General features: G+C 66.1%; 83 protein-coding genes. 40 read left to right on the plus strand and 43 right to left on the minus strand.

Features of this window, described 5'->3' with window-relative positions; genetic code table 11:
* Positions 1-117: 117 nt before the first annotated feature.
* The 6 genes from ACNKW1_RS14130 to ACNKW1_RS14155 all read right to left on the minus strand — a co-directional run bounded on the left by ACNKW1_RS14130 (position 118) and on the right by ACNKW1_RS14155 (position 8,215).
* Positions 118-1,086 (minus strand): TAXI family TRAP transporter solute-binding subunit, encoded by a 969-nt coding sequence (locus ACNKW1_RS14130; RefSeq protein ID WP_418365241.1) that lies wholly within the window; start codon positions 1,084-1,086, stop codon positions 118-120.
* Positions 1,087-1,325: 239 nt separating this feature from the next.
* Complete coding sequence (locus tag ACNKW1_RS14135; RefSeq protein WP_418365242.1) at positions 1,326-2,669, minus strand: sigma-54-dependent transcriptional regulator; 1,344 nt, start codon at positions 2,667-2,669, stop codon at positions 1,326-1,328.
* Positions 2,666-4,549, minus strand: a complete 1,884-nt coding sequence (locus tag ACNKW1_RS14140) for a sensor histidine kinase (protein ID WP_418365243.1) — start codon at positions 4,547-4,549, stop codon at positions 2,666-2,668. The genes ACNKW1_RS14135 and ACNKW1_RS14140 overlap by 4 nt, the downstream gene beginning before the upstream one ends.
* 128 nt (positions 4,550-4,677) lie before the next feature.
* Positions 4,678-5,988, minus strand: coding sequence for a Glu/Leu/Phe/Val family dehydrogenase (locus ACNKW1_RS14145; RefSeq protein ID WP_418365244.1), 1,311 nt, complete (start codon positions 5,986-5,988; stop codon positions 4,678-4,680).
* Positions 5,989-6,146: 158 nt separating this feature from the next.
* Complete coding sequence (locus tag ACNKW1_RS14150; protein ID WP_418365245.1) at positions 6,147-7,067, minus strand: LysR family transcriptional regulator; 921 nt, start codon at positions 7,065-7,067, stop codon at positions 6,147-6,149.
* On the minus strand, positions 7,058-8,215 hold the full coding sequence (locus tag ACNKW1_RS14155; RefSeq protein ID WP_418365246.1) for a substrate-binding domain-containing protein: 1,158 nt from the start codon (positions 8,213-8,215) through the stop codon (positions 7,058-7,060). Before ACNKW1_RS14155 ends, ACNKW1_RS14150 begins: the two co-directional genes overlap by 10 nt.
* A gap of 123 nt (positions 8,216-8,338) precedes the next feature.
* Between ACNKW1_RS14155 and ACNKW1_RS14160 the strand changes: the two genes are divergently transcribed.
* The gene (locus tag ACNKW1_RS14160; protein ID WP_418365247.1) at positions 8,339-9,172 is read left to right on the plus strand and encodes an extracellular solute-binding protein; all 834 of its coding nucleotides are present in this window, start codon (positions 8,339-8,341) and stop codon (positions 9,170-9,172) included.
* Between the two features lie 72 nt (positions 9,173-9,244).
* On the opposite strand, the gene ACNKW1_RS14165 is transcribed toward ACNKW1_RS14160, so the two are convergent.
* Positions 9,245-9,712: an Lrp/AsnC family transcriptional regulator gene (locus tag ACNKW1_RS14165; RefSeq protein ID WP_418365248.1), complete on the minus strand. Its 468-nt coding sequence runs from the start codon at positions 9,710-9,712 to the stop codon at positions 9,245-9,247.
* Between the two features lie 171 nt (positions 9,713-9,883).
* Here ACNKW1_RS14165 and leuA point away from each other — a divergent pair, with 171 nt between their 5' ends.
* From leuA to ACNKW1_RS14185, 4 genes are all read left to right on the plus strand, one after another.
* A complete protein-coding gene (leuA, locus tag ACNKW1_RS14170) occupies positions 9,884-11,596 on the plus strand; it encodes a 2-isopropylmalate synthase (protein ID WP_418365249.1) in 1,713 nt (570 codons plus the stop codon).
* 473 nt (positions 11,597-12,069) lie between these two features.
* On the plus strand, positions 12,070-12,600 hold the full coding sequence (locus ACNKW1_RS14175) for a transporter substrate-binding domain-containing protein (protein ID WP_418365250.1): 531 nt from the start codon (positions 12,070-12,072) through the stop codon (positions 12,598-12,600).
* A complete protein-coding gene (locus tag ACNKW1_RS14180; RefSeq protein ID WP_418365251.1) occupies positions 12,578-13,855 on the plus strand; it encodes a diguanylate cyclase domain-containing protein in 1,278 nt (425 codons plus the stop codon). The genes ACNKW1_RS14175 and ACNKW1_RS14180 overlap by 23 nt, the downstream gene beginning before the upstream one ends.
* Positions 13,856-13,939: 84 nt before the next feature.
* Positions 13,940-14,833, plus strand: a complete 894-nt coding sequence (locus ACNKW1_RS14185; RefSeq protein WP_418365252.1) for a DNA ligase — start codon at positions 13,940-13,942, stop codon at positions 14,831-14,833.
* 91 nt (positions 14,834-14,924) lie between these two features.
* Here the strand turns inward: ACNKW1_RS14185 and ACNKW1_RS14190 are convergent, their stop codons facing one another.
* The gene (locus ACNKW1_RS14190) at positions 14,925-16,808 is read right to left on the minus strand and encodes an ABC transporter transmembrane domain-containing protein (RefSeq protein ID WP_418365253.1); all 1,884 of its coding nucleotides are present in this window, start codon (positions 16,806-16,808) and stop codon (positions 14,925-14,927) included.
* Between the two features lie 94 nt (positions 16,809-16,902).
* Here ACNKW1_RS14190 and ACNKW1_RS14195 point away from each other — a divergent pair, with 94 nt between their 5' ends.
* The 3 genes from ACNKW1_RS14195 to ACNKW1_RS14205 all read left to right on the plus strand — a co-directional run bounded on the left by ACNKW1_RS14195 (position 16,903) and on the right by ACNKW1_RS14205 (position 20,033).
* Positions 16,903-17,634 carry a type 1 glutamine amidotransferase gene (locus tag ACNKW1_RS14195; protein WP_418365254.1) on the plus strand — a complete coding sequence of 244 codons (732 nt, stop codon included), beginning with the start codon at positions 16,903-16,905 and terminating at the stop codon, positions 17,632-17,634.
* A gap of 88 nt (positions 17,635-17,722) precedes the next feature.
* Complete coding sequence (locus ACNKW1_RS14200) at positions 17,723-18,232, plus strand: LEA type 2 family protein (protein WP_418365255.1); 510 nt, start codon at positions 17,723-17,725, stop codon at positions 18,230-18,232.
* Between the two features lie 112 nt (positions 18,233-18,344).
* Positions 18,345-20,033, plus strand: a complete 1,689-nt coding sequence (locus ACNKW1_RS14205; RefSeq protein ID WP_418365256.1) for a DUF342 domain-containing protein — start codon at positions 18,345-18,347, stop codon at positions 20,031-20,033.
* A 67-nt stretch (positions 20,034-20,100) separates the two neighbouring features.
* On the opposite strand, the gene tpx is transcribed toward ACNKW1_RS14205, so the two are convergent.
* From tpx to def, 7 genes are all read right to left on the minus strand, one after another.
* Entirely contained in the window at positions 20,101-20,601 is a 501-nt protein-coding gene (gene tpx / locus ACNKW1_RS14210; RefSeq protein ID WP_418365257.1) for a thiol peroxidase, read from the minus strand.
* A gap of 100 nt (positions 20,602-20,701) precedes the next feature.
* Positions 20,702-22,750, minus strand: a complete 2,049-nt coding sequence (locus tag ACNKW1_RS14215) for a PhnE/PtxC family ABC transporter permease (RefSeq protein ID WP_418365258.1) — start codon at positions 22,748-22,750, stop codon at positions 20,702-20,704.
* A gap of 100 nt (positions 22,751-22,850) precedes the next feature.
* Positions 22,851-23,711, minus strand: coding sequence for a phosphonate ABC transporter ATP-binding protein (locus ACNKW1_RS14220; RefSeq protein ID WP_418365259.1), 861 nt, complete (start codon positions 23,709-23,711; stop codon positions 22,851-22,853).
* Positions 23,712-23,808: 97 nt separating this feature from the next.
* Positions 23,809-24,735: a phosphate/phosphite/phosphonate ABC transporter substrate-binding protein gene (phnD, locus tag ACNKW1_RS14225; RefSeq protein WP_418365260.1), complete on the minus strand. Its 927-nt coding sequence runs from the start codon at positions 24,733-24,735 to the stop codon at positions 23,809-23,811.
* 237 nt (positions 24,736-24,972) lie between these two features.
* Positions 24,973-25,815: a zinc metalloprotease HtpX gene (htpX, locus tag ACNKW1_RS14230; RefSeq protein WP_418365261.1), complete on the minus strand. Its 843-nt coding sequence runs from the start codon at positions 25,813-25,815 to the stop codon at positions 24,973-24,975.
* Between the two features lie 88 nt (positions 25,816-25,903).
* Positions 25,904-26,869 carry a methionyl-tRNA formyltransferase gene (fmt, locus tag ACNKW1_RS14235; protein ID WP_418365262.1) on the minus strand — a complete coding sequence of 322 codons (966 nt, stop codon included), beginning with the start codon at positions 26,867-26,869 and terminating at the stop codon, positions 25,904-25,906.
* Positions 26,869-27,372 carry a peptide deformylase gene (gene def / locus ACNKW1_RS14240; protein WP_418365263.1) on the minus strand — a complete coding sequence of 168 codons (504 nt, stop codon included), beginning with the start codon at positions 27,370-27,372 and terminating at the stop codon, positions 26,869-26,871. The genes fmt and def overlap by 1 nt, the downstream gene beginning before the upstream one ends.
* A gap of 181 nt (positions 27,373-27,553) precedes the next feature.
* On the opposite strand from def, the gene ACNKW1_RS14245 reads away from it, so the two are divergent.
* The 4 genes from ACNKW1_RS14245 (at position 27,554) to ACNKW1_RS14260 (ending at position 33,019) form a co-directional block, all read left to right on the plus strand.
* On the plus strand, positions 27,554-28,585 hold the full coding sequence (locus ACNKW1_RS14245; protein ID WP_418365264.1) for a LysM peptidoglycan-binding domain-containing protein: 1,032 nt from the start codon (positions 27,554-27,556) through the stop codon (positions 28,583-28,585).
* 37 nt (positions 28,586-28,622) lie between these two features.
* Positions 28,623-29,804, plus strand: coding sequence for a DNA-processing protein DprA (gene dprA / locus ACNKW1_RS14250; RefSeq protein WP_418365265.1), 1,182 nt, complete (start codon positions 28,623-28,625; stop codon positions 29,802-29,804).
* Between the two features lie 80 nt (positions 29,805-29,884).
* Positions 29,885-30,355, plus strand: coding sequence for a DUF494 family protein (locus ACNKW1_RS14255; RefSeq protein ID WP_418365266.1), 471 nt, complete (start codon positions 29,885-29,887; stop codon positions 30,353-30,355).
* Between the two features lie 105 nt (positions 30,356-30,460).
* Entirely contained in the window at positions 30,461-33,019 is a 2,559-nt protein-coding gene (locus tag ACNKW1_RS14260; RefSeq protein WP_418365267.1) for a DNA topoisomerase III, read from the plus strand.
* A gap of 91 nt (positions 33,020-33,110) precedes the next feature.
* On the opposite strand, the gene ACNKW1_RS14265 is transcribed toward ACNKW1_RS14260, so the two are convergent.
* Together ACNKW1_RS14265 and ACNKW1_RS14270 are read right to left on the minus strand one after the other, a co-directional pair.
* The gene (locus ACNKW1_RS14265) at positions 33,111-33,581 is read right to left on the minus strand and encodes a Dps family protein (protein WP_418365268.1); all 471 of its coding nucleotides are present in this window, start codon (positions 33,579-33,581) and stop codon (positions 33,111-33,113) included.
* A gap of 124 nt (positions 33,582-33,705) precedes the next feature.
* Positions 33,706-34,632 carry a hydrogen peroxide-inducible genes activator gene (locus tag ACNKW1_RS14270; protein ID WP_418365269.1) on the minus strand — a complete coding sequence of 309 codons (927 nt, stop codon included), beginning with the start codon at positions 34,630-34,632 and terminating at the stop codon, positions 33,706-33,708.
* A gap of 116 nt (positions 34,633-34,748) precedes the next feature.
* Here ACNKW1_RS14270 and ACNKW1_RS14275 point away from each other — a divergent pair, with 116 nt between their 5' ends.
* Positions 34,749-36,797 (plus strand): TonB-dependent receptor plug domain-containing protein, encoded by a 2,049-nt coding sequence (locus tag ACNKW1_RS14275; RefSeq protein ID WP_418365270.1) that lies wholly within the window; start codon positions 34,749-34,751, stop codon positions 36,795-36,797.
* 132 nt (positions 36,798-36,929) lie between these two features.
* Positions 36,930-38,405, plus strand: coding sequence for a DegQ family serine endoprotease (locus ACNKW1_RS14280; protein WP_418365271.1), 1,476 nt, complete (start codon positions 36,930-36,932; stop codon positions 38,403-38,405).
* 63 nt (positions 38,406-38,468) lie between these two features.
* On the opposite strand, the gene ACNKW1_RS14285 is transcribed toward ACNKW1_RS14280, so the two are convergent.
* Complete coding sequence (locus ACNKW1_RS14285) at positions 38,469-40,115, minus strand: methyl-accepting chemotaxis protein (RefSeq protein ID WP_418365272.1); 1,647 nt, start codon at positions 40,113-40,115, stop codon at positions 38,469-38,471.
* Between the two features lie 260 nt (positions 40,116-40,375).
* On the opposite strand from ACNKW1_RS14285, the gene ACNKW1_RS14290 reads away from it, so the two are divergent.
* Positions 40,376-40,828, plus strand: a complete 453-nt coding sequence (locus ACNKW1_RS14290; protein WP_418365273.1) for a c-type cytochrome — start codon at positions 40,376-40,378, stop codon at positions 40,826-40,828.
* Between the two features lie 125 nt (positions 40,829-40,953).
* On the opposite strand, the gene ACNKW1_RS14295 is transcribed toward ACNKW1_RS14290, so the two are convergent.
* From ACNKW1_RS14295 to ACNKW1_RS14325, 7 genes are all read right to left on the minus strand, one after another.
* Positions 40,954-41,640 (minus strand): cytochrome b/b6 domain-containing protein, encoded by a 687-nt coding sequence (locus ACNKW1_RS14295; protein WP_418365274.1) that lies wholly within the window; start codon positions 41,638-41,640, stop codon positions 40,954-40,956.
* 120 nt (positions 41,641-41,760) lie between these two features.
* Positions 41,761-47,436, minus strand: coding sequence for an excinuclease ABC subunit UvrA (gene uvrA / locus ACNKW1_RS14300; protein WP_418365320.1), 5,676 nt, complete (start codon positions 47,434-47,436; stop codon positions 41,761-41,763).
* Positions 47,437-47,545: 109 nt separating this feature from the next.
* Entirely contained in the window at positions 47,546-48,715 is a 1,170-nt protein-coding gene (locus ACNKW1_RS14305) for a glutaredoxin family protein (protein ID WP_418365275.1), read from the minus strand.
* The gene (locus ACNKW1_RS14310; protein ID WP_418365276.1) at positions 48,715-49,245 is read right to left on the minus strand and encodes a hypothetical protein; all 531 of its coding nucleotides are present in this window, start codon (positions 49,243-49,245) and stop codon (positions 48,715-48,717) included. The genes ACNKW1_RS14305 and ACNKW1_RS14310 overlap by 1 nt, the downstream gene beginning before the upstream one ends.
* 146 nt (positions 49,246-49,391) lie before the next feature.
* A complete protein-coding gene (efp, locus tag ACNKW1_RS14315) occupies positions 49,392-49,949 on the minus strand; it encodes an elongation factor P (RefSeq protein WP_418365277.1) in 558 nt (185 codons plus the stop codon).
* Between the two features lie 65 nt (positions 49,950-50,014).
* Positions 50,015-51,202, minus strand: a complete 1,188-nt coding sequence (earP, locus tag ACNKW1_RS14320; RefSeq protein ID WP_418365278.1) for an elongation factor P maturation arginine rhamnosyltransferase EarP — start codon at positions 51,200-51,202, stop codon at positions 50,015-50,017.
* A 49-nt stretch (positions 51,203-51,251) separates the two neighbouring features.
* Positions 51,252-51,515: a hypothetical protein gene (locus ACNKW1_RS14325; protein WP_418365279.1), complete on the minus strand. Its 264-nt coding sequence runs from the start codon at positions 51,513-51,515 to the stop codon at positions 51,252-51,254.
* 99 nt (positions 51,516-51,614) lie between these two features.
* Here ACNKW1_RS14325 and ACNKW1_RS14330 point away from each other — a divergent pair, with 99 nt between their 5' ends.
* A complete protein-coding gene (locus ACNKW1_RS14330) occupies positions 51,615-52,520 on the plus strand; it encodes a hypothetical protein (RefSeq protein WP_418365321.1) in 906 nt (301 codons plus the stop codon).
* 13 nt (positions 52,521-52,533) lie between these two features.
* Here ACNKW1_RS14330 and ACNKW1_RS14335 read toward each other — a convergent pair whose 3' ends face one another.
* Complete coding sequence (locus ACNKW1_RS14335) at positions 52,534-53,268, minus strand: 16S rRNA pseudouridine(516) synthase (protein ID WP_418365280.1); 735 nt, start codon at positions 53,266-53,268, stop codon at positions 52,534-52,536.
* 60 nt (positions 53,269-53,328) lie between these two features.
* Between ACNKW1_RS14335 and ACNKW1_RS14340 the strand changes: the two genes are divergently transcribed.
* From ACNKW1_RS14340 to ACNKW1_RS14365, 6 genes are all read left to right on the plus strand, one after another.
* A complete protein-coding gene (locus ACNKW1_RS14340; RefSeq protein WP_418365281.1) occupies positions 53,329-53,796 on the plus strand; it encodes an SRPBCC family protein in 468 nt (155 codons plus the stop codon).
* 47 nt (positions 53,797-53,843) lie between these two features.
* Complete coding sequence (locus ACNKW1_RS14345) at positions 53,844-54,842, plus strand: recombination-associated protein RdgC (protein ID WP_418365282.1); 999 nt, start codon at positions 53,844-53,846, stop codon at positions 54,840-54,842.
* Between the two features lie 352 nt (positions 54,843-55,194).
* Positions 55,195-55,638 carry an NfeD family protein gene (locus tag ACNKW1_RS14350; RefSeq protein ID WP_418365283.1) on the plus strand — a complete coding sequence of 148 codons (444 nt, stop codon included), beginning with the start codon at positions 55,195-55,197 and terminating at the stop codon, positions 55,636-55,638.
* 27 nt (positions 55,639-55,665) lie between these two features.
* Entirely contained in the window at positions 55,666-56,529 is an 864-nt protein-coding gene (locus ACNKW1_RS14355; RefSeq protein WP_418365284.1) for an SPFH domain-containing protein, read from the plus strand.
* 72 nt (positions 56,530-56,601) lie between these two features.
* Positions 56,602-56,982: a hypothetical protein gene (locus ACNKW1_RS14360; protein ID WP_418365285.1), complete on the plus strand. Its 381-nt coding sequence runs from the start codon at positions 56,602-56,604 to the stop codon at positions 56,980-56,982.
* A gap of 366 nt (positions 56,983-57,348) precedes the next feature.
* A complete protein-coding gene (locus ACNKW1_RS14365; protein WP_418365286.1) occupies positions 57,349-58,140 on the plus strand; it encodes a nidogen-like domain-containing protein in 792 nt (263 codons plus the stop codon).
* A 51-nt stretch (positions 58,141-58,191) separates the two neighbouring features.
* Here the strand turns inward: ACNKW1_RS14365 and ACNKW1_RS14370 are convergent, their stop codons facing one another.
* From ACNKW1_RS14370 to ACNKW1_RS14380, 3 genes are all read right to left on the minus strand, one after another.
* Complete coding sequence (locus ACNKW1_RS14370; protein WP_418365287.1) at positions 58,192-59,799, minus strand: peptide chain release factor 3; 1,608 nt, start codon at positions 59,797-59,799, stop codon at positions 58,192-58,194.
* 132 nt (positions 59,800-59,931) lie between these two features.
* Complete coding sequence (locus tag ACNKW1_RS14375) at positions 59,932-60,156, minus strand: glycine zipper 2TM domain-containing protein (protein ID WP_418365288.1); 225 nt, start codon at positions 60,154-60,156, stop codon at positions 59,932-59,934.
* A 191-nt stretch (positions 60,157-60,347) separates the two neighbouring features.
* A complete protein-coding gene (locus tag ACNKW1_RS14380; RefSeq protein WP_418365289.1) occupies positions 60,348-61,730 on the minus strand; it encodes a class II fumarate hydratase in 1,383 nt (460 codons plus the stop codon).
* A 172-nt stretch (positions 61,731-61,902) separates the two neighbouring features.
* Between ACNKW1_RS14380 and ACNKW1_RS14385 the strand changes: the two genes are divergently transcribed.
* The 7 genes from ACNKW1_RS14385 (at position 61,903) to ACNKW1_RS14415 (ending at position 71,890) form a co-directional block, all read left to right on the plus strand.
* Positions 61,903-63,054: a glycerate kinase gene (locus ACNKW1_RS14385; RefSeq protein WP_418365290.1), complete on the plus strand. Its 1,152-nt coding sequence runs from the start codon at positions 61,903-61,905 to the stop codon at positions 63,052-63,054.
* A 26-nt stretch (positions 63,055-63,080) separates the two neighbouring features.
* Positions 63,081-65,855 carry a phosphoenolpyruvate carboxylase gene (gene ppc / locus ACNKW1_RS14390; RefSeq protein WP_418365291.1) on the plus strand — a complete coding sequence of 925 codons (2,775 nt, stop codon included), beginning with the start codon at positions 63,081-63,083 and terminating at the stop codon, positions 65,853-65,855.
* 95 nt (positions 65,856-65,950) lie between these two features.
* Positions 65,951-66,886 carry an AEC family transporter gene (locus ACNKW1_RS14395; RefSeq protein WP_418365292.1) on the plus strand — a complete coding sequence of 312 codons (936 nt, stop codon included), beginning with the start codon at positions 65,951-65,953 and terminating at the stop codon, positions 66,884-66,886.
* 176 nt (positions 66,887-67,062) lie between these two features.
* The gene (locus ACNKW1_RS14400) at positions 67,063-68,646 is read left to right on the plus strand and encodes a glycoside hydrolase family 19 protein (RefSeq protein ID WP_418365293.1); all 1,584 of its coding nucleotides are present in this window, start codon (positions 67,063-67,065) and stop codon (positions 68,644-68,646) included.
* Positions 68,647-68,790: 144 nt separating this feature from the next.
* On the plus strand, positions 68,791-69,771 hold the full coding sequence (locus ACNKW1_RS14405) for a Bug family tripartite tricarboxylate transporter substrate binding protein (RefSeq protein ID WP_418365294.1): 981 nt from the start codon (positions 68,791-68,793) through the stop codon (positions 69,769-69,771).
* A gap of 172 nt (positions 69,772-69,943) precedes the next feature.
* Positions 69,944-70,387, plus strand: coding sequence for a tripartite tricarboxylate transporter TctB family protein (locus ACNKW1_RS14410; protein ID WP_418365295.1), 444 nt, complete (start codon positions 69,944-69,946; stop codon positions 70,385-70,387).
* A gap of 3 nt (positions 70,388-70,390) precedes the next feature.
* The gene (locus tag ACNKW1_RS14415) at positions 70,391-71,890 is read left to right on the plus strand and encodes a tripartite tricarboxylate transporter permease (RefSeq protein WP_418365296.1); all 1,500 of its coding nucleotides are present in this window, start codon (positions 70,391-70,393) and stop codon (positions 71,888-71,890) included.
* Between the two features lie 151 nt (positions 71,891-72,041).
* On the opposite strand, the gene ACNKW1_RS14420 is transcribed toward ACNKW1_RS14415, so the two are convergent.
* Together ACNKW1_RS14420 and ACNKW1_RS14425 are read right to left on the minus strand one after the other, a co-directional pair.
* Positions 72,042-73,523 carry a sensor histidine kinase gene (locus ACNKW1_RS14420; RefSeq protein ID WP_418365297.1) on the minus strand — a complete coding sequence of 494 codons (1,482 nt, stop codon included), beginning with the start codon at positions 73,521-73,523 and terminating at the stop codon, positions 72,042-72,044.
* Between the two features lies 1 nt (position 73,524).
* Positions 73,525-74,214 (minus strand): response regulator, encoded by a 690-nt coding sequence (locus ACNKW1_RS14425; RefSeq protein ID WP_418365298.1) that lies wholly within the window; start codon positions 74,212-74,214, stop codon positions 73,525-73,527.
* A 97-nt stretch (positions 74,215-74,311) separates the two neighbouring features.
* Between ACNKW1_RS14425 and ACNKW1_RS14430 the strand changes: the two genes are divergently transcribed.
* The 3 genes from ACNKW1_RS14430 (at position 74,312) to ACNKW1_RS14440 (ending at position 77,167) form a co-directional block, all read left to right on the plus strand.
* Positions 74,312-75,472, plus strand: coding sequence for an ABC transporter substrate-binding protein (locus tag ACNKW1_RS14430; protein ID WP_418365299.1), 1,161 nt, complete (start codon positions 74,312-74,314; stop codon positions 75,470-75,472).
* A complete protein-coding gene (locus ACNKW1_RS14435) occupies positions 75,473-76,531 on the plus strand; it encodes an AbrB family transcriptional regulator (protein WP_418365300.1) in 1,059 nt (352 codons plus the stop codon).
* A 276-nt stretch (positions 76,532-76,807) separates the two neighbouring features.
* The gene (locus tag ACNKW1_RS14440) at positions 76,808-77,167 is read left to right on the plus strand and encodes a hypothetical protein (RefSeq protein ID WP_418365301.1); all 360 of its coding nucleotides are present in this window, start codon (positions 76,808-76,810) and stop codon (positions 77,165-77,167) included.
* Between the two features lie 7 nt (positions 77,168-77,174).
* On the opposite strand, the gene ACNKW1_RS14445 is transcribed toward ACNKW1_RS14440, so the two are convergent.
* From ACNKW1_RS14445 to mscK, 4 genes are all read right to left on the minus strand, one after another.
* On the minus strand, positions 77,175-79,028 hold the full coding sequence (locus ACNKW1_RS14445; protein ID WP_418365302.1) for a putative bifunctional diguanylate cyclase/phosphodiesterase: 1,854 nt from the start codon (positions 79,026-79,028) through the stop codon (positions 77,175-77,177).
* Positions 79,025-79,582, minus strand: coding sequence for a YfiR family protein (locus tag ACNKW1_RS14450; protein WP_418365303.1), 558 nt, complete (start codon positions 79,580-79,582; stop codon positions 79,025-79,027). The genes ACNKW1_RS14445 and ACNKW1_RS14450 overlap by 4 nt, the downstream gene beginning before the upstream one ends.
* Entirely contained in the window at positions 79,582-81,591 is a 2,010-nt protein-coding gene (locus tag ACNKW1_RS14455; RefSeq protein WP_418365304.1) for a TonB-dependent receptor plug domain-containing protein, read from the minus strand. Before ACNKW1_RS14455 ends, ACNKW1_RS14450 begins: the two co-directional genes overlap by 1 nt.
* A gap of 132 nt (positions 81,592-81,723) precedes the next feature.
* The gene (mscK, locus tag ACNKW1_RS14460; RefSeq protein WP_418365305.1) at positions 81,724-85,050 is read right to left on the minus strand and encodes a mechanosensitive channel MscK; all 3,327 of its coding nucleotides are present in this window, start codon (positions 85,048-85,050) and stop codon (positions 81,724-81,726) included.
* 177 nt (positions 85,051-85,227) lie between these two features.
* On the opposite strand from mscK, the gene ACNKW1_RS14465 reads away from it, so the two are divergent.
* The 5 genes from ACNKW1_RS14465 to ACNKW1_RS14485 all read left to right on the plus strand — a co-directional run bounded on the left by ACNKW1_RS14465 (position 85,228) and on the right by ACNKW1_RS14485 (position 91,377).
* Positions 85,228-86,439, plus strand: coding sequence for a YbfB/YjiJ family MFS transporter (locus ACNKW1_RS14465; RefSeq protein WP_418365306.1), 1,212 nt, complete (start codon positions 85,228-85,230; stop codon positions 86,437-86,439).
* A gap of 163 nt (positions 86,440-86,602) precedes the next feature.
* Positions 86,603-88,843, plus strand: coding sequence for an NADP-dependent isocitrate dehydrogenase (locus ACNKW1_RS14470; RefSeq protein WP_418365307.1), 2,241 nt, complete (start codon positions 86,603-86,605; stop codon positions 88,841-88,843).
* Positions 88,844-89,102: 259 nt separating this feature from the next.
* Positions 89,103-90,029, plus strand: coding sequence for a 1,4-dihydroxy-2-naphthoate octaprenyltransferase (gene menA, locus ACNKW1_RS14475; RefSeq protein WP_418365308.1), 927 nt, complete (start codon positions 89,103-89,105; stop codon positions 90,027-90,029).
* On the plus strand, positions 90,030-90,923 hold the full coding sequence (locus tag ACNKW1_RS14480) for a bile acid:sodium symporter family protein (RefSeq protein ID WP_418365309.1): 894 nt from the start codon (positions 90,030-90,032) through the stop codon (positions 90,921-90,923). It abuts the gene before it with no gap.
* 88 nt (positions 90,924-91,011) lie between these two features.
* Entirely contained in the window at positions 91,012-91,377 is a 366-nt protein-coding gene (locus tag ACNKW1_RS14485; RefSeq protein WP_418365310.1) for a hypothetical protein, read from the plus strand.
* A 57-nt stretch (positions 91,378-91,434) separates the two neighbouring features.
* Here the strand turns inward: ACNKW1_RS14485 and ACNKW1_RS14490 are convergent, their stop codons facing one another.
* Positions 91,435-92,763 carry a ferric reductase-like transmembrane domain-containing protein gene (locus tag ACNKW1_RS14490; protein ID WP_418365311.1) on the minus strand — a complete coding sequence of 443 codons (1,329 nt, stop codon included), beginning with the start codon at positions 92,761-92,763 and terminating at the stop codon, positions 91,435-91,437.
* Between the two features lie 208 nt (positions 92,764-92,971).
* Between ACNKW1_RS14490 and ACNKW1_RS14495 the strand changes: the two genes are divergently transcribed.
* Entirely contained in the window at positions 92,972-93,745 is a 774-nt protein-coding gene (locus ACNKW1_RS14495) for a polyprenyl synthetase family protein (RefSeq protein ID WP_418365312.1), read from the plus strand.
* Between the two features lie 77 nt (positions 93,746-93,822).
* Here the strand turns inward: ACNKW1_RS14495 and gpmI are convergent, their stop codons facing one another.
* A complete protein-coding gene (gpmI, locus tag ACNKW1_RS14500) occupies positions 93,823-95,463 on the minus strand; it encodes a 2,3-bisphosphoglycerate-independent phosphoglycerate mutase (protein ID WP_418365313.1) in 1,641 nt (546 codons plus the stop codon).
* Positions 95,464-95,556: 93 nt separating this feature from the next.
* Positions 95,557-95,781, minus strand: a complete 225-nt coding sequence (locus tag ACNKW1_RS14505) for a hypothetical protein (RefSeq protein WP_418365314.1) — start codon at positions 95,779-95,781, stop codon at positions 95,557-95,559.
* 221 nt (positions 95,782-96,002) lie between these two features.
* On the opposite strand from ACNKW1_RS14505, the gene katG reads away from it, so the two are divergent.
* Positions 96,003-98,177 carry a catalase/peroxidase HPI gene (gene katG / locus ACNKW1_RS14510; RefSeq protein WP_418365315.1) on the plus strand — a complete coding sequence of 725 codons (2,175 nt, stop codon included), beginning with the start codon at positions 96,003-96,005 and terminating at the stop codon, positions 98,175-98,177.
* Positions 98,178-98,284: 107 nt separating this feature from the next.
* Here the strand turns inward: katG and ACNKW1_RS14515 are convergent, their stop codons facing one another.
* Positions 98,285-99,547: an OprD family porin gene (locus ACNKW1_RS14515; protein ID WP_418365316.1), complete on the minus strand. Its 1,263-nt coding sequence runs from the start codon at positions 99,545-99,547 to the stop codon at positions 98,285-98,287.
* Positions 99,548-99,838: 291 nt separating this feature from the next.
* Here ACNKW1_RS14515 and ACNKW1_RS14520 point away from each other — a divergent pair, with 291 nt between their 5' ends.
* Positions 99,839-101,449, plus strand: a complete 1,611-nt coding sequence (locus tag ACNKW1_RS14520) for a diguanylate cyclase (RefSeq protein ID WP_418365317.1) — start codon at positions 99,839-99,841, stop codon at positions 101,447-101,449.
* 144 nt (positions 101,450-101,593) lie between these two features.
* Here ACNKW1_RS14520 and ACNKW1_RS14525 read toward each other — a convergent pair whose 3' ends face one another.
* The 4 genes from ACNKW1_RS14525 to ACNKW1_RS14540 all read right to left on the minus strand — a co-directional run.
* A complete protein-coding gene (locus ACNKW1_RS14525; RefSeq protein ID WP_418365322.1) occupies positions 101,594-102,226 on the minus strand; it encodes an RluA family pseudouridine synthase in 633 nt (210 codons plus the stop codon).
* 676 nt (positions 102,227-102,902) lie between these two features.
* Positions 102,903-103,352: a MaoC family dehydratase gene (locus ACNKW1_RS14530; RefSeq protein WP_418365318.1), complete on the minus strand. Its 450-nt coding sequence runs from the start codon at positions 103,350-103,352 to the stop codon at positions 102,903-102,905.
* A 286-nt stretch (positions 103,353-103,638) separates the two neighbouring features.
* Entirely contained in the window at positions 103,639-104,415 is a 777-nt protein-coding gene (locus ACNKW1_RS14535; protein WP_004257394.1) for an SDR family NAD(P)-dependent oxidoreductase, read from the minus strand.
* A gap of 16 nt (positions 104,416-104,431) precedes the next feature.
* Positions 104,432-104,881 (minus strand): TRAP transporter large permease subunit (locus ACNKW1_RS14540; protein WP_418365319.1); only part of this gene is annotated, 450 nt, incomplete at its 5' end.

Below are 104,881 nucleotides of genomic sequence, written 5' to 3' on the forward strand. Positions count from 1 at the left end.
CTTTGTTATCAGTCATGTTGTGCACCCTTCAGGGCTCGACACGGTCCGAGCACGCGCCCGCAGGCGCCGGGACAAACGAAACGGCCTGCGGCCCCAAGGCCGCAGGCTATTCAGGGCTTACATCCAGCCCTTTTCCTTGTAGTACTTCACCGCGCCCTCATGCAGCGGCGCCGAGAGGCCATCCTTGACCATGTGCTCGGGCTGGAGGTTGGCGAAGGCCGGATGCAGCTTCTTGAAGTCTTCGAAATTGTCGAACACGGCCTTGACCATGGTGTACACCGTCTCCGCCGGCACCTTGGCCGAGGTTACGAAGCTCGCGACCACGCCGAAGGTCTCCGTCGGGTTCGGATTGTTGGCATACATGCCGCCCGGCACCGTGACCTTGGCGAAGTACGGCAGCTCCGCGACGAGTTTGTCGACGCCGGGACCGGTCACGTTCACCAGCTTGGCGCCGCAGGTGGTGGTCGGATCCTGGATGTTGGCGGCCGGGTGGCCGACGACGTAGGCGAAGCCGTCGATCTTGTTGTCGCACAGGGCAGCGCCGTGCTCGTCGGGCTTGAGCTCGGAGGCAAGCGAGAAGTCATCCTTGCTCATGCCCAGCGCCGGCATCAGCATTTCCATGGTGGCGCGCTGGCCCGAGCCCGGGTTGCCGATGTTGAAGCGCTTGCCCTTGAAGCCCTCCATCGTGCTCACGCCCGCTTCCTTGCGCGCAAGCACGGTCAGCGGCTCCGGGTGCAGTGAGAAGACCGCGCGCAGGTCCGCGACCGGTCCGGAATCGGCGAACTGGGCCTGGCCCTTGACTGCGTTGTACTGCACGTCGGACTGGGCAACGCCGAAGTCGAGCTCACCGGCCTTGATGGTGTTGACGTTGTACACCGAGCCGCCAGTGCTCTCCACCGAGCAGCGCAACCCGTGCTGGGCGCGGTCCTTGTTGATCAGGCGGCAGATCGCGCCGCCGGCGGCGTAATACACGCCGGTCACGCCCCCGGTGCCGATGGTGACGAACTGCTGCTGCGCGACGGCGGGCGTTGCACCCATCGTGCCCACAAGGGCGAAGGCAGCGGCGATTGCGCTCAATTTTTTCATTGTGTACTCCTCCTGTAAGAATCCCTGCCCTGTTGTGCTTCGGGCATGCGATGAGCTGCGGCACCATGCCGCAACCCACGGAGGAAATACTTAGCACCGAACGTGCCAGGCAGAAGAAAAACAAATTAATGAATTGAAACGGTTTTTCAATCCATGCGCCGTCCCGCGTTCGGTTTTTCGGACAAATCGACCTGGCGACGTCCGAAAAACCGAACGCAGGCGCCGCGCGATCGCGCCCGTCAGCGCCCGATCGAACCACCCTCGAGCCCATGCCGGCGCAGCTTGTCGAACAGCGTGGTCTTCGCCACACGCAGGCTGGCAGCCGCGCGCGTGAGGTTGCCGTCGCAACGCGCCAGTGCCGCAGCGATCAGGCTGCGCTCGAAGGCGTCCACCGCCTCGGCCAGCGAGGGCGGGTCGACCGCATCCCTGTCGGCCTCCGCCAGCACCTCGCGACGGATCCCGAGCACCATGCAGTCCGCCATGTTGCGCAGTTCACGCACGTTCCCGCGCCAGGGATGGGCAAGCAAGCGCTGCATCAGCTCGGGCGGGCACTCGGGCACCGGCAGGTCATGGCGCTGCGCGGACTGCTGCAGGAAATGCTGGAACAGCAGCGGAATGTCCTCGCGCCGCTCGCGCAGGGGCGGCAGCTCGATCATGACCACGTTGAGGCGGTAGTACAGATCCTCGCGGAAGCTGCCCTCGTCCGCGCGCTGGCGCAGGTCGTCCTTGGTGGCCGCCACGATGCGGGTATCTACCGGAACCAGCTGATTGCCGCCCAGGCGCTCCAGGCAGCGCTCCTGAAGTACGCGCAGCAGCTTGATCTGCGCCTGCACCGGCATACTCTCGATCTCGTCGAGGAAGAGCGTGCCGCCGCTGGCATGTTCGATTTTCCCCACGCGCCGACGCGCCGCACCGGTGAAGGCGCCGGCCTCATGCCCGAACAGCTCGCTGTCGAGCAGATGCTCGGGCAGACCGCCGCAGTTGATCGCGACGAAGTTCCCGCGCGCGCGCCGACCGAGCTCGTGCAGGCAGCGCGCCACCCGCTCCTTGCCGGTGCCGGTTTCGCCATGCACCAGGACGTCCACATCCTTGTCGGCGAGGCTGGTCACCAGTTCGCGCAGCTTCACCATGGCCGGCGATTGGCCAATCAGGTACTGCCCTGCACCCGCACGCTGTGCGAGCTGGCTGCGCAACTGCTGAACCTCGCGGCTCAGGCGGCGCTTCTCCAGGGCGCGCCGCACCACGTCCAGCAGGTGGGCCGAGGCGAAGGGCTTGGTGATGAAATCGTAGGCACCGGCACGCATCGCCTCCACCGCATGACTGACGCCACCGTGGCCGGTGATCATGATCACCGGCAAGCTCTCATCCCGGCTCTGCAGCGATTGCAGCAGGCTCATGCCATCCTCGCCGGGGAGGCGCATATCAGTCACCACGACATCGACCCCCGCGCCGTCAAGGTGACGGCGCGCCTCTTCCGCCGAGCCCACGGCAACTGCCGGAATACCCGCGATCTCGAAGGCCTGCTCGCAACCGAGACGCAGATGCGGGTCGTCCTCCACGAGCAGAACCGCGTGTTCGCTCATGCCTTGTCCTCCTTGTGCGGCGGCAAACCGATACGAAAGCTCGCCCCGCCACCCTCGCCGTTGCGCGCGCTCAACGTGCCGCCGAACTCGTGCACGATGTCGCGGGATATCGCCAGCCCAAGGCCCAAACCAACGCCCCGTGGCTTGGTGCTGAAGAAGGGTTCGAACAGGCGTGCACGCACGCCTTCGGCGAGGCCCCTCCCTGTGTCGCTGACCACGATCGCGTCGGGCCAGTCGGCGACACCCTCGATCTCGATTGTCAGCCTGCGCGTCGGGCACCCCTCCATCGCGTCCGCCGCATTGCCGAACAGATTGACCAGCACCTGCTCCAGGCGGCCACGGTCACACCAGACCCGCGCCGTCGCCGGTACCCGGGCCACCACCTCCACACCCTGTTTCTGCAGCCGGTGATCGACCAGGCGCAGGGCGGCGTCAACCGCTTCGCTCAGCCGGACCTCGCCCGGCTGAGCGGGCGATTTGCGGGCGAAGTCGCGCAGCGGCGTGATGATGCCATCCATGCGCCCCACCATCTCGGCGACCAGTTCCAGATTGCGCGCCGCCTTGTCTGTGGCGCCACGGCGCAGGTACTCGGCGGCATTGTCGTTGAGCGTGGACAGCGCGCCCAGCGGCTGCGACAGCTCGTGGGTAATGCCCGTGGCCAGTTGCCCGAGCGCGGCGAGCCTGGCGGCATGGACGAGTTCGTCCTGTGCAGTGCGCAGTTCCGCCTCGGCCGCCTTACGTTCGGCGACTTCACGCTGCAGGCGCTCATTGGTTTCGCGCAGCGAACGCGTACGGCGCTCGACGGTGGTCTCGAGAACGCGGTTGGCCTCTGCAAGCAGTGCCTGGGTAGCAAGCTTCTGACGCACGATACGACGCCGCTGCAGCAGATAGGCCAATGCCATGAGCAGGACCGTGCCCGCACTGAAGACCAGCGCTGCATGGCTGAACGCTTCGGCACGCAGGCTGCGCAGATTCGAGAACAGGACCACGCGCCAGCCCGTGCGCTCGAGCAGCTTGAGCACCACCCGATAACGTGCGGCGTCGAGCCGGCCGGCGCCGTCTGCGGTCAGCACCAGGGCGGGCAGAGTCGCCTCCTCAGGGGGGCTCCCGGTACGCAGGGGCAGCGGGACGACAAAGGGCACGATCTCCTCGTCGTCGTAGAGCCGGCTGGCCCGCGCGGTAGCATGGGCGAGCGCACTCATCGGCTCGAGTGCGCTGTAGCGCCAGCCACTGACTGCGCTCATGATCACGACTCCATTGCTGTCCGCGATCAGCGCGGGCTCCTCGAGCGCCTCAAGGGCCTGCTGCAGCACCCCCAGATCGATCTTGACCGCCACGACACCGACGACCTCCTCACCGTCGCGGATCGGACGCGAGACGAAATACCCCGCATCCTCGCCTGCCTCCCCCACGGAGAAGTCACGCCCGGTGAGCCCCCCCCGGGCCCAGCGGAAATAACTGCGGAAGGACAGGTCCTCGCCCGGCGCAGCGGCCGAGGTGTCACGACCCGCCGCAGCCAGCAGCCGGCCATCGGCATCGAGCAGGTAGATCAGGCGCGCGCCGACCTGATCGTTGAGCGCATGCAGGAAGGCTTGCACCCGCGCCGCCAGCACAGGGTCGCCGGGCGCCAACAGCCAGGCGCGAAGGTCCGGGTTGAGCTCGAGCGTGCCGGGGATGTGCTCAAGCCGCAGGATGATGCTATCGACCGCCGCAGCGAGCAGTTCCAGCCGATGATTGGCCTCCACACGCATGCGTTCGGCGCCGAGCCGCTCGCTGATGCGGTAGGCCTGCACGGCCGCGGCGAACACGCAGCACAGGGCCAGCGCCAGCCAGACACGCTGCCCGAGCCATTCCCGGCGCCTCACTCCGCGTTCGATCAAGCCTGCCCTCCGTCCCCGACCACGCCCGAACGGGCCGACCGAGAGCATACCCGCAGCGGCCCCGATCGGCGACAACGCCAGGCCCGAGGCCGCCCGCCGCCCCCGCATGAAGGGAGGCGGCATTGCGATCAGGGGTAGAGGCCGCGCTCGGCGCGCGCTTCGAGCACGCGATGGCAGGCGATGATGAAAGCCGCGGTGCGCAGCGACACCTTCTTGTCGGCAGCCACGTGCGAGATCGCGGCGAAGGCGTTGACCATCAGGCGCTCGAGGCGCTCGTTGATCTCCTCCTCGGTCCAGAAGAAGCTCGAGAAGTCCTGCACCCACTCGAAATAGGACACAGTCACGCCGCCGGCGTTGGCCAGCACGTCGGGCACCACCAGCACGCCACGTTCGCGCAGCACATCGTCGGCCGCCGGCGTGGTCGGACCATTGGCGCCTTCGACGACGATACGGGTGCGGATGCGCTCGGCGCGCGCCGGGGTGATCTGGCCCTCGAGCGCAGCCGGGACGAGGAAGTCGCACTCGATCTGCCAGAAGTCCTCGATGTCGATCGGCGCGGCGCCCGGAAAGCCGGCGAGCCCGCCGTTCGCGGCCACGTGCGCGAGCGCCGCGGGGATGTCGATGCCGTGCTCGTTGGCCAAGGTCGCGGTATGGTCGGCCACCGCCAGCACGCGCGCGCCGGCCTCGTGGAACAGGCGCGCGGCGATGCCGCCGACGTTGCCGAAGCCCTGCACGACCACGCGCGCGCCGTCGATCTGCAGGCCGATCGTGCGGCCGGCCTCGCGCGCGGTGATGAACACGCCGCGGCCGGTGGCTTCCTGGCGGCCCAGGCTGCCGCCGAGCGCGATCGGCTTGCCGGTGACGACGCCGGTGGCGGTGCCGCCGCGGTTCATCGAGAAGGTGTCCATCATCACCGCCATGGTCATCGCGTTGGTGCCAACGTCCGGCGCCGGGATGTCGCGATCGGGGCCGATGATCACGCCGATCTCGGAGGTGTAGCGCCGGGTGATGCGCTGTAGCTCGCCCTTGCTGACGCTGTTGGGGTCGACGCGGATGCCGCCCTTGGCGCCGCCGAAGGGCAGGCCGACCGCGGCGTTCTTGATGGTCATCCAGCCGGCGAGCGCCATCACCTCATTGAGCGTCACGTCGGGGTGGAAGCGCACACCGCCCTTGCCCGGGCCGCGCGACAGGCTGTGCTGCACGCGGTAGCCCTCGAAGTGGGCAACGGTGCCGTCGTCGCGCTCGATCGGCACATCCACGATCAGCGTGCGCTTGGGGCGGATCAGGGTCTCGACCCAGCGCTCGAGCGAGCCGAGGTAGGGGCGCACACGCTCGATCTGCTGCACGAAGCTGGCCCAGGGTTCGGGCGCGGCCGGGTTGAGGTAGGACAGGCCGCCCAGCTTGTCGAAGGAGGCGGGGTTCGGGGGGGTGGCGCTCATGTGCGGTGTCTCCGGGGTGGGGAAGCGCACATTCTGTTGTCCCCGCCGCGCAGGGTGGATGCCGTTGGATCATCAGGTCATGCGTTCAACGCATAACCTTTGGATGCCGCCGCTTGGGGCTCACCCACCCGGGGGCGTCGCCCCCCGTGGTCACCCCGTCACCCCCGATCGCCACCTTCCACGGCGCCCGTCAGGTACGCCCACAGGCGCAGCAGCTCGGGCCGGGTGTTGGCGCGGTCGCGGTACAGCCGCACCTCCATCTCCAGCGTCCAGCGCGCATCGCCGGCGGGCGCGATCTCGCCGCGCGCCAGCTCGCGCGCCACCGCGCTCTCGGGCAGGAACGCGAGGCCGTGGCCGGCGAGCAGCATCGCCTTGAGGCTCTCGGCCATGTCGGATTCGTACTGCAACGCCAGATGTGCGGGCTGGCCGGCGCGATCGAGGATGGTGTCGACCATCCGGCGCAGGTAGGTGTTCGGTCCGTATCGCAGGAAGGGAATCGGCGCTGCGGGCGTGCCCGGCAACCGCCAGCGTCCGCTCGCGGCGAGACTGCGCGGCAGATAGGGCCGCACCGCCTCGGTGGCGAGCTTGAGCCCGTCGAAGCGCGCGGGGTCCAGCCACACCGGGTAGGCCGGATGGTGGTAGCAGAGCAGGAGGTCGCAGCCGCCCTCGACCAGGCTGCTGACCACGTCATGCACGTTGCCCGCCATCAACCGCGTGGGCACGGCGCCGAAGTCCTGCCGCAGCCGCGCCAGCCAGGCCGGAAAGAAGGCAAAGGCGAGCGTGTGCGGCACCGCGAAGGCGAGCACGCCGCCGGCCACCGGCTGCAGGCCGCGCGCCAGCGCACGCGCCGAGTGCAGCCGGCTGATGAGATCGGCCGCGGGGCCCTTGAAGGCCTCACCCGCTGCGGTGAGCTGCGTCGGGTAGGCGCTGCGATCGACCAGCGGCGCACCCAGCCAGGCCTCCAGCGCGCGGATGCGGCGCGAGAAGGCGGGCTGCGACACGTGGCGCTGCTCGGCCGAGCGCGAAAAGCTGCCGGTCTCGGCGAGGCTGAGAAAATCCTCCAGCCATTTCAGCTCCATCCGCCCACCTCCGCGCCCGGTGCAGGGCCATGGCCGTGCGGCCCGCGCTCCGCATGCTCGACGGCACGCGGACGGAACCGCCACCACGGCAGTTCGCGGTTCATCGCCAGCACCTCGCCGCTGCGCGCGGGCGTGTAGCCGGGCAGGGCGGACAAGCTGTGCTGCCAGGCCCCGGTACGCAGCAGATCGAGCAGGGCCTGCGTCGCCGGCTGCGCCAGGCTGCTCTTGAGGCACGCGAGGAAATACTGCTCTTCGGCCAGCGGCACGAAATCCAGCCCCAGCGCCTGCGCCCCGGCCTCGATACCGAAACCCGCATCCGCGCGCCCGGTGGCGATTGCGCGCGCCACCGCAGCATGCGAAGGCTCGACCTCGGCGTATCCGCGGATGCGCTCGGGGGCGATCCCCGCCTCGGCCAGCAGTTCGTCCAATAGCACGCGGGTGCCGGTACCCAGCGCGCGGTTGACGAAGCGCGCGCCCTTGTCGGCCAGGTCGGTCAAGGTCTCGAGCCCGAGCGGATTGCCGGGCGCCACGATCAAGCCCTGCCTGCGGCGCGCAAAGCCGATCAGCTTGTGCCGCCCGGGGCGCAGCAGCGGCTTATAGGTGCGCTGCGTCAGCGAACCCTGGGCGGGCGCGATGCGCACATGAAAGCCCGCCATTTCGCAGCGCCCCTCGTTGAGCGCACGAATCGCGTCCACGCTGCCGGAAAAGCGGATGTCCAGATGCAGTCGCGCCTGGCGCGCATGCTCGGCGAGCGCCACGAGCGCCTCATCGTGGCTGGCATGGAAGGTGAGCACATGCGCGCTTTCGTCGAAGGCCACGGCGAAGGCGCGCTCCAGGTCAGCGCGCAAGGCCTCGATCTGCGGCAACAGGCGCGCCTGGGCCTGGCGCTCGGCCCACAGCAGCTTGGCGCCGAAGTCGGTCAGGCGCGCGGCCTGGCCCTTCTCCCACAGGATCAGGGGCTGGCCGAGCGCCGCGTCCCAGCGCTTGAGCTCACCCCAGACGTGGCGATACGACAGGCCGAGCTGGCGCGCGGCGGCCGAGATCGACCCCTGGTCGCTGACCGCCTGTAGCAGATCGAGCAGCGGATTGCGGATCAGCGCCGGTGCGGCTTCGGTCCCGAGCGTGTAATTGAGGCTGATCCTATGCATTTCTTTTCATATTGATCGCGGTTTCCAGGCTCCATAGATTGGCGCAACACGAGGACGCCGGGCAATGCCACAGCCCCAGGAAAACCAGCGCCCACCCCGGAGCTAACCAAAGGAGACACCCACATGACGTCCCTACTCGCAGCATTGTCGCGCAAGCACCTCCGCACCGCTGCAGCCGCCAGCCTGCTCGCGCTGCTGCCGTTGTCCGCGCAGGCCGAAGGCCCCTCCATCGTCGTCGCCTCGACCACGTCGACCGAGCAGTCCGGCCTTTTCGGGCACATTCTGCCGCAGTTCAAACAGGCTGCCGGCATCGACGTGAAGGTCGTTGCGCTCGGTACCGGCCAGGCCCTGGACGTCGGCCGCCGCGGTGATGCGGACGTGGTGTTCGTGCACGACGCCGCAGCGGAGCAGAAGTTCGTCGACGAAGGCCACGGCATCGAGCACCGCAAGGTCATGTACAACGACTTCGTACTGATCGGTCCCAAGGACGACCCGGCCGGCACCCACGGCAAGGACATCACCGCCGCCCTGCAGAAGCTGGCCGCCACCAACGGCAATTTCGTGTCGCGCGGCGACAAGAGCGGCACGCACGCCGCCGAGCTGCGCTACTGGAAGGCCGCCGGGGTCGACAACAAGGGCGCCGGCTACAAGGAATGCGGCTGCGGCATGGGTCCGGCGCTGAACATGGCGGCATCGAGCGGCGCCTACGTGCTCGCCGACCGCGGCACCTGGCTCAGTTTCAAGAACCGCGCAGGCCTCGCGGTGCTGGTCGAGGGAGACACCCGCCTCTTCAACCAGTACGGCGTGATGGTGGTGAATCCGGAACGCCACCCACATGTGAAGACGGCCGAGGCGCGCAAGTTCGTGGAATGGGTAGTGTCACCTGCCGGGCAGGACGCGATCGCGTCGTACAAGATCGAAGGCGAGCAGTTGTTCTTCCCGAACGCGGGCAAGTAAGCACGGCGGACAGCCGAGAACGCGACGGCCGCGGGCAATGCTCGCGGCCATTTCGTTTCTGCGCGGAGCCGTTCATCCCCGGACCGGCAGCGCCGTCTTGTCGATCACCCGCCGCAGCACGAAGCTCGAATGCACCCCGGTCACCCCAGGAATGCGGGTGATGCGGTTGAGCAGCAGTTCCTGGTAGCCGTCCATGTCGGCGACGATGACCTTCAGCTGGTAGTCGGCGTCCTGGCCAGTGATCAGCAGGCATTCGAGCACCTGCGGGATCTTCTCGACCTCCGCCTCGAAGTGAGCGAAGCGCTCCGGCGTATGGCGGTCCATCGAGATGTGGATCAGCGCCATCAGCGACAGACCGAGCTTCTTCGCATCGAGCAGCGCACGGTAGCCGATCACCAAGCCGGACTCCTCCAGCGCGCGCAGCCGGCGCAGGCAGGCCGAGGGCGAGAGCGCAATGCGATCCGCGAGCTCCTGGTTGCTGATACGGCCATCCTGCTGCAGCAGGCCCAGAATCTGACGGTCGTAGCGGTCGAGTTGCATTATCGGGCGCCCCATTTCACATGTGACGCACATTCTTGCGCGAAAACTCAAATTCGTAAATCTTTCTGCGCAAAGATACCCTTTTGCAGCGCAACAACGCAATCGTCTGCCTCAGCTGGCCGCGTAAACTTTCGTCCATCGAATAACGCCACGCCCCCCGAGGACCGCGCCATGATGTTGCAGAATCCCGCCGCCAAATACCGCCCCTTCGCCCCGATCGCGCTCGCCGACCGCCAGTGGCCGAACAAGGTCATCGACCGCGCCCCGATCTGGATGAGCACCGACCTGCGCGACGGCAACCAGGCGCTGTTCGAGCCCATGAACGTCGAGCGCAAGATGCGCATGTTCCGCACCGTGTGCGACATCGGCTTCAAGGAGATCGAGGTGGGCTTTCCGTCCGCCTCGCAGACCGACTTCGACTTCGTGCGCACCCTCATCGAGGGCGGTCACATCCCGGCGGACGTCACCATTCAGGTGCTCACCCAGGCGCGCGAGGACCTCATCCGCCGCACCATGGAGTCGGTACGCGGCGCGCCGCGGGCGATCATCCACGTCTATAACGCCACCTCGCCCACCTTCCGCGAGGTCGTGTTCGGCATGCAGAAGCCGCAGGTGGTGGCGCTCGCGGTGTCGGCGGTACGGCTCATCAAGCAGATCGGCGAGCAAATGAGGACGGAGTGCGGCACCGAGATCCGCCTCGAGTACAGCCCGGAGACCTTCTCCGCCACCGAGCTCGACTTCGCCAAGGAAGTCTGCGACGCCGTCACCGCGGAATGGGGCGCGACGCCGGACAACAAGGTCATCCTCAACCTCCCGGCCACCGTCGAGGTGTCGACGCCCAACGTTTACGCCGACCAGGTCGAGTGGATGCACCGTAACCTCGCGCGCCGTGACGGCGTCGTGCTCTCGCTCCACCCGCACAACGACCGCGGTAGCGGCATCGCCGCCGCCGAGCTCGGCATGATGGCCGGCGCCGACCGCGTCGAAGGCTGCCTGTTCGGCAACGGCGAGCGCACCGGCAACGTAGACATCGTCACCCTCGCGCTCAACATGTACACGCAGGGCGTGTCGCCCGGGCTCGACTTCTCCGACATCAACGCGGTTGCACGCACCGTCGAGTACTGCAACCAGTTGCCCATCCACCCACGCCACCCCTATGTGGGGGATCTCGTATTCACGGCCTTCTCCGGCTCCCACCAGGACGCCATCAAGAAGGGATTCACCGCCCACAAGGCGGATGCACCGTGGAACGTACCCTACCTCCCGATCGACCCCGCCGACGTCGGCCGCAGCTACGACTCCGTGATCCGGGTGAATAGCCAGTCCGGCAAGGGCGGCATCGCCTACCTGCTCGAGACCGAGTACGGCATCGCAATGCCGCGCCGCCTGCAGGTGGAGTTCTCGCGCGAGGTGCAGCAGGTCACCGACGCCAGCGGCGGCGAAATGTCGGCGTCGGCAATCTGGAACCTCTTCCGCAGCACTTATCTCGACACCGTCACGCCGGTGCGCTACGTCGAGCACCATCTGTTCGAGCACGGCGAGGCACAGGGCATCCGCCTGGTGGTGGAGATCGGCGGCACCCGACACCTGCTCGTAGGCGAGGGCAATGGCCCGATCGACGCCGCCATCCACGCCTTGCGCGGCGCCGGCATTGACGTCCAGGTGCGCAGCTTCGAGGAGCGCTCGATCACCCCCAGCGAGGACGGCGGCAACGCCCAGGCCTGCGCCTTCCTCGAGCTCACCGAGGCAGGCGGGCAAGGCGGCGACCGCTACGGCGTGGGGGTGGACGGCAACATCGTCACCGCCTCGATCCGCGCCATCATCAGCGGCATCAATCGCCTGCAGCCGGCGCGCGCAGAGGCGCCGGCAGAAAAGGCGGCCTGAAGCGCGCGGCGGGCGCTTCTGCGCGCCCCATCCCGAACGCCCCCTGGGCAGGAACGTGCCCAGGGCATGAAAAAAGAACGCAGTCACCGGCGCCCTCCGTTCAGACGGGTCGTTGCCCCAGCCGTTGCCCCGCGACCTCCCCGATCATCGCTACCAAGGTCAGGTAGGGCCATCACGAGTATTTTTTAGCCTGTGTGTAAAAGCACACTACCGGGTGGTTTCGGGCGAATGGCACAATCCGGACGAGCGCGACCACCTGCCGGACAACCATGCCGGGCCGGCAGAGCGGCTGTGCGCGCGAATCCACCACCTCATCCCCCGTGACTCCTCGCGTCTCCCCCTGCTGGGCATCCCCCAAGCCGTTCCCGACAACGAACCCGCGAGCGGCGGCCTCGACAAGCAACCGTTCAGCCCCAAGCGCACGCGCACGGTATGGTGCTCGAAAACGCTTGTGCGCCCTGCTTCTTGGACTGATGTTTGCCGTCGCATTCAAGCTGGCAATCGGCGCCGAGCCGGGCCCATCCGCCACCGCGGCGGGCGAGGGCGCAAACGTGCGCCTGTGCATCGATCCCGACTGGGCTCCCTATGAATGGCTGGACGAACAGGGCCGCCATCGCGGCATCGCCGCCGACCTGACCCGGCTGATCGCGGCACGTGCCGGCCTGCGCCTGAGCATCGTCCAAAGCACCAGTTGGGATGAGAGTCTGTCACTGGCCCGTACCGGCAAGTGCGACGCCCTTTCCTTCCTCAACGAGACGCCGGAGCGAGCGGGCTGGCTCAGTTTCACCCGCCCATACTTCTTCGACCGCAACGTCATCATCACCCGCGCCGAACACCCGGACATCGCCAGCCTGGCGGACCTGCCCGCCGGGACGATGATCGCGCTACCTACGGCGACCTCGATCATCGAGCAGGTCGGACGTGACTTCCCCGGGTTGCGTATCCTGCCGGTCGCCTCGCTCGGAGGCGGAAGCCCTCGGCATGGTCGAGCAGCGCGAAGCTGAACTCACCCTGCGTGCCCTCACCATCGTCGCACACACGATCAAGACCGAAGGTTGGTTCAACCTCAGGATCGCCGGCGGGGTACCCGCGTACGGCAACCGCATGCGCATCGGCATCGTCGGCAAGCGCCCGGAGCTGCTTGCCGCGCTCGACGCCGCAATCGCATCCCTGACGCCAGAGGAGGTCGACGAGATCGTCAACCGGCACGTCGCGATCGATGTTGCATCCGGGGTTGACCGCCTCCTCCTCCTCCGGATCAGCGCAGGCTTCTTCCTCTTGCTGCTGTTGGCCTATCTTTGGATCCGGCACCTGCGTGGGGTGAACCAGCGCCTGGCCGCACTCGGCAAACAGTTGGGCGAGGATATTGCAGCGCGCCAGCGCGCAGAGCAGGCGCTCAAGGAGAGTGAGGAGCGCTACCGCTCGCTGGTGGAAATGGCGCACGAGAGCATCATCGTGGTGCAGGACGAGCGGGTGGTGTATTGCAATCCGGCCTTCCACGAACTCGTCGGCTACAACATGCGCGAACTGGCGCGGATCGACGCCATAGAAGGATTGATCCACCCAGACGACCAGCAGCGTGCGCGCGAGAACCACACCAGGCGTATCACCGGAGAGGAAGCTGAGCAGCGCTATCCGCTGCGGCTCGTACACAAATCGGGCCGCCTGCTGTGGGCAGAAACCAGCGGCGTGTCGATCCGCTGGAACGAGCGGCCCGCAACCCTGAACATCGTCAACGACATCACTGCGCGAATCGAAGCAGAGGAGAAGATCAAGCACCTCGCGCAGCACGACACGCTCACCGGTCTACCCAACCGCGCACTGCTGTTCGAGCGCCTCGAACGTGCGCTTGCCGCCGCCCAGCGCAACCATCATCTGCTGGCGGTCCTGTTCATCGATCTGGATGGCTTCAAACCGGTCAACGACCGGTACGGCCACGACATCGGCGACGCCCTTCTGCAAGCAGTCGCCCAGCGTCTGCAGGGCCTGGTGCGCGAGTCCGACACCGCAGCTCGGATCGGCGGCGACGAGTTCGTCGTACTGCTGCCGATGATCGCAGCCGACGAGGACGCCGACAACGTCGCCGGCAAGCTGCACACCGCCCTGGCCAGCCCCTTCGACATCCACGGTCAGCGCATCATCATCTCGGGCAGCATCGGTGTCGCGCTGTATCCGCGCGATGGCGACAGCGCCCCAGCGTTGATGCAACGTGCGGACTGCGCGATGTACCGGGAAAAGCAGATCGCGCACGCACGCTGATCCAGCACTCGCACCGCAGAGGCCGCGCTGGCAGCATCGCCCACCGTCTCCTACAATGCGTTCGTCATTTACAGAGACTCTGTCATGTGCGCTTCCATCGCCACGTTCCGAGCACGCATCGGTCCCGGCCTCTGCGCCCTGGCCATCGCCACCTGCCTGCTGCCGACCGCCGGTTTCGCCCAGGCCACAGACGCCGTGCAGGCCAGCGCACCGCCGGCAATGCTCGCGCTGCATGACGACGGAAAGCTCGACCCCGCCGGTTACTGGATCAGCGAGAAGCTCGACGGCGTGCGCGCATTGTGGGACGGACAACGGCTACGCTTTCGCAGCGGGCGCGAAATCGTCACCCCCGCGTGGTTCATCGCCGCGCTGCCCGCAACGCCGCTGGACGGCGAACTCTGGATCGACCGCCGAAATTTCGACGCACTCTCAGGCCTGATCCGCCGCGAGGATCCGCATGACCCCGCTTGGCGCCACGTGCGCTACATGCTCTTCGACCAGCCCGGCGGCGCGGGCGATTTCAGCACCCGGCTACAGGCGCTGCGGCAGATCGTCGCCAGCACCGCGTGCCCCTGGCTGCAACTGGTGCCGCAGCAGCGCATAGCCAACCGCGCTGCCTTGCAGCGCATGCTCGAGGAGACCTTGGCCGGTGGCGGCGAAGGGCTGATGCTCCACCGTGCCGACGCGCAGTGGGAGCCCGGTCGCAGCGCCGCCTTACGTAAGCTCACGCCCTGGCTTGACGCCGAGGCACGCGTCATCGGCTACGTTCCCGGCAAGGGCCGACTCCAGGGCAAGGTCGGCGCACTGCTCGTCGAGACCGATGACGGCCGCCGCTTTCGTATCGGCAGCGGCCTCACCGACGCCCTGCGCGCCGCACCGCCGCCGCTCGGTGCGCTCGTCACCTATCGCTACCGCGAACTCACCCCGGGCGGCCAGCCGCGCTTCCCACGCTTTCTTCGAGAGCGGGTACTCCCCTGAGAGCGGATCATCGGCGGCGCCAATACGGGTCACGACCCCGCATTCGATGAAACATCTGTGCACGTGGCGCCCCCGCGACCCGCTGGTCCGCTCACCCCTCCAGCTGCAGCGCCGCCAGCCGTGCGTACAGCCCGCCCTGGCGGCGCAGGTCGGCCGGGGTGCCGGTCTCGACGATACGGCCGGCGTCCATCACCACGATGCGGTCCACTTTCTGCACCGTCGCCAGGCGGTGCGCGATGATCAGTGTGGTGCGCCCCTGCATCGCGGCGGCCAGGCCCTGCTGCACCAGGATCTCGGATTCGGCGTCGAGCGCACTGGTAGCTTCATCGAGCAGCAGGATGGGCGCCCCCTTGAGGATCGCACGCGCGATCGCGATGCGTTGGCGCTGGCCGCCCGAGAGCCGGGTGCCACGCTCGCCGAGGAAGGTCGCATAGCCCTCGGGCAGGCGGGAGATGAACTCATCGGCCACAGCGGCGCGGGCGGCAGCGATCACATCGTCGTCACGGGCGTCGGGGCGGCCGTAACGGATATTGTCCAGCGCGCTCGCGGAGAAGATCACCGGGTCCTGCGGGACGATGGCGATACGCGCGCGCAGGGCGCGCAAGGGCAACGTGCGGAGGTCGCGGCCGCCGATGCATACCCGGCCGTCGGACACCTCGTAGTAGCGCATCAGCAGCTGGAACAGGCTGGTCTTGCCCGCACCGGACGGGCCGACCAGCGCGACCTTCTCGCCTGCAGCGATCTGCAGCGAGACGTCGTCGAGCGCCGCCACAGCCGGGCGCGCGGGGTAGCGGAAAACGACGTGCTCGAGCTCGATTCGAGCCTCCGCAACCGAATCCGCCTGCGCAACGGTCGATGCGCCCGGAGACCTATCCCGTGGCAGCGGGCAATCCCGCCCCCACGGCGCCGGTGCAGCCATCTCCGCATCGCGGATCGCCGGCTCGGCGTGCAGCAGCTCCAGCAGGCGTCCGGTGGCACCGCTCGCACGCATCACGTCACCCCATACCTCGGCCAGCGTGCCGGCGCCGCCCGCCACCAGCGCAGCGTAGATCACGAAGGCGCCAAGCTCGCCCACCGACAGTGCGCCCGCCTGCACCTGGCGCGCGCCGATCCACAGCACGAAGATGATCGTGCCCATCACCGCGGCGATGATCAGCCCGGTGAGCACCGCGCGCACCCGCGTGCGCCGCACCGCGGTGGCGAAGCTGGTCTCGGCGCGCGCAGCGAAGCGCGCGGCCTCGTTGTCCTCCTGCGTGAAGGCCTGCACCGTGGGCATGGCGTTGAGGATCTCGCCGGCAAGCGCCGACGCATCGGCAATGCGGTCCTGCGCCTCGCGCGACAGGCTGCGCACGCGGCGACCGATGAGGGTGATCGGCAGCGCAATCAGGGCCATCAGCCCGAAGATGAGGCCGAAGAGCTGCACGCTGGTGACCGCCAGCATCACCATGCCGCCGGCGAACTGGAACAGGCTGCGCAGGCCCATCGAGATCGAACTCCCCACCACGGTCTGCACCAGCGTCGTATCACCCGTGAGCCGGGACAGCACCTCACCGGTCTGCAGGGTCTCGAAGAACTGCGGTGACTGGCGCAGCACACGCGCGTACACCGCGCTACGCAGATCGGTGGTGACCCGCTCGCCGATCCACGACACGGTGTAATAGCGCGCCGCCACGGCCGCCGCCCAGAACACCGCGAGGCCGAAGAGCGCAACGAAGCGCCCGTCCAGACCTTGCGCGCCGAACAGCCCTCCGCCCGCCGCTGCCCCGGTGCGGGCTACGCCAGCCGCAGACACGCCGCCGAAGCCCGCATCGATCAGGTCACGAAACGCCAGCGGTACAACGAGAATCGCTGCCGATCCCAGGCACAGCAACAGGAAGGCGAGAGCCACCCGCCCACGGTAGGGGCGCAGGAAGGGGAGCAGGCCGCGCAGGGTGGAGAACGCTCGGCGCGGAACGGGGGCATCGGTGTCGGGCATACAGAATTATTGCCGCTTCGCCCGTTCGCCGACAGCCCGCCCGCACTGGGCTATGCTTCGGTCAGTGCCCACCCACCGCCACCGATCCGCCCTCATGAAAGCGCACATCCTGCAGCACGTTCCCTTCGAAGGCCCCGCTTACATCGGCCAATGGCTGGCACAACGGGGGGCCGACATCCGCTACACCCGCTTCTGGGCCTCCCCCGCGCTGCCCGACCCGGCTGAGGTCGGACTGCTGGTGGTGATGGGCGGACCGATGAGCGTCAACGACGAAGCGGAATTCCCCTGGCTGGTGGAAGAGAAGCGCTTCATCGCCGAAGTAATCGCCCTCAATCGCCCGGTGCTGGGCATCTGCCTCGGGGCGCAACTCATCGCCAGCGCCCACGGTGCACGCGTGTATCGCAATGCCGAGAAGGAAATCGGCTGGTTCGAGGTTGCGGCCGCCACGTCCGCAGGCAGCACGGATCACACGGACACGCCGGTACCGCGCTTCGAATTCCCGGCGCGCACCGCCGTGCTGCACTGGCACGGCGAGACCTTTGACCTGCCGCCTGGCGCTCGACTGCTCGCCAGCAGCGCCGCCTGCAGACACCAGGCCTTCCAGCTCGGCGAACGCACGGTAGGCCTGCAATTCCACCTCGAGATGACGCCCGAAAGCCTGCACGCGATCGTCCACCACTGCCGCGACGAGCTCGTGCCGGCGCGCTGGATTCAGGACGAGGCTACGATCCTGGACGGGGCACCGGATCACTTCGCCATGACCCACGCCTTGATGGATCGCCTGCTCGACTGGCTCACACGCACGCCACACACAGCACACGCATGACTTCAGAGCATGCAGAACGGATCGACAGAATGGTGCAACCCTGTCCCGCAGATCCAAGCTCACACACCGCATTTCCGGGAGATCCGCCATGTCCTTCGCAAGCCCCGCAGCGCCTCCATCCTTCCTGCGCGCCCTGCTGCTCGCGCTCTGCACGCTGCTGCTGACCGGCCTCACCGGCTGCGCGAGCTTCACGCATCGGGAGCAGGTGCGCATCAACGTCGTCGGGCTGGAGCCAATTCCGGGCGAAGGCATGGAGATGCGCTTCAAGGTGAAGCTGCGTGTGCAGAACCCCAATGAGCGCGCGATCGATTTCGACGGCATCGCGCTCGACCTCGACCTCAACAATCGCCCCTTCGCCAGCGGCGTCAGCGACCGCAGCGGCAGCGTGCCGCGTTTCGGCGAGGCGCTGATCGAGATCCCGGTGTCGGTCTCGGCCATCGCAGTAGTGCGTCAGGCGCTGGGAGTGATCGAAGGCGAGGGCAAGGCCGAAGTACCCTACACCTTGCGCGGCCGGCTCGCCGGCGGGCTGATCGGCAGCATGCGTTTTTCGGATTCCGGCACCCTGAAGCTGCCCGAACCATTGAAGACGCCACGCTGACCGGCGGCACGTCTTGCGGAACCCGGGTTTGACCCAGCGCATGAACACCTCATCACGGGGCGTCTAGAATGCAGCGACACTTCCGCCCTCCACAGGGACACATACCGAACGCATGGACAACGACCGCCCCACCGGGCCTGCACTGACCCTGACGCTGGACGAGGCCACGCGGGCGCTCAGCGCCAGCGTCGCGCCCGACGCCCGCTTCCCGCGTGTCGACGCGATGTGGCTGCGCAGCCGGCTCGAAGCCGCCGGCTACGGCAAGCTGCAGATCCGGCCCGAGCCGATCAAGCACCTGATCGCACGCTACAACGCGGGCGAGACCGTGCCGCCGATCGAGATCGCCCATTGTGTCGATGCCAGCCTCGAGCTCGTAGTCGCACTCGATGGGCTCACCGCGCGCCTGAACCTCGTTCCCCCCAAGGGTGGCAAGCCCGCCACCGAATCCGATCTGCGTGCGCTGCTCGCAAGCAAGGGGGTCGTCGAAGGCGTGCTGGACGAAGCGATCGCGGATACCATCGCCGCCGGCAAGGCCGAGGACCTGGTCATCGCCCGCGGACGGGAACCCGTTGCCGGTGAGGACGGGCAGCTCGAGAGCCTGTTACCTGAGACACGCGAACGCGTCCCGAGCGTGCACCCCAGCGGACGCACCGACTATCGCGACCTCGGCGAGGTGCTGGTGGTGCATGCCGGCGATGCGCTGATGCGCCGCCACCCCCCCACGAATGGCACCGAAGGCCTGAGCGTCTGTGCTCGCCCGGTGCCCGCCAAGCCTGGTCGCAACGTGGTCTTCGCCGCCGGCCTGCGCGGCGTGGCGCCCGCAGCTGACGACCCCGACCTGCTCGTGGCAAGCACCGACGGCCAGCCACTGAAGGTGCGCGGCGGCATCATGGTCGAGCCGGTGTTTACCGTAGACGCGGTAAATATGGCCACCGGGAACATCGTCTTCGACGGCACTGTCCGCGTACGCAACGACGTACAGGCGGGCATGACGGTGCGCGCGACCGGCGACATCGAGATCGGCGGCGCGGTCGAGAACGCAACCCTGGAGGCTGGCGGAAACATTGTCGTGCGAGGCGGGGTCGTCGGCAGCCTGGGCGCCAAGGGCGCAGCCAAGGACACCAACGCCCACGCAATCCGCTGCGAAGGCAGCTTCTCCGCCACCTATGCCCAGCAGGCGCGCATCTGCGCCGGCGACTCGATCTTCATCGATGATCTGGTCATGCAAAGCCAGCTTGAAGCCGCAAACCACGTCCGCGTCGGACATGAGCGCCGCGGTCACATCGTCGGCGGGCTGACACGTGCCGGTCTATCCGTGCATGCGCGCGTGATCGGCGCCCCGAACCGCATCCGCACCGAGATCGAAATCGGCAGCGATCCTGCCCTTGCCCGGGCCGTGCAGGACAAGGCCTCAGCGCGCGACCAAAGGGAGAACAAGCTGCTCGAGATCGGCAAGCTGCTCACCCTGGCCGATCGCAGCCCGGGGAAGATCGCAGCCGAGATCATCGCCCGCGCAGAGGAAACCGCCGCCACCCTGTCTGCAGAGATTGAAACCCTGCGTGGCGAGGAAGAAGGCCTGCGCCACCATTTGATGCTGGTCCAGCAGGCACGCGTGAACGCAGAGAGTGCGATGTACGAGGGCTGCGTCATCGCCATGGGCGAAAACACGCTGCGCATCCCACACGACCGCGGACCGAGTACGGTTCGCCTTGCAGACCAAAAGCTCGGCGTGTTTCCGCTCGAGGACGACAGCCACCTTGGCGCACCGCAGCGGCCGGAATCCGCCGCACTTCAACGCTGAGCCCACACGTGCAACGGGCCCTGCGTGGGGCCCGTCCTATGCTGTGCGCTGGATGCTCCGGATGCGCTTACTTCAACGCCGCGAGCGCCGCCGCGTAGTCCGGCTCCTGCTTGATCTCGGGTACGCGCTGCGCGTAGACGACCTTGTCATTCGCATCCACGATCACGACCGCGCGCGCGGTCACGCCCGCGAGCGGACCGGTGGTGATCGCCACACCGTAGTCCTGGGCGAACTGGGGGTTGCGGAAGGTCGACAGCGTATGCACGTTCTGCAGGCCTTCAGTCTCGCAGAAACGCTTGGCGGCGAAAGGCAGATCGGCCGAGATGACCAGCACCACGGTGTCGGCGAGATCGGCAGCGGCCTCATTGAACTTGCGCGCCGAAGCCGCACACACCGGGGTATCCAGGCTGGGCACGATGTTCAGCACCTTGCGCTTGCCGGCGAAAGCGCCAAGGCCGACGTCCGCCAGGTCAGCGCCGGTGAGGCTGAAGGCGGGCGCAGCATCGCCGGCCTGCGGGAAACGGCCCGCCACTTCGATCGGGTTGCCGCCGAGGGTTACTTTGCTCATGTTTCTGCTCCTGTGGGTGAGGTGGTTACCGGCTTGTTCGTCGGGCGCCGGCTGATCCGCCTATTAGCCTACACCAAGCCCTTGCCTGCTGCCCGACCGTTCAGCGCCCAACCCGGGACAGCTTGAGCAGACGCGAACCGCGGTCGATCATGACCGTCAGCAGCACCATCACCAGCAGGTAGGCGCCGGCACGCTCGAAGCGGAACCACTCGAAGTTGAAGCTGAACTGGAAGCCCAGGCCACCAACGCCAACCAGTCCGAGCACCACCGCTGCGCGCACGTTGCTCTCGAACTGGAAGAAGCTGTAGGTCATCCAGTCGCGCCACACGCGCGGCACTGCCACCAGACCATAGGTCGCCAGGCGCGAGGCGCCGCACGTGGGCTCGAAGCGGCGCAACGGCTGGTTGTCCACCGCTTCGCCGAAGACCCGGGTGAGCACACCCAGCGTGTGCAGCGCAATCGCCAGCGTGCCCGCTACCAGGCCCGGACCGAAGAAGGCGATGCACAGGAAGGCCCACATCACCTCGGGCACACCGCGTGCGATCACCGCGGCTGCGCGCGCGGCCGCGAGCTGCAAGGCGCGCAGCACGCGCAGCCAGGGCGCCGGCGTCTCGCCACTGAAGCGCGCGGCATGCAGCTGGAAACTGGCCGAGTGCGGGTAGGTCAGCAGGATCGCAGCCGCCACGCCAAGCATCGTACCAACCACCGCGATGGCGAGCGGGATCGCCGCTGACTCAAACACCCGCCACACGAACCACTTCTGCAGTGCCTGCTGCCAGGCGAGCCAAGCCGATGGCCGCCAGAAATCGAGCACGCCATGGGTGGCGAAGAGTTCGACCGCCTTGCCCTCGCCGGCCCGCGCGCTGACTCTGGCCGGGTCACCAAAGCCGATCGCGGCGAGGTCGAGTTCGGGCCGCAGCAAGCGTTCGAAGAAGCGCAGTTTGCCCCAGGCCTCGCCGCTCAGCAGCTCCATGGCGGGCGCAAGATGGTTTCGCGCCGCCCCATCCTCTCCCCCCCGGTCGCCCCAGCCCATGAACCAGAGCGACCACAGCAACGCCAGCACAACCAGTGCGCTAGCCAGCCAGGGACCCGGCGGCGGACGGGCGCCCCCCCGCGTGACAGGCGAAGACATGGACCCGCTTGCAACCCGGCCCGGGTGTAGCGCATCCACGCACACCGGCGACTGCGGTCCATCGCCCAGCCCATCGCCACGACCGGCCACCACGCAAGAGGCCCCGCCGCCCTGGCGGGACGAGTCACCGCGCAACTGGCGACGGAGGGTGTTGCTGGCGAGGTCCGCCGCCAGCGTCAGCAACAGGGTGAACAGGATCAGCGTGCTCACCTTATCCCAGGCACCGAAGCGCACCTGGTACCAGATCTCCGAGCCCAACCCGCCGCCGCCCACCGCACCGATCACCGCGGCGTTGCGGATCGCGCATTCGGCGCGCATCAGCGTGAAGGACAGCACATTGCGCGAGGCGAGCGGGCGGATGCCGTACAGAAAGGTCGCCAGCCGCCCACCGCCGAGGCTGCGCACCTGGGCATAGCGCGCCGGGTCTACGCTGTCCCACAGCTCGCTATACACCTTGGCGAGGATGCCGGTGATGTTGAGCGCCAGCGCGAGGGCACCGGTCAGCGGGCCAAGACCGATCAGCGCCACCAGGATGATCGCCCACACGAAATCCGGCACGGCACGCAGGATATCCTGCGCCAGCCGGCAGGCGGCGCACAGCAGCGCGGCCGGAGAGCGCAGCGGCAGGCTCCGCCAGAGGCGCGTGAGCAGGCCGCCACCGGCTACGGCACGCTCCTCGCCGACGCACACGGCACGGCTCGCCCCCATCGCCAGCGGCCAGGCCAGCATCACCGCCAGCGCCGTGCCGAGAATGGCTGCAGACAGGGTCTGCAGGGTCAGATCCATGGCATTGCGCACGAAGTCCGGCGACAGGTCGGGGCGGGCGAAGGCTGCCAGCCAGGCGCCGATGCGCGCCGCAGCCTGTGCGCGGCGTTCGGCGTCCGTAAGCGCGCTCCAATCCCAGTCCGCTGCAGAGAAGGCCAACAGCATTGCCAGCAGCACGGCGAGCAGGGCAACGAAATGGCCCAGCGGACGGCGCGCATGGCACGCTCCCGAAGCCAGCGCGACCGTGCTCATCCCATCCCTCCGACAGCGTCGGTCAAGGGAGCATCCGGAGCCGAGCCTCTCGCGGCCACGCTGGCGTACGCTGCGCGATGCCCTGAGGTCGTCCATCCGCTCACGCCGGTACCTCGATCTCGTCCAGGTGCAAGGCGCGATACTCGGCACCGTAGAGATCACGCAACATTCCCTGCGTGATCTGCGCCGGCTCACCCTGCCAGAACAGGCGACCGCCACGTAAGGCGATAACGCGGTCGAAATGGCCTTGGAGCAGATCCAGCGTGTGCAGATTGACCACCAGCGTGACCCCGTCGCGCCGTGCCAACTCACCCAGCAGACCGATGATCTCGCGGCCGAGGCGCAGATCGAGCGCGCTCACCGGCTCATCGGCCAGCACCAGCCTCGGTTGCTGAACGATCAGGCGGGCAACCGCGACACGCTGCTGCTGGCCGCCCGACAGCTCGTCAGGCAGCGCCCACAGCCTGTCGGCGAGTTCGACGCGAACCAGCGCCGCGCGCGCGCGCTCGATCTGCTGCGGCCACAACAGCGACAGCAGCGCGCGTGCGATCGACCAGTGGCCGAGGCGGCCCATGAGCACGTTGTGCACCACACGCAACTGCGGAATCAGGTTGTCCTGCTGATGCAGGAAACCCACCGCCCGTCGCAGCCGCGCCAGCCGGCGCCCGCGCAGATGACGCGTATCCTCACCCAGCGTGAGCACATGCCCGGCCGCAGGCTTGACCAGCCCCGATACGAGCCGAAACAGCGTGGTCTTGCCCGCCCCGGAAGGGCCGATGACGGCGACACGTTCACCGGGCGCAATGTCCAGGCTGATGTCATCGAGCACGCGCTGGCCGCCATAGGCGACCGCCGCCGCCACGAGGCGCACCGGCGGCAGCGTACACGCCGGAACGTCGGGAGAGTCGATGTTCATGATGAGATCGATGAAGGGCATGCGACGCACGCGGCGCGCACCCATGCTGTCTGATGAACCGGACGGTGGGCGCGAGGCTTGCCCGCACCTGCGGACAAGCGCTCCACAGCCGCCCGCCCTCGGGGAACGGCCCGCGCGGCGCTCAGCCGCCGATGTCGAGCCCGGACTCGAGCAGGTCGACGTAATGCTGCCACTCGCCCACTTCGGCTTCGACGAAGCTGCCGGCCTTGAGGTACTTCAGCACCTGTGCACCCTCGGGCGTGCTGCCGTCGATCGACAGCAGCGCGCTGCGCAAGGCCGTCAGCAGTTCGGGGCCGAGGTCGGCACGGGCGGCAAGGGCGTAATCGATGTAGGTCGGGGTCTTGTAGACGATCGGCGCACGAGCCTTGAGCGCCTCGTCGGCCTTGTCCCAGGACGCGTAGTTCAGGGCGCCGAGCTGATGCGTGCCGTCGGCCACCATGCGCAGGGTCACGTCGTGACTACCCGAATAGGCCACGGTGCGGAACACCTTCTCCGGCGTGCTCGCGGTCTGGTCCATGAAGAACTTGCGCGGCATCACGTGCCCGGAGGTGCTGCTCTTGCTGCCGAAGGTGAAGCTCCAGCCCTTGCCCTGGGCCGCTTTGGCGAGTGCGGCGAGATCGTTCACCGGCGTCAGGCCGGTCGACGGGTTGGCGATGAAATAGCTGACGAAGCGCTTGTCGATGTCGCGGCAGCCCAGCACGGTGAGCGCTTCGCCCATCTGCATGCGCGCCTGCGCCGTGGTCACGGCACCGAGCCAGGCAATGTGGGCACGGCCGGTCGCAAGCGCGGTGACGCTGGCGGCGTAGTTCTCGACGTGCATGTACTCGACCGGAATGCCTGTTGCCTGGCCAAGCAGGCGAGCCAATGCGCCGAAATGCTCGCGCATGCGATCGGCGTCGCCGTCGTCCGGAATCGCGGTAATGACCAGTCGGGCCGGCGGCTGTGCGGCAAACGCCGCGCCAGAACTTGAACCCAGGACGCCAGCGAGCGCGAGCGCGGCCGAAGACAGCAGAAAGCCTCTGCGTCCTGCAGAATGGATGTCGTGCATGAACTACTCCCGATTTTCGGCAGCCGGCGCGCGAACGCACGGCAAGCCAGCCGTCCTGGTGCAGGTGCGCCGGGACTTAATCCGCCCGGTGCAATGCCAGGCAACGAGGCGCGGAGAGAACGCTCCGCGGCGGGCGGGCCGAACGAAGATCGGCCACGATTGCCCGCCAAGGGGCGAATGCTACCGCGTTCGGGAGCAGCTTGCAGCGGGCGGGCGCACCCGCCGGCTTCGCTAGCCTCAGCGCACCATTGCGCGCAGACGGGCGATGCGGTCCTGGGTGGACGGGTGAGTGGAGAACAGGCCGCGCAACCCCCCGCCGGAGAGCGGGTTCATGATCATCATCTGTGCCGTCTCGGGATGCTGTTCGGCGGTATGCATCGGGATGCCACGCGCGTAGGCATCGATCTTGGCGAGCGCGCTGGCGAGCGACTCGGGGTCGCCGGAGATCTCCGCGCCACCTCGGTCCGCACCGAACTCGCGCGTGCGGCTGATCGCCATCTGGATGACCATGCCGGCCAGGGGCGCGAGGATCATCATCACGATGCTCACGATGGGGTTGGGACGGTTCTCGCCGTCACGCCCGCCGAAGAACATGCCGAAGTTGGCAAGCATCGAGATTGCGCCGGCGACCGTCGCCGAGATGGTCGAGATCAGGATGTCACGGTTCTTCACGTGCGCCAGTTCGTGCGCCATCACACCGCGCAGCTCACGCTCGGAGAGCATGCGGATGATGCCGCTGGTGGCCGCAACTGCGGCGTTCTCAGGGTTGCGGCCGGTGGCGAAGGCGTTGGGCTGGGCCTCGTCGATGATGTACACCTTGGGCATGGGCAACTCGGCGCGGCGCGCGAGTTCGGCGACCATGTTGTACAGGTAGGGCGAAGAGGCGGCATCGACCTCACGCGCCTTGTACATCTTCAGCACCATCTTGTCCGAGAACCAGTAGGCCCAGACGTTCATCGCACCGCCCATCACGAGCGCGATCAGCATGCCCTGCTGGCCGCCGATGGCCGCGCCCATCGCGCCGAACAGGGCGACGATGCCGGCCATCAGGATGGAGGTCTTGATCCAGTTTCCGAACATTGCGGGATCCTTCCTGCAAGATTGATTCGTCAGTGTAGCTTGGGGCGCCCGGGGCCGCCTTCAAGGCCACTTCGGACGCCGCCAGCGCTCATGCTGCAGATGCGAAGCGCTCGCCGACAGAGACCGGGAATCCACGCAGGAATTCCCCTGCGGGCAGGCGCTTGCTGCCCGGGCGCTGTAACACCGTGCAACGCAAAGCGTCACGGCCACAGGCGATGGTAATCCCGCCGTCGTCGGCCGCGAGCACTGTGCCAGGCGCGCCGTCGCCGGGCACGACCTCTCCGGCCCAGCACTTCACCAAGGTGTCGCGCAGGCAGGATGCCGCCCCGGGAAAGGGATCGAAAGCGCGCAGCATGCGCTCGATGTAGTTCGCCGGGCGTGTCCAGTCGATCACGGCCTCGGCGCGGGCGATCTTGGCGGCGTAGGTCACCCCCTCGGCCGGCTGCGGCGTTGCGATCAGCCCACCGCGCGGCAGGGCTGCCAGCGTCTCGACGATGCACTCGCCCCCCAGCGCTGCAAGGCGATCATGCAGGCTGGCCGTGGTGTCGGTCGGCAGGATGGCGGTGGCGCGCCTGAGCAGCATGGCGCCGGTGTCCAGTCCCTCGTCCATCTGCATGATGGTGATACCGGTCTCGGCGTCACCCGCCTCGATCGCGCGGTGAATCGGGGCTGCACCCCGCCAGCGCGGCAGCAGCGAGGCGTGGATGTTCAGACAGCCCAGGCGCGGCAAATCCAGCACCTCCTTGGGCAGGATCAGACCGTAGGCAGCCACCACCAGCACGTCGGGCGCACACGCGGCGAGGCGTGCGCGCTGCTCCTCGGTGCGCAGCTTCTCGGGCTGATCGACCTCGATGCCGCGTGCGAGCGCAAGCGTCTTCACCGCGCTGGGCGTCAGTTTCATGCCGCGCCCGGCGGGGCGGTCGGGCTGGGTCAGCACCAGCGACACCTCATGCCCTGCGGCGAGGATGGCCTCGAGCGCGGTCGCGGCGAATTCGGGCGTTCCTGCGAAAGCGACACGCAAGCCGCTGCGAGCCGTGGATGAAGGCGCGGCCATCACGCGGTGATGCGCGCTTTCTTGGCCAGCTTGGCCTTGATGCGGCCGAGCTTGAGCTGCGAGAGATACTCGACGAAGACCTTGCCATCGAGATGGTCGATCTCATGCTGCACACACACCGCGAGCAGTCCATTGGCCTCGAACTCGAAAGATTCGCCTTTTTCGTTCAGGGCGCGAACTTTCACACGTTCGGCACGCGTCACCTTCTCGTAGATTCCGGGTACGGACAGGCAACCTTCCTCATGCACCTGCTCGCCATCGCGCTCGAGGATCTCGGGGTTGATGAGCGCCATGAGACCGGTCTGGTCTTCGCTGACGTCGATGACGATGACGCGCTGATGAAAATCCACCTGGGTCGCGGCCAAACCGATCCCGGGTGCCTCGTACATGGTCTCGGCCATGTCCTTCACCAATTGGCGAATTTCGTCATTCACCTCCGCCACCGGTCGGGCAACCGTGTGCAGGCGAGGATCGGGGTAACGGAGAATGGGTAGGAGAGCCATGAATGCCTTGCTGGGATAAGTCTTTAAGTGCAGAATTTCGAGCGGTTTCGCATGCTCATGCATGCATTACGACGGGATACCGGAGCAGTTTGCGACAGCGCTCGTTACCGGTTTCGACCCTGATCAGTCCGCGGTGTTCCGGGATCCTCCCGGCCAGCTCCGCTCCGACCGGATGCGAACAATGATTCGAATTATATTCCCTCTGCTCGTTGGCTTCGCGACCCTCCTCGGCGCGACCGCTCATGCCCAGTCCGGCGTGCAACTTGCCGACAATGCGCCTGACAGCTACACGGTGGTTCGCGGCGACACGCTCTGGGACATCTCCGGACGCTTCCTCCGGCAGCCTTGGCGCTGGCCTGAAGTCTGGCGCCTGAACCGCGACCAGATCCGCAACCCGCATCTCATCTATCCCGGCCAGGTCATCCTGCTCGACCGCAGCGGCCCGTGGCTGACGATCGGTCAGCGCGTCGGTGCGCAGGACGAGGGCATCCGCCCGAGGATCTACACCGAAGCGCTTGACGCCGCGGTGGCCAGCATTCCGCTGCAGGTCATCGAACCCTTCCTGAACCGACCGCTGGTCGTCGACCAGCCGCGCCTGGAAGGCTCCGCCACCATCATCGCCACCGAAACCAGCCGCGTGCTGACGGGCTCGGGCGATACGGTGTTCGCAAAGAACGTAGATCCCGATACCGAAGTGTGGCACATCTACCGCCCCGCACGCCCGCTCGAGGATCCGCTGACACACGAGACCATCGCCTGGGAGGCCGCCTATCTGGGCACTGCCCGCGTCACCGAGCGCGGCAACCCCACCACGCTCGAGATCACCTCCGCAGTCGAGGAAATCGGCGTTGGCGACCTGATGATGCCGAGCGAGACACCGAGCGTTTTCTCCTACGCTCCGCACGCCCCCGAGCAGGACGTTGAAGGCCGCGTCATCGCCATCCACCGCGGCGTCAGCGAAACGGGCCGTCTCCACGTGGTTGCGCTCAACGTCGGCGAACAGGATGGGGTCGAGCGCGGTCATGTGCTGACCCTGTATCGGAACCGTGGCGTCGCCGAGTACACCGGCGAGAACGGCAAGGAAACCTACCAGTTGCCGGAGAAGCGCTACGGCCTGGTGTTCGTCTTCCGCGTGTTCGATCGTGTCTCCTACGCGCTGGTGATGGAATCAGACGGCCAGGTGACGATTTCCGACGCAGTGCGCAAACCCTGAGTATCGCCGCCCCGGTGCGTGCGCACTCACCCGCTTCATGCTGAAGCCCGCAGGGGACGAGCGCTCGCACTGGCTGCGCCTGGCCTCGATCCCGGGGCTGGGCGCAAGCCGCCAGCGCAATCTGCTGGCGGCGTTCGGCCTGCCCCACCACATCTTCAACGCCAACCGCAGCGCGCTCGCTGCGGTCGTGGGGCGCGAATCGGCTGACGCGATCCTTGCGGACCCCGACACCGAAGCCATCGAGCGCAGCCTCGCGTGGGCGGACGAGCCCGGCAACCAGATCCTGACCCTGGCTGACGAGAACTATCCGCAAGGCTTGCTCGACATCGCGGACCCACCGCTGCTCCTGTACGTCAAAGGCCGCCCCGAGCTGCTGCTGCGCAACGGCATCGCACTGGTCGGCGCGCGTTCGGCCACCGCGCAAGGTATGTCCAATGCCGAAGCCTTCGCGCACGCGCTCGCAGGACAGGGCTTCTCCATCGTCAGCGGGCTCGCCCTCGGCATCGACGCCGCAGCGCACCGCGGTGCCCTCGCGGCTGGGCCTGAGGGCGGCGGAACGGTGGCGGTCATCGGCACCGGTATCGACCGTATCTACCCGGCACGCAACGCTCCGCTTGCGCGCGAGATCGCACATACCGGCGCGGTGGTGAGCGAGCTGCCCCTCGGCACCCCGCCGCTTCCGCACAACTTTCCACGCCGCAACCGCCTCATCGCAGGCCTCGCGCAAGGAGTGCTGGTTGTGGAAGCTGCGGTAAACAGCGGCTCACTGATCACCGCCCGTCTGGCCACCGAAAGTGGGCGTGAAGTGTTTGCCATACCCGGCTCCATCCACTCCCCCCTTTCTCGGGGCTGCCACCGCCTGATCCGCGACGGGGCGAAACTGGTCGAGACTGCGGAAGACGTCATCGAGGAGTTGCGCGGCCGGCTCGGTCTGCCCGCCCTCCACGCCGCGCCAGCTGCAAAACGCGGCAGGCGAAGGGTGCCCGCGGACGCAGGGCAAGCGCTGCCGCAGGTCGCGCCCGGCCCCATCCAGCATGCGCTCGAACTCGATGACGAGAGCACCCGCCTGCTCGCACTCATCGGTCAGGAGGCCGTGGACATCGACACGCTGGCGGCACAGGCTGGCTTGACGGTGGATGCCCTCTACGCCATCCTGCTGCCACTCGAGCTGGAGGGCTTGCTGGCCAGATTGCCTGGCGGTCGCTTCCAGCGCACCTGAAACCGGCCGCACCGTCCCGCAAGACCCTCCGCCGCGACGCACCGCACGTCCGGCAAGCGCCGCACCCACAAGAGGCCGCCTTGTTCGACATCCTCGTCTATCTGTTCGAAAGCTACATCCACACCGATGCCTTCCCCGAGACGGACCTGCTCACGCGCAAGCTCTCGGCGGCCGGCTTCGACCAGGAGGACATCTCCGAGGCGCTGGACTGGCTCGCCGGCCTGCGGCGCGTTTCGCGCGACATCCATCCGGGGCTGGCCCCGAGCGCCGGATCCGTGCGCATCTACACGGACGAGGAGCAGGCCCAGCTCGATCCGCGCTGTCGCGGCTTCCTCAGCCTGCTGGAAAGCGCCGGCGTGCTGTCCGCCGCGCATCGCGAGTTGATCATCGAGCGCGCCATGGCGCTGGACGATTTCACGATCACGCTCAACCGTCTCAAGGTCATCGTGCTGATGGTGCTGTGGCAGCAGGACGAGCAGATCGACATGCTGATGGTCGATGAACTGCTGACCGAGGAAGACGACTGGGCCTACGAACCCACGCTGCACTGAACCCAGCCCCTGCACGACTTGTCTGCACCCGCAGGGCGTCCGTATCATCCGCCGCTTCCCAACCGACGCGTCCCCCGTTGGCGCGCCACTCGCTTTCCATAGAGCATGAGCAAGCAACTGATCATCGCGGAAAAGCCTTCCGTCGCGCAGGATATCGCCCGTGCGCTGGGCGGCTTCACCAAGGAGAAGGACTACTTCGAGTCCGACGACTACGTACTGTCGTCGGCCGTCGGTCACCTTCTCGAGCTCACCGTGCCCGAGGAGTTCGAGGTCAAGCGCGGAAAGTGGACCTTCGCCCACCTGCCGGTCATCCCGCCCCACTTCGCGGTCAAGCCGATCGAGAAGACCGAGGACCGCTTGAAGCTGCTCACCCGGCTGATCAAGCGCAAGGATGTCACCGGCCTCATCAACGCCTGCGACGCGGGCCGCGAGGGCGAGCTGATCTTCAACTTCATCGCCCAGCACGCCGGCAGCAAGAAGCCGATGCAGCGCCTGTGGCTGCAGTCGATGACCGCGCAGTCGATCCGCGACGGCTTCGCCCACCTGCGCGCCGCGCAGGAGGTCGAGGGCCTGCGCAACGCGGCGATCTGTCGTGCCGAATCCGACTGGCTGATCGGCATCAACGGCACGCGCGCGATGACCGCGTTCAACTCCAAGACCGGGGGCTTCCACCTCACCACGGTAGGCCGCGTGCAGACACCGACGCTGGCGATGGTCGTGGAGCGCGAGGACAAGATCCGCAAGTTCAAGTCGCGGGACTACTGGGAACTCGAAGCACGCTTTGGCTGCGCCGCCGGCGAGTACCCGGGGCGCTGGTTCGACGAGAAGTTCAGGAAGCCCGAGGGCGACGAACACGCCACCGCCTTCCGCCTGTGGGACAAGGCCCAGGCCGAGGCCATCCGCAGCAAGTGCGCAGGCAAGCCGGGCGTGGTCAGTGAAGAGGCCAAGCCCTCCACCCAGTTGTCGCCGCTGCTGTTCGATCTCACCAGCCTGCAGCGCGAGGCCAACGGCCGCTTCGGCTTCTCCGCCCGGGTGACGCTGCAACTCGCCCAGGCGCTGTACGAGAAGCACAAGGTGCTGACCTACCCGCGTACCGACGCACGCGCACTGCCCGAGGACTACCTCGCCACCGTGAGCGAGGTCATGCGCACGCTGCCCGACCAGTACGCGCCCTTCGCCAACGAGATCGCCAAGCAGGGCTGGGTGAAGCCCAACAAGCGCATCTTCAACAACGCCAAGATCTCCGACCACTTTGCCATCATCCCCACCGGGGCGCTGCCGAAGAGCCTGTCGGACGCCGAGCACAAGATCTACGACCTCGTCACCAAGCGCTTCCTGGCGGTGTTCTACCCGGCGGCCGAGTATCAGATCACCACCCGCATCACCCGCGTCGAGGGCGAGGCCTTCAAGACCGAGGGCAAGGTGCTGGTCAATCCGGGCTGGCTGGCGGTGTATGGCAAGGAAGCCGCCAACGACGAGAAAGACACCAAGGAAAGCAGCGCCCCGCAGCTGGTCGCGGTGAAGCAGGGCGAGACCGTGTCCACCGAGGACATCGTGGTCAAGTCGCTGCAGACCAAGCCGCCGGCGCGCTTCAACGAAGCCACACTGCTCTCCGCAATGGAAGGCGCGGGCAAGATGGTGGACGATGAGGAGTTGCGCGCGGCGATGGCCGAGCGCGGTCTCGGCACCCCCGCCACACGCGCGCAGATCATCGAAGGCCTGATCAGCGAGCAGTACATCCACCGCGAAGGCCGCGAGCTGATCCCGAGCGCCAAGGCCTTCTCGTTGATCACGCTGTTGAAGGGCCTTGGCGTCACTGCGCTGACCTCGCCGGAACTGACCGGCGGCTGGGAATACAAGCTCACGCAGATGGAGCACGGCAAGCTCAGCCGCGAAGCCTTCATGAACGAGATCGCCGAGATGACGCGCGAGGTGGTCGAGCGCGCCAAGCGTTTTGAATCCGACACCGTGCCCGGCGAGTTCGTCACGCTGCAGACGCCCTGCCCGAAGTGCGGCGGCGTGGTGAAGGAGAACTACAAGAAGTTCGCCTGCCAGAGCTGCGACTGGAGCACCTGGAAGATCGTCGCCGGCCGCCAGTTCGAATACGACGAGATCGAGACCCTGCTGCGCGCGGGCAAGGTCGGCCCGCTGCTCGGCTTCCGTAACAAGATGGGGCGACTGTTCAACGCCGACATCGTGTTGAACGAGGACAAGCAGCCCACCTTCGACTTCGGCCAGCCCAAGGAAGGCGAAGAAGCCGAGGCGGTGGATTTCTCCGCGCAGGAAAGCATCGGCGCCTGCCCCAAATGCGCCAGCCGCGTGTTCGAGCACGGCATGGCCTACGTGTGCGAGAAGTCTGTCGGGCCGGGCAAGAGCTGCGATTTCCGCTCCGGCAAGATCATCCTGCAGCAACCGATCGAGCGCGAGCAGATGGCCAAGCTGCTGACCGAAGGCAGGACCGACCTGCTCAAGGGCTTCGTATCGGCACGCACGCGGCGCAAGTTCTCCGCTTTTCTGGTGCGCGGCAAGGACGGCAAGGTTGGCTTCGAATTCGAGGCCAAGGCACCGAAGGCGCCCAAGGCAGGTGCCAAGACCGCGGCAGAGAAGGAATCCGACGAGGCACCCGCGCCCAAGCGAGCGTCAACCCGCAAGAAGGCGGGCTGATCCAGCAGGATTGGACCTGGCACAGTGAACGCCGCAAATGAGAAACGGGCTCAAGGGCCCGTTTCTCATTTGATCACCGCCTGCCGGCGGCTCAAGCTTCGAGCAGGCTGCGCAGCATCCAGGCGGTCTTCTCATGCACCTGCATGCGCTGGGTCAGCAGGTCAAGCGTGGGCTCGTCGCTCGCCTTGTCGGCGATCGGGGCAATGCTGCGTGCAGTCTTGATCACCGCTTCCTGGCCCTGCACCAGCAGGCGGATCATTTCCTGCGCGCTCGGAACACCTTCGGGCTCGCTCATGCTTGTGAGCTTCTGGAACTCCTTGTAGGTACCAGGGGCCGGGAAGCCCAGGGCGCGGATGCGCTCGGCGATCTCGTCCACCGCCAGTGCGAGTTCGTTGTACTGCGTTTCGAACATCGTGTGCAGGGCGTTGAACATCGGCCCGGTCACGTTCCAGTGAAAATTGTGCGTTGTCAGGTACAGCGTGTAGCTGTCGGCCAGCAGGCGGGACAGGCCTTCCGCGATCTTCGCGCGATCCTTCTTGTTGATGCCGATATCGATATCCATGCCGACTCTCCTTTCGATACGTTGCTCATGGGACACCCGCAGGTGCCGCGTACAGTCAGATGCTAAGCCAATCCTGCCAATTGATCCAATTGATCATGGAGATTCCCTTCATCCAGAAGGGCTATCACGACGGTTTCCGGCCGACCGGCTTCACGCCGGGCAGACCGCTGTCCAGAATCGCAGTGCGCAACACATCGATCGCACCGCTTCGGGGATAGGTCACCCGCCACGCCAGCGCGACCCGGCGCGAAGGCTGCGGATCGGAGAAGGGGCGCACGGACACGAGCGGGTTCTGCGTCGATGCATCATCGGCTGCGGAACTCGGCAGCACGGTGACACCGAGACCGGTGGCGACCATGTGCCGGATGGTTTCCAGCGAACTGCCTTCCAGCGTGCGTTGCAGGCCGCCAATGTTGCGGCAGCTCGGGCACACCTCGAGCACCTGCTCACGGAAACAGTTGCCTGCACCGAGAAGCAGTAGCTGATCGTCGGCCAGGTGCTCCGCGGAGATGGATTTCTCCGCGGTCCACGGGTGTTCCACCGGCAGCAGCACACGGAACGGCTCGTCATAGACCGGCTGGGCCACAATGCCCGGCTCTTCATAGGGCAGGCTGAGAATGATCACGTCAAGTTCGCCGCGCTTGAGCGCCTCGGACAGACGCGCAGTAAAGTTTTCCTGGATGATCAGGGGCATCTTGGGCGCGAGTTGGTGCACACGCGGGATCAGCCTCGGCAGCAGGTAAGGGCCGATCGTGTAGATCACGCCAACGCGCAGCGGCCCGGAGAGCGGATCCTTGCCGGCCGCGGCGATCTCCGCGATCTGGCTCGCTTCCATCAGCACCTTTTCCGCCTGCGTGACGATCTTTCGGCCGGTCTCGGTGATCTTGACTTCAGCGGCGCTGCGCTCGAAGAGCTGGATGCCGAGTTCTTCCTCGACCTTTTTCACCGCGACCGACAGCGTTGGCTGGGAGACGTGGCATTTCTCGGCTGCGCGGCCGAAATGGCGCTCATGGGCGAGTGCGACGAGATAGCGTAAGTCGGTGAGGGTCATGAGGTGGGCGGACAATCCAGTCCGGGCAACCGATGCAGGCGATGGCGAATGTTACCCCGTAAGGCGCGACAGGTGCTCAGCCAGCCCCCGCTGAGGATGGGTATACTGCGCACTCCGTGCCCACGCTGCTTCCCGCGCCGATGCCGTTTCATGCCACCCGACTCCCCTCGTCAATCATCGCCCTGATGACCCTGGGCATCGGGCTGTCGGTGCAGGCGGAAGAGAGCTTCTTCCAGCCGCTGCCGGTCGTTCTGAGCGCATCGCGCCTGCCCCAGCCCCTGTCCGACACCCCGGCGGCCATGACCGTACTCGATGCCGAGTTCATCGCAGCCACCGGGTACCGCGACCTGACCCGGCTGTTCCGGCTCGTGCCCGGCATGCAGGTCGCCCAGGAGCGCGGCAACCAGCAGTGGGTCACCTATCACGGGCTCGGGGCGGAATACCCCAACCAGATGCAGGTGCTGGTCGATGGCCGCTCCATTTACTCTCCTCACTATTCCGGCGGCGCGAACTGGAGCGCCATTCCGCTGGCGCTGCAGGATATCGAGCGCATCGAGATCGTGCGCGGCTCGAACTCCGCCAGCTACGGATCCAACGCCTTTCTCGGCGTGGTGAACATCCTCACCCGGCACACCGCAGCCGAAACTGGCAGTTCGGTCGGCGTGCGCCTCGGCGGTCATGGCATCGCCGATGTGACTGGCCGTGCAGTCATGCACGATGGGCCGCTGGGGCTGCGCATCACCGCTCAGGAATCACGCGACGACGGCTGGTCTGGTCTGCGCGACGACCAGCGCCTGCGCGTCCTCGGCTTGCGCGGCGACCTTCAGATCGATCCGGCAAATGCGCTTGAGTTCTCCGCAGCCTACAGTGATGGCAAGCTCGGCGTCGGCTACACCGGCACACTGTTCGACGGCAGCGGCGAGCGCAACCTCCGGCAGCGCGACTACTCGCTGCACGCCAAATGGCGCCATGCGCCCTCGGCCGAGGAAGAGTGGCTGCTGTCGTGGTATCACAACAGCGAGCGCACCCGGGATGCCTGGCAGGTGCATTCGCTTGCGAACTGCGGCGCTCTGTGCGGCCTGCTCCCGGATACCTATGGCGATGTCAACAACAACCGCAGCAGCCAGCGCGATGACATCGAATTCCAGCATCGCTTCGAACCCACGGCAGGGCTGCGCCTGCTGTGGGGTGCGGGCTGGCGCTACGACCGGATCCAGTCGGACTTCCTGTTCAGCGACGGTCGCAAACCCACGCGGCAGGAGTGGCGCCTGTTCGGCAACGGCGAATGGCGCATGGCGCCCGAATGGCTGTGGAACATCGGCGCCATGGCCGAACACATCGAAGGCGACAGTGTACGCTTGGCGCCGCGCGTCTTCCTGAACTGGCAGCCTGACGCCTCGAGCACCTGGCGCCTCGGCCATGCGCGTGCATGGCGCCAGCCCACGCTGCACGAGCGCTGGGTCAACGTGGTCGTCAGCGCCGCGGGGCTTGGTGCGGTCAACCAGCGCCATACCCCCAACCCCGGACTCGGGCCAGCCCGCATCGACACCTGGGAGCTCGGCTACCTGGGCGCCTTCCCGTTCGGCGGCCTGCTCGACGCACGCATCTTTGACGAGCGCATCCGGGACTACATCCACCGCACCCCGGTCGCCCCGACCTTGCCCCTGGATCCGGTGATGGGTTCGACGCAGTGGACCAACATGCCGGGCAGGATCCGTCTGACGGGGATCGAATACCAACTCAGCTTCAAGCCGAGCGCCGGCACAACCCTTTTATTCACCCATAGCGTCATCGACCGCCGCGCTGACGACCCCGTGGTGCGTGGCAGCATCGCGCCGCATACCGCCACCCTGAGCTGGCTGCAGCAACTGGGCGCGTGGCGCTCCATGCTGAGCGTGATGCGCATGGGGCCGCTCGAGGCCGGGACGAATCACGTTCCCGGACTGCGTTACAGCGTTCCGGCCTACACCACCCTCGACTGGAGCATGGGCCGCAGCTTCCGGCTCGGAAGCCAGCCGGTTCAGGCGCGCGTGACCGCCACCAACCTGCTCGGCCGCCACCAGGAACTTGCACACAAGCCGCTGCAGGCGACGTCACAGTATCGCGGTCGCACACCGAACGAGAGCTCGCCACACATCTACCTGAGCCTGGAGACGACCTTCTAGCGCAGGCCTCCAGGCCGCCCAATACGCTCCACCGCACGCTGGATCTGCAAGCGAATGCGAATCGGGGAACACCGGACGCACTTCGGCGTCCACCTCCCGTCGTCGAACCTGGAATTCAGTACGGACTCGATCATGCGCAAACACATCCTCACCACAACTCTCGCCCTTTCGATCGCTGCCGCCCTGCCCGGCGGCGCCCTCATCCCCCACGCACATGCCCAGGCGGCGCCGGCAGCCTCCATGGTGAGCCCGAACCGCTACGGGTTGCCGGATTTCGGCGACCTGGTCGAGCAGGTCGGTCCTGCCGTGGTCAACATCCGCGTGGTGCAGCGCAGTACGCAGGGCACGATGGGTGAAAACCCCATGGCCAACGATCCCTTCTACGATTTCCTGCGCCGCTTCGGAGTACCCATGCCGGGCTTCCCCGGCCAGCCCGGCATGGGTCCGCGTGCGCGCCAGGGCATCGGCTCGGGCTTCATCGTCAGTCGGGATGGCTACGTGCTGACCAACGCCCACGTCGTCACGGACGAGAACACGGATCCCGCGCTCTCGGAGGTCACGGTCACGCTGATCGACAAGCGCGAGTTCAAGGCCTCGGTCGTCGGCGTCGATCGGCGCACAGACGTCGCCCTGCTCAAGATCGACGCCAAGGATCTCCCGGCTGTGAGAATCGGCAACGCCGACGACGCTCGTGTGGGCGAATGGGTGGTGGCCATGGGCTCGCCCTTCGGTTTCGAGAACACGGTGACTGCGGGCATCATTTCGGCCAAGGCACGCAGGTTGCCGGACGAAACCTATGTGCCCTTCATCCAGACCGACGTCGCGATCAACCCGGGCAACTCGGGCGGGCCGCTGTTCAACCTCGCCGGCGAGGTGATCGGCATCAACTCGCAGATCTATTCACGCTCGGGCGGCTTCATGGGCATCTCGTTCGCGATCCCGATCGACGTCGCGATGAACATCAAGGACCAGCTCGTGGAGCATGGCCGCGTACAACGAGGGCGTCTGGGCATCGCAATCCAGGGCGTCGACAAGGATCTCGCGCAGTCTTTCGGACTCGCGGAGGCCTACGGCGCGCTGGTCGCCAGCGTGGAGCCGGACAGCGCGGCCGAGAAGGCGGGCCTGCAGGCAGGCGACGTCGTGCTGAGCGTGGATGGTCGCCGCATCAACGATTCAGCGGAATTGCCGCGGGTGATCGGTGAAAAGCGGCCCGGCACCCGGGTGAAGATGGAAGTCTGGCGTGACGGCCGCAGTCGCAGCATCACCGCGACGCTGGACGAGATGAAAACCGAGACGCTTGCCAGTGCGGGCGAGGTCACACCCAGCCAGGTCGAGCGTCTGAACGAACGACTCGGACTCAGCGCGCGCACCCTGACCGCCCAGGAAGCAGCGGAACTGAGCCTGCGCGGCGGCGTGATCATCGAGAGTGTCGACGGCCCTTCCGCCCGGGCCGGGCTGCAGCGAGGCGACGTGATCCTTGCGGTGAACAACCAGCAGGTGAAGAACGTCACTGAACTGCGCGCCCTGCTCGAGGGGGCGGGTAATCGCTTCGCGGTGCTGATCCAGCGTGGAAACGCCCGCATCTTCGTACCCGTCCGCATCGAGTAAGCCGACGGACAGCAGCGGGAAAGCCTGCGCCGCCGCCAAGTCTGGTCGGCGGCGCAGGCACGTTCAGAAGCGGAAACGCGCAACCGACTCCTGCAGCCGAGAGGCGAGTTCGCCGAGTTCGCGCGCCGAAGCGACCGTTTGCTCCAGCGCCTGGTTGTTGTTCTGCGCCATGCCTGCGATCTCGCCAATGCTATGCGTGACGGACTCGCTCGCATTGCGCTGCTCTCCGGTTGCGTCGGCAATACGGTCCAAGCCCTCGCCAACCTCCACCACCAGCGAGTTGGCTGCTGCCAGCACCTGCTGCACCGCGTCGGCCATCTCGCGGCTGGAGGCAAGGTGATCCAGGCCGCGGTCGATTGCCGACTGCACGGAATCAGAACGGCTGGTGACCTCGCGCGTGATGGTGTCGATCTCGCCAGCCGATTTGGCCGACTTCTCCGCCAGCTTGCGTACTTCATCCGCGACCACCGCGAAACCCCGCCCCTGCTCGCCGGCACGCGCTGCCTCGATCGCGGCATTGAGCGCGAGCAGGTTGGTCTGCTCGGCAATTTCGCGCACCTCACCGGTCATGCGCGTGATGGCCTGGGCAGATGCCACGAACGCCGACACCGCGTCGGCCATCTGTCGCACCGCTGTCTCGACTCCCCCGACCTCGCCAACCAGGCGGGCGAGACTCTGCGTGCCCTCCTGGGAGCGTCGCAGGCTGTCATGCGAGCGTTCCCGAACGCCTTCGGTACGCGTGGCGATGTCGGAGATGCTCTCCACCATCGCATCGACCGCATTTGCAGCCGTGACCGAGCTTTCATTCTGCCGGTGCGAGCTCTCCGCAACCCTTTCCGCATCCTTGGCCAGACCATGCGCAGCCTGCGTCACCGAGGTCGCCGAATCCCCAACCTGGCGCACGAGCCCGCCCAGGGTCGAGAGCATCTGGTTGAAGGAGCTCGCTGCACGCCCGATCTCGTCACCAGCGCGCACCGGCAACCGGCGCGTCAGGTCGCCGCCGCCCGCGGCAATCTCGGCCATCCCGGCATTGAGCTGGTCGAGCGGGCGGGTAACGAAGCGGCTGATGAAGAAGTAGACGAAACCAATCAGCGGAATCGACACCAGGAGCGCAAATGCGATGCTTTCGTTGCGGAACTCCGTCACCGCCGCATTCGCCTTGTCGAGCGAGATCCGCATCGACACCGCACCCAGAGGGGTTCCTTCGCTGGTCTGGTGACAGAGGATACAGTCCTTGCCCAGCCAGTTCCTCGATGCAAGCGAGGGAATGACGACGCGCAGATGCTCGCCATGCTCGGCGCTGTGTTCTACACGCAAGGTACTGCGGCCTTCGCTCAGGGCGGAGCGCTCGTCGGCATCGACCGCTACCGCGCCGCCGCCCCCGTCGCCATACACCTTGCTCACGGCCTCGCCACGCAACACGGTCAGATCGCGCACCACCGAGAGCTCCTTGATCTGGTCAAGAAAGACGTCGCGCTGCCCTACGGTGCCGGTGATCATCATTCCGGTCAGCCCGGCCATGGTCATCTCGTTGATCGCCGCAGCGAAGTCCTTCGCCTGATCGATCGCCGTCTCGCGGTTCACCTTCGTTTCCCAGGCGATCATGCTGCCGAAGGCGAGCACCATCATCAGCCAGATGACTCCGGTGAGCCGAAGCCAGATCGGCGTCGAGTAGACACGCTTTGTCGAGTTTTGCTGTCCGACGTTCATTTGGGAACCTTACCTTTCCTGATCGATCAACATCCGCTTCAACGACCGAAATGCAGGATGCTTTAGGCCGAAAAAGCAATATTCTGGCGAGTAAGCATGACCCACATCAATGAATTTTGATATAAGGTTCTCGTGATATGAGCCATACGTATGCAGTACAGCCCCGGACCAGAGGCATCCCTTGCAGCGCGAACGCATGTTCGGGCGGCATATCGCGGCACCACTGAAGACTTCCCCAGCAACGAACCAGGAGGTTCCACATGAAAAAAGCAATCGCTCTCGGCATCATCTCCCTGTCCCTCGCGACCGCCGCTTCGGCCCAGGTCAAACCCGAGGACCAGATCAAGTACCGTCAGGCCGGCTATAGCTTCATGAGCTGGAACATGGGCAAGATCAAGGCCAATCTCGAGGGCGAATACAACGCCCAGCAGGTTCAAGCCGCAGCAGCGGCCATCGCTGGCATCGCCGGTTCGGGCATGGGCGCGCTGTACGGCCCGGGCACCGAAAAGGACATCGGTAACGTGAAGACCCGCGTCAAGCCCGAGTTCTTCGAGAACATGCAGGACGTCGGCAAGATCGCCACCGAGTTCAACACCAACGCCGCCGCGCTCGCGACGGCCGCGGCCAGCGGTGACAAGGCCGCGGTGCAGAAGGCTTTCGCCGACACCGGCAGCAGCTGCAAGGCCTGTCACGACAAGTACCGCATGGAGTGATCCTGCACACGCCGACGCGGGCACGAGCCTCGTCGGCGCACACGAAAAAGCCACCCCGCATCAGGGGTGGCTTTTTCGTTGACCGCAGCGGTCGGGCCGCTTGCTGGCAGGCCCGCCTCGCGTCCTTACCACGCCGCGGGCGGCGGCGGGGGCGGCGGCTCGATGAAGCTGCCGGTGGCGAAGTAAAGCACCGCCGCGGTGAGCGCGAGGGCGACAATGAAGGCCACCGTGCCACCGCCACGGGCGGGCTCGTGCGCCGGGTCGGCGACTTCCTTCACGCCCGTGATCATCGGCTTGACGAGGTCGTCCTTCTTCACCAGCGCGTAGAACATCACCGCGCCGACATGCAGCGCGACGAAGACGATGATCACCCAGTAGTTCTGCCGGTGCAGGCCCGAGAGCTGGTCGCTGGTCGCGGAACTCACCAGGTCGCGCAGCGGGCCGGAGAAGGCGATCTCGTCATTCGAGAACAGGCCGGTAACCGCCTGGAAGATCATGATCGCAAGCAGCGCGAACACCGACAGCGCGCCGAGCGGGTTATGGCCGGGCCGGTTCCACTGGCCGCGCAGGTAACTGCCAATGCGGCCGGGCGTGGGCACGAAATCGGCAAAGCGCGCGTAGGTGGAGCCGACGATGCCCCACACGATGCGGAAGGCGAGCAGGCCGGTGATCGCCACGCCAGCGCGCCCATGCCATTCGATCATGCTGCCACCCATCTGGCCGGTGACGTAGGCGGCGACCACGAGCACGACCAGCAGCCAGTGGAATATTCGGGTGGGCAGGTCCCAGATGCGGATCTTGCGTGTGTTCATTGCTTTCTTCCCTTCATCGATGCTGGTTTGGCGGCCAAGCCCCGCCTCGACCCGCAGGAGCGGGCGGCGCCCATGACGAACCATGACCAGGACATCATGCCATGGTTCCGCTGCACTGCATCATCCGGCCTTGCGCTGCGCCAGGAACTCACGCAGGTGGCGACCGGTGTGCGATTCCGGTGTCGCCATCGCCACCTCTGGTGGACCCTCGGCCACCACGTGGCCGCCGCCATCGCCGCCCTCTGGGCCGAGGTCGATCAGCCAGTCGGCCTCAGCCATCACGTCGAGGTCGTGCTCGATCACCAGCACGGTATGGCCGGCGTCGGTCAGGCGGTGCAGCACGCGGATCAGCTTGTCCACGTCGGCCATGTGCAGACCGACGGTGGGCTCGTCGAGCACGTAGAGGCTGTGCTTGTCGGCCGGCAACGGCACACCGCCGGTGTCCTCCGCGTCGCCCGGTCGCCGGCGCACCTTGGCCAGTTCGGTCACCAGCTTGATTCGCTGCGCCTCGCCACCCGACAGCGTCGGGCTGGGCTGGCCCAGGGTCAGGTAACCAAGGCCGACGTCCTGCAGCAGCTGCAGCGGGTGAGCGATGGCCGGGTGCGCCGAGAAGAAATCCACCGCCTCGTCCACTGGCATCGCCAGCACTTCGGCGACCGTCCTGTCCTTCCAGCGCACCGACAGCGTCTCCGGGTTGAAGCGCGCGCCGCCGCAGGCCTCGCAGGGCGTCTTCACGTCGGGCAGGAAGTTCATCTCGACGGTGGTCTGGCCGGCGCCATCGCACACCGGGCAGCGCCCGGCGCCGGTGTTGAAGGAGAAGCGCGAGGCGTTCCAGCCGCGGGTGCGGGCGTCGAAAGTGTCGGCGAAGAGCTTGCGGATCGCATCCCAGAAGCCGACGTAGGTCGCCGGGCAGGAGCGCGGCGTCTTGCCGATCGGGGTCTGGTCCACCTCCAGCACGCGGCCGACCTGCTGCCAGCCGTGGAGGCCCTTGCAGCCGACCAGCGCCTGGTCGACCTCCTCCGGCTGGACCTGGCCGCGACGGCGGGCGCGGGTGGCCTCGGGGTCACCCAGCCGCGCCCGCAGGTTGGCGTGGATGACGTCGCGCGCCAGGCTGGACTTGCCCGAGCCGGACACGCCGGTCACCACCGTCAGGCGCGCGAGCGGGATGCGCACCGAAATATCGCGCAGGTTGTGCAGGCTGGCGCCCTCGATGCGGATTGCCGCATGGTCGTCCGCCACCGCGCGGCGCGGTCGCAGCGGATGCTGCAGCGGGTGACGGAAGCATTCGCCGGTGGCGGATTCGGGCGCGGCCAGCAGGTCGTCGATGCGGCCTTCGGCCACCACCCGGCCGCCGCGCACGCCGGCGCCGGGGCCGAGGTCGATGACATGGTCGGCGCGGCGGATGGTGTCCTCGTCGTGCTCCACGACCAGCAGCGTATTGCCGCGGTCGCGCAGTTCTTCCAGGGTGTCGAGCAGCAGGCGATTGTCGCGTGGGTGCAGGCCGATCGTCGGCTCGTCGAGGATGTAGCACACGCCGCGCAGGTTGGAGCCGAGCTGCGCCGCCAGGCGGATGCGCTGCGCCTCGCCCCCGGAAAGCGTGGGCGCGGCGCGGTCCAGCGCGAGGTAGCCGAGGCCCACATGCTGCAGGAAGGCGAGCCGCCCACGGATTTCACCGACGAGGTCGCGCGCGATGTCCGTTTCGCGCTCGTTGAGCGCCAGATCGGCGAAGAAGCCCGCCGCCTTGTCGACCGGCTGCGCCGCGAGCTGGTGCAGGCCGAGGTCGCGGAAGCGCACCGCGCGCGCCACCGGATTGAGGCGCGCGCCGTCGCAGGCGGAGCAGGGCTCGTCGCTGACGATGACCTCTTCCGCATCGCCGAGGTCGAGCGCGTCGGGGTCCTCGATGCGCGCCGCCGTCTTCAGCCCGGTGCCGTAGCACTTGGGGCACCAGCCATGCTTGGCGTTGTACGAGAACAGGCGCGGATCGGGCTCGGGGAAGCCGGTGCCGCAGTTGGGGCAGGCGCGCAGCGTGGAGAAGGTGACCGGCACCGCGCCGAGCTTGCCGATCTCGAGCACCTTGATCACGCCCTTGCCGATGTCCAGCGCCTGGCGCACGAACTCGCGCAGCGTGGCCTCGTTCTCCGGCTGCACCACCACCATGCCGGTGGGCAGCTCGATGTTGTGCTCCTTGTAGCGGTCCAGCCGCGGCCACTTGGCGGTGGGCAGGTATTCGCCATCGACGCGCAGCTGCGCGTGGCCCTTGCCGCGCGCCCACTTGGCGAGGTCGGTGTACAGGCCCTTGCGGTTGACCACCAGCGGCGCCAGCACTTCGATGGACGCGCCACGCAGCTCGCGCTGGACCTGGGCGACGATGGCCTCGAAGCTCTGCGGCGTCACCGGCACGTCGCAGTCGGGGCAGAACTGCGTGCCCAGCTTCACGTACATCAGGCGCAGGAAGGGGTGGATCTCGGTCAGCGTCGCCACCGTGCTCTTGCGCCCGCCGCGACTGGTGCGCTGCTCGATCGCCACCGTCGGCGGGATGCCGAACAGGCCGTCGACGTCGGGTCGGCTGGCAGGCTGGACGAACTGGCGCGCGTAGGCGTTGAGCGACTCCAGGTAACGGCGCTGCCCCTCGCCGAACACGATGTCGAAGGCCAGCGTGGACTTGCCCGAGCCGGACAGGCCGGTGATCACGGTGAACTGGTCGCGCGGAATCTGCAGACTGACGTTCTTCAGGTTATGCTCGCGTGCATGGCGGATCTCTATCGCCGGTGCAGCAACCGGGCGATATTCCACCCGCGGCTCGGCGGCGACCCGCGGCGCCGTGCGCGTCTTCTCCAGTTCCGCCGCGTAGTCGCGCAATGCCCTGCTGGTATGCAAGCTTTCGTGCCCGCGCACGACCTCCGGCGTCCCCTCGATCACCACCGCGCCGCCGCCTTCACCCCCTTCCGGGCCGAGGTCGATGATCCAGTCGGATGCAGCGATCACGTCGAGGTTATGCTCGATGACGATCAGCGAATGGCCGGCCTGCAGCAGCTTGTCGAAGGCGCCGAGCAGCTTGGCGACGTCCTCGAAGTGCAGGCCGGTGGTGGGTTCGTCGAACAGGAACAGCAGACCGGGTTCGGGCGCGTTTCCGATGTTGTCAACAGATTTGCCAACAAAGTTATCCACAACCCTGGCTTTGCGTACAGGTCTTCTCTGTGCTGCCTCGGCGAGATGGCCGGCGAGCTTCAGCCGCTGCGCTTCGCCACCCGACAGCGTCGGCACGGGCTGGCCGAGGCGCAGGTAGTCGAGACCGACATCTGCCAGCGGCGCCAGGGCGGCAAGCACCTTCGGGTGTTCGCGGAACACGTCCAGCGCCTCATGTACCGTCAGTTCCAGAATATCCGCGACAGAACGCCCATTCCATTTCAGTTCAAGGACTTCCGGGCGGTAGCGCTTGCCGTCACAGTCCGGACAGCGCAGCCACACGTCGGACAGGAACTGCATCTCGACATGCTCGAAGCCCGAGCCGGTGCAGGTCGGACAGCGGCCGTGGCCGGCATTGAAGCTGAAAGTACCGGGGGAGTAACCCCGCTGCTTCGCCTCCGGCAGGGCGGCGAACAGGTTGCGGATCGGGTCCCAGGCACCGACGTAGCTGACCGGGTTGGAACGCGAACTCTTGCCGATCGGCGACTGGTCGACCATGACCACACCGCGCAACTTATCCACACCTTCGAGGCGGTCGAAATCGCCCGGTGATTCGGATGCCTCGCCGAAATGCTTGGCCAGCGCCGGAAACAGCACGTCCTGGATCAAGGTCGATTTGCCCGAACCGGACACGCCGGTCAGGCAGGTCAGGCGCTGCAGCGGGAAGCCGACGGTCAGGTCGCGCAGGTTGTGCTGGCGCGCGCCGACCAGAGTCATGCGCGGCGTGGCGTCATCGACCGGCCGCGGCGGACGATCGACGTCGATGCGCTTCCTGCCCGCCAGCCAGGGGCCGGTCACCGAATCCGGGTTGGCGGCGATCTCGGCCGGCGTCCCGCGCGCGACGATGTTGCCGCCACGCTCTCCCGGGCCGGGGCCAATCTCGAGCAGTTCGTCAGCGGCGACCATCACCTGCGGGTCGTGCTCCACCACCACCAGCGTGTTGCCGGCATCGCGCAGCCGTGTCATCACGCCGAGGATGCGGCCGATGTCGCGCGGGTGCAGGCCGATCGAAGGCTCGTCGAGCACGAACAGGGTGTTCACCAGCGAGGTGCCGAGCGCGGTGGTCAGGTTGATGCGCTGCACCTCGCCACCCGACAAGGTGCGCGACTGGCGATCGAGCGTCAGGTAGCCGAGGCCGACGTCGGCAAGATAGTTCAGCCGGCTGCGGATCTCGCCCAGCACCAGCTCGGTGGCTTCGTCAGACACGCCAGGGATGTGCAGCGCGGCGACGGCGTCGCGGATGCGATCGACCGGCATTGCCATCAGCTCGTGGATCGCGAGACCTTTGTCACCCACCGGCAACCGCCACAGCAGCGCATCCGGCTTCAGCCGCGCGCCGTGGCAGGCCGGGCATTCCGTGTAGCTGCGGTAGCGCGACAGCAGCACGCGGATGTGCATCTTGTAGGCCTTGGTCTCCAGCCAGTCGAAGAAGTGGCGCACGCCGTACCAGTAGCGCGGCCACGAGCTGTCCCAGTTCTTCCACTTCGGGTCGCCCTTGAACAGCCACTGGCGATGCTCGGGCGGCAGGTCGCGCACCGGGATGTCCATCGCCACGCCATATTTCTTCGCCATCTTCTCGAGATCGGCCTGGCACTCGCGGTAGCTCTCGGTCTGCCACGGCTTCACCGCGCCTTCGGCAAGCGTCTTCGACTCGTCCGGCACCACCAGCCCGAAATCGACTCCGATCACTCGGCCGAAGCCGCGGCAGGTCTCGCAGGCGCCGATCGGCGAATTGAAGGAGAACAGGCCGGGGGTGGCGTCCGAGTAGTGGATGTCGCAGTCCGCGCAGTGCAGGCCAGACGAGTAGCGCCACACCGCCTCGCCCGGCGTCCGATCCTTGGACTCCGACTTCACACCCTCGCCCGACGCATAGACGGACACGCGCCCGTAGCCGCGATGCAGTGCCGTCTCCAGCGCCTCGGCCAGGCGCGCGTCCTCGGCGTTCGACGCGCGGAAGCGATCCTGCACCACCTGCAGCACGTCCTGTCCCTCGGCGCCGGCACCGGCAATGCGTTCCTGGATGCGGGTGTAGCCTTGTGCGTTAAGCAGGCCGGTCACCTCCGCTTCGCTGAAGTTGGACGGCACCGGCACCGGAAAGCACACCACCAGGCGCGGGTCGCCTTCCGCCTGAGCGCGCGCGCGCAGATCGGCGGCGATGCTGACCGCTGAATCGCGGCGTACCGGCTTGCCGCAGCAACGGCAATGCAGGTGAGCGGCGCGCGCATACAACAGTTTGAAGTGGTCGGCGAGCTCGGTCATCGTGCCCACCGTCGAGCGCGAGGTGCGCACCGGGTTGGTCTGGTCGATCGCGATCGCCGGCGGCACGCCCTCGATGCGATCCACCTGCGGCTTGTCCATGCGGTCGAGGAACTGGCGCGCGTAGGGCGAGAAGGTCTCGACGTAGCGCCGCTGACCCTCTGCGTACAGGGTGTCGAACACCAGCGAGGACTTGCCCGAGCCGGACACGCCGGTCACCACCGTGAGGCGGTTCAGCGGCAGGTCGAGCGACAGGTTGCGCAGGTTGTTCTGGCGCGCACCGCGGATGCGGATGGCGTCGACGATCGGGGCGGGGGCATCGACCGGGGTGTAGCGAGTTTCGGACTTGGACATGGACTCGAACACGAGGATGTAAGCCGCCATTTTAGGCGCGGACCCGCCTCGGACTCATGCGCGCAGGAAAAGCTCCCGATGACACGAAAAGCGTTTCACGCCTGATCCTCTACATCAGCCACGCCGGTCGCAGCAGCATTACGGTGCCCAGTGCGAGCATCACCGCCCCCGACAGCAGCTTGAGCACGCGCCCGCCACGCTCGGTGAGCTTTCCACTGCCAAGCGCCAGCACCGCCGTCCCCACCATCAGTGCATCGTCGGCAATGTAGGCGAGGATGTAGAGAGCGAGGTAACCGTAATGCGCCTGCGGCGAGAGCGCATGCTGGGTGAGTACCGCGGTATAGATCGCTGGCAGGCCGGCAGTACACAACAGCTCGACGAAGTTCACCCCCACGGCAAGGACGGCGACGGCCACCAGCGAGGCCGACAGTGATCTAGCCTTCAGGATGGCACGTGCCCGGGCATAGATGCCAGGTTTGGCCGATTCGGGAATGGACAGCGAGACGCCACGGCGAAACGCAAAGAAATCCTTCACGTTGACCAGACCGATCAGCATGGCGAGTGCTGCGAGGCCGATGCGCAGCGCGTCGGTCATGCCGACGAACAGGAACACGTTGAGCCACGCGGCCATGAAGGCGTAATACACCGCACCGCTGGCAAGCACGAAGGTTCCGGCCACCATCGCCATGCGCCGCCGGTCCTTCAGCCGCACCAGCAGCGAGAGCAGGAACAGCAGCACCCACATCGCACACGGATTGAAGCCATCGAGCAGGCCGAGCGCGAGCGTGAACAGTGGCAGTCCTAGTTCGCTGACGCTCAGGGTGCCGAACAGCGCAGATTCGAACCGGTCGCGCGGTGGCGGCGGCAAGGCCTCGATCAGCCGCTCCAGTTCCGAGCCCGTGTGCGCCGCGTCGTCGAATCCGACCAGTACCTGCGTGCCATACACGAAGGTCGGCACCCCGGGCGGCCAGGCACCGACGGCCTGGCTGATCGCGACGAGGACGTCACGCGCAGCGGGATCGCGATCGACCTGGCGTAACACGATGCGAAGATCGGGGCGGATGCGCTGGAGTTCATCCAGATAAGTCTTCGCGTCGGCGCAATGCGGACAGCCATCGCGAACGAAAACCTGAAGCTCTCCTGGCGGTGGAAGCACCAGCGGCGAAGCAGCTTCTGCATCGCCGCTCGCCCAGACAGGCAAGGGAAAAAACAGGGCGAGAAAGACCAGCACGCGTCCGAGCGCTGCCGCCATCCCCACTTGCCGCATCGCGGCGGACATCACTTCTCCGAACTGTCCTTTTCGGCCTCTGCCTCCGGCAAGGTACGCTCCTCTACCGGCGCCGGTTCACCCAACTCCCCGTCGGGCCTGGGACGTACGCTCTCGATCGCCCCCTTGCCGACTTCCCTCAGACGCTGCGCAGCATCGCGCGTAGCCTCTGCGATGCGGTGTGCCGCCTGCTCGGCAGCCTCCTTCGCATCGCGTACCGTCTGAGCACCGGTGGCGGACTCGCCCTCACCTGCAGGTCCGCTGTCACGAATCGCCCCCTCGGCTGACTCGACGACCGCCTGCACGGTAGCTGCACCCGCCTCGCCAGCTTTGCGCGCAGCCTCGCCAGCCTTCTGCAGCGCCTCACGAGCGGCATCCGCCGCGTTCTGGCGGGCAGCCGCCGCATCCTCCCGCGCCGCTTCCGCAGCAGGGGCCTCGGGCGTGGCTTCCTTGACGGGCGCAGACGCCTGTTGCGGTTCGGCCGAACAGGCTGCAAGAATCGCCAGCGACAGAATGGGAACGAGCAGGGACAGCGGTTTCATGAGCATTGTAAGACGGAGCAGGAAGCGGCGAATGGGGTGAGCTTACCGAATCCCGACAGCAAAACAATGCGCAGATTTCACGCTGCAACATCCAGAAAGCAAATGGGCCCTTGCGGGCCCATTGCAGCGATCGACGTAAGGCGCGCTTACTTGACGCGGTTCTTGTACTCGTCGGTGCGGGTGTCGATCTCGATCTTGTCGCCGATCTCTACGAAGGCCGGCACCGGCAGCTCGAAACCGGTGGAGATGCGGGCCGGCTTCATGACCTTGCCCGAGGTGTCGCCCTTGACGGCAGGCTCGGTGTAGACGACCTCGCGTACCACACTGTTGGGGAGTTCGACCGAGATCGCCTTGCCGTTGTAGAACACGACTTCGCACTGCAGACCGTCCTCGAGGTACTTGAGGGCGTCGGTCATGTTGTCCGCTTCGACCTCATACTGCTCGTAGTCGGCGTCCATGAACACGTACATCGGATCAGCGAAGTACGAGTAGGTGACTTCCTTGCGCTCCAGCACCACGACCTCGAACTTGTCGTCGGCCTTGTACACCGACTCGGACGGAGCGCCCGTGAGCAGGTTCTTGAGCTTCATCTTCACGACCGCAGCGTTGCGGCCGGACTTGTTGTACTCGGCCTTCTGCACCACGAGCGGGTCGCTGCCCACCATGATGACGTTGCCCGAGCGGAGTTCCTGAGCGGTTTTCATGCTGTTTCCCGAATTGATCGCTGCGGCGAGCGGCCGCATGTGCTTGAAAAATTTAGCCCGCGATTCTACCGCGGGCTTTGGCGGATGTGGGAGCAGAATTTTGTCAAGTTGTCTGCGAGGTCGGGGAGGGCGGCCTGCGCGACACACCAGTTCCGCGCGTGTTCGGCAAGCACCGGGAGGGCCTCGGCAAATGCGGGCCAGGCGCGCGCGGGGCGAATACCTTCACGCGGGCAAGCGTTCCAGGCGCGCCAGAACGCTGCATGTGCGTCAGCGGTTGCCGCAGACAGACCTGGCCGATGGAGCGCAAGGAAGGCATCGAGCTTCTCATGATGCACGGCATCGGCCTGCGGGTAGATCTGCCAGACGAAGGGACGAGCCGCCCACTGCGCGCGCACGAAGGAGTCCTCGCCGCGCACGAAGTTGAGATCGCTCGCCCAGAGCAGCCGATCGTAGCCATCCTGATCCGTGAAGGGGAGTACATGGACATCCAGACTACCGCGCCGGATATGCGCGCCTGCTTCTGGAGTCGGGCAACCCAGCCCGGCTGCGACATCCGCCAGAACACGTGAGACGGGCACCAGCAAGCTGATGCGGCGCGCTCCGGTAGTCCAGCAGCTGATGAGTTCACCCAGGTCCGGCTGCTCGTAGGCGAAGAGCGACACCCGCAGGGTCTGCGGATCAGGATCCACACCATGCTCCCGCAGCCAGGCGAGTCGGCCCGCCGGATCCTTCACGAACGCATCGCGGCGCTGTAGCAAGCTGGGCTCGCGCAGCAGCCCCCCCACGCGAGGATCGAACCCCGGGAAGAAGAAGTATTTCACCAGCGGCAGTCGCGGATGAGGCGAAGCCATGCCGTGACACCCGACGACCCAAGCCTCGGCGGAGAGGTACTCGAGATTGACCCACACCGGCGGACTGCTCTGCGCAGCCATGACCTCGAGTTGGGACGCCGGCAGTTCGCAGGCGAAGGCCTCCACCACGATCCTGCCGGGCGCCAGGGGCGAGAACGATTCCTCCCAACCGCGCACCTCCACCCCTTCGACCACGCTACCTGCCCGCGGATCGACGTCCGCTGCGGGCGGGCAGATCTGCTGCAGGACCGCCCAGTCATCCACCCAGAGCCTCACCCCTCCGGGCTCGCGCGCGGCCAGATCGCGGGCCAGCCGCCAGCACACGCCGATATCCCCAAAGTTATCCACAACCTGACAGAAGATCTCCCATTCCGGGCGAGATGACGCAGCAGCAACAGTCATATCCTGAACAATCCTGGGAGTGAGCGCTTGAAAGCTTGTGGACAAGCGCTCAAAAGCGAGATGCACCAAAATTGATGGACAATTCCCCCACAGTCACCCAAAGCCTTTCCCACTGACTTCCTCCAGGGGTGAAATGCAGGTGAAACAAGGTGCGCAGGGACTTATCCACAGATTTTTGGGTACTGTTAACTTTATTGTTGTTTAAATCAATAACTAAATAGAAGAACAAACCCTGAGCGCCGTAAGGCTCGGGCGCACCCGTGTACTTGCAGGTAAAATCGTCTGCAGAAGCGGGTTCTTGGTCCGCAAACATCTAGCCTGCAACGGAACCGTTGCCGGGAGGGGGAGGTTTACCGTGGCAAGACGACATGCCCTACCACTGGTACTGCTGCTGATTGCACCACTCACGAGCCTGGCGGAACGGCATGCCAATACCGTTAGTCCGCAAGCCGCTGAGGAGGAAGGCATTCTGGAAACCACTCGGACCCAGGTAAGAGGGTTCTCGCTGTGGCTGGGAGAAACAGTGAACGACTGGTTCGGCGATCTCCCCTTCGAAGATGGCGGCCAGGTCACGAACGGACGCCTGGGTCTGCGTAACCTCTGGCGGCAGGACGAAGGCTGGGACACCAACGTGCGTTTCCGTGCCCGCTTCGATTTGCCCAACCTGCGCGAAAAGGCATATGCATTCATCGGGCGGCAGAACGAGGACGAGCTCATGACCGACCAGGCTGAGGCATTCACGCGCGAACAGTTGCTGCTCGAGGAGCGCAGACGGGAAGACCAGACCGGCTTTGCAGGTTTGGGGCTTGCGTTGCGCAGGAACATCGATTTGCGAGCAGGCGTGCGCGGCGGGCTGAAGTTTTACACCCAGGCGCGTTACCGCGAGCAGTGGGCCGTAACGGAACAGGATCGCATCGAGTTCCGTGAGACGATTTTCTGGAATACCTCGCACAAATTCGGTTCCACGACCGCACTCGATTACGAGCACGCCTTCACGCCAACGCTCTCACTGCACTGGCAGAACGCGGCAACCATCTCCGAGAAGACCGACGGCTTCGCCTGGGGAAGCAGCCTGGGTCTGTTCCGTCGCTTTGGTGATGACCGCCTGCTTTCGGGCGAACTGGTGGCGACCGGTGAAACGGGTGCCCAGGAAGCCGTCGGCGAATACGGTGTGCGGATGAAGTGGACGCAACCGGTTTATCGCGAATGGCTGATCGGCGAGCTCATCGTCGGCCATTACTGGCCGCAGTACGATGAAGAAAACCGCGAGCGCGACAAATCCTGGGCGGTCGGCATGAACCTGGAGATGCGCTTCTAGGTGCCTCCAGTCTTCAAGCGTAGTCGGCGAGGCGGGCGAGGTCGTCCGCCTCCAGCCATCGCCACTGCCCTGGCGCAAGCCCGGCAGGCAGGTCCAGCCCTCCCACCCGGCTTCTGTGCAGGGCCTCCACACGATTTCCGGCAGCGCCGACCATGCGTTTGACCTGGTGGTACTTGCCTTCACAGAGGGTCAGGCGCAGCGTGTTCGGGCTGGTGAGCTCGCAGGCCGCTGCGGCGATCGGCGCAGGCTCGTCATGCAGTTCGACGCCGCCGAGCAGGCAATCTGCAAAGGCCTGCTCGACCGCATGCTTCAGGGTGACTTCGTAGACCTTGGGCGTGCGCTTCTTGCCCGAACTCCAGTGGTGGATGAACTGCCCGTCGTCGGAGAGCAGCAACAGCCCGGTGGTGTCCTGGTCTAGGCGGCCTACGCACTGTACGCCGCGTTCCTGCAGTTGCGGCGGCAGCAGGGTGAAGACCGAAGGGTGGAAGGTCGGCTTGGCCGAACACTCATAGCCGGCCGGCTTGTGGAGGACGACATAGGCTCGGGCGCGGAAGCGCCAGTCCTGTTCTCCGACGCGGAATGCGAGACCGGGCGAGCCATCGGTGCTGCCGGCATCGAATTCGGCATACGGATCTTCACAGGCTTCGCCGGCGACGCTGACGTAACCGGCACGGATGAGGGCACGGCATTCCTTGCGGCTGCCGAAGCCCTGGGCATGGAGGAGGCGTTCGAGTTGCATGGCACGCATGTTATCCCGGGTGCAGGCATCCGCGGGTAAACTGCCGCCCTGCCCGCTCAGGAGACCGCCTTGAAATTCGAACACCTGATCGAGGTCAATGATCTCGCCAACCCGCTGCAGATGCAGCTCACACGCGAAGAGCTGTGGTTCGGCCTGTTGTGCCGCGCAGAGGATGCGTGCATCTTCCTGCCCGGCCTGGAGGCCTGCCACATCATCGAGCGCAGCGAAGACCGCCTCGTGCGCGACCTGCACTTCGGCAGCGCCATCATCCGCGATTGTGTCACCTTCGATCCGCTGCACTGGATGCGCTTCGAATCCGAAGCCAATGAGGAACACCCCGGCGGCAGTCTGGTGATCACCATCGAGGAACCCGAGCCCGGCGCCTTCTTCCTGCGTTTCGCCTACCAGACCTCGTTGCCGGAAGGCGGTGAGGAGGGGCGTTACGCGCAATTCGTGCGCTCGGCGTACCACCAGTCCGACCTCGATACCGTGCGCGTGATCCGGATGATCGCCCAATCCCGCGGGCAGGCGCAGTAGCGTCTGGCCCGGACCCGAAACTCCATCAACAGGAAACACCTCCCGACATGTGGTTCAAGAATCTGCAGATCTATCGCCTTCCCGTCCCGTGGGACATGAGCGCCGAGCGCCTCGAGGAGCAGCTCGCAAAGAAGCCCTTTCACCCCTGCGGCAGCCAGGACATGGAGAGTCGTGGCTGGTTGTCGCCACTCGGTAACGAGGTGCTGGTGCACGCCATCGGCGGTCAGTTCCTGATCTGCCTGGGCTTCGAGCACCGCCTGCTGCCCTCTGCGGTGGTCAAGCAGGAAGCAGATGAGCGCGCCGAAGAGCTGGCCGAGCAGCAGGGCTACAAGCTCGGCCGCAAGCAGATGAAGGAGCTGCGCGAACAAGTGACGCAGGAACTGCTGCCGCGCGCCTTCACCCGCCGCCGCCGCATGTTCGCCTGGATCGATCCGATCAACGGATGGTTGGTCGTCGATGCCGCCAGCCAGAGCAAGGCTGAGGACGTGCTCGAACAACTGCGCCACACGCTCGACAGCCTGCCCCTGACCCTGCTGCGTACCGAGTTGTCGCCGACGTCGGCAATGGCCGACTGGCTGGCCGGCAGTGAGCCGCCAGAGGGCTTCACGATCGACCAGGACTGCGAGCTGCGTTCGGTGGCCGAAGACAAGGCCGCAGTGCGCTACGTGCGGCATCCGCTCGAGGGTGAGGAGGTCAAGGGCCACCTCGAAGCCGGCAAGCTGCCCACCCGACTTGCGCTGACCTTCGACGACCGCATCAGCTTCGTGCTGACCGAGAAGCTCGAGATCAAGCGCCTCGATTTCCTCGACATCGTGCGTGACCAGATTGGCGATGGCGACAAGGATGACGCCGAGGCGCTGTTCAACGCAGAGTTTGCGCTTATGACCGGCGAACTCGCCCATCTGCTTCCTGCCGTGGTGGCTGCACTGGGCGGCGAGATCGCTGCGACAGCACAGGAAGGCCACATGCCTAGCGCTGAACTGCCCCGCCTGCAGGCCCTGAAACCTGTCGAACAAGCGGTTGAGACAGACGATCCTCCGTTCTGAGCACAGCGGTTGGGATAGCGAACAGACGACCTGGCAGCGCGCCGGGTGGTCTGCTTCTGGGTGTACACAATATTTAAAGATTTAAAAGATCATAAAGACAGTACACCCCGTTTTTCTGTGGATAACCGTATTTTCATCATATCGATCAACGATTTGAGTCTCTCGAAAAGCGGTTGAAAACCCCCTCGTCCACGGCAGGATGCTTTGTTGATGAAAATTCTGCTTGGGCGGTTTCAGTGACTTGTCCACAATTCGCTGCCCTGCTTCACCACAGCTTTCCCACTGCGCAGTGCGATGCTTGCAAGCCAACTGTCGCTCCAGCTGCGTTAAAGTCTGACCCATGGATAATGCGATGACTCTTGAATGGTGGCACTGGGAGATTGCCGGCCTCGCGCTGGTGCTGCTCGAGCTTGCCCTGCCCTCCTTCTTCATCATCTGGTTCGGGCTCGGCGCGATGCTCGCCGGCTTGGTCTTGCTTGCCGTGCCCGACCTGGCTTTGTCGAAGCAGATCGCAGCGTGGGTCATCGCGTCGATGGCGATGACGGTCCTGTGGTTCAGCGTGGCGCGGCGAGCGCGCTTCAAGACCCTGATCGGCACGGCGGCGGGCGAAGTGATCGGCGAGATCGGCCTGCTGGTGAATGCGGTTGCGCCCTTTGAGCGCGGCAAGGTGCGCTTTCAGCGTCCGGTGTTGGGTGCCGACGAGTGGGCCTGCGTGTCCGAGACCGCGATTGCGGCCGGTGAGCGGGTGCGGGTGGTGAGCGTGGAAGGCAGTTACGTCAAGGTGGCGAAAGCCTGATCGAAACAGTCCGGAGGAAACGGGTTCATGAATGAAAGTCTCGCCATCGCGATCGCCATCCTGGTGTTCGTTGTCATCACCATCGCAAAAGGCGTGCGCCTGGTCGCCCAGGGCGAAGAGTGGGTGGTCGAACGTCTTGGCAAGTATCACGCCACGCTAGGGCCGGGCCTCAACATCCTCATCCCCTATCTCGACAAGGTGGCTTACAAGCTGGTGACCAAGGACATCATCCTCGACGTGCAGGAGCAGGAGGTCATTACCCGCGACAACGCGGTGATCCTGACGAACGCGATCGCCTTCGTTAAGGTCACCGACCCGGTCAAGGCGGTATATGGCGTGACCGACTTCTCGGAGGCGATCCGCAACCTGATCATGACCACACTGCGCTCGATCGTCGGCGAGATGGAGCTCGACGAGGCGCTTTCCTCGCGCGACAAGATCAAGGCGCGGTTGCGCGAGAGCATCGCCGACGAGGCGGTCGATTGGGGCCTGACGGTGAAATCGGTCGAGATCCAGGACATCAAGCCCTCGCAGTCGATGCAGAAGGCGATGGAACTGCAGGCCGCGGCCGAGCGCGAGCGCAAGGCCGCGGTGACCAAGGCTGAGGGCGCCAAGCAGGCGGCGATTCTCGAGGCCGAGGCGCGGCTGGAATCCGCCAAACGAGACGCCAATGCGCAGGTGATGCTGGCCGAGGCCTCGGCCGAGTCGATCCGCCGCGTCTCGGCCGGCATCGGCGACCAGGCCGGACCGATGATGTATCTGCTCGGCGAGAAGTACATCGCCGCGCTGGAGAAGCTCGGCGAATCGGGCAGTTCCAAGCTCGTGGTGATGCCCGCCGACCTGCAGGAGACGCTGCGCGGCCTGGTCGGCAGGCTCGGCGTACGCGGCTGAACCTTCGCTCGCATCCGGCCTCACAGACTCGCATTCAATCGCAAGCCCCAAAGCAAGATAAGGAAGATCACGATGACCAAGCCCGCAAGCCTCGTGCGTACCCTGCTCGCCACCCTCGCCTTTGCCGCCGCATCCGGTAGCGCCATGGCGCAGAGTTTCATGACCGACAAGGTCGAGGTCGAGAAGCTGCTGACCGGCGCCACCTTCATCGGCGTGTATCTGCGCACCGAAACCGCCTACACGCTCAAGTTCGGTACCGACGGTACGCTTACCGACACAACCGGTGCCAAGGCACGCTGGTGGGTGGACGAGCAGGGCCGCTACTGCCGCGAATGGCTGGACGGCAAGCTCAAGGGCAACACCGGCTGCATGAACGTCGAGCTCGAGGACGGCCAGGTGGCGCTGTACTCGGACGGCAAGAAGGTGGTCGAAGGCATCATTGCTGGGGAGTGATCCGGGTCAGGTGTCCATAGGGTGTGGCGACTAGCCCACGCAACTGCGGATCGCCTGTGCCGCGATCGGTAGCCATACCCTCGAGATCTGCGCGCGCATCGCAATGATCGCGCGCGTGGCCGAACGCATGGCGGCTCGGTGAAGCCCCGGCGTTCATGCAGGCCGCAAGGCTTGGTGTCGGAACTTTTTACACAAAGGCCGGCATGGATGCGATGGATGGTGTGATTTCCATGTAAAACAATAGCCTGCATTTTTGGCATGAAGTTTGCTTCATATGAGTAAAAGAAGCTCCGATAGGGGCTTTGTGGATTCAGATAACCATCCATTCATTTACTCATTGCAGGGACCACCAACATGACCAACCAAATGAAGAAGCTTTCCATCGTGCTGCTGATTGCGCTTGGCACTACGACTGCACATGCCGCAGCCATCCACGATTCCAGCCTCTTCACCAACACGCTCGCCGCCAATGACGATGGATCAACTGGTCTGGTGTCGATCGGTTTCAGCCTGAACTTCTACGGAAACGCATACAGCAGCCTGTATGTGAATAACAACGGCAACACCACCTTCACTGGTCCTTTGGGAACCTACACCCCGTTCGGCATCACCGGCGTCAGCACGCCCATGCTGGCGCCCTTTTTTGCCGACGTTGATACCCGTGGCACGGGCAGCGGACTCGTCCAGTACGGCCAGAGCACCCTTGGGGGTCGTAACGTGTTCGGTGTGAACTGGATTGATGTGGGCTACTACGGTGCCCGCACGGACAAGCTCAACAGTTTCCAGTTGATCATCACCGACCGCTCCGACATTGCGCTGGGCGACTTCGATTTCGAGTTCAACTACGACACGATCCAGTGGGAAACCGGTGAGGCCAGCGGTGGCGTCAATGGTCTCGGTGGCACCTCGGCCGCAGCGGGCTGGACCAACGGAAGCGGTGCTTCGTTCCAGTTTGCCGGCTCGCTTGTGAATGGTGCGTTGCTGGATGGTGGTCCGAATGCGCTGGTCAGCGGGTCGCTCAATTCGCAGACCGCAGGGCAGTATCTCTTCTCGGTGCGGAGCGGCCAGGTGGTGAACCCCGTTCCGGAACCCGCCACGCTGGCACTGCTGGGCCTCGGCCTGGCGGGTCTGGCTGCGCGCCGTCGCAAGGTGGCTTGAGCCTCCGAGGCCTTCAGGAAAACGACGGCAGCTTTGGCTGCCGTCGTGCTTTCAGCCCAGCACTTCGCCGTGCTCGCGCGTGGCGTGGAAGGTGACCTTGGGCCACTTCTCGGCCGTCACTTCCAGGTTGTAGCGGCTGGTGGCCAGATACACCGGGTTGCCGTCGATGTCCTTGCCCAGGCGCAGCGCCTGCTCGCGCTCGAAGTTGCGCCGCGTGATGTCGTCCGGGAAGGTGAGCCAGCGCGCGGTGTGGATGTCGGCGGGCTCGAAGATCGCATCGACCTTGTACTCGTCCTTCAGGCGTTGCGCCACGATCTCGAACTGCAGCACGCCGACCGCGCCGAGCAGCATCTGGCCGCCCTCGAGCTCGAAGACCTGGATCGCGCCTTCTTCGCCCAGCTCCTGCAGCCCTTTCTGCAACTGCTTTGACTTGAGCGGATCGCGCAGGCGTGCGGCGCGGAACATTTCAGGCGAGAAGTAGGGGATGCCCTTGAAACCGAGGTTCTCGCCTTCGGTCAGGGTGTCGCCGATCTGCAGCTGGCCGTGGTTGTGGATGCCGACGATGTCGCCCGCGACACCGTCTTCCATGATCACACGCTCGTTGGCCATGAAGGTAAGCACATTGGCGAGCTTCATTTCGCGGCCGGCGCGCACGTGCTTCACCTTCATGCCCGCGCTGTAGCGGCCCGAGCAGATGCGGAAGAAGGCGATGCGGTCGCGGTGCTTCGGGTCCATGTTGGCCTGGATCTTGAACACGAAGCCGGTGAAGGCCGGCTCGGCCGGCTGCACCATGCGGCTGCCAGCATCGCGCGCCTGCGGCGGCGGCGCCCAGTCGATCAGCGACTGCAGGATCTCCTGCACGCCGAAGTTGTTGATACCCGAGCCGAAGAACACAGGGCTCTGCTTGCCGGCGAGGAAGTCGTCGAGGTCGAAGGGCGGCGAGGCGCCGTCGATCAGCTCGACATCTTCGCGCAGCTGACCGATCTCCAGCGGGAAGCGCTTGTCGAGCTCCGGGTTGTCCAGGCCCTTGATGATTTCGCCGTCACTGCGCCGTTCCTGGCCTGGGGTGAAGGTCAGCACCTGCTGCTGCAGCAGGTGATACACGCCGCGGAAGGCCTTGCCCATGCCCAGCGGCCAGGTCACCGGCGCGCAGGTGATCTTCAGCACGTCCTCGATCTCGGCGAGCAGCTCGAAGGGCTCGCGCACCTCGCGGTCGAGCTTGTTCACGAAGGTGATGATCGGCGTGTTGCGCAGGCGGCACACGTTGAGCAGCTTGATCGTCTGCGCCTCGACGCCCTTGGCGGCATCGATCACCATCACCGCGGCGTCCACCGCGGTGAGCACGCGGTAGGTGTCTTCCGAGAAATCCTCGTGGCCCGGGGTGTCGAGCAGGTTGATGGTGTGCCCCTGGTACTCGAACTGCATCACCGAGCTGGTCACCGAGATGCCGCGCTGCTTCTCTACTTCCATCCAGTCCGAGGTGGCGTGGCGGGCGGACTTGCGCGCCTTCACCGTGCCGGCGAGCTGGATCGCGCCGCCGAACAGCAGCAGCTTCTCGGTGAGCGTGGTCTTGCCCGCGTCGGGGTGGGAGATGATGGCGAAGGTGCGGCGCTTTTCGACGTCGCGCAGCAGCTCGGGCGGGAAGGGCGTGGTGGTCATCGGGGCTCGTCGGCAAAAACAAAACCGCCCGCCCGAGGTCGGGCGTGGCGGGACGAGCGGGATTCTATCAAGGAATCAGGAGGATGCCGTGCGTTGCCGGCGGCATCCCCGGGATGGCTACCGCGCTCCGGCTTACTTCTGCTTGCCGATCTGGTCGCCGATGACGCCACCGATGGCAGCACCGCCCACGGTGCCGAGGATGCCGCCGTTGCTGATCACGGCGCCGGCCACACCGCCTACCGCAGCACCTGTGGTGGCGCTCTTCTCGCGCGAGGACATGTTGTCCCAGGTTGCACAGCCAGTGAGCGCGAACGTGATGAGCAGGGCGGGGATGAGGGTACGGGTACGGGTCTTCATGGTGGCCTCCTTGTCGGGCTGTGGGGCGGCTGCAGTTGTGGAACGGAGGGGATTCGATGATCACTTCGCATTGCACGCCACGCCTGCCGGATGCGTGGAGTATGAGCGCGACTCGGGGATGAAGATCCCGTGGCGAGGTGTCGAATTGTTTCTCCGCCTTGCACGCGTCCAGACCCATCCCGGTGCAGATATCAGCCGCCCAGCATGTCCTCGGGTCGCACCCAGGCGTCGAACTGCTCGGCCGTGACGTGGCCAAGCGCGATTGCCGCCGCACGCAGGGTGCTGCCTTCGGCATAGGCCTTCTTTGCGATCTCTGCGGCCTTGTCGTAGCCGATGTGCGGGTTGAGCGCGGTGGCGAGCATCAGGCTGCGCTCTAGCTTCGCTGCCATGTTCTTCTCATCTGGCATCAAGCCGGCCACGCAGTGGCGCTGGAAGTTGCGGCAGCCGTCGGTGAGCAGGTGGATGGATTGCATCAGGTTGTAGGCGATCACCGGCTTGAACACGTTCAGTTGCAGATGTCCCTGGCTGGCCGCGAAGCCAATGGTGGCGTCGTTGCTGAGTACCTGGCAGGCGAGCATGGACAACGCCTCGCATTGGGTCGGGTTGACCTTCCCGGGCATGATCGAGCTACCGGGTTCGTTGGCAGGCAGTTGCACTTCAGCGAGGCCGGTACGCGGCCCGGAGCCAAGCAGGCGCAGGTCGTTGGCGAGCTTCATCAGCGTGACCGCGAGCGTCTTCAGGGCGCCAGACAGCGCCACCAGGGGTTCGTGCCCCGCAAGCGCGGCGAACTTGTTGGGTGCGCTGACCAGGGGCAGGCCGGTGAGCGCGGCGAGCTCCGCGGCGATGGCATTGGCAAAGCCCGGTGGGGCATTGAGTCCGGTGCCAACCGCGGTACCGCCCTGGGCGAGCGCATGCACGGCTGGCAGACTGGCCTCGATCGCATGCGTCGCGATGTCGAGCTGCGCGACGAAGGCCGACAGTTCCTGCCCGAAGGTGAGCGGCGTGGCATCCATCATGTGCGTGCGCCCGGTCTTGATGAGGCCGGCGTGACGCTCGGCCTGGGCAGTGAGCCCTTGTGCGAGCTCGGCGACTGCGGGCAGCAGGTCCTCATGCACCGCGCGCGCTGTGGCGATGTGCATCGCGGTCGGAAAGCAGTCGTTGGAGCTCTGGCTGCGATTGACGTGGTCGTTGGGGTGCACTGGCGCCTTGCCGCCGCGACCGCGGCCGGCGAGCTCGTTGGCACGGCCGGCGATGACCTCGTTAACATTCATGTTGGTCTGCGTACCACTGCCGGTCTGCCACACCACGAGCGGAAACTGCTCGTCGTGGTGGCCGGCAAGGATCTCGTCCGCAGCGCTTTCGATCAGCGTTGCGATCTCGGGCGGCAGTGCGCCGCTACGCGCATGCACGCGTGCGGCCGCCTTCTTGATCAGCGCCAGGGCGTGGATGATCGCGATCGGCATGCGTTCGCCGCCGATCGGAAAGTTGAGCAGCGAGCGCTGCGTCTGCGCTCCCCAGTAGGCACGGCCATCGACCTCCACTGGGCCGAGACTGTCGGTTTCGATGCGGTGCATGGCGAGCGTCCTCAATCGGATGAGTGGTCTGGTGGCCTTGCGCTGATGTGACGATTCTGCGCCTGCCCTTGTTCCGCCGCACGCTGCGCGGCAGCATGTGGCTGCTCCGTCGTAAGCTGGCGGCCTGGTTCGCGCACGGCATGAGGATTGCCCCGCACTGGAGACTCCTGGCATGAAGATCGTCATTGCCCCCGATTCGTACAAGGAAAGCCTGTCCGCCCTGCAGGTCGCGCAGGCGGTGGAGGCCGGCTTCCGAGAGGTTTTCCCTGAAGCCGAATACGTGCTCGTACCAGTAGCCGATGGCGGTGAGGGGACGGTGGAAGCAATGGTGGCTGCGACTGAAGGTCAGCTGTGCAGCGCGGCGGTGACGGCACCGCTGGGCGATACGGTCCAGGCGCGCTACGGGCTTACCGGCGATGGCATGACCGCGGTGATCGAGATGGCGGCTGCGAGCGGCCTCACCCTGGTGCCGCCGGCGGATCGCAATCCGCTCGTCACCAGCTCGCGTGGCACCGGCGAGCTGATCCGCGCTGCGCTCGACGCCGGCGCGCGGCGCTTCATCCTCGGCATCGGCGGTAGCGCCACCAACGACGGCGGTGCCGGCATGGTGCAGGCGCTGGGCGCGCGCTTGCTCGATGCGCAGGGGCGCGAGATCGGCCCGGGCGGTGGTGCACTCGCCGCACTGGACCGCATCGACGTTTCGGCCCTTGATCCGCGCCTGGCCGCGTCGCACATCGAGGTCGCCTGTGACGTGGACAACCCGCTCACCGGCGTGCGCGGCGCCTCGGCGGTGTTCGGCCCGCAGAAAGGCGCCACGCCAGGGATGGTGGCGGTATTGGATGAGAACCTCGCCCGCTTCGCCCGCATCGTCGAGCGCGATCTCTGCGTCACGGTGGACCCGGTGCCGGGTGCGGGCGCGGCGGGTGGCATGGGGGCGGCGATGCTGGCCTTTTTTGGTGCTACGCTTCGGCCGGGCATCGAGATCGTGACCGCCGCGGTCGGGCTCGACGCCCATGTCCGTGATGCCGACCTGGTGATCACCGGAGAGGGGCGTATCGACTTCCAGACCGTGCACGGCAAGACGCCGATCGGTGTGGCACGTGTGGCCAAGCGTCATGGCCGGCCGGTGATCGGCATCGCGGGCTCGCTCGGCAGTGGGGTGGACGCGGTGTACGCGCATGGGATCGACGCCGTGTTCAGCGTGCTCGCGCGGCCCTGCACCTTGGACGAAGCCCTGTACGATGCAGCGGAAAACCTGCGCGTGGCGGCCCGCAACTTGGCGGCCAGCCTGCGCATAGGCGCCTCGATCGGGGTGCCGCGATGAAACCTGTCCCCGACATGGAGAACACGATGAACCAAGACACCCTGCTCGCCAAGGACCACCCGCTGCGCGAGGACATCCGCCTGCTGGGGCGCCTGCTCGGGGATAGTGTGCGCGAACAGGAAGGCGAGGCGGTGTTCGACTGCATCGAGCAGATCCGCCAGTGTTCGGTGCGTTTTCGACGCGACGACGATATTGCCGCCCGCCGCGAGCTGGAGGGTATGCTCGACGCCCTGTCGCGCGAGCAGACCATCCAGGTGGTGCGCGCCTTCAGCTATTTTTCGCATCTGGCCAACATCGCTGAGGACCAGCACCACATCCGGCGTAGCCGTGCGCATCTGATCGCCGGCTCGGCACCGCGCGAAGGCAGCCTGGCGCGTGCCGTGCAGCATGCCTTCGAGGCCGGTACGGCCAACGCCGGGGTGCTGGTGGATTTCTTTGATAGTGCGCTGGTTTCGCCGGTGCTCACCGCCCATCCCACCGAGGTACAGCGCAAGAGCATCCTCAACTGCGAAACCGTGGTCGCGCGTCTGCTCGATGAGCGTGACCGCATGCAACTTACCCCGGAGGAGGCCGAGGCCAACCACGAGGCGCTCAAGCGCGCGGTGCTCACGCTGTGGCAGACGCGCATGCTGCGCACCGCCAAGCTGTCGGTCATCGACGAGGTCAACAACGGTCTGTCCTACTTCCAGACCACCTTCCTGCGCGAGCTGCCACGCTTGTACGCCGGGCTGGAGGATCGCCTGGCCAAGGCCGATCCGATGCTCGGCAGCCCCGAGCTCGACGCCTTCCTGCAGGTGGGGAGCTGGATCGGGGGCGATCGCGACGGAAACCCCTTCGTCACTGCCGAGGTGCTGGAGAAGGCGCTTGCCATGCACTGCGAGGTGGCGCTCGGCTATTACCTGGACGAGCTGCATATCCTCGGCTCGCAGCTCTCGCTCGGGATTGGTCTGGTGTCGGCCTCGGATGCGTTGCTCGCGCTCGCCGAGGCCTCGCCCGACCGCTCGCCGCATCGCAGTGACGAGCCCTACCGGCGCGCCATCTCCGGCATCTACGCACGCCTGGCCGCCACCCATCTGGCACTGCTCGGCCACGCGCCTGTGCGCCATGCGGTGGCCGATGCTGCGCCCTACGCCAGCGCGGCGGCGCTGACCGAGGACCTCGACACCCTGCACCGCTCGCTGGTGGCCAATGGTTCGGCGGCGCTGGCACGCGGGCGGCTGCGCCACCTGCGCCGCGCGGTGAAGGTCTTCGGCTTCCACCTCGCGCCGCTCGACTTGCGTCAGAACTCGGACGTGCACGAGCGCGTGGTCGCCGAACTGCTCGAAGTCGCGCGGCCGGGCAGCGCCTATGCCGCGCTCGACGAGGCGGGGCGCTGCGCGCTGCTGCTCGAGGAGCTCGATACCGCGCGCCCACTCGCCTCGCCGCACGTGCGTTACTCGGACGAGACCGAGGGCGAGCTGGCGATCTTCCGCGCCGCCCGCCAGGCGCACCTGCGCTACGGTACGGCCGCGATCCGCAACTGCATCATCTCCAAGACCGACGATGTCTCCGACCTGCTCGAGCTGGCGGTGCTGCTGAAGGAGGCTGGCATCCTGCGTCCGCTGGAGAACGCGCTCGACGTGAACATCGTGCCGCTGTTCGAGACCATCGGCGACCTCGAGAACGCTGCCGGCGTGATGGCGCGCATCTTCTCGATCCCGCGCTATCGAGGCCTGCTGGGCGCGCGCGACCACACGCAGGAGGTCATGCTCGGCTACTCGGACAGCAACAAGGACGGCGGCTTCCTCACCTCGGGCTGGTCGCTGTACAAGGCCGAGGGTGAACTGGTCGAGGCCTTCGCTGCCCATGGCGTGCGCCTGCGCCTGTTCCATGGCCGCGGCGGGTCGGTGGGTCGCGGCGGCGGCCCGAGCTACCAGGCCATCCTCGCCCAGCCCGAGGGTGCGGTGCAGGGCCAGATCCGCCTCACCGAGCAGGGTGAGGTGATTGGCGCCAAGTACGGCAACCCGGAAGTCGGCCGGCGCAACCTCGAGGTGCTGGTCGCGGCCACGCTCGAGACCAGCCTGCGCCCGGCCAGTGCCGCGCCCACGCCGCAGGCTTTTCTCGATGCCATGCAGACCCTGTCGGATGCGGCCTTCACGGCCTACCGCGGCCTGGTCTACGACACCGAGGGCTTCGAACGCTACTTCTGGGCGTCGACGGTGATCAGCGAGATCGCCGCGCTCAACATCGGCAGCCGGCCTGCCTCGCGCAAGAAGACCACCGCGATCGAGGATCTGCGCGCGATCCCGTGGGTGTTCAGCTGGTCGCAGTGCCGCGTGATGCTGCCGGGCTGGTATGGCTTCGGCAGCGCGGTGGAGGACTTCCTCGCCGCACATCCGGACGACGGCCTCGCGCTGCTGCAGCACATGAACGCCGAATGGCCCTTCTTCCAGACCCTGCTGTCGAACATGGACATGGTGCTGGCCAAGACCGACCTCGCGATCGCCAGCCGCTACGCCGAGCTGGTGAAGGACGTGGTGCTGCGCGACGCGATCTTCGGCCGCATCCGTGGCGAACACCAGGCCACGGTCGAGGCCGTGCTGCGGATCACGGGTCAGGCCGAGCTGCTCGACGGCAACCCGCTGCTCAAGCGCTCGATCCGTAACCGCTTCCCGTATCTGGACCCGCTCAACCACGTGCAGGTCGAGCTGCTGGGTCGTCATCGCGAGGTGGCTGAGGCGGGTGGCACCGACGAGCGTATCCGGCTCGGCATCCACCTCTCGATCAACGGCATCGCCGCGGGGCTGCGCAACAGCGGGTGAGGAGCGCAGCGCGAGCGGGAGTTGGCGAGTACTCGCGCCCGCCGCATCATGGGGGCCGGACGCGTGTGCCGGCCCCCTGCGTTTCGTGGAACATCATGGACATCATCTTCGGCATCATCCTGCCGGTCTTCGGTACACTCGGCCTCGGCTATGTGGCGGCGCGCTTCGGTGCGTTCGACGAGGCGGCCAATCGCGGGCTGTCGCTGTTCGTCTTCAATTTCGCCTTGCCGCTGATGTTGTTCCGTGCGATCGCTCAGGCCGAGCTGCCCGACGCGATGCCTTGGGGCTATCTGCTGTCGTACTACATCGGCGCCTTTGGTGTGTATGCGCTTGCGATGGCGGCCAGCCGCATCCTGTTCGGGCGGCGGCTGGACGAGCAGGCGGTGCTGGGGCTGGGGGCGGGCTTTTCCAATACAGGCATGCTCGGCATCCCCTTGGTGATGACCGCCTATGGCCCGTCTGCCGCGCTACCGTTGTTCGTGATGATCGCCTGCCATAGCCTGCTGATGCTGCCGCCGACCACCGCGCTGATCGAGGCTGCACAGGGCAAGGGCGAAGGGCGCATGGCGATGCTGTTGAAGCTGGCGAAGAGCGTGCTGGGAACACCGATCATCTGGGGCTTGAGTTGCGGGCTGGCGTTCGCGCTGCTCGGCATCGCCCTGCCCGGCCCGCTCGATGCGGTGGCCAAGGGGCTGGGCAGTGCGGCAACGCCGTGCGCGCTGTTCGCGCTCGGGGCTTCGCTCACCCGCTATAGCCTGGGCGGCAACCTGCGCGAGCCGGTGCTGCTGGTCGCTTTGAAGACGGTGATTCACCCGCTGATCGTATGGCTGCTTGCTACCCGGGTATTCGACGTGCCACCGCTGTGGGTGATGACCGGTGTACTGCTGGCCGCCTTGCCGGCGGGCATCACGCCCTACCTGTTCGCGCAGCGCTACGGCGTTTGCCAGTCTTCCGTGGCGTCGGCGGTATTCCTGTCCACGGTGGTCTCGGTGGCAACGCTGTCGGCGCTGCTGTTCGTCCTGCGCCCCTGATACGCGGTCTGCGGCGTGATGACGCAGGCCGGCGTGGGGCGGTGGGCCGGATGGCCGCGCTGTAGCGCAGGGAAACGCTGAGCTTGTTGCAGAGCACCGGCAGGCGATCCGCAGGCTCGTTTGGATGGGACCATTCCATAGACTTGAATAGAGAAACGGACCGGAAGGACGCAGCCATGCTGATCACCCGCGAACTGCTGACCCGGATGGGTGCCTCAGGGACCCATGCGGACAGGTATCTCGACCCCCTGAACGCGGCGATGGCGATGCATGGCATCGACAGCGGGCTACGGATTGCACACTTTCTGGCCCAAGTGCTGCACGAATCCGGCTGCCTGCGCCGCACGGAGGAGAACCTGCACTACTCGGCAGAAGGCTTGCGCAAGGTCTTCGCCAAATATTTCCGCACCGATGCGGAAGCCCAGGCCTATGCCCGCCAGCCCGAGCGTATCGGTAGCCGGGTCTATGGCGGGCGTATGGGCAATGGCCCGGAATCCACCGGTGACGGCTACCGGTATCGAGGCCGTGGCCTGATCCAGCTGACCGGGAAGGACAACTACCGCAGTTTCGCGCAATGGCTCGGTGAGGACGTGGTGGCCCACCCGGACGGGTTGGCCGAGCGCTATGCGGCGGCCTCTGCAGTGTACTTCTGGGCGCGCAACAACCTCAATGCGCTCGCCGATATGGATGACCTGGGTACCATCACCCGTCGCGTCAATGGTGGGCTGATGGCTTACGAAGACCGTCGTGCCTTGCTGCAGAAGGCGAAACGGGTGCTCGCTGAACACGCGGTTCCGGGAACCGTAGCAACCGCGCCGGCCGTGTTGCAGGCAACCCATCGCGTGATGGCGACCCAGCTCAACTTGCGCAGCGCACCTGTGGTCGCCGACCGTACCAAGCTTGCACTGCTCGGTCAGGGCGATGCGGTGCAGGTACTGGGTGCGGCTGTCGTGCCCGGCTGGGTACGGGTGCGGGTGTCCTTGAGCGGCTCGCTGCGCGAAGGCGTCGTGGCCGAGCGCTACCTCGAGGCCCAGCCACTCGTGCGCGGCCGTGGTGAACTGCCGGTGCAGCCGGTGGCCACGCTCCCCGCAGCCCATCTCAAGGAGGGGCGTGCAGACGTCAACCGTCGTCACGACGGCGGACGCGCCTTTCCGCTTGGCGAACCTGGCCGGCCGGCGCGTGGCGGGCGCAGTGCAGAACGCCTGGCAGCGTCTGTGTCGTTGATCGTGGACTACCTGGATGTGGCCGATCCTGCACACCTCCGCTACCGGCCGCGCGGAGGGGCGACTTACTGCAACATCTACGCGGCCGATTTCGCGTACCTGTGCGGCGTGCACTTGCCCCGCGTGTGGTGGACCGACCATGCGCTGCAGCGCCTGCGCGCGGGCGAAAAGCAGGTGGTGGAGCATGGGCGCACGGTGCGCGAACTCAGCGCCAATGCGCTCCACGATTGGCTCGAGGACTTTGGTCCCGCCTTCGGATGGCAGCGTGAGATCGAGCTTACCGCGCTGCAGGCTGCGGCCAACGCCGGCGAGGTGTGCCTGATCGCCGCCCGCCGGGTCGATCTTAACCGCCCGGGCCACATCAGCGTCGTGGTGCCCGAAACCGCCGGGGCACGCGCGGTGCGCAGCACGCAGCACGAGGTGCTGCGCCCGCTCGAATCACAGGCCGGCGCGCGCAACATGTCGCGCGGCACCGCCGCGCGTGCTTGGTGGCTCAACAGCCGCTTCCAGTCCTTCGCCTTCTGGCGCCACCCCTGAGGAAGGCGCAGGCAACGGGTGCAGTGACACCGGCTGCCGAAACATTGAAAGGCAATCGAAAGCCCGTCTTCGTATCGTCCGCTTCGCTCGGGGCGGCGTGGATCCGCCTCGCACGGGACGCATCCATAAACGGAGGAGATCGCCATGATGCTGAAGAAGACCTTGCTTGCCGCTACCACCGCAGTCCTTGCCTCCCTTGCCGCTGGCGTCGTCCACGCCGAGCCGGCCAAGCCCGAATGCATCGCCCCCGCCAAGCCTGGCGGCGGCTTCGACCTCACCTGCAAGCTGGCACAGAGTGGCTTGCAGGAGGGCGGCTTCCTCAAGGCGCCGATGCGCGTCACCTACATGCCCGGCGGTATTGGCGCGGTGGCCTACAACACCGTGATCGCCAACCGCCCGGCCGAGGTGGGCACCATCGTTGCTTTCTCGGGAGGATCCTTTCTCAACCTGGCGATCGGCAAGTTCGGTAAGTACGACGAAAACGACGTGAAGTGGCTGGCTGCGGTTGGGGCGGACTACGGTGCCATCATCGTGCGCGCGGATTCGCCCTTCCAGAGCCTGAAGGACCTGATCGATGCGACCAAGGCTGACCCGGGCAAGGTGGTGTATGGCGCTGGTGGTTCGGTCGGCAGCCAGGACTGGATGAAGTCGGCGCTCGTCGCGCGCGAGGCCGGCGTGAACTACCGGAATATGCGCTACGTCGCATTCGAGGGTAGTGGCGAGGCGATGACCGCGCTGCTCGGCGGCCATGTACAGGCCTATTCCGGCGACGCCTCGGATGCGGCCGCGCACATCGGCGGCGGCCGCATCCGCGTGCTGGCGGTGCTGGCGCGTGAGCGCGTGCCTGGCCTGGAGAACGTCCCGACCGCGATCGAGCAGGGCTACAACGTGGACTGGACCATCGCTCGTGGCTACTACGTGGGGCCCAAGGTCGCCGATGCCGACTACCAGTGGTGGTTGAAGACCTTCGACACCCTGCTCGCTTCGCCCGAGTTCGACAAGCTGCGTGCCGAGCGCGGTCTGTTCCCCTTCAATCTGACAGGTGATGCACTCACTGCCTACGTACAGAAGGAAGTGACGCGCTACCGCGAACTGGCTGCCGAGTTTGGCCTGACGGCCAAGTAAGTGCCCTTGCGACGGGCTTGCCGCGTGCAGCGCGACAAGCCCGCCCTGCATTGGGGCGTGTCCGCCGCGGATGGGTCTCCCCTGCCGCGCGCAGATCAATGCCCGCACGCCTCCATCCTGTCCGGCTGTCCTGCGTTTGCCGCGGCACAGCCTTCCCCGAAGGAAGATCGCCATGAGCGAAAGAATCTTCGGCGCCCTGCTGGTCCTGATCAGCATCGCCGGCCTTTTCATTGCGCGCGGCTTTGAAGCCCCGTTTTCCTACGAACCCGTCGGCCCCAAGGCTTTCCCGATGCTGGTGCTGGCCCTTCTGGGCGTGTGTGCGCTGGCACTGGTGTTCGGCAAGACCGAGAAAACTGCCTGGGCGCCCGGCCCGGTCATGCAACGTATCGGCCTGTTGTTCCTGATCGTGCTGGCCTATGCCCTGCTCTTCGATCGACTCGGCTTCATGCTCGCCACAGCGCTGATGACGCTGCCGGTCGCGCGCCTGTTTGGCGCAAGCTGGAAGCAGGCGGTGGTCGCCGGCGTCGGCCTCGGTGTCGGCCTCTTCTTCTTCTTCGACCGCCTGCTCGACGTCGCGCTGCCGACCGGGCTGTGGTTCAACGCGATCACGGGGTAAGCCATGGAAACCTTGAACCTGCTCGCCCAGGGCTTCGCTGTCGCGGCGACGCCCGAGAACCTGATGATCGCGCTGATCGGTTGCTTCCTCGGCACCATCGTCGGCCTGCTGCCCGGCCTGGGTCCGATCAATGGCGTCGCCATCCTGCTGCCGATCGCCTTCGCCATGAAACTGCCGCCGGAGTCGGCGCTGATCCTGCTGTGCGCGGTGTATGCCGGCTGCGAATACGGCGGTCGCATCTCGGCGATCCTGCTCAACGTGCCCGGCGATGCCGGTGCGGTGATGACGACACTCGACGGCTACCCGCTTGCCAAGAAGGGCCTGGCCGGCCCGGCACTGTCGATGTCGGCGCTGGCCTCCTTTACCGGCGCCTTCGTCGCCACGGTCGGTATCGTCGCCTTCGCGCCGTTGCTGGCCGAGTGGGCGATCGCCTTCGGTCCGGCGGAATACTTCGTGCTGATGGTGTTGGCGCTGTCCTGCCTGGGCGGTCTGGTGGGCGATTCCCTGCCCAAGGCGATGATCGCGTGCCTGATCGGCCTGCTGCTTTCGACCGTGGGCATCGACTCCAATAGCGGGGTGTATCGCTTCACTTTTGACATGCTGCACCTTTCGGACGGCATCCCCTTCATCGTCATCGTCATCGGTCTGTTTGCGGTGAGCGAGATCCTGCTCATGTTGCAGAGCTTGCACGCCAACCCCGAGCCGATTGCGCTCTCTGGCCGGCTGATGTTCAACATGAAGGAGTTCATGCTCGCCAAGTGGACCATGTTGCGCTCGGCGGTGGCCGGCTTCTTCATCGGCGTGCTGCCCGGTGCTGGTGCGACCATTGCTTCGGCCATGTGCTACGCCAGCGAGCGCCGCATGGCCGGAAAGGAGCACCACTTCGGCGCAGGTGACATGCGCGGCGTTGCCGCCCCGGAGGCCGCCAACAACGCCTCGGCCAATGGCTCGCTGGTGCCGATGCTGACCCTCGGCGTACCCGGCTCGGGCACCACGGCAGTGATGATGGGTGCGCTCACGCTGTACAACATCACCCCCGGCCCCACCCTGTTCCAGGACCAGCCGGTGATCGTATGGGGCTTGATCGCATCGCTCTTCATCGCCAACGTGATGCTTTTGGCGATGAACATCCCGCTCATCCGCGTGTTCGTGAAGTTCCTGTCGATCCCGGTGTGGACCCTCGTCCCGGGTGTCGCGGCGATTTCGATGGTCGGTGTATATGCGGTCCACGGCAACACCTTCGATCTCATCGTCGGCGTGCTGGTCGGTGCCCTGGGGTACGCGCTGCGGGTGATGAATTTTCCGATTGCACCCTTCATCTTAGGCTTCGTGCTCGGCGACATGATGGAGCAGAACCTGCGTCGCGCGCTGTCAATCAGTGATGGCGAGATCGGTGTCTTGTTTTCGAGTCCGATCGCCGTCGGCCTATGGGTCGCGGCCCTCGGCATGTTGGTTGGCCCCCGCCTCGCGCACTTGCTCGACCGCCGTCACGCGCGCGCTTGAACGGTCGAATTGACTCCACGGATGCCCGTCCTCCCTCCGGTCGGCCTCCTCCACTTCGGGAGCGCGCCTTCGGCTGCGCTTTCTCATGCCGCGCGCCAATCCGGTAAAACGCGCTCGTGATCGGTGCGCGGCGACCAGTTGTTGTTCATCTTCAAGCCCCGACCGGCAGCTCGACCTCTACGCACAGCCCCTTCCCTGACGCCCCGTCGCGTAGCGTGACCTGGCCGCCGTGGGCCTGGACGATCTCGCGCACGATGGCCAGACCGAGGCCGCTGCCTTCGCCGTCGCTCTGACCGAGGATGCGGTAAAAGCGATGGAAGACGCGTTCGCGCTCTGTCTCCGGGATACCCGGCCCTTGATCGCAGACGCTGACGATGGCCTCGCCTTCGAAGGTCGCAACGGCAACGGTGACCGGAGAGTCGAGTGGGCTGTAGCGGATGGCATTGTCGATCAGGTTGCTGACCATCTCGCGCAGCATCGGTGCGTTGCCCTTGATCATCAGTGCATGGCCGATGCCTTCGTAGGCGAGATCGATGTTGCGCTTCAGCGCGAGCGGCACCAGCTCCATGGCGACATCCTTCACCAGCCCGGCAAGGTCGAGTGGCGCACGTTCGGTGATCACGCCATTGACCGCTTCCGCGCGCGACAGCGTGAGCATCTGGTTGGCAAGGCGGCGGGCGGCACGGGTGCTCTTGAGCAGGCTGGCAAAGGTGGCGAGCATCTCCTCCGGGTCGCGCTGGCGAAGACCGTATTCGGCTTGGGTGCTGAGTACGGCGAGCGGGGTGCGGATCTGATGGGCGGCGTCGGCGAGGAAGCGCCGGCGCGCGGCGAGCATGGCCGACAGGCGGTCCATGTGGTGGTTGATGGCGTCGATGAGGGGCAGGAGTTCGGAGGGGACGCGGTCGGCGCGTACGGGCGTGAGATCCTCTTCGTCACGGCTGCGTATGTGGTCGCGCAGTGCCACCAGGGGGCGGAACGCGGTGCCGAGCGCGAGTAGAACCAGTACCGCGCCGACCGCGATGAGCGCGGACTGGCGCTGCAGGCTGGCGATGAAGAGTTCGCGGGCGAGTGCCTCGCGTGCGCCGGTGGTCTCGGCGAAGACAATGAGCACGGAATCGCCGCCGGAGAGGGCGGGGTCGTACATGCGCTTGCGCAGTGCCGCCAGCCGCACGGGCTCACCGCGATAGCGTGCGTCCGTGATGTTTACAGTGTCCTCGGTGTCGGGCACCACTGCGGGTAGCAAATCGCCGTATCCGGTCACCAGCTTGCCGGCGGGATCGAATACGGCGTGGAAAATGCGCTCGGCCGCGGCAGCCTCGAAGCCTTCGAATGCGGCGTAGGGAATGTCGACCTGGATCACGCCTTCGAGCGAGTGGGTGCGCTCGCCGATTGCACGTACAGAGGCGGTCAGCGTACGGTCGTAGGCTTGGTTCACTGCGTCCAGCGCACCGCGGTAGCCGAACCAGGCATTGATGCCGAGCATGACCGCTAGCGGTGGCAGCAGCCATCCAAGCACGCGGCGGCGCAGGCTGCCGCCGTGACGGCGCGGCAAGGCCGTGAGGGTGTGCTTGACTGCAGCGTCCGGAGTCGTACTCGATCCATCGGCCGTGTCGTGCTCGGCGGATGCTCCCATGTCAGGGCGCCGCTTGCTCGGAAAGCAGATAACCGAGGCCGCGCAGGGTGTTGATGATCACCCCCGCCCCTTCGAGTTTCTTGCGCAGGCGCGAGACGTAGATTTCGATCGCCTCGACGCGCGCATCGGCGTCGAACTCGAACACCTGCTGGAACAGTGCTTCGCGTGCCACCGGGCGGCCGATGCGCGACAGCAGCACCTCGAGCACCGCCAGCTCGCGCGGTGTCAGGGCCAGGGGCTGGCCATCGATACGGGCCATGCGGTGGGTGGTGTCGAACTCGAGCCGGCCCAGTCGCACCAGCGGCACCTGATTTCCGGCGCGGCGCAGCAGGGCCTTGATGCGGGCTTCGAGTTCGGCGAGTTCGAAGGGTTTCGTCAGATAATCGTCGGCACCGAGGTTGAGACCTTCGACGCGCTCTTCAGTGCTGCCGCGGGCGGTCAGTACCAGCACCGGCGTGGGTGGTCCGCCTTCGGGGCGGCTTTCGCGGGCGCGCAGCCGGCGCAGCACCTCGAGTCCGTCGAGTCCGGGCAAGGACAGATCCAGGATCACCACGTCGTAGCGCTCGCAGCGTAGCGCCTGGTCGGCATGGTCGCCACGTCCCAGCACCTCGAGCACGAAGCCCGCCTGGCGCAGCGAGCGTGCGACCCACGCGGCGAGCTCGGCATGGTCCTCGACCAGCAACAGGCGCATTGGCGGTTCCGGTGAAAGTGAATCGAAAGGCGTGTCGGTGATTATCGACGCAAAGGCGGATGGCGTCCAAGGCGTCGGCCTGCAGGGAGATAGGGACATGAGAGCGGTGCAGACGAGGATCGGCAGTGGCTGCTTGAATGTGGCGGCCGTGGGTCGCCAGGGAGTGGCGTATGCCTTGCGCATGACGTTCCTGGGTTTGACCATGCTGTGCGCAGGTAGCACGCTGGCCCAGCATGTACCTGAAGCGCTCAAGGCCGCAGTGCGTGAAGGGGTGGTCGTGGTTTATGCGGCTTCCGATCAGGATGTGGTGCAGCCTATCCTTGATGACTTCGAGGCTTTGCATCCCGGGATACGGGTGCAGTACCACGACCTGAGTTCGATTGAGCTTCATCAGCGTGTCGTCGAGGAGCGTGCGGCGGGTGCGGCGGGTCCCGATGTGGTCTGGAGCTCTGCGATGGACCTGCAGGTGAAGCTGGTCAATGATGGTTACGCTCAGTCTCATCGTTCGCCCGAAACCGCCGCCTTGCCACGCTGGGCCGTGTGGAAGGACGAGGCTTTCGGCACCACATACGAGCCTGCGGCCATTGTCTACAACAAGCGCCTGCTGGCGGAAGCGGACGTGCCCGACACGCATGCAGAACTGATCCGGCTGATCGGTGAGCAGCCCGCCCACCTGCGCGGACGGGTGGCGAGCTACGATCCCGAGCGTTCAGGGCTGGGCCTGCTGCTGCATTCCCAGGATGCGCAGGCCAACCCGATGGTGTTCTGGCAGCTGGCACGCCAGATGGGCGAACTGGGCTTGGAGCAGCACGACTCGAGTCGGGACATGCTCGACCGTCTCGCGGCCGGAGAACTGGTGCTGGCCTATAACGTGCTCGGCTCCTATGCGCATAAGCGTGCGCGTACCGATGGAGTGTTGGGTGTGGTCTGGCCGCAGGACTACACCCTGGTGTTGAGCCGCGTCGTCTTCATTGCCCGCGACGCGCGCCATCCGGCTGCGGCCCGGCTTTGGTTGGACCACTTGCTGTCTCCGCGCGGGCAAGCCTTGGTCGCGGAGCACCTTGGTCTGCTGCCCGTGCGGACCGACGCAGGCACGGCCGGGGCGGACAGCGCTGCGGCTCTGCTGCATCAGAGCTTGCGTCACGCCTTCCGGCCGATCCGTATCGGTTCGGGCCTGCTCACCTATCAGGACCAGGCCAAGAAGCAGGCCTTCCTCCGTCAATGGAACGCCGCCACGCGTCCGTCCTCCGAGCCGTAAATGTCCGCATCTCAACCCGTCACCGGCGCGCCCTGGCGCCGCATCGTGCCAACCCTTGTACTCGCGACCGCAGCCGGCTGGCTGGCGGAGCACCTGAATCTGCCGCTGCCGTGGATGATCGGGCCACTGTTTGCGGTCGCCGGTGCGCGCATGGCTGATATCGAGCTGCGTCCGCTGCCGGGCGGTCGCCAGAGCGGACAATGGGCGATCGGGGCTGCCCTGGGCTTGTACTTCAGCCCCGAGGTGGTGGCGCAGCTGAGTCTGCATGCGCCGTTGGTGGTTGCCGCTGCGCTGGGGTCGCTTGTGCTCGGCATGGGCTATGCGCTGATCATGCTCCGCCTGGCCCGGGTGGATACGCCAACCGCCTTCTTCGCTGCGCTGCCGGGAGGCGCCTCGGAAATGGCTAACCTTGCCGACCGGTACGGTGGCGCCGTGGACCGCATCGCCGCGGCTCATGCGGTCCGGGTGATGATGGTAGTGTCGGTGTTGCCATTTGCGCTCAGCTTCGCCGGCGTACATGGCAGTGATCTCTACATACCATTGTCCAAGGAGGTGGAGCCACAGCATTTTCCGCTGCTGATGGCTTCGAGCTTGCTCGGTGTGGGTGCGTTCAAGCTTCTGCGCATCGCCAACGCATGGGTGCTGGGCCCGTTGCTCGGCGTGGCGATTGCGACCCTCGCCGGGCTGCCGCTGTCGGCCTTGCCGGTGTGGGTGGTCAATGGCGGACAGTTGCTGATTGGTTGTGCCCTCGGCTGCCGTTTTTCGCGGGCGTTCTTTCGTGCGGCGCCGCGTTTCATGGCGGTGGCGGCGCTGACCGCAGCCCTGTCCATCGTGCTGGCCTTTGCTTTCGCGGCGCTGCTCACGCTGGCTACAGACGTGCCGCTGCCGACGCTGGCGCTGGCAACCGCTCCGGGGGGGGTGTCGGAGATGTGCATCACAGCCAAGGTGCTGCAGTTGGGCGTGCCCCTCGTAACGGTTTGCCATGTGTTGCGCGTGGCGGTGCTGACGGTGGGGGCGCAGTGGTCCTTCGGATTGTTCAAGCGTTTCGTGGCTGCGTGATGACCACGCCCTGCTGCGGGTTCACCGCGCCTGCTGCGCTGCTCACTCGCGGAAAGACCCCTGAGAGAAGCGGAGCTTGGGAGGCTTGGCGATCCTGCACGTAGCATCCGGTTCGGAAGGGGGTCTTGCATTTGGTGACCGCGATCGGCATGTACCTGGGCGACAATGTTGCCGATCTGCCCGCACCTGCCGATGTGCGGGATCTTTTCCGTCGCGTGTGGCTCTGACCACAGCGATGCGGTGCGGATGGCCCGCGCTGCTCAATCAGGATTTGTTATGCACAAGGATCCCCGTTTTTCCGGCCTCTACCTGAACCTGGACCGCGGCGGTGCGCAGGCCCCCTCGCTGTGGCAGAAGATCGTCGGCGGTGTGGCGGCGCTGGGCGTGTTTGCGCTCGCGCTGACCTTTTCGGTGGCCCTGTTCGCGGTGGTGATCACCGTCGGTGTGGTGGTGTGGGGCTACCTGTGGTGGAAGACGCGTGCCGTGCGCAAGGCGATGCGCGAGCACATGGAGGCGACGCGCCAGGCGCAGGGCTCCGGTGCGCCGCACGAGGCTGCGACGCTGGTCATCGAGGGCGAAGTGATTCGTGAGGTGCCGGAAGACGAGGCTGGGCCGGCATCCGGTCGTCGCGGCTGAGTGGGCGTCAGGCGCCGAAGTAGCGTTCGGTGAACGCTGCGGCCGGCAGGGCGGGGTCGAACAGCCAGCCTTGTGCGAAATTGCATCCGCGCGCCGCGAGGAAGTCGCGCTGCACTTCCGTTTCCACGCCTTCTGCGACCGTGTTCAGGTCCAGCGCGTGCGCCATGGCCAGGATGGCCTGCGTGATTCCCACCAGGTCGGGGTCGTCGGGGAGGTTCTGCACGAAGCTGCGGTCGATCTTGAGCGCCGAGATGGGCAGGCTCTTCAGATAGCTCAGCGAGGAATAGCCGGTGCCGAAGTCGTCCAGGCTCATCCTCACCCCCAGCGTGTCGATTGCGGCCAGGGCCGCGAAGCTCGATTCGGCCTGGCGCATCAGCGCGCTTTCGGTGATCTCCAGTTCGAGGTGGCAGGCGTCGAGACCGTGGCGTTCCAGCGCGGAACGGATCTGCTGCGGCAGATCGGGGTCCTCGAGCTGCCGCGTCGATAGGTTCACCGCCATCAGGAAGTCGGGCGCGTGAGGCAACCATGCGGCGGTCTGGCGACAGGCTTCTTCCAGCACCCACGTGCCCAGGTGGCCGATCAATCCGGCAGCCTCGGCGATCGGGATGAAGCGGTCCGGAGGCACTTTGCCGAATTCTGCGCTGTGCCAGCGCAGCAGGGCCTCGGCGCCGGTCAGGCGTCCGGTTCCAAGGCAGAACTGGGGCTGGTAGTGCACCTCGAGCTCGTTCCGTTCCATCGCCTGACGCAGGCCGTTTTCCAGGTCAATCCGTTCGTGCACCTGCGCATCGAGCAGGGGTGAAAAGAAGTGCAGGCTGTTTCGCCCGGCACTCTTGGCCGCGTACAGTGCGGCGTCGGCTGCGCGCAACAGTTGGCCGGGTGTCTCTCCGTCCGCGGGGAACAGCGCGATACCGATGCTGGTGCCGATGGAGACGGTCCGCTCGCCGAGGACGTAGCGGTCCGAGATGGCCTGCAGGATGTGCCGTGCCGCCTTGGCGGCCGCTTCGGCGCCGGTGTTGGGGAGGATGGCAATGAATTCGTCGCCGCCCAGCCTGCACAGGGTGTCGCTGTGGCGCACGGCCTTACCCAGGCGCTCGCTCACCTGCCGGAGGAGTTCGTCGCCAGCGGTGTGGCCCAGGCCTTCGTTGATGAGCTTGAAGTTGTCGAGGTCGCAGAGCAGCAGGGCAAGTGGTTGCGTGCTCGCGTGGGCATCTTCGGTGGCGCGGCGAAGACGGCTGTTGAAGGATCTGCGGTTCGGCAGGCCGGTCAGTTCGTCGAACTTGGTGCGCGTCTCCAGCTGACGTTCGGCGGTGCTGGCCCGGCGCCGCAACTGTGCGGTGAGGAAAGCAGCGATGCCCAGCGCGCAGAGCGCCACGCTGCCGACAGTGATCAGGTACAGGCCAACCTTCCTGATCAAGGCTCTGTTGTTGGCGACCAGGTGAATGGTGCCGATGGTGGCGTTCTCGAAGTGCAGGTCGAGGCGGGTCGAGGGCACGATGAAGGGCACGTTCGGCGTGCGCGCGCCCAGGAAGGCGGGTGCCTGCCCCGAGGCCGTGCCGTGGGCGAACCGCCGCGGGGTGCCGTCCTCGTCCATTCGGTAGAGCGCGGCCTCCTCGATGTTCGCTGCACGAGTGATCGACACCAGGTTGCTGTGTGCGGCCTCCTCGTCGTCGAAGATCAGCGCCGGGATGCTCGCCTCGCCGAGCAATCTCGCCTGTGCCTGAAGACTGTCGATCAGGCTGTCCCGCTCCTTGGCGTACTCCAGGGCGGCCAGAACCAGGACCAGGATCAGCAACGACAGGGCGGCCGCCAGAAGCTGGAAGCGGCTGGCTGCTGCGCGGTCGCGGGGTTCGCGGTGGGTCATTGCAGGCTGCGCGCCAGTTGCAGCACCTGGGCGGGGAGCTTGAGGCCGGCCTGGCGCAGGGGTTCGAGACTGACCTGAAAGGCCACGCGGTTGTTGTCGCGCGCCAGTCCGATCATGGACCCGGTATGCGGTGGCGTAGAGATGGTGAGTACCGGCCGCCCCGCGAGACGGTGCAGTCGCTCGGTGAGGAGCGGAATGTCGACCTGGTCGAAATGAACCACTGCGCAGTCATCCAGTTGCGCAAGGATGCCGCGACGCTGGATCTGCAAGGTGTGCTCGCCGACCTTGCGGCCGTGGTAGTCCAGATAGGCGTTGGCCAGTTCAAGATTCTCGGTAATGGTGCACACCGTGAGCGGCGCATTGTCCGCGATGGAGGCCGGCCAGGCGGTGAAGCGGATCAGGTTGAACACGAGCGCGGCCTGCAGGCTCGATTCCTTGGCCGTGGGTGCCGCCGCGCCCGCCGTGCTGGCGAGGCTGAGTGCGAAGCTCGCGCCCAGCACCAGCAGCCAGCGTGCAGATGCGGTGGGTCGACGCCGTACGGCGGGCGCGTGCATCAGAACGCCCATGTCAGCCCGAGCTCGAGCTTGCGCCCGGGCCGTGGCAGGGCTTCGTGCCCGAATTCTTCGCTTACGGGGTCGTGCAGGCTGCGATCGAAGAGGTTGTCGATGCGCATGCGCAACTGTGCCCCGGCGAGGACCGGACGTACAGAGACGATGGCTGCATTCGCCCAGAACTGGCTGCCGACCTCGCTGGCAGCCGTCTTGCGGGCGGAGACGAAGCGGCCTTCCAGCGTGGCGTGCCAGTGGGCGGACAGCGGCAGGGTGAGGTCAGCCTTGGCGACGTGGCGTGGCGCGTGCAGCAGGCGGCTGCCGGTATCGGGGTCGCGCGCCTGTTGCCAGCTCCAGGAGGCGGCGAAGCGTGTGCCGTCCTCCCAGCGGGTCTGGGTCGAGAGCATCGCGCCGCGCAGCTCGGCCTTGCCGCGGTTGCGGTAGACGAGCAGGCCATCTGCTGGATCGGCCTCCTGCACGATCAGGTCGGTGATGCGTTTGTGGAACAGACTGCCATTCCAGTCCCAGCCGTGGGCGTCGCTGTGTTCGAGGACGATCTCGAAGGAGCGGATGCGTTCCGGATTGAGCGCCGGGTTGGCCTTCATCGTCAGCTCGCCGTCATGGTAGTGCTGCTCGTAGGGCGACGGGGCGCGATAGGCCGTGCCGAACAGGTACTTCAGCGCGGTGGAGGGCCCCAGCAGCTGGATCAGGCCCAGCCGCGGATTGAGGCTGGTGCCGAAGCTGCTGTAGTGGTCCAGGCGCAGGCCGGTGTTGAGAAGCCAGTTGTCGCTGCGCCACTCGTCCTGGACGTAGAGTCCGGCCTGGTGGTTGCTGCGCCGGTCGTCGAGCAGGATCTGGTCCTGGGCACCGAGGGTGCGGTTGCGTTGGCGCAAGACGGGATGGGCCCGATACTCGGCGCCGTAGAGCAAGGTGTGGCTGGCGAAGCGGATGTCGGTCGCCTGCAGTTCCGCGCCCCACCAGCGGGTGGTGGTTTCGTCGCGGCCAAGCTCGGTGTCGTAGGCCCAGTCGCCACGGTATTCGGTGCCCCCCAGGTCGAGCCGTGTCGCCAGCGTCAGGCCGGGCAGCCACTCGTGGCGGTGGTTCAGGCCGAGTGTCCACAACGCCTCGGTGGCGCGGGTGCGGGGGTCGCCGAACACGGTGTCGTAGGGTGCGCCTGCGTAGCCCTTGCGGCGAGACGCATGGGTGAAGGTCAGCGCGAACTCGTCCCAGGCGTGGCGTAGCGTGAGGCGGTGCCCACGCGGTGCCTCGACGCCCGAGGCCGCGCCGTAGCGTGCGCTGCCGATGTCGGAGAGCGTGATGTCGTCGCCGTCGCTGCGCCATGCGCTGACAGACACCAGCAGCTCGTGGCGGTCACTGGCATGACCGTGACGCAGGGCGATGCTGCGTCCGCGCTGGTCGGCGAAGGCCGTGTCCAATGTCGTGCCCTGCATCGGACGGGCACTCGTGGTGACGAGGTTGATGACGCCGAGGAAGGCGTTACTGCCGTAGGCCGACGAGCCCGGGCCGGGGATGAACTCGACGCGCTCGAGCAGGGCCAGGTCGACCGGTCCGTCCTCGCCGATCTGCGCCTGTCCGTAGGCAGGGTCGTTCAGCGGGATGCCGTCGAGCAGCAGCTTGAACTTGGTGTTGTAATCCCCCGGTTGCTGGAAGCCGTGGATGCCCGCGAACGAATACACCCGGTCGCTTGCCATGAACAGCCCGGGTACGGCGTCCAGCAACTCCGCCAGCGTGCGCCAGCCATGGTCGCGGATCTGTTCGCGCGTGATGACCGTGGCCGCCGAGGGCGCTTCCCGGCTGGGCTGCACGAAGCGGGACGCGCCGCTGATCTCGACGTCGAGCAACTGCTCGAAGGACAGTTCCGCAAGATGCCCGGCCGCATGGGCCGTGCCGCCGGCACACAGCATGCACAGGGTCAGGGCAAGCCGACGCGGTGTGGTGAGCAGTCCCGGTTTGCGGGCAGAGACGCGGATGGAAGTGCGGGCGCTGGCAGGCATGATCGTGATTATCGGCATCGGGCGTGAGCGTCCGGAAGCGGAATTCTAGCCTTTACCTGCGAAACTGCCATTTTTCGGTGGCCGTGTGGCACGGGGTGTGGGGTCCGGCAAGCGCGGTGGCGCATTCGTCGCTCAAACGGGATCGCCCGCAGCCGCTTGTGCGAGCGTGTGCAGCCGGGCTTCCTTGCCGTCGATGCTGCGGATGTGAACATCGACCTGATTGAATGCGATTTCGATGTCGTGCGCACGGAAAAGGCGGTCGATTTCGCGGTTGATCTCGTCGATTGCGGCATTACGGTCGCCAAGTTCGCGGACATGTACGCGCAGTTCGTGATCGAGCGTGCTGGCGCCAAAGCTGAGGAAGAAGACCAGCGGCTCCGGCTCCTTGAGCACGCGCGCGTTCTCGTCTGCAATCTGCAGCAGTAGCTTGCGGGTGAGTTCGAGGTCCGAGCCGTAGGCGACGCCCAGCTTCACCGTGATGCGTGTAACCGTGTCGGTCAGCGACCAGTTGGTGAGCTGGCCGGTGATGAAGGCCTTGTTGGGAACGATCATCTCCTTGCGGTCGAAGTCGGTGATCGTGGTGGCGCGGATCTGGATGCGGGTGACGGTGCCCGAAACGTTGCCGATGGTAACGACATCGCCAATGCGCACGGGGCGTTCGAACAGGATGATCAGGCCGGACACGAAGTTCGCGAAGATCTCCTGCAGGCCGAAGCCCAGGCCCACCGACAGCGCCGCCACCAGCCACTGCAGCTTGTCCCAGCTCACCCCGAGCGTGCCGAGCGTGCTCACGATGCCTGTGCCAATGATGATGTAGGAGAGCAGGGTGGTGATTGCATAGGCGCTGCCCTGCGCCAGCTTGAGGCGGGACAGCACCAGCACTTCCAGCAGGCCGGGGAGGTTGGTCGCGAGCATGAAGGCGATCGCTGCAATCACGAGTGCGCCGAGCAGATCGGCAAGGCTGATCGGGACGGTGGCGGCAGTGTCACCGCTGCCGCTGGCGTACTCGTAGAGGGTGATGTTCTCGAGATAGGTAAACACCGTGAGCAGGTCGGACCAGACCCAGTACAAGGCCACGGCCAGAGCCCCCAGCAGCGCGAGGTGGAGCAGGCGCAGGGATTGCTGGTTGATCTGTGCCAACTCCAGCCGGGGTGTTTCGACCTGTGGATCCGTGGCACCGTCGGCCTCGCCCCGCCCTTCGCGCTCTGCTGCCTCGCGGCGGGCCACCGCGCGCTGGTAGTCGAGGCGCCGAGCCGCCACGGCGAGGGCGCGGACCAGCATGGCCTCGAGCACGCGCCACAGGATCAGCACCGACAAGGTGTCGATCAGGCGCTCGGTGAGCTTGAGCGTGGTGTAGTAGTAGCCCATGGCCAGCGCGCCGATGAGCGCGAGTGGCATCAGCACCAGGGCGATGCCGATCAGCACATGCAGTGGCGAGGGGCGCCTGCCCAGGCTGGCGTGCAGCATGCCCCGCCCGAGGAGCCAGGCCATGAAGGCGTAGCCGATGAACAGGATCACGATGCCGAGCACGTCCTGGCCGAGCATGTCGGGCTGCTGCTCGGCGATCGCCACCACCGCGACTACGGCAAGCACCACGATGCCGAGCTTGCGCAGGTTGTGATGCAGGCTGCGCACGCCGTCGGCAGGCCACTGGAAGTGGCGTTCGGCTACGCCGTCCGGAATCAGGATGCGGTAGGCGGTATAGAACACCAGCCATGCCTGGGCCATCTCGATCAGTGCGGTCCCCAGGCTGGCGTTCTGGCCGCGGGCGTCCATCTGCAGGGCGAGTCCGGCGAGCCACAGCAGCAGGCTGCCGGGCAGGGCGAGCAGCAGCGTGAACAGGACTGCGAGCGGGGTGTGCAGCTGACTGTCGCGTCGGACGTACCCGATGTCCGCATGCAGGCCGTCGAGCTTGTCGCGCAGCCAGCGCCGGCGCGAGAGCAGTCCGAGGCTGATCAGCAGCACCGGCAGGAAAAGCAGCGGTCGCGCCTGCAGGCCGGCCCAGATCTCGCGACCGATCGAGGCCCACGGGATGGCGGACAGCTGTGCTGAAAGACGCTGGGGTGCGGCCTGCAGCCAGTCGAGTCCGAGCGCACGGTTGCTCGGGATCCAGAACATCTGCTCGTCGAGGGTCGAGCGCAGGCGGTCGGCGCTTTCTTGCAGCTGGCGCTCGTTGAGCTGGAGGGCGATGGACTCGCTGAGCACGGCGTTGAGCTGGCGGTTGAGCTGGTCGAACAGCTCCACGCGGGTCGTGAGCAGCGACACCAGGGTCATGCGTACCGATTCGTCGGCCTGACTGGCGGGCGCTTCGGCGAGCAGGCGTTCGGCGTAGGCGGCCGGGCGAGCATGCTGTTCGCGCTGCTTGTTGAGCTCGAACTGGTAGAGGCGGATGTCGGCGATCTGGTCGGCCAGTGCCTTGTCCACGCTGGGCCTGGGTAGCTCGCGCTTCTGTTCGAGCAGGATGCGCGACAGCAGCAGGCTGCCTTGCAGCACGTTGATCTGCTCGTCGATGAGGCTGGCGCTGCGGTTCAGGTTGTCGAGCTGCTGGCGGACCGCGAGATTGCGCTGGGTGAGGGTGTTGAGTTGGTTGGTGGCGCGCAGCAGGTAGCCGGAGAGTTGCTGGTTGGCGGCGGCTTCCCGCGCGATCAGGCTGTCCGTCGTCTTGTTCTCCTCGCCCTCGCGCGCCACCGCGTCGGCCGTTTCGGTGGCCTGCGCAGTGCGACGGGCGTTGATCGCCGCCTGCAGCGCCTGGATGCGCGTGTCGAGAAGGGCGATGCGCGCGGCGGCCAGATCCTGGCGTGCCTGGCCGAGGTCGAGCAACAGGCTGTTGCCTGCGAGTTCCTCGCGACGCAGCGCGATCTGGGCGTTCAGGGCGTACCATTCCGCCGCCATGGCCGATGCGCGCTCGGGGCTGAGCGGGCGGCCTTCGCGACCGGGTTCGTGTTGCGTGGCGAGCGCGGTTTCGATCTCGCGCATGCGGATCTGTCCCGTGCCGATCTCGGTCTGTGCGCGCTCGGGGCTGGTGCGTGCGCCGATCAGCAGTGCATTGGCCTCATCCAGGCGCTGTCGCCAGGTGCCCAGCGCCTCGTTCGCCGCGGTCAGCTGCACCTCGAGCTCGGTCGTGGTGGTGGCGTCCGGGATGTCGGTGCCGCCCGGCGCGGTGCCTTGCAGGCTGGCGAGCTCGGCCCGCGCGCGCTCGATGTTCCGAGGGGCACCTTCCAGAGTCTTCTTCAGGGTCTCCAGCCGGGTGCGGTGCTCCTCGGCCTTTACGAGCGCAGCGAGCGCCTGCTCCAGTGCCTGCTGTGCGGCGCGCTGTTCGGCTTCGGCCAGCTTGCGCTCGGCCAGCCCGTCCAGGCGTGCGCGCAGGTCCCCTGCTGCCGGTGCCGCCGGCTGTTGGGCAAGCGCATGCTGGGCCAGAAACGGGAGCAACAGCAGGGCGAAGAGGCGGAACAGGTGCATGGTCGGGGCTTGGGAGGGGGCGCATCGGGCCGCGCCCGCAGGGCTTCGGCAAGCTGGAATTCTAGCCTGCCGTGACTCCGCGCCGGGTACCGCGCCGGGAGGTGAGGGCGAAGAATTCGCTTGTAAGCCGCCCGCCCAGCGTCTAACTTGACGCCTCCCGGAGGAGACATAACGAGAATGGACGAACAGATCCAGCGTCTGAAGGTGCTCGGTGCGGGCATCTTCAGCCTTGTGCTTGCGCTTGGCGTGGCACGCTTTGCATACACCCCGCTGCTGCCGCTGATGCAGGCCCAGGCCGGACTGGGCCTGGCCGAGGGCGGCTGGCTGGCCGCGATCAACTATGCGGGCTATCTCAGCGGCGCCTTGATTGCGGCCTCGATCAGCAATCTGGTCCTGAAGGACCGCCTGTTCCGCGTCGGCATGGTGATGGCGGTGCTGACGACCGTGATGATGGGGCTCAGCACCGATTTCTGGGTGTGGGCGGTATCACGCTACCTGGCCGGCCTGTCGAGCGCGGCGGCGATGCTGCTGGGCACGGGCCTCATCCTCAACTGGCTGATCCGCCACAACCACCGCAGCGAACTTGGCATCCACTTCGCCGGCATCGGGCTCGGCATCGCGGGCTGTTCGCTTGCGGTGGCGCTGATGAGCCTGGGGCTGGACTGGCGTGCGCAATGGTTCGCCTTCACTGCCATCGCCTGCGTGCTGCTGGTGCCGGCACTGTCGTGGTTGCCTGCGCCCGACACCAGTGGGCTGACCCGCAGCGGTGCGCCCATGCACGACCGGCCGCCCAGTACGTTGTTCATGCGTTTGTTCATGGCTTCGTACTTCTGCGCCGGTGTGGGCTACGTGGTCAGTGCGACCTTCATCGTCGCCATTGTCAACCAGCTTCCCGGACTTGAGGGCAAGGGTAGCTGGAGTTTTCTCGCGATTGGCCTGGCGGCGGCGCCGGCCTGCATCGTGTGGGACTTCATCGCACGCCGCACCGGTGAGCTCAACGCGCTGATCCTGGCTGCGGTGCTGCAGATCGTCGGCATCCTGCTACCCGTAGTGGTGGGCGGGCTGGTCGGCAGCATCGCGGGCGCGTTGCTGTTCGGCGGCACCTTCATCGGCATGGTGAGCCTGGTGCTGACCATGGCCGGGCGGTATTACCCGACGCGCCCCGCGAAGATGATGGGGAAGATGACCATCTCCTATGGCATCGCGCAGATCCTGGGGCCGGCGGTCACCGGCTGGCTCGGCGCGGTGTCGGGCAGCTACGCAGGTGGCCTGTACTTCGCGGCGGGCGCCATGGTGGTGGGCACCTTCCTGCTGGTGATGCTGAAAGGCGTCGAGCGTCGCGATGCGAGCGCCGCCGCGCTCGCACGCACCCCCGGCGGGGCGAGCTGAATCCGGGCACATTTCGCAATGTGAACGAAGGTTTCGATGTAGGGAAGGGCGATAAGTGGTATTTTTCCGGGCGACTGCGATCGTGCGGACCTGGCGCCGCACCGGCGACAGGGGGTCGCCATCGGGTAGTCAGGACAAGATCTAAAACATCTAGGGGAAACCAATGTCTGCAGGGAAATCCAAGATCATCTACACGCTCACGGACGAGGCGCCGCTGCTCGCGACCTGCGCCTTCCTTCCGGTCATCCGCACCTTCACCGGCCCTGCAGGCGTCGAGATCGAGAAGGCCGACATTTCGGTGTCCGCCCGCGTGCTCGCCGAGTTCCCCGAATACCTGAGCGAAGCGCAGCGGGTGCCCGACACGCTCGGTGAACTGGGCCGCCTGACCCTCGAGCCCGACACCAACATCATCAAGCTGCCGAACATCAGCGCCTCGGTCGCACAGCTCAAGGCCTGCATCAAGGAGCTCCAGGAAAAGGGCTACAAGATTCCGGATTTCCCCGAGGATCCGAAGACCGACGAGGAAAAGGACACCCGCGCCCGCTACGGGCGTTGCCTCGGCTCGGCGGTGAACCCGGTGCTGCGCGAGGGTAACTCCGATCGCCGCGCGCCCGCCGCGGTCAAGAACTTCGCCAAGAAGCACCCGCACTCCATGGGTGAATGGAAGCAGTGGTCGCAGACCCACGTCTCGCACATGCACCATGGCGACTTCTACCATGGCGAGAAGTCGATGACGCTGGACAAGGCGCGTGACGTGAAGATGGAACTGATCACCCGGTCGGGCAAGACCATCGTGCTCAAGCCCAAGGTCGCACTGCAGGACGGCGAGATCATCGACTCGATGTTCATGAGCAAGCAGGCGCTGTGCGAGTTCTACGAGAAGGAACTTGACGACTGCCGCGAGGCGGGCATCCTGTTCTCGCTGCACGTGAAGGCGACGATGATGAAGGTTTCGCACCCGATCGTCTTCGGCCACTGCGTCAAGATCTACTACAAGGACGCCTTCGCCAAGCACGGCAAGCTGTTCGACGAGCTGGGCATCAACGTCAACAACGGCATGGTCGACCTCTACGAGAAGATCAAGACCCTGCCCGAGTCCAAGCACGACGAGATCATCCGCGACCTGCACGCCTGCCACGAGCACCGGCCCGAACTGGCCATGGTCGACTCGGCCAAGGGCATCACCAACTTCCATTCGCCCAACGACATCATCGTCGACGCCTCCATGCCGGCGATGATCCGCCAGGGCGGCAAGATGTGGGGCGCCGACGGCAAGCAGTACGACGCCAAGGCGGTCATGCCGGAGTCCACCTTCGCCCGCATCTACCAGGAGATGATCAACTTCTGCAAATGGCATGGCAACTTCGACCCGCGCACGATGGGCACGGTGCCGAACGTCGGCCTGATGGCGCAGAAGGCCGAGGAATACGGCTCGCACGACAAGACCTTCGAGATCCCCGAGGCGGGTGTGGCCAACATCACCGACCTGGCCACCGGCGAAGTGCTGCTGAGCCAGGACGTCGAGGAAGGCGACATCTGGCGTATGTGCCAGGTCAAGGACGCGCCGATTCGCGACTGGGTCAAGCTCGCCGTCACCCGCGCGCGCAACTCGGGCATGCCGGCGATCTTCTGGCTTGACCCCTACCGCCCGCACGAGAACGAGCTGATCAAGAAGGTGAAGACCTACCTCAAGGATCACGACACGACTGGCCTCGACATCCAGATCATGTCGCAGGTACGTGCGATGCGCTTCACGCTCGAGCGTGTGGCCCGCGGCCTGGATACCATCTCGGTCACCGGCAACATCCTGCGCGACTACCTGACCGACCTGTTCCCGATCATGGAACTGGGCACCTCGGCCAAGATGCTGTCGATCGTGCCGCTGATGAACGGTGGCGGCATGTACGAAACCGGCGCCGGCGGCTCGGCGCCCAAGCACGTGCAACAGCTCACCCAGGAGAACCACCTGCGCTGGGATTCGCTCGGCGAGTTCCTCGCCCTGGCGGTGTCGCTGGAGGATCTTGGGATCAAGACCGGCAACGCCCGCGCCAAGCTGCTCGCGAAGACCCTGGACGAGGCTACCGGCCGTCTGCTCGACGAGAACAAGTCGCCCTCGCCCAAGACGGGTCAGCTCGACAACCGCGGCAGCCAGTACTACCTCGCCCGCTTCTGGGCCGAGCGCCTGGCGAGCCAGACCGAGGACGCCGAACTGGCGGGCACGTTCGCGCCGCTCGCCAAGGCGCTTGCCGACAATGAGCAGAAGATCGTTGCCGAGTTCACCGAAGTTCAGGGCAAGGCCGCAGATATCGGCGGCTACTACAAGGTCGACGTGGAGAAGTGCGAGGCAGTGATGCGCCCGAGCGCCACGTTCAACGCCATCATTGCAGCTGCACGCGCCGCCTGAGGCGGATGATGCAGTGCCGGCCCGCCTTGGCGGGGGCCGGCAAGCCGGGAAGGGGCAGATCGACCCGAGGGTCTTCTGCCCCTTCCTGCGTTCACGATTACCGGGCCGTGGCGCGGGTGCGCCCGGCCGCTGTGCGATAATCCGGCGCAAATCCGAACCAAGCTTCCCCGATGAGAGAGATCGCGTACCTTGCGGCCGCAAGGTCGTTCGCACCCTGTCGTGCCCTCGCATGCCGCCCTGCCCCGCGCAGGAGCTGCTCGTGAATACGCATCCCCCTGCCGTCCGCCCGGGTGCGCTGAGGGTTTGGTGGACAGCGATCCGTCCGCGCACGCTCGGCATGGCGGTGGCCCCGGTGGCGCTGGGCACGGCGCTCGCCGTCGCGCGCGGCAGCGCGCTTGACGGGATGGTGTTGCTCGCGACCCTGGCCTGCGCGCTGTTGATCCAGATCGGCACCAATCTGTACAACGATGCCGTGGATTTCGAGCGTGGCACCGACCGGCCCGAGCGCAGGGGACCTTTGCGGGTCACGCTCGCGGGCTGGGCGAGTGCGGCCGAGGTCAAGCACGGTGCCCTGCTCTGTCTGCTGGTGGCCCTTGGCCTTGGTGCCTGGCTCAGCGCCGTCGGCGGCGTGATGATTCTCGCCATCGGCCTCGCCGCGTTGCTCGCCGGCTGGGCGTATTCGGGCGGGCCGTGGCCGATCTCGCACTCGCCGTTAGGCGAGATCTTCGTGCTGCTGTTCTTCGGTGTGCTCGCCGTACTCGGCAGCGACTGGCTGCAATCGCGCACCGTCGATGTGCGCGACGTGCTCGCGGGGATCGCGGTCGGCGCGCCGGCTGCAGCGGTGCTGCTGGTGAACAACTTCCGCGACCTCGACAGCGACCTGCGCGCCGGCCGCCGCACGCTGGCTGCCGTCCTGGGCCTGCAGCACGCGTGGAAGGGCTACGCAGTGCTGATGCTGGCCACACCGGTGATGCTGCTGGCGCTGGCGCTGGCGGGCCTGCCCGGTGCCCTGCTTGCGCTGCTGACTGCGCCGGCGCTGCCCGAACTGGTACGTCGCTTCCGTGCTGCGGCTGACGGCGCAGCCTTCAATGGCGTGCTTGTTGACAGCGCGCGAACCGGCACCCGGGCTGGCGTGCTCGCCGCGGTGGGTATCTCCTTGCTGAACTGCTTTCCTCCCCTTGCGTAAATGAATCTCGACTTCCTGCTGCCAGCGGCGCTGGCCTTCATCATGTTCTCGGTCGGGCTGGCGCTGCAGGCGGGCGATTTTGGTCGAGTGTTCGTGCAACCGAAGGCCTTGCTCGTGGGCCTGCTCGGCCAGCTCGTGCTCGTTCCGCTCGCCGCGCTGGCGGTGGTGATGCTGTTCGAACTGCCGCCCGTGCTCGGCATCGGCCTGATGATCCTGTCCGCCTGTCCGGGCGGCGCAAGCTCGGGCTTCCTCACCCATCTGGCGCGCGGCAATGCGGCCCTGTCCCTGACCCTGACGGTGATCAGCAGTCTTGCGGCGCTGGTGAGCTTCCCGCTGCTCGTCAAGGGGGTGCTGGCCTGGCTCGGCGGAGGGTTGCTCGGCGAGGGCGCGGCGCAGCTGACCGAGCTGCCGGTGGGGAAGCTCATCGGCAGCGTGCTGGTGGTGACGACGCTGCCGATCGTGGCCGGAATGCTGCTGCGCCACAAGGCGCCCGGCTTCACCGCGCGCAGTGAAAAGACGATTGGCCGGCTGGCGACGCTGTTCTTCGCAGTGATCGTTGCAGCGACCTTCTTTACCCACAAGGACACCATCCTCGCCAACCTGCATGCAGTGGGCCCGGCCACGCTGGCGCTCAATTTCCTCGCCATGGGCTGCGCCTATGGGCTGGTGGTGCTGGTGGGCGCTGCGCGCCGCGATGCGGTGGCGGTGGCGATGGAGTGTGGCCTGCAGAATGCCGGCCTGGCGATTTTCGTCGCCATCGTACTCCTGCGCCAGCCCGAGCTGGCGGTGGCGGGCGTGGTCTATGCGCTCACGATGAACTTCGGCGCGATCGGGCTGATGCTCGTCTCCCGCCGCGCCCTGCCCGCGACCGTGCTCGCGCAGGGCTTGAAATGATCCGCCCGGGCGCAGAAGCTAGCGCCCTGATGTCGCTTGTCCTTGCCGGGCCGATGGCGCGGCATCCGTTCCTCCTGGAGAAATTGTCATGAAGCCTCTCAAGTCTGCCCTGTTCGGCCTGTCGCTGATGTTCGCGGGGGCCGCGCAGGCCGGGTTCCCGCCGTGCACGGCCGAGGATTTCGAGCTGTTCTCGCTCTACGACGCCGCTGCAATGAACAGCACGGTGCCGGCGCAGCAACTGCGGACCATCTTCGCCGAGCAGTACGGCATGACCGTTGGCGAGCTCAACCAGCTGCATTCGCGCTGCAACTACGCCCTCTCGGCCCGCTTCACCACCCAGGAGGAGTGGAACGTGTTCTACCGGGAGTCGCTGGGCAAGCTCAAGGCGTTCTGCACCAAGGACATGAAGCCGGTCTACTGCGAGGAGGCGATGGCCGCGCACGGCCCGCAGTAAGAGCATGGCCTGCGGCAGGCTCCAGGGCGCTGTTGCGGGGGCGATTGGCGTGCGCCATCAGCGCATCTCGAACAGCTCCTGATGGAAGCGCTCCGGCGCCAGGCCGCGCGCACCAAGCGCTTCGCGCAAGGTGTTTCCGAACCCTGCCGGCCCGCAGAACCACACGCCTGCCTGTGCCCAGGCCGGCACGCTGCGGCAGATGCGTTCGGCGTCCAGGCGGCCGTCGTGCGCGGTGACGAGTACATGCAGCTTCACCCGGGCCTGGGCGGCGAGTTCGCGCAGGCGGGCGATGAAACCCTCGTCCGGCGCCGCGGTGCTGTAGAACAGATCGACCGGCTTGTCGCCACCCTGCGCGGCCAGCGCCTGCAGGCGGGCGATAAAGGGGGTGATGCCGATGCCGCCGGCCACCCAGATCTGGTGTGCTTGCGTGCCGGTGAAGTCGAAGCGTCCGTAAGGCCCCTCGACCCGAACCGGGTCGCCGGCCCTCAGCGTGGCGGGCAGGCTGCGGGTGTAATCGCCCAAGGGCTTGATCAGGAACGTCATGTGGCCGTCGCCCTGCCAGGCGGATGAGATGGTGAAGGGGTGCGGTCCTTCTCGCTCATCGAAGGTTACGAACGCGAACTGGCCGGTCTGGTGCCCGGGCCAGGAGGAGTCGATCTGCAGAGCGACTTCGAGGACCTGGTTGCCGGGGTGCTGCATGACGCGCTCTACCGTGCCCAGCGCGCGGTGCGAGCGGCCGATGCGCCCGGTCAGCGAGAGCACGGCGGCGTAGCTGCCGGCCGCCATCAGCAAGGCCATGACGCCGCCGAGCGGGGTGCTCCAGTAGGCGAAGGGCAAGAGCACCACGCCATGCAGGACGAGGGCCAGATACACCGCGGCCATCACGCGGTGAGTCTGGAAGAAGCGGCGATAGGGAAAGCGCTTGATCAGCGCGATCGCCGCGAGCACGATGAAGGCATAGAAGGCCCATTCACCGATGGTTTCCGCCAGCCCGCGCTGTTCCTGGAAGAACCGGAAGAGCTCCACCGTCTGCTCTGGACGCGGGCCGCGCTGGGGGCGTTCCAGCAGACCCCAGCCTACGGCCCATTTGGGCCCCTGCGCCCATAGCCAGTGGAGGCCGCTGATCGACAGGCCGGCGATGCCCAGCCACTTGTGCAGCCGATATGCCTTGTCCATGCCGCCGAGCAGAGGCTCCAGTGCCACTGGGCGCAGCGCGAGGATCATGGCAATGCTCATGACACCCATGGCGAGCACCCCGCTGTAGTGGACGGCGATGCTGCGGACGGCGAAGAAGGACCCGCCCTCGAGCGTGAGCGGATCGGCCCAAAGCCAAAGCAGGCTGAGGAGGACGAGGATGGTGGCGAGCGCGTGTTTGATTCGTTTCATGATGGGCTCCTGCAGAACGCGTGACCGATCGAGACGGGTTCGTTCACGGAGAATTGTGCGCCACAGCATGTATCGGGCGTGTATGGGTTTGTAGGCGGTTCCGAGCGTGGTCTTTGCGCCCGGTGGCTGGTCAGCACGGCGGTGCGGCTATAGACTCGCGGGCGAACCGCAAACGGCCGAAATCCGCGGCCCCAAAGGCTGTCTGAACATGCTCCAGTTACCCGATCCCCTTCCCGACTGGCTCCAGAGCGACATGGAGCGGGTTGATGCGCGCATTCGCGCCCAGTTCAACAGCGATGTGGTGCTGATCCGCCAGGTCGTCGACCTGATCCTGCATGGCAGCGAGCGGGTGCGTCCGGCGCTGGTGGTGGCCGCCGCGCGCGGGCTGGGGTATGCCGGCGAGCGGCAGTATGCGCTGGCTGCGGCGGTGGAACTGATCCAGATTTCGCTCGCGCTGCATGATGGCGTCACCGAGGCGAGCGGGGGCGGCGCGGATGCGCACAGTGAGGGCGCATTGTTTGGCAATGCGGGCAACATCCTGCTGGGTGACCTGCTCTACACGGGAGCGTTTCGCATGATCGTGGATCTCGACGACATGGCCGTCATGCGTGTGCTTTCGGATGCGACCAACCGGATTGCGGAGGGTGAGGTGATGTACCGGGTGGCGCGTGACACGGGTGGGTGTGATGCGGATCACTGTCTGGACATCGTGCGCCGCCGCCGGGCCACGCTGTTCGAGGCCGGCGTGCAGTGCATGGCAATGCTGCACGGCGCGGATGCCGCAAGCTGCAGTGCGCTGGCGGCCTTTGGCCACCATGTGGGTACGGCCCACAGCCTGCTCGCCGAGGCCGAGGATGCACGGCGCTTCGGCGTCGACGACCCGCTCGGGTGTGCGGCGCGCGAAACAGAGGCTGCGCGGGCGGTGCTCTCGGCCGCTGAGCCCGCGCTGGCGGGCGGGGATGCGCTGAACCTCTTCGTCTGATCGGCGCTGGCGACCGGCGTTGAGCCGGTCGTGGCGCGGTGTGGCGACGAGGTGCAGCGGCGTCTCTGCCGCCGGAGTTACTTCACGACCAGCAGACTTTCATCCCATTTCTGGTGCTTTTCCAGCCCGAGCAGGTTCGCCACCGTGGCGGCGATGTTCGACAGGCCGGCGGTTTCCGTGTGCGCGAGGCCCAGCCTGCCGCCGCTGACGTTGTCGTAGAGGATCAGCGGCACCGGGTTGAGGGTGTGTGCGGTCTTCGCCTTGTAGCTGCCGTCCTGGTTCAGCGCGGGCTGCTTCGTCTTCTTGTCGAGTTCGAACATCTCGTCGGCATTGCCGTGGTCGGCGGTGATCAGCGCCACGCCGCCGGCGGTGTCGATCGCCTGTAGCAGGCGCGCCAGTGCCAGGTCCACCGCCTCGATTGCCATGGTCGCTGCGCGGAAGTTACCGGTGTGGCCCACCATATCGCCGTTGGCGTAGTTGCAGCGGAGCACCTTGTACTGGCCCGACTGCAGCGCGGCGATCATCGCGTCGGTGATCTCGGCGGCCTTCATCCACGGGCGCTCCTCGAAGGGCACGACGTCGCTGGGGACTTCCTGCCAGGTCTCGCCGTCGAATTTGTTCGACCGGTTGCCGTTCCAGAAATAGGTGACGTGGCCGAACTTCTGCGTCTCGGAGCAGGCGAACTGCGCCAGGCCCGACTTGCTGAACCATTCACCCGAGGTGTCCTTGATCGCCGGCGGGGCGACCAGGAAGCGCTTGGGCAACTGCAGGTCGCCGTCGTACTGCAGCATGCCGGCGTAGGTCACGCGTGGGGCGCGCACGCGGTCGAACTCCGTGAAATCCTCTTCCACGAAGGCGCGGGTGATCTCGATCGCGCGATCGCCGCGGAAGTTGTAGAACACGACCGAGTCGCCGTCCTCGATGGTACCGATCGGCTTGCCGTTTTCAGCAACGACGAACTCGGGCAGATCCTGGTCGATGGTGCCAGGGTGCTTCGTGCGCAGGCCGTGCACCGCCTCGGCGGCGTTGGCGAACTGCGGGCCTTCGCCCAGCACATGGGTGCGCCAGCCGCGCGCCACCATCGGCCAGTTGGCGTCGTAGCGGTCCATGGTGATGGTCTGGCGGCCGCCGCCGGAGGCGATGCGGGCGTCGAAGCCGGCGGTGCTCACGTCCTGCAGGAAGGCCTCGAAGGGTACGACGTAGTCGAGCGCGCTGGTCTCGGGCACGTCGCGGCCGTCGAGCAGGGCGTGAATGCGCACGGTGGGCATGCCCTCTTCCTTGGCGCGCAGCACCATCGCCTTGAGGTGGTCGATGTGGCTGTGCACGTTGCCGTCGGAGAACAGGCCGATGAAGTGGAGGACGCCTCGGCCTTCTTTGGCGCCGGTGACGATCTGCTGCCAGGCCTCTCCCTGCCAGATTGCGCCTTCGGCGATGGCGTTGGCGACCAGGGCTGCGCCCTGCGCATAGACCTGGCCGGCGCCGATGGCGTTGTGGCCGACCTCGGAGTTGCCCATGTCGTCGTCGGACGGCATGCCCACCGCGGTGCCGTGCGCGCGCAGCGTGATGTTGGGGTATTGCGCGAACAGGCGGTCGAGGGTGGGCTTGCGCGCCGCGTCGATGGCGCTGCCGGTCGGGTTCGTCGGAATGCCGTAGCCATCCATGACGACGACGACGACGGGGCCTTTCACGCCGGCGAAGGCGGGGAACGTTTGCAGCATGCTTGCTTCCTGAAGGATGAATCCGCGGCCCTGCCGTACATTGCGGCCAGCGGGCGAGTACGGCATTTTCCTTCAAAAACAGCCTTCGGGGGGCTATCGGGCCGATTGCTGCAGGGCTGATTGCCAGGCTGAAATCAGGGCGTCGCGGTGGGCGGACAGTTGTGCCACGCCCACACCGAGCACCGGGCCGGAGATGGTGTGCTTGGAGAAGGTGGCGCTGAGTGGAGCCTTGCAGCCCGGAACCTGCACGGCGACCGCGCCCTGGCCTTGCCGCGGCGGAAAGGTGGAGTCGGCGGTATGTGCTTCTTGTGGAAGCATTTTGATACGCAAAAACTTTTAAGGAGTATTTTACGATAGCCTGAATAAATCATCGCAATTGCTTCACTCCTGCGCGATGTTTGCTACGCTGAGTCCGTGGGCAATGAATCTGCCCCACAGGATGGGGCAGCAGTCGCTGAGAGCCGGCGCGACAGGGCACGCGTCGCTGCACGGCCGTCATTCAGGATCAAGGTCAAGCAAATCCACAGAAGGAGAACGAGATGAGTGGAAACGGCACGAGTACCGCGGGCAAGTGCCCGGTCATGCATGGTGGCAACACGGCCGCCGGCAACTCGGTGATGGAGTGGTGGCCCAAGGCGCTGAACCTGGACATCCTCCACCAGCACGACACCAAGACCAACCCGCTGGGGCCGGACTTCAACTACCGCGAGGAACTGAAGAAGCTCGACGTCGACGCGCTGAAGAACGACCTCAAGGCCCTGATGACGGACAGCCAGGAATGGTGGCCGGCCGACTGGGGCCACTACGGCGGCCTGATGATCCGCATGGCCTGGCATGCTGCCGGCACCTACCGCGTGGCCGACGGCCGTGGTGGCGGCGGCACCGGCAACCAGCGCTTCGCGCCGCTCAACTCCTGGCCGGACAACGGCAACCTCGACAAGGCCCGCCGCCTGCTGTGGCCGATCAAGCGGAAGTACGGCAACAAGGTCAGCTGGGCTGACCTCATCATCCTCGCCGGCAACATGGCTTACGAGTCGATGGGCTTCAAGACCTTCGGCTTCGCGTTCGGCCGTGAGGACATCTGGCATCCCGAGAAGGACATCTACTGGGGCTCGGAGAAGGAATGGCTTGCCCCGAGCGGCAGCGAGGGCTCGCGCTACTCCGGTCAGCGCGACCTGGAGAACCCGCTTGCCGCGGTGATGATGGGCCTGATCTACGTGAACCCGGAAGGTGTCGACGGCAAGCCCGACCCGTTCAAGACGGCCCAGGACATGCGCGTGACCTTTGCCCGCATGGCGATGAACGACGAGGAAACCGTCGCGCTCACCGCTGGCGGTCACACGGTCGGCAAGGCGCACGGCAACGGTAGCGCGGCCAATCTCGGCCCGGCACCGGAAGGCGCCGATCTTGAAGAGCAGGGTTTCGGCTGGATGAACCACACGACCCGCGGCATCGGCCGCAACACGGTGACCAGCGGCATCGAGGGCGCGTGGACGTCGAAGCCGACCAAGTGGGACAACGGCTACTTCGACATGCTGTTCAAGCATGACTGGTGGCTGCAGAAGTCGCCCGCCGGTGCCTGGCAGTGGGAGCCGGTCCACATCGCCGAGGAAGACATGCCGGTCGACGTCGAGGATCCGTCGATCCGCTGCAAGCCGATGATGACTGACGCCGACATGGCGCTGAAGTTCGACCCCGAGTACCGCAAGATCGCCGAGCGCTTCCGCGACGATCAGGCCTACTTCGAGGACGTCTTCGCCCGTGCGTGGTTCAAGCTGACCCACCGCGACATGGGCCCGAAGACGCGCTACATCGGCCCCGACGTGCCTTCTGAGGACCTGATCTGGCAGGATCCGGTGCCGGCCGGCCGCAAGGACTACGACGTTGCCGCGGTGAAGGCGAAGATCGCCGCCGCCGGGCTGTCGGTGAGCGACATGGTTGCCACCGCCTGGGACAGTGCCCGCACCTTCCGCGGCTCTGACTACCGCGGCGGTGCCAACGGGGCGCGTATTCGCCTTGCGCCGCAGAAGGACTGGGAAGGCAACGAGCCGACCCGCCTGGCCAAGGTGCTGGCGGCGTACGAGAAGATCGCCGCCGAGACCGGTGCCAGCGTGGCGGACGTGATCGTGCTGGGCGGCAACGTCGGCCTGGAGCAGGCGATCAAGGCCGCGGGCTTCAGCGTCGAGGTGCCGTTCGCCCCGGGTCGTGGTGATGCTACGCAGGCGCAGACCGACGTCGAGTCCTTCGAAGTGCTCGAGCCGCTGCATGACGGCTTCCGCAACTGGCAGAAGAAGGACTATGTGGTCCAGCCCGAGGAGATGCTGCTCGACCGCGCCCAGTTGCTCGGCCTGACGGCCCCGGAGATGACGGTGCTGATCGGTGGCATGCGCGTGCTGGGTACCAATCACGGCGGTAGCCAGCATGGCGTCTTCACCGACCGGGTCGGTGTGCTGAGCAACGACTTCTTCGTCCATCTGACCGACATGTCCTACAGCTGGAAGCCCACCGGGCGTAACAGCTACGACATCGTCGAGCGCAAGAGCGGCGCGAAGAAGTGGACCGCGACCCGCGTCGATCTGGTGTTCGGCTCCAACGCCATCCTGCGCGCCTACGCTGAGGTGTATGCGCAGGACGACAGCAAGGAAAAGTTCGTGCGTGACTTCGTTGTCGCGTGGACGAAGGTCATGAATGCCGACCGCTTCGATCTTGGCTGAGTAGTTCGGGTTTTCGGCTGGCGGGTTTGAAAACGCCCGCTGGCCGCGGTGAAAGGCCAACAAAACGGGAGCCTCGGCTCCCGTTTTTTTCGCCTGTGCGTTGCGGATCAGAACACGTTGAACGGGTAGTCGACGAACACGCGGACTTCCTTGCCGCTGTTGTTATAGCCGATCGCATCGCTCGAAACGCGCAGCGAGGAGGTGCGCAGGCGCAGGCTCAGGTCCTTGGCGGCGCCGCTCTGCACGGTGTAGGAGACCTGATTGAAGAACTCGTGTTCCTTGCCATCGGTGGTGGTGCCGACGTCGATGTCGCTGCCGCGGACATAGGCGACGCGGTACTTCAGGCCGGGGAGACCGTACTGGGCGAAGTCCACCGAGTAGGCGAGTTGCCACGACCGCTCGTCCTTGGCGTTGAAGTCGGACCAGTAGGAGTTCGCCAGCCAGATCGAGCCGCCGCCGTTGCCGGTGCCGCCCGCGTTCTGGTACCAGCCATAGTCGTAGCCGACATCGCCGGTGCTGCGCTGATAGGCCAGCGTGAACGCATGCGGGCCGGTGGCGTAGGTTGCGGCCAGGCTCCAGATGCGGTTCTTGTCTTTGCTGACGTCGTACTCGGTGCGGTAGCCGTTGAAGTCGAAGTTCAGCGTGTTGCTGGCGATCGGCAGCGTGTAGTTCAGGTTGAGATACTGGCGCTTGAACGAGTTCGCGCGCACGACGTTGTCGACGTCGGAGGCGTAGAGCGCAGCGCTCAGGGCGTCGCTGAAGGCGTAGCTTGCGCCGATCACGTCGATGCCCTTCAGGCCGCCGCTGTCACGACCCTCGTCGCTCTTGCGCGACTGGGCGTGGAAGGTGCCGGCAACGAATTCGAGGCCTTCGATCTCGTTCGAGGTCAACATGGTGCCGGTGAAGCTCTCCGGCAGCAGGCGCGAGTCGTCGTGGTTGAGCACGGGCAGGCTCGGGCGCAGGTCGCCGTAGGCGAGCACCGTGCTGGACAGGCGCACCTTCAGCGAGGCGCCACCTTTTGCGACGTCGTGCTCCGGGTTGCCATTGCTGTCCTGGATGAAGAAGTCGATGCCGCCATTGCCACTGCGACGGCGGGTGCTGTCCAGGCGCAGGCCGTAGGCAGCGAACGCGTCGACGCCGAAGCCGACGGTGCCCTGGGTGAAGCCCGACTCGAAGTTGGCGACGATGCCCTGGCCCCATTCGGCGCTGTCCTGGCGGCCGTCGCTGTAGTCGCGATTGATGTAAGCGTTCCGCAACAGCACGTTCAGCGCGCTGTCTTCAACGAAACCCTTCGCATCGGCCTGTCCGGCCATGACCGGCGTTGCGGTCGCGAGGCCGAGGGCGATCAGGGCTGCCAACTTCTTCGACATCATCTTGTCCTTTGTACTGGAATTGTTTTGTAAACAGGGGGTAGCGCCATGGGCTGGCGCGTTCGGGGCGCGGATTCTCTCATCGCCCGGGACCTTCTGGACGGTTTGTGGCGTGTTTGCATCATTTGCTCCGGGATGTGCCCCGTTGGTCGTGTGGCGAGGGCTGCGGTCTTGCCATCGTTCGGACACAGGTTGCTCACCGGGTTGCGAAGGCATCCGATTGGAATATTCAGGCCTTGTGTTGCGCTCCCGGGAAGGGGAGAATGCCCGATCGCACACGCGGAGCCCGTCATGTCCAGTCTGCCGCCCAGTTCTGTCGAGGACCGTCTTCATGCGCTTCGGAGGCGCTGGGATCGGTATGTCGAGGACGGGCGATTCGAGCAGTTCATCGAGTTTGCGGTGGCGATCAACAGCCTCGCCGAGCACTTCAGCCGTATTCGTCTGCCTGGGCTCGTGCGGCTATGCGAGGGGCTGGAGAACGCCGCGCTTGCGCGACTCGGCGACCAGTCCTCACATCCCTTGCCGCAGCAGGACATCGCGTCCCTGCAGCGTCAGCTCGACACCCTGCTGGGTTCGGTGAACACCTCGCGGACGCCGGTGCCGGCGTGCCGGGCCAAACCGGATGCGCCTGCACGGAAGGAGATCGACTGGGTGAAGCCCAGGTCGGTTTGGATCGTGGCAGATCCCAATGGACGCGAGCTCGGTGAAGGCTTGAGTCGCCAGTTGCAGTTCTTTGGCTTCAAGGTGGCGCTGATCGGCTGGGAGAGCGATTTCCCCGGGACGGAGGGGCCGCTTGCGGTGTTGTTCGTGCCCAGCCACGCCGTGGCGCAACCACAGGAACTTGAGCGCATCGAGGCCGTGCGCACGGCCTGCCCGGCGAGCCAGTTGTTTTACCTTGGTGTACGCTCTGACATCGATCCGATCGTGGTGCTGATGCGCGCAGGCATCGATGTCGCGATCCCTGCCGAGGAGCAGTCGTCCGCCGTACTCAGCCGGATTCTTGATCTGGTGCAGGCGCATGAGCAGGTAAGGCACAGGGTGCTCGTGGTGGAGGATTCCCGCGTGGCCACCGCCCTGATCCAGCGCACGCTGGCCGAGCACGGTATCGACAGCCAGGCGATCGGCGATCCGGGCACGCTGCTGGAGGTGCTGGAGCAGTACCGCCCGGACCTCATCCTGATGGACATGTACATGCCGCGCTTCAATGGCGTCGAGGCCACGCGGGTGCTGCGCCAGATGTCTGCGTATCAGTCGATCCCGATCGTGTATCTGTCCGGGGAGTCCAATGTTGGCATGCAGGTCGAGGCGCTGCGACTCGGTGGCGACCAGTTCCTGATCAAGCCCTTCAACCCGGTGCTGCTGGCTGCTGTGGTGAAGACGAAGATCGCGCGCTTCCGCGAAACGCAGCGTTCCAGCCAGGTCGACGGGCTGACCGGTCTGCTCAACCATACCGCAGCGAAGGCGCGCCTGCAGGCGATGGTCGCCAGCGCCGCCGAGCCGACCCGAATCACGGTGGCGATGATCGACATTGATCATTTCAAGTCGATCAACGATACCTATGGACATCCGGTTGGCGATCAGGTGATCCGCGGTTTGGCGTGGCTGCTGAAGGGACGTCTGCGCGCCACTGATCTGATCGGTCGTTATGGCGGCGAAGAGTTCATCGTGGCCTTGCCGGGTGCTGACACCGAGGTGGCAAGAACCGTGATCGACCGGATCCGGGGCGATTTCGCGGTGCTCCCGCATGCACATTCCGGAGGCTCCCTCTACGCCACGTTCAGCGCCGGAATTTCGGTGTATCCCGAGATCAGCGCGGCCTCGGCGCTCACCGAGGCAGCCGATGGAGCCCTCCTCAACGCGAAGCGCCTAGGGCGCAACCGGGTCGAACTCGCGTTTGCCTGAGAAGGGGGCGGGGCCTGGCAGGTTCGCAGAAGCGGTCTGGGGCCGGTCTCTAGACAGCAGCGCGTAAAGCGTTGAGAGCGTACGAGAACAGCGTGGGGTGTGTCGCACGTGGGCCCCCTGCGCCCCCCTGTCGATGCGGGATGCTCAGAACGGCACGGGGCTCTCGAACTTCAGGGGTATCCGAGTGCGCGGATGGATGAAGGCGATGCGCGTGGCGTGCAGATGCATGCGTGCGAAATGCGCGGCTTGGTCCGGTGGTGCGTACAGCGGATCGCCGAGGATCGGGTGGCCGAGCGCCTGCAGATGAACGCGCAACTGGTGTGCACGCCCTGTCACCGGTTTCAGCGCCACACGCGTGCGTGCTTCGGCGCCCTTGCCCACGCGCGCCAGTACCCGGTAGCGCGTGAGCGAGCGCCTGCCGTGTAGCGGGTCGATGACCTGGCGTGGGCGGTGTGCGGCGTCCTCGCCCAGCGGCAGGTCGATCTCCCCTGCGTCGTGTGCCAGATGCCCCTGAACGACCGCCAGGTACTCCTTGCCCACCATGCGCTGCTCGAACGCAAGGCTCATGCGGCGCAGCATCTCAAGGCCGCGTGCGAACAGCACCAGCCCCGAGGTGGCCGCGTCCAGGCGATGCACGATCAGCGCGTCCGGGTGGAGGGCCTGGACACGCGCTGCGAGGCAGTCCTGACGGTCGGCACCGCGTGCGGGCACCGAGAGCAGGCCGGCGGGCTTGTCTACGACGAGGAGGTCGGGGTCGAGGTGGAGGACGGTGGGGATGGCTACGCTCGGCTGGAGGGACTATTGTAGCGAAGGGCATAAATTGGCAGGTCGCCCCCTTCATCTACAGGCGTTCCACCGAGTTTGCCCTTCAATTGTTGGCAGAGATGTCGGCATAAATTGGCAAGCCGACTTCTTAGCCAGTTGAGATCAAGAAAAGTGTTTAAAAATATATGGTTATGAGTATATCTGAGAGGGTCAGGATTGCAAGCCGTTCCGCCGGCTGCGACCAATCGCAGCACGGAAGGGGTCCCGACCACGTGCCGTAGGTGATCGCCAATGCAACAGGCGACATGTTCGCGAGCACCGTCAGCAAGCTATTCACATGGGCGCCTTTTGCGGAAAGCGCTTTGCTGGACCACCTTAGCCTCACCCGTGCGGCAGCGCCGTCTTCGTACCAAGACTATCCGCCCAAGTCTGCACTGCCAGGTGGTCGATGATGAGGCCTGCGTCGACGTCAGCCAGCGCCTATCGGGCCGGGCGGGCGTGCGTCTCCTCTTGGGAGAAGCGCCTGCTTGATGATCCAGTTGCGCGAACGTCCGAGCCTCGAGGGCATGTGATGCACCTTGTCTGCCAGCGGCCCGGCACCTGCACTTTCGTCCTGGGTGTCGGTGAACGAATATCTGCATGCCATTTGGTGTTCACCGTAAGCGGCTTGAGCTGCTTGGCAGAGACGTCACGACACACGACGCCTGAGAAGGTGATTAACCAGGAAGGTCAAAACTACTTCGTTCTGCTGGTTTCTCGCTTGATACTTGAGTTTTGCAATCCCACGGTCAGGTTTCGACGACGATGGACGAACCTCAAGCACTTCGACCTCTGTGCGTAGGGTATCGCCGGGCCTAACAGGCGCGAGCCACCTGAGCTCGTCAATTCCCGGAGACCCGATACTGGAATCAAGAAAGACTCCGCTTTGTATGAATAAGCGGAAGCAGTAGGCGACACTCTGGAACCCGCTGGCGATGAGGCCACCGTAGGGGGATTGCGCGGCCTCTACGACGTCCAAGTGAAACGGCTGAGGGTCATACTTCAGTGCGAAGTCGATGATGTCGCCCTCTGTGAGCGTTACACCATTGGTCTTGAAGGTCTGACCGGCCTGCAGATCGTCGAGGTAGCGGGTGTTCATTCAGGAATGTCTCTCGGTGTTTGCTGTTGAGATTTCGGCGACCGTGATAGTCCCATGCACTGAGTACGGACGCAGCGCTACTGCTACGCCTTGTCCGTCGGCGCACGACGTTACGACGCGCCTTGGCCCCTTCGGGGTGACAAGTGGGAGCGCACATCTTTCGTGGAGGCAACTGCAGGCGAATCCGTGCTGAATCCCGTCGACTTCTCGCTCCTACCCGGTGTCATCGAGCCCGAAGATTGGCCTGTAGCGTATCGATTCCGGGCGTCGAAACAATTTCCACGGGTCAGACGCGTAACCTGCCTGTCTGTGTCATGCCGGCGGCCACATAGCCTCCGTCCACGGTGAGCGTCTCTCCGTTAACGTAAGAGGCGGCAGGGGACGCAATGTAGACGATCGCCTCAGCGATATCCTGGGGAGTGCCACGGCGCTTCGTGGGGACCATAGCAAGAATGTTTTCCCAGGTCTCATCACTGTAGGTACCCAATGTCATCGGGGTCTCGATTGCTCCCGGAGCAATCGCGTTCGCGGTCACTCCGAGAGGGCCGAGTTCCAGCGCAAACTGCCGGGTGAGGCCAATGATGGCAGCCTTTGATGTGCCGTAGGCCGTGCGCCCCACCCCTGCTCGTAGCCCCGAGACAGAGGTGATGTTAACAATACGTCCATAGCCTCGTTCGGCCATGCCTTGCGCAGCGCGCTGGCTTGCCAGGAAGGTTCCGGTGACATTGACGCGCATCACCCTCTCCCAACTTTCCGGAGAAAAGCTGAGGAGTGGCTCGACCAAGAGCAGTCCAGCGCTGTTTACAAGGACATCCACATTCCCGAACTCTGCCTCCGTTCGATCGAACCCCGACAGTATCGACGCCGCATCTCCAACATCGAGCGCGATACCGATTGCCTCACCACCCGCCGTCGTGATCTCCCGAGCAACTTCGATGGCACTCTCGAGCCTCAAGTCAGTGACGACGACGCGCGCGCCTCGTTGAGCGAGTGCAAGCGCAGCGGCCCGCCCGATCCCCGACCCACCGCCCGTGATGAGTGCCGTGCCATAGTTCTCGCGCATGAGCTTCTCCCTTTCCTCAGCGTCCCATCATCGTTTCGGGCAACCAGGTCGTGATCGCGGGAAATGCGAACAGGATGGCCACGGTGAACATCTCCATTGCCACGAACCACTGCGCGCCACGGAATACGTCTGCCAAGGATGTGCTTCGGTCGATCCCTGCGATGACAAAGCAATTCAAGCCTACCGGAGGTGTCATCAGCCCGATCTCGCACATCTTGACGCATAAGATTCCGAACCAAATCGGGTCAAAGCCAAGCCCTGAAACCGTGGGGAACACGATCGGCAGGGTGATTACCATCATCGAGAACGCATCGAGGAACATCCCCAGTGGGACATAGGCCAGCAGCAGAACCGCGACAATCAAGGAAGGAGAGATGCCGCTTTCAACAATCACCTCTGCAATCGCCTGCGGTATTTGAACTAGGGTCAGGAAATAGCTGAATATCCCGGCACCGATCATCGTGAA

This window comes from Thauera sp. WH-2 (assembly GCF_048321015.1).
GTDB lineage: Bacteria > Pseudomonadota > Gammaproteobacteria > Burkholderiales > Rhodocyclaceae > Thauera.

Bases quoted from the DNA above. Each gene is read 5' to 3' on its own strand.
- ACNKW1_RS14130 (WP_418365241.1), bottom strand. From the start codon at position 1,086: ATGAAAAAATTGAGCGCAATCGCCGCTGCCTTCGCCCTTGTGGGCACG.
- ACNKW1_RS14135 (WP_418365242.1), bottom strand. From the start codon at position 2,669: ATGAGCGAACACGCGGTTCTGCTCGTGGAGGACGACCCGCATCTGCGT.
- ACNKW1_RS14145 (WP_418365244.1), bottom strand. From the start codon at position 5,988: ATGAGCGCCACCCCCCCGAACCCCGCCTCCTTCGACAAGCTGGGCGGC.
- ACNKW1_RS14150 (WP_418365245.1), bottom strand. From the start codon at position 7,067: ATGGAGCTGAAATGGCTGGAGGATTTTCTCAGCCTCGCCGAGACCGGC.
- ACNKW1_RS14155 (WP_418365246.1), bottom strand. From the start codon at position 8,215: ATGCATAGGATCAGCCTCAATTACACGCTCGGGACCGAAGCCGCACCG.
- ACNKW1_RS14160 (WP_418365247.1), top strand. From the start codon at position 8,339: ATGACGTCCCTACTCGCAGCATTGTCGCGCAAGCACCTCCGCACCGCT.
- ACNKW1_RS14165 (WP_418365248.1), bottom strand. From the start codon at position 9,712: ATGCAACTCGACCGCTACGACCGTCAGATTCTGGGCCTGCTGCAGCAG.
- leuA (WP_418365249.1), top strand. From the start codon at position 9,884: ATGATGTTGCAGAATCCCGCCGCCAAATACCGCCCCTTCGCCCCGATC.
- ACNKW1_RS14175 (WP_418365250.1), top strand. From the start codon at position 12,070: ATGTTTGCCGTCGCATTCAAGCTGGCAATCGGCGCCGAGCCGGGCCCA.
- ACNKW1_RS14180 (WP_418365251.1), top strand. From the start codon at position 12,578: ATGGTCGAGCAGCGCGAAGCTGAACTCACCCTGCGTGCCCTCACCATC.
- ACNKW1_RS14185 (WP_418365252.1), top strand. From the start codon at position 13,940: ATGTGCGCTTCCATCGCCACGTTCCGAGCACGCATCGGTCCCGGCCTC.
- ACNKW1_RS14190 (WP_418365253.1), bottom strand. From the start codon at position 16,808: ATGCCCGACACCGATGCCCCCGTTCCGCGCCGAGCGTTCTCCACCCTG.
- ACNKW1_RS14195 (WP_418365254.1), top strand. From the start codon at position 16,903: ATGAAAGCGCACATCCTGCAGCACGTTCCCTTCGAAGGCCCCGCTTAC.
- ACNKW1_RS14200 (WP_418365255.1), top strand. From the start codon at position 17,723: ATGTCCTTCGCAAGCCCCGCAGCGCCTCCATCCTTCCTGCGCGCCCTG.
- ACNKW1_RS14205 (WP_418365256.1), top strand. From the start codon at position 18,345: ATGGACAACGACCGCCCCACCGGGCCTGCACTGACCCTGACGCTGGAC.
- tpx (WP_418365257.1), bottom strand. From the start codon at position 20,601: ATGAGCAAAGTAACCCTCGGCGGCAACCCGATCGAAGTGGCGGGCCGT.
- ACNKW1_RS14215 (WP_418365258.1), bottom strand. From the start codon at position 22,750: ATGAGCACGGTCGCGCTGGCTTCGGGAGCGTGCCATGCGCGCCGTCCG.
- ACNKW1_RS14220 (WP_418365259.1), bottom strand. From the start codon at position 23,711: ATGGGTGCGCGCCGCGTGCGTCGCATGCCCTTCATCGATCTCATCATG.
- phnD (WP_418365260.1), bottom strand. From the start codon at position 24,735: ATGCACGACATCCATTCTGCAGGACGCAGAGGCTTTCTGCTGTCTTCG.
- htpX (WP_418365261.1), bottom strand. From the start codon at position 25,815: ATGTTCGGAAACTGGATCAAGACCTCCATCCTGATGGCCGGCATCGTC.
- fmt (WP_418365262.1), bottom strand. From the start codon at position 26,869: ATGGCCGCGCCTTCATCCACGGCTCGCAGCGGCTTGCGTGTCGCTTTC.
- def (WP_418365263.1), bottom strand. From the start codon at position 27,372: ATGGCTCTCCTACCCATTCTCCGTTACCCCGATCCTCGCCTGCACACG.
- ACNKW1_RS14245 (WP_418365264.1), top strand. From the start codon at position 27,554: ATGATTCGAATTATATTCCCTCTGCTCGTTGGCTTCGCGACCCTCCTC.
- dprA (WP_418365265.1), top strand. From the start codon at position 28,623: ATGCTGAAGCCCGCAGGGGACGAGCGCTCGCACTGGCTGCGCCTGGCC.
- ACNKW1_RS14260 (WP_418365267.1), top strand. From the start codon at position 30,461: ATGAGCAAGCAACTGATCATCGCGGAAAAGCCTTCCGTCGCGCAGGAT.
- ACNKW1_RS14265 (WP_418365268.1), bottom strand. From the start codon at position 33,581: ATGGATATCGATATCGGCATCAACAAGAAGGATCGCGCGAAGATCGCG.
- ACNKW1_RS14270 (WP_418365269.1), bottom strand. From the start codon at position 34,632: ATGACCCTCACCGACTTACGCTATCTCGTCGCACTCGCCCATGAGCGC.
- ACNKW1_RS14280 (WP_418365271.1), top strand. From the start codon at position 36,930: ATGCGCAAACACATCCTCACCACAACTCTCGCCCTTTCGATCGCTGCC.
- ACNKW1_RS14285 (WP_418365272.1), bottom strand. From the start codon at position 40,115: ATGAACGTCGGACAGCAAAACTCGACAAAGCGTGTCTACTCGACGCCG.
- ACNKW1_RS14290 (WP_418365273.1), top strand. From the start codon at position 40,376: ATGAAAAAAGCAATCGCTCTCGGCATCATCTCCCTGTCCCTCGCGACC.
- ACNKW1_RS14295 (WP_418365274.1), bottom strand. From the start codon at position 41,640: ATGAACACACGCAAGATCCGCATCTGGGACCTGCCCACCCGAATATTC.
- uvrA (WP_418365320.1), bottom strand. From the start codon at position 47,436: ATGTCCAAGTCCGAAACTCGCTACACCCCGGTCGATGCCCCCGCCCCG.
- ACNKW1_RS14305 (WP_418365275.1), bottom strand. From the start codon at position 48,715: ATGTCCGCCGCGATGCGGCAAGTGGGGATGGCGGCAGCGCTCGGACGC.
- ACNKW1_RS14310 (WP_418365276.1), bottom strand. From the start codon at position 49,245: ATGAAACCGCTGTCCCTGCTCGTTCCCATTCTGTCGCTGGCGATTCTT.
- efp (WP_418365277.1), bottom strand. From the start codon at position 49,949: ATGAAAACCGCTCAGGAACTCCGCTCGGGCAACGTCATCATGGTGGGC.
- earP (WP_418365278.1), bottom strand. From the start codon at position 51,202: ATGACTGTTGCTGCTGCGTCATCTCGCCCGGAATGGGAGATCTTCTGT.
- ACNKW1_RS14325 (WP_418365279.1), bottom strand. From the start codon at position 51,515: ATGTTTGCGGACCAAGAACCCGCTTCTGCAGACGATTTTACCTGCAAG.
- ACNKW1_RS14335 (WP_418365280.1), bottom strand. From the start codon at position 53,268: ATGCGTGCCATGCAACTCGAACGCCTCCTCCATGCCCAGGGCTTCGGC.
- ACNKW1_RS14345 (WP_418365282.1), top strand. From the start codon at position 53,844: ATGTGGTTCAAGAATCTGCAGATCTATCGCCTTCCCGTCCCGTGGGAC.
- ACNKW1_RS14350 (WP_418365283.1), top strand. From the start codon at position 55,195: ATGACTCTTGAATGGTGGCACTGGGAGATTGCCGGCCTCGCGCTGGTG.
- ACNKW1_RS14355 (WP_418365284.1), top strand. From the start codon at position 55,666: ATGAATGAAAGTCTCGCCATCGCGATCGCCATCCTGGTGTTCGTTGTC.
- ACNKW1_RS14360 (WP_418365285.1), top strand. From the start codon at position 56,602: ATGACCAAGCCCGCAAGCCTCGTGCGTACCCTGCTCGCCACCCTCGCC.
- ACNKW1_RS14365 (WP_418365286.1), top strand. From the start codon at position 57,349: ATGAAGAAGCTTTCCATCGTGCTGCTGATTGCGCTTGGCACTACGACT.
- ACNKW1_RS14370 (WP_418365287.1), bottom strand. From the start codon at position 59,799: ATGACCACCACGCCCTTCCCGCCCGAGCTGCTGCGCGACGTCGAAAAG.
- ACNKW1_RS14375 (WP_418365288.1), bottom strand. From the start codon at position 60,156: ATGAAGACCCGTACCCGTACCCTCATCCCCGCCCTGCTCATCACGTTC.
- ACNKW1_RS14380 (WP_418365289.1), bottom strand. From the start codon at position 61,730: ATGCACCGCATCGAAACCGACAGTCTCGGCCCAGTGGAGGTCGATGGC.
- ACNKW1_RS14385 (WP_418365290.1), top strand. From the start codon at position 61,903: ATGAAGATCGTCATTGCCCCCGATTCGTACAAGGAAAGCCTGTCCGCC.
- ppc (WP_418365291.1), top strand. From the start codon at position 63,081: ATGAACCAAGACACCCTGCTCGCCAAGGACCACCCGCTGCGCGAGGAC.
- ACNKW1_RS14395 (WP_418365292.1), top strand. From the start codon at position 65,951: ATGGACATCATCTTCGGCATCATCCTGCCGGTCTTCGGTACACTCGGC.
- ACNKW1_RS14400 (WP_418365293.1), top strand. From the start codon at position 67,063: ATGCTGATCACCCGCGAACTGCTGACCCGGATGGGTGCCTCAGGGACC.
- ACNKW1_RS14405 (WP_418365294.1), top strand. From the start codon at position 68,791: ATGATGCTGAAGAAGACCTTGCTTGCCGCTACCACCGCAGTCCTTGCC.
- ACNKW1_RS14410 (WP_418365295.1), top strand. From the start codon at position 69,944: ATGAGCGAAAGAATCTTCGGCGCCCTGCTGGTCCTGATCAGCATCGCC.
- ACNKW1_RS14415 (WP_418365296.1), top strand. From the start codon at position 70,391: ATGGAAACCTTGAACCTGCTCGCCCAGGGCTTCGCTGTCGCGGCGACG.
- ACNKW1_RS14420 (WP_418365297.1), bottom strand. From the start codon at position 73,523: ATGGGAGCATCCGCCGAGCACGACACGGCCGATGGATCGAGTACGACT.
- ACNKW1_RS14425 (WP_418365298.1), bottom strand. From the start codon at position 74,214: ATGCGCCTGTTGCTGGTCGAGGACCATGCCGAGCTCGCCGCGTGGGTC.
- ACNKW1_RS14430 (WP_418365299.1), top strand. From the start codon at position 74,312: ATGAGAGCGGTGCAGACGAGGATCGGCAGTGGCTGCTTGAATGTGGCG.
- ACNKW1_RS14435 (WP_418365300.1), top strand. From the start codon at position 75,473: ATGTCCGCATCTCAACCCGTCACCGGCGCGCCCTGGCGCCGCATCGTG.
- ACNKW1_RS14440 (WP_418365301.1), top strand. From the start codon at position 76,808: ATGCACAAGGATCCCCGTTTTTCCGGCCTCTACCTGAACCTGGACCGC.
- ACNKW1_RS14445 (WP_418365302.1), bottom strand. From the start codon at position 79,028: ATGACCCACCGCGAACCCCGCGACCGCGCAGCAGCCAGCCGCTTCCAG.
- ACNKW1_RS14450 (WP_418365303.1), bottom strand. From the start codon at position 79,582: ATGCACGCGCCCGCCGTACGGCGTCGACCCACCGCATCTGCACGCTGG.
- ACNKW1_RS14455 (WP_418365304.1), bottom strand. From the start codon at position 81,591: ATGCCTGCCAGCGCCCGCACTTCCATCCGCGTCTCTGCCCGCAAACCG.
- mscK (WP_418365305.1), bottom strand. From the start codon at position 85,050: ATGCACCTGTTCCGCCTCTTCGCCCTGCTGTTGCTCCCGTTTCTGGCC.
- ACNKW1_RS14465 (WP_418365306.1), top strand. From the start codon at position 85,228: ATGGACGAACAGATCCAGCGTCTGAAGGTGCTCGGTGCGGGCATCTTC.
- ACNKW1_RS14470 (WP_418365307.1), top strand. From the start codon at position 86,603: ATGTCTGCAGGGAAATCCAAGATCATCTACACGCTCACGGACGAGGCG.
- ACNKW1_RS14480 (WP_418365309.1), top strand. From the start codon at position 90,030: ATGAATCTCGACTTCCTGCTGCCAGCGGCGCTGGCCTTCATCATGTTC.
- ACNKW1_RS14485 (WP_418365310.1), top strand. From the start codon at position 91,012: ATGAAGCCTCTCAAGTCTGCCCTGTTCGGCCTGTCGCTGATGTTCGCG.
- ACNKW1_RS14490 (WP_418365311.1), bottom strand. From the start codon at position 92,763: ATGAAACGAATCAAACACGCGCTCGCCACCATCCTCGTCCTCCTCAGC.
- ACNKW1_RS14495 (WP_418365312.1), top strand. From the start codon at position 92,972: ATGCTCCAGTTACCCGATCCCCTTCCCGACTGGCTCCAGAGCGACATG.
- gpmI (WP_418365313.1), bottom strand. From the start codon at position 95,463: ATGCTGCAAACGTTCCCCGCCTTCGCCGGCGTGAAAGGCCCCGTCGTC.
- ACNKW1_RS14505 (WP_418365314.1), bottom strand. From the start codon at position 95,781: ATGCTTCCACAAGAAGCACATACCGCCGACTCCACCTTTCCGCCGCGG.
- katG (WP_418365315.1), top strand. From the start codon at position 96,003: ATGAGTGGAAACGGCACGAGTACCGCGGGCAAGTGCCCGGTCATGCAT.
- ACNKW1_RS14515 (WP_418365316.1), bottom strand. From the start codon at position 99,547: ATGTCGAAGAAGTTGGCAGCCCTGATCGCCCTCGGCCTCGCGACCGCA.
- ACNKW1_RS14520 (WP_418365317.1), top strand. From the start codon at position 99,839: ATGTCCAGTCTGCCGCCCAGTTCTGTCGAGGACCGTCTTCATGCGCTT.
- ACNKW1_RS14530 (WP_418365318.1), bottom strand. From the start codon at position 103,352: ATGAACACCCGCTACCTCGACGATCTGCAGGCCGGTCAGACCTTCAAG.
- ACNKW1_RS14535 (WP_004257394.1), bottom strand. From the start codon at position 104,415: ATGCGCGAGAACTATGGCACGGCACTCATCACGGGCGGTGGGTCGGGG.